This is a genomic window from Marinobacter sp. CA1, from assembly GCF_020546665.1.
GTDB classification, from domain to species: Bacteria; Pseudomonadota; Gammaproteobacteria; order Pseudomonadales; family Oleiphilaceae; genus Marinobacter; species Marinobacter xestospongiae.
In genome coordinates, this window is the sequence record NZ_CP071785.1 from 114373 (window position 1) to 229715 (window position 115343).

The 115343-nt window shown below is 63.2% G+C and carries 95 protein-coding genes and 1 tRNA gene (2 of these 96 only partly in view); 51 read left to right on the plus strand and 45 right to left on the minus strand.

What is annotated here, in order from left to right; genetic code table 11:
• Positions 1 to 2465, plus strand: partial view of an efflux RND transporter permease subunit gene (locus J2887_RS00510; RefSeq protein WP_227173346.1) — the 3' portion only. 673 nt of this gene lie to the left of the window's left edge; 2465 of the gene's 3138 nt are visible here — the last part of the coding sequence; the start codon falls outside the window, past its left edge; it ends in the stop codon at positions 2463 to 2465.
• Positions 2466 to 2483: 18 nt separating this feature from the next.
• On the opposite strand, the gene J2887_RS00515 is transcribed toward J2887_RS00510, so the two are convergent.
• From J2887_RS00515 to J2887_RS00535, 5 genes are all read right to left on the minus strand, one after another.
• Entirely contained in the window at positions 2484 to 3692 is a 1209-nt protein-coding gene (locus J2887_RS00515; RefSeq protein ID WP_227173347.1) for an ammonium transporter, read from the minus strand.
• A gap of 280 nt (positions 3693 to 3972) precedes the next feature.
• Positions 3973 to 5016, minus strand: a complete 1044-nt coding sequence (locus J2887_RS00520) for a MotB family protein (protein WP_227173348.1) — start codon at positions 5014 to 5016, stop codon at positions 3973 to 3975.
• A gap of 5 nt (positions 5017 to 5021) precedes the next feature.
• Positions 5022 to 5801, minus strand: coding sequence for a flagellar motor protein PomA (gene pomA / locus J2887_RS00525; RefSeq protein WP_227173349.1), 780 nt, complete (start codon positions 5799 to 5801; stop codon positions 5022 to 5024).
• A gap of 112 nt (positions 5802 to 5913) precedes the next feature.
• Positions 5914 to 6639, minus strand: coding sequence for a sulfite exporter TauE/SafE family protein (locus tag J2887_RS00530; RefSeq protein ID WP_227173351.1), 726 nt, complete (start codon positions 6637 to 6639; stop codon positions 5914 to 5916).
• Positions 6636 to 7040, minus strand: coding sequence for a YkvA family protein (locus J2887_RS00535; RefSeq protein ID WP_227176014.1), 405 nt, complete (start codon positions 7038 to 7040; stop codon positions 6636 to 6638). The genes J2887_RS00530 and J2887_RS00535 overlap by 4 nt, the downstream gene beginning before the upstream one ends.
• Before the next feature lie 79 nt (positions 7041 to 7119).
• Here J2887_RS00535 and J2887_RS00540 point away from each other — a divergent pair, with 79 nt between their 5' ends.
• Positions 7120 to 7875, plus strand: coding sequence for a fructosamine kinase family protein (locus tag J2887_RS00540; protein ID WP_227173353.1), 756 nt, complete (start codon positions 7120 to 7122; stop codon positions 7873 to 7875).
• A gap of 8 nt (positions 7876 to 7883) precedes the next feature.
• Here the strand turns inward: J2887_RS00540 and J2887_RS00545 are convergent, their stop codons facing one another.
• From J2887_RS00545 to J2887_RS00560, 4 genes are all read right to left on the minus strand, one after another.
• Positions 7884 to 9566, minus strand: a complete 1683-nt coding sequence (locus J2887_RS00545; protein ID WP_227173355.1) for a phytoene desaturase family protein — start codon at positions 9564 to 9566, stop codon at positions 7884 to 7886.
• Positions 9567 to 9604: 38 nt separating this feature from the next.
• A complete protein-coding gene (locus tag J2887_RS00550) occupies positions 9605 to 10078 on the minus strand; it encodes a DUF6231 family protein (protein WP_227173356.1) in 474 nt (157 codons plus the stop codon).
• A 126-nt stretch (positions 10079 to 10204) separates the two neighbouring features.
• Positions 10205 to 10915 (minus strand): response regulator, encoded by a 711-nt coding sequence (locus J2887_RS00555; protein WP_227176015.1) that lies wholly within the window; start codon positions 10913 to 10915, stop codon positions 10205 to 10207.
• Entirely contained in the window at positions 10912 to 12516 is a 1605-nt protein-coding gene (locus tag J2887_RS00560; RefSeq protein ID WP_227176016.1) for an ATP-binding protein, read from the minus strand. Before J2887_RS00560 ends, J2887_RS00555 begins: the two co-directional genes overlap by 4 nt.
• 268 nt (positions 12517 to 12784) lie before the next feature.
• Between J2887_RS00560 and J2887_RS00565 the strand changes: the two genes are divergently transcribed.
• The 4 genes from J2887_RS00565 (at position 12785) to J2887_RS21695 (ending at position 20498) form a co-directional block, all read left to right on the plus strand.
• Positions 12785 to 13759, plus strand: coding sequence for a Bug family tripartite tricarboxylate transporter substrate binding protein (locus tag J2887_RS00565; RefSeq protein WP_227173358.1), 975 nt, complete (start codon positions 12785 to 12787; stop codon positions 13757 to 13759).
• On the plus strand, positions 13756 to 14202 hold the full coding sequence (locus J2887_RS00570) for a tripartite tricarboxylate transporter TctB family protein (protein ID WP_227173359.1): 447 nt from the start codon (positions 13756 to 13758) through the stop codon (positions 14200 to 14202). The genes J2887_RS00565 and J2887_RS00570 overlap by 4 nt, the downstream gene beginning before the upstream one ends.
• Positions 14202 to 15728 carry a tripartite tricarboxylate transporter permease gene (locus tag J2887_RS00575; protein ID WP_228752854.1) on the plus strand — a complete coding sequence of 509 codons (1527 nt, stop codon included), beginning with the start codon at positions 14202 to 14204 and terminating at the stop codon, positions 15726 to 15728. Before J2887_RS00570 ends, J2887_RS00575 begins: the two co-directional genes overlap by 1 nt.
• A 216-nt stretch (positions 15729 to 15944) precedes the next feature.
• Positions 15945 to 20498 carry a hypothetical protein gene (locus tag J2887_RS21695; protein ID WP_267461606.1) on the plus strand — a complete coding sequence of 1518 codons (4554 nt, stop codon included), beginning with the start codon at positions 15945 to 15947 and terminating at the stop codon, positions 20496 to 20498.
• A 36-nt stretch (positions 20499 to 20534) separates the two neighbouring features.
• Here J2887_RS21695 and J2887_RS00585 read toward each other — a convergent pair whose 3' ends face one another.
• From J2887_RS00585 to J2887_RS00615, 7 genes are all read right to left on the minus strand, one after another.
• The gene (locus J2887_RS00585) at positions 20535 to 21575 is read right to left on the minus strand and encodes a helix-turn-helix transcriptional regulator (protein ID WP_227173361.1); all 1041 of its coding nucleotides are present in this window, start codon (positions 21573 to 21575) and stop codon (positions 20535 to 20537) included.
• Positions 21576 to 21920: 345 nt separating this feature from the next.
• Complete coding sequence (locus J2887_RS00590) at positions 21921 to 22289, minus strand: DoxX-like family protein (protein ID WP_227173362.1); 369 nt, start codon at positions 22287 to 22289, stop codon at positions 21921 to 21923.
• Positions 22290 to 22763, minus strand: a complete 474-nt coding sequence (locus J2887_RS00595) for a DUF2269 family protein (protein ID WP_227173364.1) — start codon at positions 22761 to 22763, stop codon at positions 22290 to 22292.
• A complete protein-coding gene (locus J2887_RS00600) occupies positions 22756 to 23889 on the minus strand; it encodes a saccharopine dehydrogenase NADP-binding domain-containing protein (protein WP_227173366.1) in 1134 nt (377 codons plus the stop codon). The genes J2887_RS00595 and J2887_RS00600 overlap by 8 nt, the downstream gene beginning before the upstream one ends.
• Positions 23890 to 23916: 27 nt before the next feature.
• Positions 23917 to 24165: a helix-hairpin-helix domain-containing protein gene (locus J2887_RS00605; protein ID WP_227173368.1), complete on the minus strand. Its 249-nt coding sequence runs from the start codon at positions 24163 to 24165 to the stop codon at positions 23917 to 23919.
• A gap of 4 nt (positions 24166 to 24169) precedes the next feature.
• Positions 24170 to 24769 carry a DUF1287 domain-containing protein gene (locus J2887_RS00610; RefSeq protein ID WP_228752829.1) on the minus strand — a complete coding sequence of 200 codons (600 nt, stop codon included), beginning with the start codon at positions 24767 to 24769 and terminating at the stop codon, positions 24170 to 24172.
• Positions 24770 to 24788: 19 nt separating this feature from the next.
• A complete protein-coding gene (locus J2887_RS00615; protein WP_227173370.1) occupies positions 24789 to 25097 on the minus strand; it encodes a hypothetical protein in 309 nt (102 codons plus the stop codon).
• Between the two features lie 404 nt (positions 25098 to 25501).
• Here J2887_RS00615 and J2887_RS00620 point away from each other — a divergent pair, with 404 nt between their 5' ends.
• Both J2887_RS00620 and J2887_RS00625 read left to right on the plus strand, forming a co-directional pair.
• On the plus strand, positions 25502 to 25906 hold the full coding sequence (locus tag J2887_RS00620; protein WP_227173371.1) for a hypothetical protein: 405 nt from the start codon (positions 25502 to 25504) through the stop codon (positions 25904 to 25906).
• 12 nt (positions 25907 to 25918) lie between these two features.
• Entirely contained in the window at positions 25919 to 26122 is a 204-nt protein-coding gene (locus J2887_RS00625) for a hypothetical protein (RefSeq protein ID WP_227173372.1), read from the plus strand.
• Here J2887_RS00625 and J2887_RS00630 read toward each other — a convergent pair.
• The 3 genes from J2887_RS00630 to J2887_RS00640 form a co-directional block, all read right to left on the minus strand.
• The gene (locus J2887_RS00630; RefSeq protein WP_227173374.1) at positions 26090 to 27082 is read right to left on the minus strand and encodes an IS30 family transposase; all 993 of its coding nucleotides are present in this window, start codon (positions 27080 to 27082) and stop codon (positions 26090 to 26092) included. The genes J2887_RS00625 and J2887_RS00630 overlap by 33 nt on opposite strands.
• 66 nt (positions 27083 to 27148) lie before the next feature.
• Positions 27149 to 27787, minus strand: a complete 639-nt coding sequence (locus tag J2887_RS00635; protein ID WP_227173375.1) for a hypothetical protein — start codon at positions 27785 to 27787, stop codon at positions 27149 to 27151.
• A gap of 23 nt (positions 27788 to 27810) precedes the next feature.
• Complete coding sequence (locus J2887_RS00640; protein WP_227173377.1) at positions 27811 to 29709, minus strand: winged helix-turn-helix domain-containing protein; 1899 nt, start codon at positions 29707 to 29709, stop codon at positions 27811 to 27813.
• A gap of 178 nt (positions 29710 to 29887) precedes the next feature.
• Here J2887_RS00640 and J2887_RS00645 point away from each other — a divergent pair, with 178 nt between their 5' ends.
• A complete protein-coding gene (locus tag J2887_RS00645; RefSeq protein WP_227173379.1) occupies positions 29888 to 30697 on the plus strand; it encodes an alpha/beta fold hydrolase in 810 nt (269 codons plus the stop codon).
• Positions 30698 to 30786: 89 nt separating this feature from the next.
• On the opposite strand, the gene J2887_RS00650 is transcribed toward J2887_RS00645, so the two are convergent.
• The 4 genes from J2887_RS00650 to J2887_RS00665 form a co-directional block, all read right to left on the minus strand.
• Complete coding sequence (locus J2887_RS00650; protein WP_227173381.1) at positions 30787 to 31188, minus strand: hypothetical protein; 402 nt, start codon at positions 31186 to 31188, stop codon at positions 30787 to 30789.
• 24 nt (positions 31189 to 31212) lie between these two features.
• Complete coding sequence (locus tag J2887_RS00655; protein ID WP_227173383.1) at positions 31213 to 31689, minus strand: L,D-transpeptidase family protein; 477 nt, start codon at positions 31687 to 31689, stop codon at positions 31213 to 31215.
• 22 nt (positions 31690 to 31711) lie between these two features.
• Positions 31712 to 32116 (minus strand): DUF1801 domain-containing protein, encoded by a 405-nt coding sequence (locus tag J2887_RS00660; protein ID WP_227173385.1) that lies wholly within the window; start codon positions 32114 to 32116, stop codon positions 31712 to 31714.
• Positions 32117 to 32301: 185 nt separating this feature from the next.
• Entirely contained in the window at positions 32302 to 32934 is a 633-nt protein-coding gene (locus tag J2887_RS00665) for an MBL fold metallo-hydrolase (protein ID WP_227173386.1), read from the minus strand.
• Positions 32935 to 33110: 176 nt separating this feature from the next.
• On the opposite strand from J2887_RS00665, the gene J2887_RS00670 reads away from it, so the two are divergent.
• Both J2887_RS00670 and J2887_RS00675 read left to right on the plus strand, forming a co-directional pair.
• On the plus strand, positions 33111 to 33332 hold the full coding sequence (locus J2887_RS00670; RefSeq protein ID WP_227173388.1) for a hypothetical protein: 222 nt from the start codon (positions 33111 to 33113) through the stop codon (positions 33330 to 33332).
• Positions 33329 to 34711 (plus strand): ribonuclease J, encoded by a 1383-nt coding sequence (locus J2887_RS00675; protein ID WP_227173390.1) that lies wholly within the window; start codon positions 33329 to 33331, stop codon positions 34709 to 34711. Before J2887_RS00670 ends, J2887_RS00675 begins: the two co-directional genes overlap by 4 nt.
• On the opposite strand, the gene J2887_RS00680 is transcribed toward J2887_RS00675, so the two are convergent.
• The 4 genes from J2887_RS00680 to J2887_RS00695 all read right to left on the minus strand — a co-directional run bounded on the left by J2887_RS00680 (position 34681) and on the right by J2887_RS00695 (position 38950).
• Positions 34681 to 35484 carry a metal ABC transporter permease gene (locus tag J2887_RS00680; RefSeq protein ID WP_227173391.1) on the minus strand — a complete coding sequence of 268 codons (804 nt, stop codon included), beginning with the start codon at positions 35482 to 35484 and terminating at the stop codon, positions 34681 to 34683. The two genes, J2887_RS00675 and J2887_RS00680, sit on opposite strands and share 31 nt — an antisense overlap.
• Positions 35474 to 36430 (minus strand): metal ABC transporter solute-binding protein, Zn/Mn family, encoded by a 957-nt coding sequence (locus tag J2887_RS00685; protein WP_227173392.1) that lies wholly within the window; start codon positions 36428 to 36430, stop codon positions 35474 to 35476. Before J2887_RS00685 ends, J2887_RS00680 begins: the two co-directional genes overlap by 11 nt.
• Entirely contained in the window at positions 36420 to 37565 is a 1146-nt protein-coding gene (locus J2887_RS00690; RefSeq protein WP_227173394.1) for a hypothetical protein, read from the minus strand. Before J2887_RS00690 ends, J2887_RS00685 begins: the two co-directional genes overlap by 11 nt.
• Before the next feature lie 71 nt (positions 37566 to 37636).
• Positions 37637 to 38950 (minus strand): hypothetical protein, encoded by a 1314-nt coding sequence (locus J2887_RS00695; RefSeq protein WP_227173396.1) that lies wholly within the window; start codon positions 38948 to 38950, stop codon positions 37637 to 37639.
• Positions 38951 to 39251: 301 nt separating this feature from the next.
• Between J2887_RS00695 and zigA the strand changes: the two genes are divergently transcribed.
• The 8 genes from zigA (at position 39252) to J2887_RS00735 (ending at position 49866) form a co-directional block, all read left to right on the plus strand.
• Complete coding sequence (gene zigA / locus J2887_RS00700; protein ID WP_227173398.1) at positions 39252 to 40490, plus strand: zinc metallochaperone GTPase ZigA; 1239 nt, start codon at positions 39252 to 39254, stop codon at positions 40488 to 40490.
• Between the two features lie 135 nt (positions 40491 to 40625).
• Positions 40626 to 41051 (plus strand): hotdog fold thioesterase, encoded by a 426-nt coding sequence (locus tag J2887_RS00705; protein WP_227173400.1) that lies wholly within the window; start codon positions 40626 to 40628, stop codon positions 41049 to 41051.
• On the plus strand, positions 41009 to 41506 hold the full coding sequence (locus J2887_RS00710; RefSeq protein ID WP_227173402.1) for a YchJ family protein: 498 nt from the start codon (positions 41009 to 41011) through the stop codon (positions 41504 to 41506). The genes J2887_RS00705 and J2887_RS00710 overlap by 43 nt, the downstream gene beginning before the upstream one ends.
• 130 nt (positions 41507 to 41636) lie before the next feature.
• Positions 41637 to 43718 carry a TonB-dependent siderophore receptor gene (locus tag J2887_RS00715; protein ID WP_227173403.1) on the plus strand — a complete coding sequence of 694 codons (2082 nt, stop codon included), beginning with the start codon at positions 41637 to 41639 and terminating at the stop codon, positions 43716 to 43718.
• A 38-nt stretch (positions 43719 to 43756) separates the two neighbouring features.
• A complete protein-coding gene (locus J2887_RS00720; protein WP_228752830.1) occupies positions 43757 to 43966 on the plus strand; it encodes a DUF3565 domain-containing protein in 210 nt (69 codons plus the stop codon).
• A 325-nt stretch (positions 43967 to 44291) separates the two neighbouring features.
• Entirely contained in the window at positions 44292 to 45974 is a 1683-nt protein-coding gene (locus J2887_RS00725; protein WP_227173405.1) for a methyl-accepting chemotaxis protein, read from the plus strand.
• A 166-nt stretch (positions 45975 to 46140) separates the two neighbouring features.
• Entirely contained in the window at positions 46141 to 47820 is a 1680-nt protein-coding gene (locus J2887_RS00730; protein ID WP_227173407.1) for a methyl-accepting chemotaxis protein, read from the plus strand.
• A gap of 147 nt (positions 47821 to 47967) precedes the next feature.
• The gene (locus tag J2887_RS00735; RefSeq protein WP_227173409.1) at positions 47968 to 49866 is read left to right on the plus strand and encodes an ATP-binding protein; all 1899 of its coding nucleotides are present in this window, start codon (positions 47968 to 47970) and stop codon (positions 49864 to 49866) included.
• Here the strand turns inward: J2887_RS00735 and J2887_RS00740 are convergent.
• Positions 49857 to 51098 carry a response regulator gene (locus J2887_RS00740; RefSeq protein WP_227173411.1) on the minus strand — a complete coding sequence of 414 codons (1242 nt, stop codon included), beginning with the start codon at positions 51096 to 51098 and terminating at the stop codon, positions 49857 to 49859. The genes J2887_RS00735 and J2887_RS00740 overlap by 10 nt on opposite strands.
• 154 nt (positions 51099 to 51252) lie before the next feature.
• On the opposite strand from J2887_RS00740, the gene J2887_RS00745 reads away from it, so the two are divergent.
• The gene (locus J2887_RS00745; RefSeq protein ID WP_227173413.1) at positions 51253 to 52317 is read left to right on the plus strand and encodes a TRAP transporter substrate-binding protein; all 1065 of its coding nucleotides are present in this window, start codon (positions 51253 to 51255) and stop codon (positions 52315 to 52317) included.
• A 3-nt stretch (positions 52318 to 52320) separates the two neighbouring features.
• On the opposite strand, the gene J2887_RS00750 is transcribed toward J2887_RS00745, so the two are convergent.
• On the minus strand, positions 52321 to 55197 hold the full coding sequence (locus J2887_RS00750) for an ATP-binding protein (RefSeq protein ID WP_227173414.1): 2877 nt from the start codon (positions 55195 to 55197) through the stop codon (positions 52321 to 52323).
• Positions 55198 to 55458: 261 nt separating this feature from the next.
• On the opposite strand from J2887_RS00750, the gene potA reads away from it, so the two are divergent.
• From potA to J2887_RS00790, 8 genes are all read left to right on the plus strand, one after another.
• Complete coding sequence (gene potA, locus J2887_RS00755; protein WP_227173416.1) at positions 55459 to 56601, plus strand: spermidine/putrescine ABC transporter ATP-binding protein PotA; 1143 nt, start codon at positions 55459 to 55461, stop codon at positions 56599 to 56601.
• Positions 56594 to 57454, plus strand: a complete 861-nt coding sequence (gene potB, locus J2887_RS00760; RefSeq protein ID WP_227173418.1) for a spermidine/putrescine ABC transporter permease PotB — start codon at positions 56594 to 56596, stop codon at positions 57452 to 57454. Before potA ends, potB begins: the two co-directional genes overlap by 8 nt.
• Positions 57451 to 58221 carry a spermidine/putrescine ABC transporter permease PotC gene (gene potC, locus J2887_RS00765; protein WP_227173420.1) on the plus strand — a complete coding sequence of 257 codons (771 nt, stop codon included), beginning with the start codon at positions 57451 to 57453 and terminating at the stop codon, positions 58219 to 58221. Before potB ends, potC begins: the two co-directional genes overlap by 4 nt.
• Positions 58218 to 59258, plus strand: coding sequence for an extracellular solute-binding protein (locus tag J2887_RS00770; protein ID WP_227173422.1), 1041 nt, complete (start codon positions 58218 to 58220; stop codon positions 59256 to 59258). Before potC ends, J2887_RS00770 begins: the two co-directional genes overlap by 4 nt.
• 482 nt (positions 59259 to 59740) lie before the next feature.
• Entirely contained in the window at positions 59741 to 60766 is a 1026-nt protein-coding gene (locus J2887_RS00775; RefSeq protein WP_227176019.1) for an extracellular solute-binding protein, read from the plus strand.
• 3 nt (positions 60767 to 60769) lie between these two features.
• Positions 60770 to 61879 (plus strand): ABC transporter ATP-binding protein, encoded by a 1110-nt coding sequence (locus J2887_RS00780; protein ID WP_227173423.1) that lies wholly within the window; start codon positions 60770 to 60772, stop codon positions 61877 to 61879.
• Positions 61876 to 62736 carry an ABC transporter permease gene (locus J2887_RS00785; RefSeq protein ID WP_227173425.1) on the plus strand — a complete coding sequence of 287 codons (861 nt, stop codon included), beginning with the start codon at positions 61876 to 61878 and terminating at the stop codon, positions 62734 to 62736. The genes J2887_RS00780 and J2887_RS00785 overlap by 4 nt, the downstream gene beginning before the upstream one ends.
• A 4-nt stretch (positions 62737 to 62740) precedes the next feature.
• Entirely contained in the window at positions 62741 to 63604 is an 864-nt protein-coding gene (locus J2887_RS00790; RefSeq protein ID WP_227173426.1) for an ABC transporter permease, read from the plus strand.
• Here the strand turns inward: J2887_RS00790 and J2887_RS00795 are convergent.
• The 3 genes from J2887_RS00795 to J2887_RS00805 all read right to left on the minus strand — a co-directional run bounded on the left by J2887_RS00795 (position 63570) and on the right by J2887_RS00805 (position 67930).
• Positions 63570 to 64826, minus strand: coding sequence for an MFS transporter (locus J2887_RS00795; protein ID WP_227173428.1), 1257 nt, complete (start codon positions 64824 to 64826; stop codon positions 63570 to 63572). The genes J2887_RS00790 and J2887_RS00795 overlap by 35 nt on opposite strands.
• Positions 64796 to 65839, minus strand: coding sequence for a methyltransferase (locus J2887_RS00800; protein ID WP_227173429.1), 1044 nt, complete (start codon positions 65837 to 65839; stop codon positions 64796 to 64798). The genes J2887_RS00795 and J2887_RS00800 overlap by 31 nt, the downstream gene beginning before the upstream one ends.
• 93 nt (positions 65840 to 65932) lie before the next feature.
• Positions 65933 to 67930, minus strand: a complete 1998-nt coding sequence (locus J2887_RS00805) for a TonB-dependent receptor (RefSeq protein ID WP_227173431.1) — start codon at positions 67928 to 67930, stop codon at positions 65933 to 65935.
• A 190-nt stretch (positions 67931 to 68120) separates the two neighbouring features.
• Between J2887_RS00805 and J2887_RS21700 the strand changes: the two genes are divergently transcribed.
• Positions 68121 to 69065, plus strand: a complete 945-nt coding sequence (locus J2887_RS21700) for a helix-turn-helix transcriptional regulator (protein ID WP_267461607.1) — start codon at positions 68121 to 68123, stop codon at positions 69063 to 69065.
• Positions 69066 to 69097: 32 nt separating this feature from the next.
• On the opposite strand, the gene rtcA is transcribed toward J2887_RS21700, so the two are convergent.
• From rtcA to rtcR, 3 genes are all read right to left on the minus strand, one after another.
• The gene (rtcA, locus tag J2887_RS00820) at positions 69098 to 70129 is read right to left on the minus strand and encodes an RNA 3'-terminal phosphate cyclase (protein WP_227173432.1); all 1032 of its coding nucleotides are present in this window, start codon (positions 70127 to 70129) and stop codon (positions 69098 to 69100) included.
• Between the two features lie 8 nt (positions 70130 to 70137).
• Positions 70138 to 71367, minus strand: coding sequence for an RtcB family protein (locus J2887_RS00825; RefSeq protein ID WP_324197236.1), 1230 nt, complete (start codon positions 71365 to 71367; stop codon positions 70138 to 70140).
• 145 nt (positions 71368 to 71512) lie between these two features.
• Complete coding sequence (gene rtcR, locus J2887_RS00830; RefSeq protein ID WP_227173436.1) at positions 71513 to 73111, minus strand: RNA repair transcriptional activator RtcR; 1599 nt, start codon at positions 73109 to 73111, stop codon at positions 71513 to 71515.
• Between the two features lie 265 nt (positions 73112 to 73376).
• On the opposite strand from rtcR, the gene J2887_RS00835 reads away from it, so the two are divergent.
• The 9 genes from J2887_RS00835 (at position 73377) to J2887_RS00875 (ending at position 84738) form a co-directional block, all read left to right on the plus strand.
• Positions 73377 to 73446, plus strand: a tRNA-OTHER gene (locus J2887_RS00835).
• Between the two features lie 349 nt (positions 73447 to 73795).
• Positions 73796 to 74962, plus strand: coding sequence for a slipin family protein (locus J2887_RS00840; RefSeq protein WP_227173438.1), 1167 nt, complete (start codon positions 73796 to 73798; stop codon positions 74960 to 74962).
• A gap of 12 nt (positions 74963 to 74974) precedes the next feature.
• Positions 74975 to 75115 (plus strand): hypothetical protein, encoded by a 141-nt coding sequence (locus tag J2887_RS00845; RefSeq protein ID WP_227173439.1) that lies wholly within the window; start codon positions 74975 to 74977, stop codon positions 75113 to 75115.
• 315 nt (positions 75116 to 75430) lie between these two features.
• Positions 75431 to 76411 carry a TAXI family TRAP transporter solute-binding subunit gene (locus J2887_RS00850; protein ID WP_227173441.1) on the plus strand — a complete coding sequence of 327 codons (981 nt, stop codon included), beginning with the start codon at positions 75431 to 75433 and terminating at the stop codon, positions 76409 to 76411.
• A 117-nt stretch (positions 76412 to 76528) separates the two neighbouring features.
• On the plus strand, positions 76529 to 78709 hold the full coding sequence (locus tag J2887_RS00855) for a TRAP transporter permease (RefSeq protein ID WP_227173443.1): 2181 nt from the start codon (positions 76529 to 76531) through the stop codon (positions 78707 to 78709).
• Positions 78710 to 78827: 118 nt separating this feature from the next.
• Positions 78828 to 80633, plus strand: coding sequence for a sensor histidine kinase (locus J2887_RS00860; protein ID WP_227173444.1), 1806 nt, complete (start codon positions 78828 to 78830; stop codon positions 80631 to 80633).
• The gene (locus tag J2887_RS00865) at positions 80630 to 81982 is read left to right on the plus strand and encodes a sigma-54-dependent transcriptional regulator (RefSeq protein WP_227173445.1); all 1353 of its coding nucleotides are present in this window, start codon (positions 80630 to 80632) and stop codon (positions 81980 to 81982) included. Before J2887_RS00860 ends, J2887_RS00865 begins: the two co-directional genes overlap by 4 nt.
• A gap of 201 nt (positions 81983 to 82183) precedes the next feature.
• Positions 82184 to 82339, plus strand: a complete 156-nt coding sequence (locus J2887_RS00870) for a hypothetical protein (RefSeq protein WP_227173447.1) — start codon at positions 82184 to 82186, stop codon at positions 82337 to 82339.
• A gap of 107 nt (positions 82340 to 82446) precedes the next feature.
• The gene (locus tag J2887_RS00875; protein ID WP_227173449.1) at positions 82447 to 84738 is read left to right on the plus strand and encodes a diguanylate cyclase; all 2292 of its coding nucleotides are present in this window, start codon (positions 82447 to 82449) and stop codon (positions 84736 to 84738) included.
• A 75-nt stretch (positions 84739 to 84813) separates the two neighbouring features.
• Here J2887_RS00875 and nadN read toward each other — a convergent pair whose 3' ends face one another.
• The 3 genes from nadN to fdhD form a co-directional block, all read right to left on the minus strand.
• Entirely contained in the window at positions 84814 to 86637 is a 1824-nt protein-coding gene (nadN, locus tag J2887_RS00880) for an NAD nucleotidase (protein ID WP_227173450.1), read from the minus strand.
• A gap of 199 nt (positions 86638 to 86836) precedes the next feature.
• Entirely contained in the window at positions 86837 to 89143 is a 2307-nt protein-coding gene (locus tag J2887_RS00885; RefSeq protein WP_227173452.1) for an FdhF/YdeP family oxidoreductase, read from the minus strand.
• The gene (gene fdhD, locus J2887_RS00890) at positions 89140 to 90006 is read right to left on the minus strand and encodes a formate dehydrogenase accessory sulfurtransferase FdhD (RefSeq protein WP_227173454.1); all 867 of its coding nucleotides are present in this window, start codon (positions 90004 to 90006) and stop codon (positions 89140 to 89142) included. Before fdhD ends, J2887_RS00885 begins: the two co-directional genes overlap by 4 nt.
• 246 nt (positions 90007 to 90252) lie before the next feature.
• On the opposite strand from fdhD, the gene J2887_RS00895 reads away from it, so the two are divergent.
• Complete coding sequence (locus J2887_RS00895; protein ID WP_227173455.1) at positions 90253 to 91827, plus strand: mucoidy inhibitor MuiA family protein; 1575 nt, start codon at positions 90253 to 90255, stop codon at positions 91825 to 91827.
• A 101-nt stretch (positions 91828 to 91928) separates the two neighbouring features.
• Here the strand turns inward: J2887_RS00895 and J2887_RS00900 are convergent, their stop codons facing one another.
• Positions 91929 to 94418 (minus strand): ExeM/NucH family extracellular endonuclease, encoded by a 2490-nt coding sequence (locus J2887_RS00900; protein ID WP_227173456.1) that lies wholly within the window; start codon positions 94416 to 94418, stop codon positions 91929 to 91931.
• A 372-nt stretch (positions 94419 to 94790) separates the two neighbouring features.
• Between J2887_RS00900 and J2887_RS00905 the strand changes: the two genes are divergently transcribed.
• From J2887_RS00905 to J2887_RS00925, 5 genes are all read left to right on the plus strand, one after another.
• Positions 94791 to 95636, plus strand: a complete 846-nt coding sequence (locus tag J2887_RS00905; RefSeq protein ID WP_227173458.1) for a hypothetical protein — start codon at positions 94791 to 94793, stop codon at positions 95634 to 95636.
• Positions 95637 to 95759: 123 nt separating this feature from the next.
• Positions 95760 to 97283 (plus strand): class I adenylate-forming enzyme family protein, encoded by a 1524-nt coding sequence (locus J2887_RS00910; RefSeq protein WP_227173460.1) that lies wholly within the window; start codon positions 95760 to 95762, stop codon positions 97281 to 97283.
• A gap of 240 nt (positions 97284 to 97523) precedes the next feature.
• Entirely contained in the window at positions 97524 to 98858 is a 1335-nt protein-coding gene (locus tag J2887_RS00915; protein ID WP_227173462.1) for a sphingomyelin phosphodiesterase, read from the plus strand.
• Complete coding sequence (locus J2887_RS00920) at positions 98858 to 99892, plus strand: lipase chaperone (RefSeq protein WP_227173464.1); 1035 nt, start codon at positions 98858 to 98860, stop codon at positions 99890 to 99892. Before J2887_RS00915 ends, J2887_RS00920 begins: the two co-directional genes overlap by 1 nt.
• A 158-nt stretch (positions 99893 to 100050) precedes the next feature.
• A complete protein-coding gene (locus J2887_RS00925) occupies positions 100051 to 100293 on the plus strand; it encodes a YdcH family protein (RefSeq protein ID WP_227173466.1) in 243 nt (80 codons plus the stop codon).
• Positions 100294 to 100316: 23 nt separating this feature from the next.
• Here the strand turns inward: J2887_RS00925 and J2887_RS00930 are convergent, their stop codons facing one another.
• The 5 genes from J2887_RS00930 to J2887_RS00950 form a co-directional block, all read right to left on the minus strand.
• Positions 100317 to 101318, minus strand: a complete 1002-nt coding sequence (locus J2887_RS00930; protein WP_227173467.1) for an HD-GYP domain-containing protein — start codon at positions 101316 to 101318, stop codon at positions 100317 to 100319.
• Positions 101311 to 104274 carry an MHYT domain-containing protein gene (locus tag J2887_RS00935; RefSeq protein WP_227173469.1) on the minus strand — a complete coding sequence of 988 codons (2964 nt, stop codon included), beginning with the start codon at positions 104272 to 104274 and terminating at the stop codon, positions 101311 to 101313. The genes J2887_RS00930 and J2887_RS00935 overlap by 8 nt, the downstream gene beginning before the upstream one ends.
• A 263-nt stretch (positions 104275 to 104537) precedes the next feature.
• Positions 104538 to 105107: a porin family protein gene (locus J2887_RS00940; protein ID WP_227173471.1), complete on the minus strand. Its 570-nt coding sequence runs from the start codon at positions 105105 to 105107 to the stop codon at positions 104538 to 104540.
• Between the two features lie 114 nt (positions 105108 to 105221).
• The gene (locus J2887_RS00945; RefSeq protein ID WP_227173473.1) at positions 105222 to 105923 is read right to left on the minus strand and encodes an NAD(P)H-dependent oxidoreductase; all 702 of its coding nucleotides are present in this window, start codon (positions 105921 to 105923) and stop codon (positions 105222 to 105224) included.
• 87 nt (positions 105924 to 106010) lie between these two features.
• A complete protein-coding gene (locus J2887_RS00950) occupies positions 106011 to 106910 on the minus strand; it encodes a LysR family transcriptional regulator (protein WP_227173474.1) in 900 nt (299 codons plus the stop codon).
• Positions 106911 to 107040: 130 nt separating this feature from the next.
• Between J2887_RS00950 and J2887_RS00955 the strand changes: the two genes are divergently transcribed.
• From J2887_RS00955 to J2887_RS00975, 5 genes are all read left to right on the plus strand, one after another.
• Positions 107041 to 107937, plus strand: a complete 897-nt coding sequence (locus J2887_RS00955) for a DMT family transporter (RefSeq protein ID WP_227173476.1) — start codon at positions 107041 to 107043, stop codon at positions 107935 to 107937.
• A gap of 154 nt (positions 107938 to 108091) precedes the next feature.
• Positions 108092 to 108958: an MBL fold metallo-hydrolase gene (locus J2887_RS00960; RefSeq protein ID WP_227173478.1), complete on the plus strand. Its 867-nt coding sequence runs from the start codon at positions 108092 to 108094 to the stop codon at positions 108956 to 108958.
• Between the two features lie 9 nt (positions 108959 to 108967).
• A complete protein-coding gene (locus J2887_RS00965) occupies positions 108968 to 109387 on the plus strand; it encodes a TIGR01244 family sulfur transferase (RefSeq protein ID WP_227173479.1) in 420 nt (139 codons plus the stop codon).
• Between the two features lie 157 nt (positions 109388 to 109544).
• On the plus strand, positions 109545 to 110798 hold the full coding sequence (locus J2887_RS00970) for an NAD(P)/FAD-dependent oxidoreductase (RefSeq protein WP_227173480.1): 1254 nt from the start codon (positions 109545 to 109547) through the stop codon (positions 110796 to 110798).
• 14 nt (positions 110799 to 110812) lie between these two features.
• Entirely contained in the window at positions 110813 to 112600 is a 1788-nt protein-coding gene (locus J2887_RS00975; RefSeq protein ID WP_227173482.1) for a SulP family inorganic anion transporter, read from the plus strand.
• On the opposite strand, the gene J2887_RS00980 is transcribed toward J2887_RS00975, so the two are convergent.
• A complete protein-coding gene (locus J2887_RS00980) occupies positions 112549 to 113220 on the minus strand; it encodes a metallophosphatase domain-containing protein (protein WP_416381879.1) in 672 nt (223 codons plus the stop codon). The two genes, J2887_RS00975 and J2887_RS00980, sit on opposite strands and share 52 nt — an antisense overlap.
• 110 nt (positions 113221 to 113330) lie before the next feature.
• Between J2887_RS00980 and J2887_RS00985 the strand changes: the two genes are divergently transcribed.
• Together J2887_RS00985 and J2887_RS00990 are read left to right on the plus strand one after the other, a co-directional pair.
• The gene (locus tag J2887_RS00985; protein ID WP_227173484.1) at positions 113331 to 114182 is read left to right on the plus strand and encodes a hypothetical protein; all 852 of its coding nucleotides are present in this window, start codon (positions 113331 to 113333) and stop codon (positions 114180 to 114182) included.
• Positions 114183 to 114313: 131 nt separating this feature from the next.
• Positions 114314 to 115343: the beginning of a TonB-dependent siderophore receptor gene (locus tag J2887_RS00990; RefSeq protein WP_227173486.1), read on the plus strand. 1184 nt of this gene lie beyond the right edge of the window; the window shows 1030 of its 2214 coding nt (coding positions 1-1030); its start codon is at positions 114314 to 114316; its stop codon lies beyond the right edge, outside the window.

A 115343-nucleotide genomic window follows, 5' to 3' on the forward strand; every position in this document is an offset into this window, starting at 1 on the left:
GCGAACTGCGTTCGGTGGAACAGCGGCGAACCCCGGACGCCTTTGCTGCCGTGCCGCTGGTCAGCAGTGACCGGGTGCGCATAACCCTGGGGGACGTGGCAATCATCCGTCAGGAAGCCAGGACCGGTCAGGTGGCGCTGAGCCGCGATGGCCAACCCGCGGTGGAACTGTTGCTCAGCCGCTCGGAAGATGGCGACTCGCTGAAGGCGGCCGAGGCCCTGGCGCGCTGGCTGGAACGTACCCGTCCGATGCTGCCACCGACGGTACAACTGGAGGTGTACGACGAGTCCTGGCAACTGATCGACGACCGCATTTCGCTGCTGATCAACAATGGTCTGGGCGGCCTGGTGCTGGTGATCCTGCTGTTGTACCTGTTCCTGCCGGGGCGGGTGGCCTGGTGGGTGGCCGTCGGTATCCCCACCGCGTTTCTGGCGTCGATGATCGTGCTGTGGCTGATCGGTGGCTCCATCAACATGATTTCGCTGTTTGCGCTGATCATGGCGCTGGGGGTGATTGTGGATGACGCCATCGTGGTGGGGGAGGATGCCGATGCCCACGCCCGCATGGGGGAGGGCTCGATGCATGCCTCCGAAGGCGCCGCCCGGCGCATGGTATGGCCGGTGCTGGCGTCGTCGCTGACCACGGTGGCGGCGTTCATGCCGTTGCTGGTGGTGGGGGGCATCATAGGCAACATCCTGCAGGACATCCCGCTGGTGATGATCTGTGTGCTGGCGGCGTCGCTGGTGGAGTGTTTCATTGTGCTGCCCGCGCATCTGCGCCACGCCTTTGTGCCGGCCGATCAGACCCCGAGGCGGCGACCGTCGCCGGTGGCACGGCTGCGGGACCGCTTTGAGCAGGGCTTCGAGCGTTTCCGCGAAGGGCCGTTCCGGCGGTTTTCCCGGTTCACCCTGCATTACCGTGGCGCCACCCTGTGCGGCGCGCTGGCGCTGGGGCTGTTCACCGTCGGGCTGCTGGTAGGCGGGCGGCTGCCGTTCAACTTTTTCCCGTCGCCGGAGCCGTCGATCTTCTATGCCAACGCCAGCTTCGTTACCGGCACCAGTCGGGCGACGGTGGACCGCTTCCTCGCCGAGATGGAGGCGACTCTCAACGACACCGAACAGGCCCTGGGCGGCAATCTGATCCTGCACGCCGTTACCAACCACGGTCAGACCCTGGCGGCGGAGGGCGGCAGTCGTCAGGGTGATGAGGTTGGCGGGATCATGGTGGAGCTGGTGCCCTCGGACCAGCGCAGCGTCCGCAACCCCGAATTCATCCGTGCCTGGCAGTCACGGCTGACGCTGCCGGCGGGGCTGGAGAGCCTCAATCTGGAGGCCCGCAATGCCGGTCCACCGGGCAAGGATCTGGCGGTTCGACTCACCGGTGACAACGCCGGTGAGCTGAAACAGGCTGCGGAAGCGTTGAACGAGGCCATTCGAGGGCTGCCCGGGGTGCTGGACAGCGGCGACGACATGCCCTGGGGGCGGGAGCAGCTGATCTACGCGGTCAATCCGTTCGGTGATGCCCTGGGACTGACCACCGAAAGCCTGGGGCGGCAGTTGCGGGCGGCCTTCGACGGCCGCATTGCCCAGGTCTACCAGGACGGTCGCGACGAGATTGAGGTGCGGGTGCAGCTGCCACGGGACCAGCGTGAACAACTGGCGACGCTGTCGCGGCTGACGGTGCGGGTGCCGGATGGACGATTCGTGCCCCTCGACCAGGTCATGACACTGGATCATCGTCAGGGCTTCCAGGCCCTGCGCCACGCCGATGGTCAGTTGGCGGTGGAGGTGGGTGCCTCGCTGGACACCCGCATCAGCACCGCCGACCAGGCCAAGGAAAGTCTGGAGGAAACGGTGTTGCCGGAGCTGGCCAGCCGCTACAACCTGCGTTACAGCTTTGAGGGACGGCTGGCGGACCAGCGCGAGACGCTTGCGGACATGCGCACCGGCCTGGTGATCGGTCTGGGGCTGATGTATGTGGTGCTGGTGTGGGTGTTTGCGTCCTGGAGCCTGCCGCTGATCGTGATGGCAATCATCCCGTTTGCGTTGGTGGGGGCGCTGCTGGGCCACTGGTTCATGGGGCTTCAGCTCACCATTCTGTCGCTGTTCGGGTTGTTTGGGCTGTCGGGCATCGTGGTCAATAACGCCATCATTCTGGTGACCTTCTACAACCAGCAACGGGCAAAGGGACTGACCATCCTGGATGCGCTCAACGAGGCGGTGGTGCAGCGGGTACGGGCGGTGGTGCTGACTTCGCTGACCACCATTGGCGGCCTGTTGCCATTGTTGTTCGAAACGTCACTGCAGGCCCAGTTCCTGATTCCCATGGCGACCTCCATCGCCTTCGGCCTGGGGCTGTCGACCCTGCTGGTGCTGGTGGTGATTCCAGCGCTGCTGTCCTACCTGGAGCAGTTCCGGGTGTGGCGTCAGCAGCGCCGGGGAGGGCCGGCGGCCGTGACGGAGTAACGCCGCCACGGCCGGAGATCATTCCATTGAGGTGGCGCCGATGCGGTGAATGCTGACATCGGCGCCGTTGAACTCTTCTTCCTCGCTCAGGCGCAGTCCGGAGATCGCCTGTATGGCGCCGTAGACGATCAGGCCACCGGCCAAAGCGATGGCGACACCGGCGAGAGAGCCGACGATCTGTGCCATCAGGCTGACCCCGCCAAGGCCGCCGAGGGCCTGCTGGCCGAAGATGCCGGCGGCGATGCCACCCCAGACCCCGCAGATGCCGTGCAGCGGCCAAACCCCCAGCACGTCGTCCAGGCGCTCGATCTTGGCCTGGGCCCACTCAAACAGGTAAACAAACAGGGCACCGGCAATGCCACCGGTGACCAGGGCGCCCACCGGATGCATCAGGTCCGAGCCGGCGCAGACCGCCACCAGGCCGGCCAGCGGGCCGTTGTGGATAAAGCCCGGGTCCTTGCGGCCCAGCAGCATCGACACCAGCACGCCACCCACCATGGCCATCAGGCTGTTGACCGCCACCAGGCCGCTGATGCCGTCCAGGGTCTGGGCGGACATGACGTTGAAGCCGAACCAGCCAACGGTGAGAATCCAGGCCCCCAGCGCCAGGAACGGAATGTTGGACGGTGCGAACGCCACCACCCGGCCATTGCGGTAGCGACCGTTACGGGCGCCCAGCAACAGTACGGCGGCCAAAGCGATCCAGCCACCGACGCCGTGCACCACCACCGAGCCGGCAAAGTCGTGGAAGCCTGCACCAAACTGGGCCTCCAGCCAGGCCTGGAAGCCGTAGTTGCCGTTCCAGATCAGACCCTCGAAGAACGGGTAGACCAGCCCCACGATCAGCCCGGAGGCGATCAGCATGGGGTAGAAGCGGGCGCGTTCGGCAATACCGCCGGAGACAATGGCGGGAATGGCGGCGGCGAAGGTCATCAGGAAGAAAAACTTCACCAGATCATAGCCGTTGCCTGCGGTCAGCTCGCTGGCGCTGGCCATGAAGTGATTGCCGTAAGCGACGTAGTAGCCGATAAAAAAGTAGACCACGGCGGAGATGCCGAAGTCGGTCATGATCTTGACCAGGGCATTGACCTGGTTCTTGTGACGGACGGTGCCGACCTCAAGGAAGGCAAAGCCGGCATGCATGGCCAGCACCATAATGGCGCCGATGAGAATGAACAGGGTGTTGGCACTGGCGGTCAGCGTGTGCACTGCGCTGGTGATATCCACGTGTGATCGCTCCTGAAGTTATAGGTTGCCCGTTTGACAGGCATTTTTTGGAATCAACGTGGAGAGTTGCCAGCAATTAGTGTTCCAGTTTGGCGCATTTAGCGGCAGAAGCGGTGGTTAACGCCAAACAATGGGGCAAGCTGGAATATTCGAGTGTGGAGACTCGCGTAATCTGCACCGGACTGGTGCGGTCCGGTGCGAAATGTCACGCCAGGGCTCTCTCTTGGTGCGAGCTTGGCGGGCTGGTGCGAGCCCGGTGGGTGCGAACCCGTACGCAGGGTTACCAGGTAAAGTCGTTGTTGTCCGCGGGCTCGGTGTCCTGATTGGGTTCTGCCGCCGGTTCAGGTGACGTTTGGGCCGGTTCAGGCGCCGGGGCTGGCATGGTTGTCTGGGGCGCCGGTTGGGGCCGGGGCTGCTCACTGTCGGTCGGCGAGATCGATTCCATGTCGGGTATCAGCAGGCCGGTGTCGCCGCTTTCGATCAGTTCCCGCAGACGGGCTTCCTCCTCCCGCATCGGCCCGGACAGGTCGATGATGATCTCCACCCGCCGGTTCAGCGCCCGGTTCTCCGGGCTGTCGTTGGCGGCCCGCGGCTGGGTGGCGGCGAGGCCCTTAACCACCAGCCGCTCCTGTTCCACCGCGCCGCTTTCCAGCAGCACATTGGCGACGGTGGCGGCCCGCACCGCCGACAGGTCCCAGTTGCTCTGGAAGCGGGCACTGTTGATGGGCACGTTATCGGTGTGGCCTTCGATGGTGAGCTTGCCGGGAATGTCGGCGAACACCTCCGCCATGTCCAGCAGCAGGCCCTCGAATTCCCAGGTCAGCTCCGCTGAGCCTGACGGGAACGAGCCCCGCTCCTCAATGCGGATGATGATGCGATGCTGGTCCTGATCCTCTGCCAGTTGCACGCGGCCGTCACGGATGGCGTCGTCCAGTACCTCGGCAACCTGGGCGGTGGTCTCCGACATCTGCTGTTCGATCTGATCGTCGATCTGCTGCTGGATCTGGCTACGCAGGGTTGCCAGCTGCGGGTCCTGCTCCGAGGTGGTCTGTTTGACTTCGTTCACCAAAGTCGGTTCCGGGGGAGCCGGGGAGAAGGTGTCGAACACCGGACTGGTTCCCATAGGAACCTCCAGGGCCGGCACATCCCGCTGTACGCCGAAGGCTTTGGCCAGTTCACCGGCGATCTGCTTGAACTTCTGGGCGTCGATCTCGGAGAACGACAGCAGCAGCACGAAGAAGCACATCAGCAGCGACATCAAGTCGGCGAAGGTAACCACCCACGCCGGGATGCCCGGTTTTTCCTCTTCCGGTAGTTCGTCCATGGTTCCTACCCGGCAGCCTGCTCAGCGCCGTTGCCATTGCGGTCGCGTTTGTTGGGGGGCAGGTAGCTGGTCAGCAGCTGCTCAATGATGCGGGGGTTCTTGCCTTCCTGAATCGCCACCAGGGCGTCGATGTACAGCGACTGCATGCGGGCCTCTTCAGTCATCCGCAGGGTCAGCTTGTCAGCGATCGGGCCGGCGATCATGGTGGCGATCATGGCACCGTAGAGGGTGGTGAGCAGCGCCACCGCCATCGCCGGGCCGATGGATTTTGGGTCTTCCATGTTGGAGAGCATCTGCACCAGACCGACCAGGGTACCAATCATCCCCATTGCGGGAGCGACATCTCCCAGAGCGGTGAACACCTTGGCACCGGAGCGATTGTGATCCAGCGTCATCAGCCGTTCCTTGGACAGCAGCTCCTTGATGGTGTCGGCGGTCTGGCCGTCCACCAGCATCTGGATGCCCTGTTGCAGGAACGGCGAGCTGACCTCTCGGCCTTCCAGCCCCAAAACCCCTTCCTTGCGGGCCACCTGGGCGATCTCGATGATTTCGTCGATGCTTTCTTCAGTATCTGGCAGTTTGAACTTGAAGGCCCGGGCCGCCACCTTGAAGGCACCGAGGAACTGGCCAAAGCTGAACTTTGCCAGCACCACCAGCAGGCTGCCGCCTACCACAATCAGCAGTGACGCGCCATTGATGAACACGCCCGGGGAAACCCCGAGAATGATGGCAGAGGCGATAAGCAGGATGGCCCCGACCAGGCCAATAAGGGTGGCGAAATCCACGACAACTCCAAGGTTGGAAACACAGGGACAGAGCAAGGATAGTGCGCCGCCGGCCAGGCCGCAACGACCGGGCGTCGCCTTTTGGTGGAAGTGTGGCCTGGCGAGCCTCGTTTCAGCTGAGCCCGCGAACCACGGCGGCAACGCCGGCAATGGCGGCAATCCCCAGGATTACCGGGCGTAGCGCGGCAAAGGGAATGCGGTGTACCAGCACCCCGGACAACAGGTAGCCGGCAAACACTCCCGGCACGGTAACGGCAAACAGCATCAGTTCCCGGGTCTGGATATACCCGGACAACACCAGGGCGACGATGCTGGCGGACGAAGCGAACAGGAAGAACGCCGACAGGTTGGCCCGCACCAGCGGCCCGGACTCGTTCTGGTAGATCAGCGCGATGGGCGGGCCGCCGACGGCAGTGATGGTGCCCATGTAGCCCGACGCCGCACCAGCCAGCACGCTGCTACGGGGCGACAGCGGTGGTCGCAGACCGGCGACACTGAGCCCGACGGCGGTGAGGATCAGCAGACCAAAGGCCAGCTCGAAGCCATCCGCCGACAGCACCACCAGGGTGCCCGCTGCCAGCAGGGTGCCCACCACATCGCCGCCGATGGCGAAGCGGACTTCGCGGAAACTGAGATTGGCGCGGTTGCGCAGCAGCAACAGCACCGTCAGCACCATGGCATTGAGGGTCAGCGGGCCGGGCACAAACAGCGGGCTGATCAGGAACAGCAACGGCGCCGACAGGGTGCCGATGCCATAGCCGGCGACGCCCTGCAGGCAGGCGCCGGCTGCCACCGCGAGGTTGGCCAGTACGATCTGCAGCAGGGTGACGTCGGTCATTGCGGCTGCTCGTCGCGCAGCTCACGCCAGGCGGCGTAGCGGTGAAGGTCGGTTTCCACCAGTTTGAGGCAGGCCGCCACCACGGTGGCGTCGTCCAGCAGGCCGAAGCCGAGGATCAGGTCCGGCACCAGATCCAGCGGGTTAAGCACGTAGAGCAGGGCGCCGGCGACCGCGGCGATGGTTTTCCAGGGCACCGCACGATAGTCCCCCCGCACGTAGTCCCGTACCATGGCAAACATCAGTCGGATGTCGGTGCCGAAGCGGGCCAGCTTGCCGCTCTGCCTGAGCTTTTTCTCAATGGCCTGTTGCCGGGTCAGCAGGTGGTCGAGGTCGGCGGCGCCAACTTGGGCGGCTTCCCGGTCCAGCTGCTGGCGGGCTTTCCTGGGATTGATGGGGTCGATGGGCGACACGGCGGACTCCAGAGTGTCAGGTGGCGTTGATCGCCAACGGTTGCCGGCAGAGTATTGCATTGGAGGAACGATGTCACTGCACCGAAAGGCGAACCAGACGACCTACGACAACGCCCTGCAGGTGGAGGCCGAAGGTCTGGAACGGTTGCGTCAGGCCTTGGCCGGGGTGCCGGATGCCCGGGTACGGATTCCGGTGGTGCACCGGGTGGATCAGCACTCGCTATTGCTTGACCGTATCGACGCCGGCCCCGGATCGGAGACGCAGATGGCGGAACTGGGTCGGGACCTGGCCGGGATGCACCGGCTGCGCCAGCCCTACTATGGTCTGGATCACGACAACTACATTGGCCTGGCGCCCCAGCGCAACGACCCGGACCGGGAGTGGGGGCGGTTCTTTCTCGATCGTCGCCTTGGCGACCAGTTGGCCCGTATTACCGAGGCGGCGGTGAAGGCGGAGTTTGAGGCGGTGATCCGCCGCCAGCGTGACCGACTGCGGGCGTTCCTCAACGACCACTGCCCGCAACCCAGCCTGCTGCACGGCGATCTCTGGTCCGGCAATGTGCTGTGTGACGCCACCGCGGCCTGGCTGATCGATCCGGCGGTCTACTATGGCGACCGTGAGGCGGACCTGGCGATGACCGAGTTCTTCGGCGGCTTTCCGGCCAGCTTCTACCACGCCTATGATCAGGCCTGGGCCCGGACCGGCGCCTACCCGGTGAAACGGGATATCTACAACCTCTACCATGCCCTCAACCACTACAACCTGTTTGGCGCCGGCTACCTGGGCAGCTGCCGGCGCGCGCTGGCGGTGATCGAAGGGCTGTAACGATCGCCTCAAGCCAGGCTGGACACCACCTGGTGGTCGACGCTCACGCCCTTGTCGACAAAGATCCGTTTGGCCAGACCGGCGCCGCGCCAGCCCTGGATGCTCAGGGTGGTGACCAGACCGCCAATCATCGCCCCCACCACACCACAGGTGAGGATGTCCTGACCGGTGAGGTAGAGCCCGTCAATGGCGGTCTTGGGGCGTAGCCAGCTCTGGTCGAAGCGTTCCGGGGTATGGTCCAGACCGTAGATTTCCCCGCGGCCGTAACGGCAGAACCAGGCGGTGGAGAGTGGCGTCGAGGTCTCGACATAATCCACCCGGCCCTGGAGCTGCGGCAGCTTGTCGTACAGCACCTGCATCAGCCGTTCGGTGATGGCGTGCTTGCGGGCCTCATAGTCTTCGCCGCGTTTGCCCCAGACCGTGCCTTCCCAGGCCTCGAACTGCTCGTAGGTACAGGGGGCCACGATTTCGATGGCGGCGGTGCCAGGGCAGCGGTTCTGGTAGTCCGGGTCCTTGGCGGACGGGAAGGAAATGTACACCACCGGAAACTCGCTGTCGGGATCGGCAAGGAAGCGCGCCACATTGGCATCGTGGTGGGCGCTGGGGTAGACCCAGAAGTTGGTTTTCGGCAGCTCCAGTTCCTCAGCGGTGCCCCGCACACCAATATAGAGGCCGATGTGGGGCATCGAGGGTTCGATGTGACGGCGCTTGCGCGGATAGCCGCAGCGGCGGGCGGCCTCGGCCGGCAGCAGGGATTCGAAGGTGTTGATGACACCGGCATTGCTGATCACGATGGGGGCGTGAATTTTTTCACCATCGCTCATCCGCACGCCGGTGGTCTTGCCTTTGGAGACCATAATCCCGGCCACGTCGGCGTAGGTGAACACCTCGCCACCGCTCTGCTGGATCACCGGAATGATGGTCTTGGCCATCTCCGAGGCGCCGCCCACCGGGTAGTAGCCACCGTGGATGTAGTGCTTGGCGATCAGCGCGTGAATCATGAAGCTGGACTGTTTTGGGGGTACCCCGCAGTCCCCCCACTGACCTGCCAAAGCGCCGATCAGCTCCTCGTTGCTGGTCAGCTCGGACAGCACCTCGTAGGTGGTGCGGTTGAAACAGTCCGGCAGTACCTTGCTGAGGCCCTTGCCCAGCAGGGGTGCCACCACGCCCGGCGACAGTTTCAACAGGGTGTACCACTGCATACCGCCGGCGACCTTGCCCAGCAGGCGAATGTACTGATCAATGGCCTGTTCCTCGCCGGGGAATGCCTCGACCAGTGAGTCCCGGAAACCATCGCGGCCACTGCGCAGGCTCACCACCTTGTCACCCAGGAAGAAACGGTCGTAGCAGTCGTCCATCGGCGCCCAGCGCAGCTGATGGTCGGTGATGTAATCAAACAGCTTGCGGCCCAGGGTGTGGGGCGAGCCCATGTCACCGATGTAGTGCACCCCCACGTCCCATTCGTAGCCGTTGCGGGCATAGCTGTGGGTATAGCCGCCGGCGGTGTAGTGCTGCTCCAGCACCAGCACCTTCTTGCCCGCCTTGGACAGGCAGGCGGCGGTGGTCAGCCCGCCAATGCCGGAGCCGATGACGATGGCGTCGTAGGGCCCGTCGAGGCGATTGGCACGGTAACGCCGGCCTATGCGGATGGTGCTGGGTTTGAGTTTAGGGGTGGTCTTTACACTGTCCATGATGGCTCCTGTTGTTGTTATTGGTGCTCGGTGTTACTTCACCAGCGGGCTTTGTCCCACATGTGGGGGTTGGCCCAGTGATCCGGATTGTTCCAGCGTCGGCGCGGGTTGTAGTGGTCGAGGTTGTAGCTGTACAGGGTGAGTTCCCGATCACCGTCATTGACCAGGCCCTGGCGCTGGAACCCCAGGGCGATGAACACACGGAAGGGCCAATCGTCACCGGCCGCGACCACGATGCGATGGGTGCCGTAGTTACGCAGTTGGCCTAACAGCAGCTCACCGGTTGTCTGGGGATGGTGCTCCAGGGTGTCGCAGACCAGGGCCAGGTCGGCAGTGCCCGGGAGTGGGAAGCCGTCGTTGGGGTGGGCGCTGTCGAGGCGGTAGTGGTGGCAGCCATCGTGCTGACGCTGCCAGGCGTCCGCCAGGCTGGTGGCGATGGCGCCGCAGCTGACCAGGGCGTCGGGGTGGCAGTCCTCGATGATGGTGGCAAAGGCCTGCTGGATACTGGTCACGTTGCTCTCCGGGTGAAGGGTTGCTGCCGCGAGTACGGGGTTTGGACATGGTAACGCGACGTGGCGATATTACATACCGGAGTAGATCACGATTTCCATCAGTAACGCTATCGGCGTGCTGCGACGCTATTGGCCCGGGCTGTCGTGGTTTTCACGCTGGCTGCGATAGCGCCGTTCCGGTCGGCCGACGCTGCCGTAGCTCACCTCCGCCTGCAATTCACCGCTGCTGACCAGGTACTCCAGGTAGCGGCGGGCGGTGGTGCGGGAGGCGCCCATCTGCTGGCCGACGGCCTCAGCGCTCCAGTCGTCACCGCCGGCCACCACGTCGCGAATCTTGTCCAGGGTGAGGGCGTCGATGCCTTTGGGCAGGCGTGGTGTGGGCCTGCTGTCACCCTCCTGGCCGGCCCGGGGCAGCAACTGGTCCACCTCTTTCTGCGCCACCCGGCTCAGCCCCTCCAGTCGTTGCCGGTGCTGATGGTAGTTGGCAATGGCTTCTTCCAGCCGCTCAAACACCAGGGGCTTGAGGATGTAGTCGAACACCCCGCCCCGCAGGGCGCTGCGCAGGGTGTCCACTTCCTTGGCGGCGGTGATCAGAATCACGTCGCTGGCGCTGTCCGCCGCCCGAAGCTGGCGCAACAGATCCAGCCCGCTACCGTCGGGAAAGTGCACGTCCAGCAGGATCAGGTCCGGCGCCAGCACCTCGATCTGGTCGTGGGCATCGGCCAGGGAGTGGGCAATGCCACACAGCTCCACCTGGTCGATGCGGTCCAGGAACCGGCGCTGGATTTCGGCAATCTGGGCATCGTCCTCAACAATCAGCAGACGGTAGGGCATCAGGGCGGGGTCTCCGGGGGCGGCGACTGGGTGGATGACTGCTTGGGCAGATACAGTGTAAACCGGCTGCCGCCGGACTGCCGGTTTTCCACGGTGATGGTGCCGCCCCAGCGGTTGACGAACTGGCGCACCAGGAACAGGCCAATGCCATGGCCTTCGCTGGGCTTGCTGGAGACCCCGCGCTCGAAGATGCGTTGCTGCTGGTCGTCGGGGATGCCGGGCCCCTGATCGTCCACCTCGAAGATGAGATCATGGCCCAGATCGGTCATGGTCAGGCTGACGGTCCCACCGGCGCCGTGGTGCTGGCGGGTGGCCTCCAGGGCATTGTCGATCAGGTTGCCCAGCACGCTCACCAGCTGGTCCCGGGGCAGGGTGTCGGGCACGTCGGCCATCTGGCTTTCCGGATCGATCTCCAGTCGCAGCCCCATTTCCCGGGCGCGGTTGTATTTGCCCAGCAGGCAGCCGGCGATCACCGGGTCGGGCACCGCCTCCAGCAGCAGCTGGATCAGCGCCTGATGGTCGCTGACCTCGCTGCCAATCAGCGCCAGGGCTTCATCGCGGGCGTCGATCTGGATCAGCCCGGCGATGGTGTGCAGCTTGTTGGAGTACTCGTGGGTCTGGCTGCGCAGGGTGTCGGCGTACTGGCGAATGCGGGTGAGCTGCTGGCTGATCTGGTCCAACTCGTCACGACGGCGGAAGCTGGACACCACCCCGATGATGTCATCGCCCTGGCGTACCGGCAGGCGGTTGACCACCATCTGCTGGCCCTGGAACCACACCTCCTCGTCAAAATCCGGCTCGCCGCTGGCCAGCACCGACATCAGGTTGTTCTCCGGTAGCACCCGGTTGATGGGCTGGCCGGTCAGCGGAAGCTCCGGGTTCAGCCCCAGGGTGTCGATGGCGGTCCGGTTAAAGGTGGTGATGTGGCCGTGACGGTCGATGGCGATGATGCCCTCACGAACCGACTGCAGGGTGGCTTCCCGTTCCTCGAACAGACGGGCGATCTCTTCCGGCTCCAGGCCGAAAATGGCGCGCTTGAAGCGGCTGGCGATAATCACCGCGGCGATCACACTGGCCACCAGCATCAGCCCCATCACCCCGTACAGCACCCACTGGTAGCGCTGGATGGTCGCCAGCACCTGGTCCAGGGCGTAGCCCACCGAGACAATGCCAACGATCTCGCCATTTGCCGGGTCCACAATCGGCGCCTTGCCCCGCATCGAGAAGCCCAGGCTGCCCCGGGCCAGGGCAACGTAGCCTTCGCCGTCCACCAGTGCCTGTTGGCCATAGTCGCCGTCGTCGTCGCCCATGGAATGACCAAGGCGGTCCGGGTCGGGGTGGGCCAGGCGAATGGCGTTGTGGTCACCGATGACAATAAACAGGGCTTCGTTGGTGGCCGCCACCCGGCGACTGAGGCGGTTAAGCAGGGCCTGGTCACGGCTGCGAACGCCGGAAATGACCGCTGGCATGGCGGCGACGGTCTTGGCCACCATCAGCGCGCGCTGGCCGATCTGATCGTGCAGCGAATCGCTCAGGTAGTGGCCGGCAAAGCCGCCAATCAGCAGCGTTTGCAGCGCGCCCACCAGGCCCAGCGCGAGAATCATCCGGGTTTTCAGTTTGAGCTTGCGGAACACGGTATGGCTGGTCGGGTTTGGTTTGTTGTGGTTATCCCTTCAGGTTACTCCAGGCATCAGGGAATTGCCCGTGAACAATATGACCAAAACGCCCGCAACGTTCTTTAAAGGCATTACGCCCACAAGCTTTCCGCCGTGGCTGATCACTATTTAACCTCGTGACTGACCCTGTCCCCCGGGCCGCATCGCTCGGCCCAGCCTCCGGGATGGCGATAAAAACAATTGTGAGGTGACAACGATGCTGATTAAACGAACCCTGTCCTTCGTGGCGGCCGCCGCCGTCAGTCTCCAGGCCCTGGCCTGGGAACCTTCCGGAAAAGTCGAATGTATTGCCCCGTCCGATCCTGGCGGTGGCTGGGACTTTACCTGCCGTAGCGCCGGCCAGGTGCTGCAGGAACTCGAACTGGTGCCCGGCTCGGTGCAGACCATCAACATGGCCGGCGCTGGCGGCGGCGTGGCCTACGCCCACACCGTGAGCAAGCGCCGCAGTGACGACAAGCTGCTGGTGGCCGCCTCCAACGCCACCACCACTCGCCTGGCCCAGGGCCAGTTCCCGGGGATGGATGCCGACATGGTGACCTGGGTGGGCACCGTGGGGGCCGATTACGGCGTCATCGCGGTCAGCAAGGATTCGCCCTACCAGAGCCTGAACGACCTGCTGGCGGATATGAAGGCCAACCCGCGGTCGGTGAAGTTCTCCGGTGCCAGTGCCCGCGGCGGCTGGGATCACCTCAAGGTGCTGATCGCTGCCAAGGCCGACGGTGTGAGCAATCTGCCCCACATTCCCTACCTGTCCTACAACAACGGCGGTGAGGCCCTGACCCAGGTGGTTGGTGGCCAGGTGGACGCCTTCACCGGCGACATCTCGGAAGTGACCGGCTTCCTGGAGTCCGGCGACATCCGCGTGCTGGCGGTGCTGGCAGAAGAGCGCCTGCCGGGCCGTTTCAGTGACATCCCCACCGCACGCGAGCAGGGCGTCGACGCCCTGGGTGCCAACTGGCGCGGCTTCTACATGCCAAAGGATGCCTCCGATGAGGCCAAGGCCTACTGGCGCAATGCCGTTGCCACTCTGTACGACAGCGAACAGTGGCAGGCAGTGATGGTGAAGAACGGCCTGATTCCGTTCCAGCCGGAGGGCGATTTCCGCGCCTTCATCGCGCGTCAGGTGGCTGACGTGGAGGCGCTGTCCCGTGAAATCGGTCTGCTGAAATGACCGCCCGGGGTGACCGAGTCCTCGGCCTGGTCCTGCTGGTGCTCGCCGTGGCCTATGGCTGGGCGGCACAGCAGTGGCCGGAGCCTTTCGGAGGCGCCGAGGCCGTGGGACCGGAGACGTTTCCCACGTTGTTGGCCATCGTGCTGGCACTGTCGAGCCTGTACCTGATGGTGAAGCCGGACCCGGACCAGGGCTGGCCCCTGGGCCGCACCGCCGGTGAGCTGGTGCTGGCGGTGGTGATTCTGGTGGTGTACGCCGCGCTGATTGAACCGCTGGGCTTTGTCGCCGCCACCACCCTGGCGGTGGGCTCGCTGAGCTGGCGTATGGGTGCCAAGCCGTCGACGGCGTTTCTGTCGGGTCTGGCCAGCGCCGTGGTGGTGTTCGTGGTGTTCAACTACGGTCTGTCCCTGAGCCTGCCCGCCGGGCCGCTGGGAGGTGAATGATGGAAACCCTGCAGTTTCTGATGGACGGTTTTGCCGTCGCGTTGACGCCCTACAACCTGATGTTTGCACTGTTTGGTGCCTTCATTGGCACCCTGATCGGCGCGCTGCCGGGACTGGGGCCGGCCAATGGCGTGGCGATCCTGATTCCGCTGGCGTTCACCCTCGGGCTGCCGCCGGAAACCGCGATGATCCTGCTGACGTCGGTGTACGCCGGGGCCATGTACGGCGGTCGGATTTCCTCGATCCTGCTGAATATCCCCGGTGACGAGCCGGCGATGATGACCTGCCTGGATGGCTACCCGATGGCTCAGAAGGGCCGGGCTGCCGATGCCCTGGCGATCTCTGCCATCGCCTCGTTTGCCGGCGGCCTGATCGGCACCATCGGATTGATCCTGCTGGCACCGGTACTGGCCCGGTTTGCGCTGACCTTCGGGCCGGCGGAGTACTTCGCGCTGTTCCTGCTGGCGTTTGCCACCCTTGGTGGCATCACCGGCAAGAACCCGATGAAGACCGTGGTGGCTGCGACCCTCGGGGTGATGATCTCCACCGTTGGTATCGACATCGCCACCGGCACCCAGCGCTACACCTTCGGGGTGCTGGAGCTGTACGAGGGCATCGACTTCATCCTCGCCATTGTCGGCCTGTTTGCGATCTCGGAACTGCTGTTCTTCATCGAGTCCCGCGCCGGGGCCGGTCGCAAGCTGATCCAGGTGGGCAAGCTCAGCCTGAGCCTGAAGGAAGTGATTGCCACCATCCCCACGCTGTTCCGTGGCGGTATCCTCGGTTTCATCTCCGGGGTGTTGCCTGGGGCGGGGGCTTCTCTGGGCAGTTTCATCAGCTACACCCTGGAGAAGCAGTACCTGGGCAAGAAAGCGCACTTTGGTGACGGCGACAGCCGCGGTGTGGCGGCGCCGGAAGCCGGCAACAACGGCGCTTCCTCCGGCGCTCTGGTACCAATGCTGACCCTCGGCGTGCCCGGCAGTGGCACCACCGCGGTGCTGCTGGCGATGCTGATCTCCCTCAACATCACCCCGGGTCCACTGATGTTCACCCAGAACGCCGACATCGTCTGGGGCGTGATCGCGGCGCTGCTGATCGGTAACGTGCTGCTGCTGGTGCTGAACATCCCACTGGTAGGCTTCTTCGTGAAGCTGCTGTCGGTGCCGCCGATGTACCTGCTGCCCATTGTCACCATGGTGGCGTTTGTGGGCATCTACTCCATCAGCCACAGCACTTTCGACCTGTACTTCATGATCGCCTTCGGGGTGGCCGGGTATGTTCTCCGCAAATTGGACATCCCGCTGGTGCCGATCATCCTCGGCATGCTGCTGGGACCGGAAATGGAGAAGAACCTGGGCCACGCCCTGGTGCTCTCCGACGGCGACTGGAGCACCCTCTGGGGCTCGCCGCTGGCCATCGGTCTGTGGGCCTTCGCCGCCCTGGGGCTGGCGCTGCCCTACATCGTCGGCCCGCTGCTGCGCCGGCGCATGAAAGTGGCCATTACTGAGGGCCCGGAAAGCGACTGATCGCCACACGAGCGATCGTCCAGCCAACAACAGACTCTCCTTTGGGGCACACGGCGACCGGCCGGTGCCCCTTTTTTCTATGGTTCCTGAGCCGGGGTGCTCACGTTGAAGCGCTTTTCTGTTCACCTCCGGTCAAAAGTTCACAAGGCGTCAAATTCGCTGGATTCGGCCTTGATACATTGCCCCGTCGTTTGAGTTGTAACTTTGGGTGATGAGATGAAAGGACTGATTGGGATCGCAGCGGTGCTGGCGTTAACGGCCTGTGGCGGTGGAAGCGATACACAACCGGCGCAGCTGGTGGTAGAAACCGAAGGTCGCTGGTTTAACGGAGAACTGGTGTTGGCGGATGACGCCGGTAATGGACTGACCATGTCGGGGCCTGGCGACTACGACGTTGACATTCTTGATACGGGAACCCTAAGGGTTGAGCAAAACCCACCGGGGCTGATTTGCGGCATCGGCAACACCAATGGCCAACCCACGGTGACCTGTGTTGCGGTGTTCGACCATCGCTCGCAGTGCAATACCGGCACGGACTCGGATAAAGATGGGGTAACCGATTGCCAAGAGATGCTGGACGATGACACGGACCCCTGGGATCAATTCGACCACAAGGGCATCAAACCCGGGCTAACGGTTTACCATTTCGGCGAGTGGCAGGGCAGTTCCCTGCTGATCAAAGATGGCCTCGGACGAGAGCTTGCCATTAGCCAGAAAGGTCATCACCAGTTGGGAGACCTGGACCTCAACTCGCTCTACGTCAAGGCGAATCCCCGAAATGCCTTCTGCGAATTGAAAGCGGTCGACGATTTTGTAGCTGTCAATTGCCATGACACTACCCTGTCGGCGGATGCCTGTGTGTTCAGTACGGACTCAGATGGCGATGGCATCAGCGACTGCCAGGAAAAGTTTGAGGATGGCACCGATCCATGGGACTCACTGGATCACAGCGGCAACCTGCCCGAACTGACGGTGCATCAGGTTGGTGAGTGGGAAGAGGGGTCCCTGGTGATCCGCGATGGCTTTGGCGGGCATCTTACTATCAACCAGGGTGGTCACTATCAGTTGGGAGAGCTGGACCGAAGTTCTCTGTATGTCAAAACCAATCCCCGGCAAACCTTCTGTGAGCTGAGAGCTGAGGACTCCCGCATTTTGGTCAGTTGCCATGACAAGACCATTGCTGCTGAAGCCTGTGTGTTCAGTACGGATTCGGATGGTGACGGTGTCACAGACTGTACTGAGTACTTCAGTGATGGCACCGATGCCTGGGACGCGGAGGATCACTCGGATGTACAAAGTTTCTTGACCATTCTGCAGCAGGGCACCTGGGGCCACGGCAGTCTATCGCTTCAGGACGCCCTGGGCGAAACAAGACACTACAATCAGGATGGCATCTACCCTTTGCGCGGGATCGACCTGGAAACCGCCGAAATCGTGGCGGCACCCTATGGCCTTTTCTGTACCTTAACGACCGCACCCAGGGAACTTACCGTTCACTGTGGTGACACCATTGTGGGTGAGTGCAGCCACCAAGTGGACTCGGATGCCGATGGGCTCAGCGACTGCGACGAATTTGAGAAAGGCACCAACCCTTGGCTGGCCGATACCGACGGTGATGGCAAGAATGACCTGATCGAGGTCAACCTCTATAGCCAGTCCAGTGGCATTCGCAACAATCCGCTGATTGCCAACACCCCCGAGTTGGGCGTGCAGATCGTCACCAAACCGAAAGCCACGATTCACTACTCGCAGGGGCAGAGTGTCAGCACCGGTGAGTCGACGTCGCAGGAAACCGCGTTCTCAGCCAGCCAGACCCGCACCACCGGCAGTGAGCGCTCGATCGAATATGCCAACTCGGAAACCCTGGCGCATGCCCATTCCATCGATGTTGGGCTATCCTTCGAGGCCGGCATTATTCCTTCGACAGAAGTCACCATCAGCAACTCCTTTAGCCGTGAACTCAATCACACCACCACGGAGGGAGCTGCGTTTTCCTACAGCGCGGCACAAAGCACGGAAAACTCGGTCTCTTACCAGCAGGCGGTTGATCGTTCGCAGCAGTCCAATGTGGATATGACGTCGGCTGAGCTCCAGGTGGGATTGCGTCTGAAGAATCTCAGCTTTACCGATTACAGTGTGGCTGACCTGGTACTGTCCGCCTACTGGATTGATCCGGCCAACCCCCACCGTCTGGAAACCATCGGTAATCTGACGTTCGACAACGCCGCTGATAAAGGCATCACCATGATCGGCAACTCGACCAGCGAACTGCTGATCTTCAGCATCAAAGATTTGCCGCTGGACAAGGCGTTACGGATCATGCGGCGGTCGGAGCAGATCATGGTTCGTCCGGCCAGCTACGCTCTGCGGGTCGCCGATGGCTCCAATGCGTTGCTGGGGGATGAGGACGTCGCCGAGCGGACCGCGCGGGTGGAAATGGATTTCGGTGCTGGCGGGTTCGGTACCATCAACAAGCGGGTGGCCGTTAACCGTGGTGTTACCGACTTCACCTCTGCCTATGACATTCTCCACCAGGTATTTGGCATGCCCTTTGAGCAGGGGCGTCGCTCTTGGGCCAACAGTAACGGTTTGAACGCACCGACCGTTGAGAGTGCTCATGGACTGGTTGCGCTCAATGGTCTGGACATGAACAGTGATCTTGGGAGCTACTGGCAAGTCTCCCACGAACGGCTCACGGGTAATGGCTACGGGCAACGGGAAGTCATCAACTACAACCTGTTGGAGAGCGGTTACGATCTCCGGGATATTGAGGTCCACACAGGCGATGTGCTGGTGTTCAGCTACGTCACGGATACCGACCGGGATGGATTGACCAACCAGGTGGAAGCCAATATTGGCACCAGCTCTACTGACATAGATAGCGATGGAGATGGCATCAGCGATGGTCTGGAAGTGACCGGCTGGTACTACAGCACTGAACCGGATGGCCATTGCTACGGCAAGGCCGAGGTGCCGGACTATCGGATATTCAGTGATCCATTACTGGCCGATTCCGACGACGACGGGATCAACGACGGTGATGAGGTTCTCGACTGCACCGCCCCGTCCTTCAAAACGAACGTCGATGTTAGCGCTTCCGCTGATTACCTGAGTGAAGGCGATACCCTGATGCTGCAAGCGGACTCTACCCAGTTTCCACCCTCGGCGAGCTATACCTGGCAGTTGATCGAAGGGCCGCGAAATTCCGGTGGTGGTTTTGATCAGGTGGTCGAGGTCGCTACCGGTGCGAGAGTTCAGTTTGCGGTCAATGGTGTCGGCAAACAGCGTTGGCAGCTGTCGGTGGTTTCCGATGGCGAAGAGCGCCTGGCCGAAGTCGAGGTCCTGGTGGTGAAAGACATCGCCAAGGCAGTGTTTGTCGATACCGCCGCCGATCCGGGGGTAAAGACGGGAAGTTATGAAGCCCCCTATCCCAGCTTGGCCGAAGCGCTGGTAGGGGCGTCGGGGCCAAACGCGCGAACGGACATCTATATGGTGGGCAGCCAGCAACACGACCACCGCGGGGCAACGATTGACCTGAGTGAGGCGGTCAGTTTCTACGGCGGCTTCGATCAGGACTGGTACTACACCGGGGGTAAAACGGAACTTCAGCTACACAGCCCCGGATTACGCTATGCCGATGTCGATCCCTACGCCACCATTACTGTAAAAGGGATGAAACTCACCCAGGTGGATGCCGATCAAGCGGTCGCTTTGCAGGTTGATGGTGCCGGTGCCGGCCAGTTGAACATTGTCGACAGTGATATCAGCGCGGGTAATGCTACCGGTCAGGCCAAACTGTCAGCAGGCGTCGACAAACGTCAGGGGCTGAGCTCGTATGGCTTGCACCTGCTGGCGCCGGTGAAGGTTGCCATTACCAATAGCCGGATTGTGGCTGGTTCGGGAGCAACCGGTCTGGATGGTCAGGCTGGTCAGCACGGCATGGATCTCGGTGGCTATCTGGCCGGGTTCACCAAGAACAAGGGCCGAGGGGTGTGTAACAATCCTGTTCATCCTGATGGTTGGCGTCATGCTCCGGATGATATCCGGCACACTGACAAGATCTGGTGGGGGTGTGGACCGGATGCCGTGTGGGATTGGGGAAAAAGCGCTCGCCCGGCCAATGGCGGAGCAAGCGGTGAAAGTGCGCGCGCCAGCAATGACATTTTTAGTCATTACTACGTTCCGGCCAGTGGCGAGGATGGTGGACTCGGTGAGCCAGGCTCTGGTGGCTCAGCCGCGTGGGATTCTGGCCCCAGTTTTGGTGGCGTCGGTGGCGGCGGTGGCCAGGGCGGTACCGGGGGTTCTGGTGGCGGTGGCTCGTTTGCGATCTGGGCCAATAACCAGCAGGCCGGTGGAAGCGTCGTCATCGATATCCGGTCCGGGTCCAGAATTGTCGCCGGTGGTGGTGGCGATGGTGGTGCCGGAAAAATCGGCGGCAAAGGAGGCAAAGCTGCTGATGGTTGGGACGGTGGTGGTAAAGGAGCCAAAGGCGGGCATGGTGGCCACGGTGGTGGCGGTGTCGGTGGCACGGTTGCTGCAATAGCGTTGTCGGGCTCTGCCAGTGTTTCGGTTCATGATGCCCTGATTGAGACGAGTGCACCTGGCAAGGGTGGTTTTCATGCAGTGCCGCTGGTGGCTGGAGGGGACAGGGGGAATGCCTTTTCCTACTACTACATTGATGCGGGTAATGGTTACAACCGGGTCAGCGAGTCAAGCAGCGTCCGTCACAACATAAATGGTGAGCCTTCAAAAAAGGAGAATGTGCAGTAGCACCATTCCTACAATGACGAGTTAACCCTTAAGGGCTTAGGTCCCCAAAGTGTTTGGGGACCTGGGGTCGAAGTCTGGCCCCAGCTTGCTGTAATCCCGGGGAGACATACCGACCTGTTCCCGAAAGGCGCGGCTGAATTGGCTCAGCCCCCGGAACCCGCAGGCCAAGGCAATGTCGGTCAAGCTTGCAAGTTCTCGAGTCTGGAGTCTATGACGCTGCTGCAGACAACGTTTGGCATAATCAATCCGGCGTCGCTTTATCTCCCGCCGCACGGTCGTCTGGTGCTGACGAAACAGACGATGAACGTAGGATGATGACACCTGCAGTGCCTTGGCCATCTTATCGACGGAGAAATCCGGGTCTGTGAAATTCTCATCAATACACTCGAGGTAGATCTGCCAGCGTTTCCCGGCCAGCGGGCGGCTTTCAATGGGCTGCTTGGTCAGACATGCGTTGAGCAGTTCCGCCACGGATAGCAGGTAATGTTCCCTTTCCGCCTCCGGAATATTGGTGATGGTTAATGGCAGTAATTGCAGATAGCAACGCAACGCCGCACCAACCGATTGGTGACCATTGATGATCTGGAGGTGCAGGTCTTTTCTGTTACGCAACGCCGGTGCGAGTTTGCTTCTAGGGATATGGCAGTTGATGGCTTTTCCTTGATTCATCAGGGCAAATGCAAATTCCTGCTGCATATCCAGCAACAACAAATCACCGGGACGTAACTGACGGCGTTGAAAGTTATGCTCAACGATTGCCCGGGAGCCGCTCAGACAGATCAGGACCAGATGCTGATAGTTGTCTGCCAGGTGTCGTTGACTACGCTGCACAATGTTGGGCTGAAACTGACTAGCACTGAGTAGAATGCCGTGTTTCCGGTCCTGGTAATAGCGGATGTTGGCATCAAAGTCACACGGGGTGGCGGCGTAATCATTGGCCGCTATGATGTCGCAATTGTAGGGCACAAACTGGGTTGCCCGCTGTTTCCAGAGCGACCAGCGTCTTGCCGCAGGCCATGTCTGACTGGAAAGTTCCGTATTTTTCACGAGCAGCGGTTCAGGTTTCTTGTTTGTCATAATTTATCCGTGAAACCGATGAATCAAATTCTTGGGTAGATGGCTCTGCCCTCCAGAGAACACTCTCCTTGTTTACCCCCAATCATACCCAGGGTTGTGGGGGTTACCAGCGATTGGCCATCATCAGTTGCCCTCGAAGGTCATCACGCTGGTGCCAGCCAACCCGCTTAACTCGATGCTGGAAAGTAGCATGCTTCAGGTGGTCGTCTTCGCCATGATGGTGAGGGTGGCCCTGGCCATGCACCGCCGCCCCAGGCCAACCGGTGAGGATGTGCTGATCCGCAACGACGGGTCCGACTAGTGCCGGACGGGGGCTGGCCACCAACGAGCATCAACGGTACACCATCACTCACGGGTGTGGGCGTACAAGCCGCCAATCAGAACGAGCAATGGAAGGTTCTTGGTCAACGGTCCGAACGGGTGGGTCCAGAAACCGGGGTCGATGATGGTGAGCAGCAGGGTGTAGGTGGCGATGACCATCAGTTGAACCAGATAGCACGGTTTCAGCTTGCGCCCCGACAGCACCCACAGGCCGATCGCCGCGTCCACCAGGCTGCCCGAATAGAGACACACGTCGGCGAAGGTGCCGGTGATACCGCCGCTGGCCAGTACCTGGTAGCCAATGTCCCTGGCCAGGAAGGCTGAGGTGACGGCGGTGAACAGCCACAGAAAGCTGAGGCTTAGGCGGGCGGCGAGGTGGAATCCGTCGGTCATCTAAACCACCGGCAACGGCTTGAACACCATCAGCCAGAACAGCACCACAATGGCGGCAAAGGCGGGGATGCCCAGCGCGGTCCAGTAGCGCATCAGGCGGTGGAATCCGGGGGCCAGCACGCCGGTGGTCAAGGCCTCTTCCGCCAGGGCCCTGAGCCGGTACTGGATGGCAATTACCGGCAGCCAGCACAGCCCGATGAAGGCAAACAGCAACCCCACCAGCAGGAACCAGGCCGAGGTGAAGGCGTAGCCGAGCCGGTCCATCAGCAGCACACCAGTGACCGCCTGGGTCACCACCGCCGGTGCGGTAAACAGCCAGTCGGCCAGCACCACATGGCGAGTGGTCACCGCCAGGGCGGCAAGGTTGGCTGAGCGGTTGGCCATGAACATGAAGAAGGCGATGCCGGTCCCGGTGCCGGCCACCACCACCGCGCTGAGAATATGCACCAGCTTCAGCAGCAGGTAGCTATCCATCGGTCACCTCGGTTCGGTGGTGGATGGCCAGTGAGCGGATTTCCTGGTCAAACTCCGCCAGCGAATACAGGCCCAGGCAGGGCGTGGCGCCGCGGGTGGTGAGTGATCCGGCGATAAGTTTCCTGGCAAGAATGATGGTGGAGATGGTCGGAATGTACGGGCCTTCGCCGTTCTCGGCACAGAGCAGCCAGTTGATGTGCCTGGTCTGGCCGCTGTGGTCCCGCCCCGACAGGTTGATCTGCATGCCGCCGGTGTCGGTCCCGCTACGGATGAACCACTCGCTGGCGCGAACAATGGGCCGGGTGTAGGCCGACCAGTCCCTGACCAGGCCCACTTTCGCCAGCCAGGCCATCATCACCATGCCCAGGTGCAGCACGGGCAGCTCCAGCCCCGCCTGGAAGTGAACGGTTTTGACCGGACGGTAGCGCTCGGGGAACAGTTCCAGATCGGGGATGTTGATATTGGCAAGCCAGCGCCGGCCGATGGTGGGGCCGAAATCCTGCTTCCGGGGCGCCATCCAGCCATACTGGTTGCGCCATTCACCGTCATCGAACACCGGAAACGGATGACCGGTGTAGGAAAGAATGCCGTGGACGGTCGCTTCACCCCGCTCAGCCTGGTTTCCGGGGGCAATGGCAAAATCGATGCGTTCTAGAGCCGAGAACTGATCGGTGAAGTGATCGATCACCGCGGACGACAGCCCCGGCACCGAGCTGGCGCCGGCAACCACCAGCACATCACGGGCGCGGGCCTGGTCGTCCAGACTGTCGATGTCGCAGACGAAGCGGCGATCGTCCGCCAGGTCGATGTAGTGGCTGCCGATGGCAATGCAGGCCTGCGGCACCCGGTAATCCTGTCCCTGGAACGGCCCGCCGGTGTGGATAACCAAGTCTGGCGCAAACGCTCGCAGGTCATCTACGAAAGTCGCCCGATTGATGTCGAGCACCGCCGGCTCCAGGGTGGCCGGCGAGCCCCGGGCAGCCAGTTGCCGACACAACGCCTCCGCCTTGTCGGCATTACGGCCGGCAATCAGCAGGACGGTGCCTGCTGTTCCCGACAGGTTCTCGGCAATGCGTTTGCCGAAGTTTCCATAGCCCCCGAGGATCAATACCCTGCGTATCGCCATTCCCTGCTTTCCTGTCATTGTTGACTGTCAGTCGAGTGGCGTGGCCACCGCTTTTGCCTGAGAGATGGCCGCTGCAACGGCGGTTCGGGCCTGTGGGCTGTTCTTCCAGCAGGTGGTGCCCAGCATTGAGGCGACCCGGTCGGCGATCTCGCCGGCCTCACAGGTGGCCAGATCCGCCAGGGTGTCGATGCCGATCTCCTCAAACCGCTTCACCACGGTAGGGCCAACCCCTTTCACCGCCAGCAGCAGATCTCTTTCTGAATCTGAAAATGCCATGGGTTTACTCCGAGTAATTGGGCGGAACGTAGCGATAATGCCCGGTGATGTTGTAGGAGAACAGCCGGTCTTCGAGTTTTGGGCCTGTGCCGATGTTGTGAACAATCAGCGGATGGCCTGTTGTTTCAGAGCGCTGGTCTGTAACGATGCCAATGTGGGGCAGGTTGCCTGGCAGCCTCCAGGACACCACATCACCGGGTGCGTAGTCACGCGGGTTGTCGGTCACGGGTAACCTTTGGCCATGCCGTGCAAAGAATACCCGCAGATTTGGTACCCGGCGATGGTCGATGTTGCTGTCGGGCCGGGTCAGGCCCCAGATGCGCCGGGAGGGGTAGGCTTCAAAGTGCCCAGACATGTCTTCATGGACCAGGAGCTGAAGATCAGCCCCCAATGCGCGATAGCTGCGGATAATCACATCGGTGCAGACCCCCAGGTGTGGTGGGACATCGCCATTGGGGTAGGGAATGGTGAAATAGGAGCCGTCGTAGGTCACCTCCTGCTGGGTCCGATCCATCGCGGCCTGGACCAAGGCTGCCTCAAAGCTGTCGGCCAGGCTGGTTTGAGTGGCTATGAGCAGAACGGCGGGCATCAGGATTCTGATCACGGTTCAGCGGCTCCCAGGATCAATGTGGATCAAAGAACGTCCAGATGTTGTGCTTGCGGGCGTACCAGAGCATCAATGGAATTTCGATCACCAGGTAGGTCAGCAAACTGAACCAGAACCAGTTGACGGACCAGAACAGCAGGCTGAACTCCGTGCCGCTACCCCAGAACTTCGAGCCAGCCACCGCCACAGCGACGCCACTGGCAATGAGATCGTTCACGGCAATCCGGTGGGTATTGGCGCCACAGAATCTTGGATAGACAAAGAAGTACGCGATGACAATGATGATCGCGTTGATGGTGAGTATGACGAATTCGGGTGTGTTCATACGGTTAGTGTTGAGTGATGGTTGTCTCTTACTGCCAGATTTCATCGGCAGCTATGGTACCCCGTGAAGTTCGGTAGAGAGGGTCTAAATTCTTGTGAATCGGTTGTAAATCTTGGAAATCTATTGTTGCATATCGCAACGGCCAGAAGTTCCCAAGATCATGGCGTGCCCCATTCTTACCCATCCTTGTGGTTGGGTGGCATTGAAGGCTCTAGCTGGTGCCTTTAGCATGCCAATCCATCTCTTATGTCACTTTCATGACCCTTAAGGGCGTACGGTTACTCATTTCGTGGATTTAATCAATACGTTGCTTGTATTGTCTGCGTGACTTCCCTAGGGTTTTGACGTTGGGCTAAGAGTGTTTCAGTGTTGGCGTGGTCCTTTTCTTAAAATAGGGAAGATACATGGAAATTCCTAGGATCTACTGTTGTGATAGCTGGCTTCGGTTAGTCTTATCGACAAAGGAAGTTTATGAGAAAAAAGTAAGTGAATTGGAACGCATCTACTGTATTATTTCCGGATCTGACGTATTTTCAAATGACTCGGTTTCTTTTCTTTTTGTTTTTGATTCAGAGGCTTGGCTTTTGCCAAAATATACCCCCGGACTTCGAGATTTAAAGGGTGATTTTGCAATTTTTGGTGGTAGTCTCGTGGTTACGATCGACTATTTGCCTCGGCGCTGGCGAAAAGGGTTTTGGCTGTTTAGAGGAATTGAACCAAAGATTGGTGTTTATGGTTTAGAAGATTTTGACCTAGCTAAGGCTAATTTTAGAGTGCATAGTGAATGCTCTGCTTCAGATTATTTATAGGGAGATTTTGATATGAGTGCGGAAATTGGCGCATCGGATAATATATGTGTTCCTGTTCCAGCTGAAAATCCTGCAGAAGGTTTACGCTTTCTAGAAGGGATTGCATCTGGAAACGTTGGTGCAGGGCTTAAGATGACATCGCTGGGTCAGACGCTTCCCGATATTCGTCAGGAATACCTGAAGTCAAACAATAAGTGCAGCACCACTCGTTGGTAGTGCCCCGGAATATTCTCCCCAGAACACCTCCGCCGGTGTGCGGTACCCCAGCCGTTTTCTGGGGCGATTATTGATCTCATCGACCACCCGATTCAGGGCTCGCTGACTGACCGCTGAGAAGTCGGTTCCCTTCGGATAGTACTGCCGTATCAAGCCGTTGGTATTCTCATTGGTCCCACGCTGTCCTGAGCAATAGGGATCACAGAAGTACGTCGCCATGCTCAAGGCTTTGGCCATTCTCTGGTGGTCTGCGAACTCACTGCCATTGTCCAGCGTCAGGGTGCTGACGGCGCCGCGAATCGGCGTCATCAAGCGGATGATCGCATTCGTCGTCAGGTCGGCTGTGACACGCGCCAACCGGCCTGCCAGCAAGTATCCGCTACGACGTTCCACGAGCGTTACGATGCCTGACTGCTTGTGGCCGTGCAGAACCGTGTCTCCTTCCCAGTGACCCACCTCCAGACGCTGGTCTATCTCGGCAGGTCGATGCTCTATACCCCTTCGATTCGGGATCTTGCCCAGTCCCGCGCGCTTGGCCATATCTCGTTGAGCGCGGCGCCTCCTGGAGTGTCGGCCGTAGGTCCAGAGCTTGCCGCCGTTGGCGCGGTCCCGAAGGATCAGGTCATAGATCCACTGGCGGCTGACCCGGAGCTGCCCCAGGCGCGCCATCAGGCCTGCGATCTGATCCGGACTCCAGCGCTTTCGGATCAGTCGGCTGACCCAGTCAATCAATGACGAAGCCCGCTTGTGGGCTTTATTGGCCTGCCGTCGCCGCTGGTCACTGCACTGCTGTGCCAAGGCAGCCTGGTAACCCCCTGCGGTCGCGTTGCGGCGTAGCTCCCGACAGACGGTGCTGCTGTGGCAGCCCAGAATCGTGGCAATCTGGCGTTGGCTCTTGCCTGCCACACGCAGGGCAGAAATCTGGTATCGTTGTTCCTGGGTCAGTTGTCGGTATCCCATCACTGCTTCACTTTGGTCGGTAAAGCGAATGAGGGTACCGGCAGCGACCCTCCTTCCTCTACCTCGTTATCTCAAAGTGCTGCGGTTATTGTCTGACATCAGGTCCAGCATCTTCATCCAGCAGCCGATGAAGGTGTTAATGGCGACCGCCACAACACCGCTGATCCAGACCCCCACGGCGCTGAGGAGCGACATGATCCCGATGGCGATGTAAGGATCGCCTTTGGGGTGTCGGATCAGACCGGTTTCGTCAGCCAGCACGGGGCTCAACAGGAACAGCAGCGGAAAGGCCAGGGCCACGACGGTGATGGCTTTGATGGCGAAGATCGGCGATACGCTGATTGGGCGCCGGATAATGGCTTCTATCACCGCGCCGGCGACCACCAGAATCAGGCAGAGCCGCCCGAACAGCGACATGACGATGGCCGCAAAGTCGATGTCGTCTTTACCGGGTGAGGATGAGAACCGCAGGTTCTCCACGCCAACAAACCGGCTGTAGTCGTCACCCGCCAGGCTCACCGCCAACCGCAAGCCTTTGACCAGCAACTCCTCAGAGTAAAACCCGAGCAGAACCAGAGATACCATCGACCAGCACACCACCGGAAACGACAGCACGACATAGGACGAATAATGCAGTGCCTGCCTGGTCAGGAACAGGCCAATGCTGTGGCGTTCGGGTACGCCGACGCCGTTGATTCCTTTCATCATAAGTATCCTGTGGTTGTCATTCAGGGTTGGAAGGCCATCGCGCCCGCGTTTCTGGCATGCTCGGAGACCTGTTCCAGCAGCGTTGAAAACTCGGGATCGGCGACGGTGGTGCGAAGCTGCTCCAGCGAATCGACCGCCTGTTGCGGGTTGTCGGCGAGTTGATCACTGATGGTGGCCAGTTGCTGGTAGCTGGCCACCCGCGCTGCCAGTCGCCGGGCGTCAAGATCCATCGCAATCCGGTAGGCCCGGTCGAGGTAATCCTGCAATCGGGAGGCGTCAACGCCGCTTTCTTCGCCATGCAAAAGCAAGGATCGGGCGGCCAGCAGCAATGCCTGGGCGTGCTCATAGGGCTGTTGCAACCGGGCGATGACGGTCAGCGCCTGCTCCAGATAGCCGTGTTGTTCCTTCGGCGACAGTTCCGGGTGTTGCGCCAGGGTCACCAGGTTCAGGAACAGCGCGGGCTGATAGCCTTTGATGGTAAGGCGGCGTACCTGTGTCTCCAGTTCAGAGACACTGGCGGGCGGGGCGGTTTCACCCAGCGGAAGCGCCGGAAAGCTGCCAATAAAGTGATTCGGTACTGGTTTGTCCGCCATCGCAACACCCCCAACGCCTGTGCCCGATTGCAGGTAGGCAATGTGAGCCGACAGCCGGTCCGCGAGCTGTGCCAGTGGGGTGTCGTGACTGGCAGAGGCTTCCGACGTCTTTACTGTTTGCAGCAGTCGGGCAGCCTGCGGCAGGTTGTCCCGTCGGTACTCGATCAGCGCGCGCCAGTAGCTTACAAAGTCTCGCAGTGTGGGTTCCGAATCCTGCTGCAGGGCCTGCTCGAAACGTGCATCCGCTTCGGCCCACTGGCCCAGATAAAGCTGGCAGACGCCCAGGTAGGCGACCGACCAGGCATGGCTGGCATCGATCTGGGCGGAGGCCCCAAAGTAGTAACGAGCCAGTATCGCCCCCTCGTTATTCAGCGCCTGCACTCCGCGTGCGTATTCATGCATGGCGCTGGGGATGTAATCGTAGCTGGGCAGGTCCGGTGTGCCGCCGTTGGGTTGGAGCTGGCGGTACAGTTCGCTGACTACGCTGGTCATCGACACCGCCAGATCCTGCCGCTCAATCCGGCCGGCAACCGGGTCGTTCTGTTGCGAAATCAGCTGGTACTCCAGGGCCTGCTGATCGTTTGCGAACCGTACTGTGCCCTGGATGGCCACATCTACCGATGTGTCTGCCAGTAACTGGCGTATTTGGGGCGGGCTGGCCTGGAGGTCACCGCTGTCGGTGAGCAACTGGCTGCTGATCTGGGCTGGTGTGATTACCTCCAGACCATCAATCAGCATCAGGTCGCTGGCCATCATGTCCGCCAGGCCCAGCTCCACCCAGTTCATGGATGGGGTCCCGGTCTGGTTCTGGAACGGCAGCACCAGCACTGTCATGCCCTCGGCGGATGCGTCCTCCGGTGCTGGCTCGACCAGAACCACAATCAGTGCCACCAGCAGCAGGACGATGGCCGCGCCGGCCAGCAGTCCCGGCGGTGTGTGGAGGCTGAGAGTACGAAGGTTAAGCGTACGAAGGTTAAGAGTACGGAGGTTAAGAGTGTGGGTGGGCGCCGCTTCCACCTCGGTCACCGGGCAGATCCACTGGAATCCCTGGTTGGGCACCGTGCGAATGTAGCTGGGAGACGCGGCGGCGTCGCCGAGCACCTTGCGCAGTTCGAGAATGCTTTGTGACAGCGAGTGTTCCCGATACTGGCCATGCTCCCAAAGGGTGCCCAGCAGCTCCTCTTTGCTGACGATGCGTTCCCGGTGGGTCAGCAGGTAGCACAACAACTGGATGAGCTTATGGCGCAGGGCCACCGGCTCATCGCAGTCTTTCTGCCACAGGCGGCCGGCCTGGGGGTCAAACCGGAACCCCTCGAATTCGATCATGCTGGCTTCAATTCCTTCATTCGAATTACCGGCCGCTTCCAATGGGAGGCGAAGTAACTTATTGAATAATAATATTTTTGAGATGATTTGAAGGGTATTTTATACGAATTTTATTGTCTCAGGGAGGTGCGGGTTGCCACGCTTCGGTCCGTTTTCAAATCCAACCGAAGAGGTCTGAATGATGAACGGATTACTGAAGAAAAGTCTTTCCTGTCTGGCGCTTGGCTGCACATTCGTTACCGTCCCTGTGGCCCAGGCGGCCGATGCACCGGCGATGGTTCTGGTGCATGGCGCCCATTTTACGGCAACCGCCTGGGAACGGGTTAAGGCACAGCTGGGCGATCGCATCGACAGCCATGCCATCGACCTGCCGGGGCGTAACGATCACTTCCTGCCGGAAAAAGTGTCACTGGAGCTGTCGGCGGCATCCCTGTGCTCCTTCATGTCGACCATCCCGGGCGACAAGGTTGTGGTGGCGCACAGCCAGGGCGGCGCGGTGGTGAATGCGTCGCTGAGTCTGTGCCCGGACGAGAACATCAGCAAGCTGGTGTATGTCACGGCGGTGGCGCCCCTGAATGGCGAGGGCGTGTTCAGCAAATTGAGCAAGGCCGATGAAACCCACTACTTCGCGGGCGTGAGTTTCAACGAGAAGACCATGCGGATGGATATCAGCAATCCCGACAACTTTGCCAGCAGCTTTGCCCAGGATGCCAATGCCGAGCAGCAGCAATGGCTGAAACAGCAGGCCGTTGCCGAGCCGGCGGGGATTGGGGAGGGCACCATTGACCTGAACCGGGAGCGGTTTGAGGCGCTGGAAAAGTACTATGTGTTTGCCAAACGCGACCAGATCATCTCACTGGAGTCCCAGCAACGGACCGCCGGCGATCTTGACCTCGCCGCCTCGTTCGAGATCGACAGCGGTCATCTGCCAATGCTCACCCACAGCAAGACCCTGGCAGACCTGCTGGTTCAGATCAGCGAGCGCTGACTTCTCAGGGACTCGATAGGGACTCGACAGGGACTCGACAGGGCCGAAACATCGCTGGCAGTGAGAGCCTGCTCTCGCTGTTCAGCGATTCATTGTCGGGCTTTCAACCTGGCTGCGATGGACGGAGCCAGCACCGTTACTGCAAGCACCAGAGGCCAGAGATTGCCGTCTTTGAAGGTGTAGGGCATCAGCAGTTCTGCCCGGGATTTGCTTTGCCACAGCCCGAATGAGAACTCGAACATCAGGGTCAGCACCAGCCAGCCCAGGCCAACCGCCAGGCGTTGCCAGGTTTGGCGCAGCTGCAGCCAGGGCAGCGATGCATACGCGACAGCAAGGATCAGCGCCGAGAGCAACACGCCGCTCAGGATCAGCGCGCCGGGGGCACCAAACCAGGGTAGCAGTACCGTCTCCCGCAATACGCCATTGGCCATCGCCAGGACCAGAATGCCAAGCCAGACGGCCAGTCCCTTGAGGATAACGGTTAGGGGCATTCGGTGTGTCTCCACGCTTTTGGATCACCAGGCAATGTCGATCGGGGTGCCGACCTCGACCAGCGCCATGAACTCGTCCATCTCGGTGTTCGTCAACGCAATGCAGCCGTTGGTCCAGTTGAAGCGCTGGGTGATCGGTGCCAGCCAGCCCAGCCAGTTGCGCTGGCCGTGAACCATGATAAAACCGCCGGGCGAGACGCCGAGTTGCCCGGCATTGGCAACGTCGGCAGCGTTCGGGTAGCTGACGTGCATCGCCCGATAGAACGCCGAGTCTTCTTTTCTGTAATCGAGGGTGTAGCGGCCTTCCGGCGTTCTTTCATCGCCTTCCTGGACTTTGTGTCCCTGCGGATTGGCGCCGAACGCAACGTGGTATTCCCTGACCACGACATCCCCTTCCAGGAGATACATTCGATTTTCCGACTTATCTACCCGGACCAGATCCACCGCGGCAAAAGCGGGTGTCGTCAGCCAGGCAATGAGCAACCAGGCGAGCGTTTTCATGGCTCCTTAAGGCTCCTGTGTTTCAAGCGCCAAGTAATGGCAGATGCTTCAGGCGTTGGTATTTCAGCGCCAGTTCGATGCAGTGGCGTAACGGTCCGTCGTCAGTATCCGACTGCAGCGGGATGAGTAGTGCCCGGTTGCCCTCGTACTCGAAGGCGTCCGGGTAGATTTCCCGGAAAGTCTCGACAAGCCTGGTCTGGCAGTGGAAGAACAGCTTGACGACGTCTGGCGATTTGGGCTTCCAATCGATCCGAATGGTACTGCCACCCTTCACACGGAAACTGGCCTCGCCCCACTTGACGGTTTCTTCGACCGCGCCGAGAGAGTGCGCTTCTGCCTCGGCAAGGATAAGACCTCGCACCCTCGCCAGCTGCTGCTGTGCGTCTGGCGGGTAGCTGGCAAACCTGGCCAGTAACTCAAGCGTCATGTCATTCCTGCCGTTGTATTTGAGCATTCGATGGCCCTGGCTTCATGCAACTTAATGAAACTGTCTTTGCCATCACAGTAGACATCAATGTCACCGTTGCATTCAGCTGCCACCTTGATGTTGAGTTGCTGGTACTTCAACGTTCATATCGCAACATTCCTGAATGTCTGCGGAAAACGGTAAAGTTACCGGACCAGTTTCTCAAACGCACGATGCACAAGGCTCGGCCAACTTCCCGGGACAATGGTTTGATAGGCATTGCCTCCGTCAAAACCGCTGCAAATAACTGCGTCTGGAGCCAGTTCCTGCAAGAGTTTCAGGCTTTCTGCGAGTTGTTCGTGGTCGCTATAGCCTGGTATGTAGCCGGCTGCCCAGGTGCCCTCCTTGGTGAGGGTAAGCGTATCGCCAGTGAACAGATACCGGCCATGGGCTGAATGCACGTAGAAACAGGTGCTGCCGGGGGTGTGGCCAGGTGTGGGGATCACATCGATGTTATCCAGTTGCACTTCCCGCCTCTCGAACAGAATATCTGGAACCCGGATACGGGCAAACTCGCTCTGTTCATGGATATGGCCGCCCAGCTGGGCCCCAAAGCGCTGGCGAATGACATTGAGCGATTCCCCAAGCTCGTCCTGATGGCTCAGAAACTGATAGGCCACGCCACCCAGATCCGCCATGTCTTCGATATCCTGATGGTGGCCGGTGTTGTAGAACAGCACATTACCGGTCTCCCGGGTGAGCAGGTAGGCGTGGGTATAAAGACCCGGGGCGGGGTTCTCGACGGCGGTCTGCCACAGGTCAGGAAGTATGCGTTTCATGATGTCCTCCTTGATTTTCGGTGAGGCCATGAGTATGAAACCTCAAGTGGGCTTGAGGTCAAGGTGGTCTGTGGATGTTCGGCCATACCACTGAACCTCCGGCCACCGGGATCGGTATACTCCTGTAATGAGTTGAACAGAGACTCCTTAAACGCCCATCGCCATTGGAGATCGCCATGACCCAACGTACGCCACGGATTGAGGACGTGATTCCCGACGTCCGCGACGGCCTGACCCGGCTCGACCGCACGGTGCTGTTTGTGCTCAATGAGGCGCGGCGGGAGCGGCAGGATGGCTGGGTGCCCACGGCGATGCTGTACGGACGGGTGCTGGAGTACGTCAACATCAGCGAAGCGGAACTCCAGGCCAGCCTGCAACGGCTGGGGGTGAGTTCATGACCCCGGACCAGAATGACCTGTGGTTCCTGCCCCTCGGCGGCACCGGCGAGATCGGTATGAACCTGAACCTCTACGGCCACGACGGCCAGTGGCTGATGGTGGACTGTGGTGTCACCTTTCCCCGGCCGGGGCGGGTGATTGCCGATGGCAGCGTCCACCGGGCCGGTGAGCCGCCGGTGCAGATGGCGGACCCAGCGTTTATCGCCGACCGTCGGGAGCAACTGGCGGGGCTGGTGATCACCCACGCCCATGAGGATCACATCGGCGCGGTGCCGTACCTGTGGCCGCTGCTGCAGTGCCCGGTGTACGCCGGCCGCTTTACCGCCGAGATCCTGCGGCGCAAGCTGGCGGAGTTTGATCTGCTGCACCGGGTGCCGATCATCGAAGTGGCGATGGGGGAACGGCGCTGCATTGGCCCCTTTGAGGTGGAATGGCTGGCGCTGACCCACTCCATTCCCGACCCCAGTGCGCTGATGATCCGCTGCCCGGCGGGCAACATTTTCCACAGTGGCGACTGGAAGCTGGACGATGATCCGGTGGTGGGCCATGGCTACTCGCCGAAGACCTTCCAGGCCCTGGCGGAGGAGGGTGTGGACGCCATGGTCTGCGATTCCACCAACGCCACCGTCAGTGGCCACTCCACCTCGGAGCGGGCGTTGCAGGAAGGCTTGCAGGCCGCGGTGGCCGAGGCCGAGGGCCGGGTGGTGGTGACCTGTTTCGGCAGCAACATTGCCCGTCTCCACACCCTCGCCGGGGTGGCCCGGCAGACCGGTCGTTACATGGGGCTGTTGGGGCGCTCACTGATCAACATGAGCGGGGCGGCACGGGCGACGGGGGTGTGGGCCGACGGCGACCGACTTATCAATTCCGCCCACCTGGGCTACCTGCTCCGCCATGAGGTGCTGGCGGTGGCCACCGGCAGCCAGGCCGAACCCCGCACCGCGCTGACCCGGCTGGCGGCGGGCAATCATCCCGATCTGGAACTGGAGGCGGGCGACCGGGTGATCTTCAGCGCCCGAGCCATTCCCGGCAACGAGGAAGCGATTGCGGCGCTGATTGCCAAGCTCGCCGGCCAGGGGGTCAGTGTGGTCACCGCCGAGGCTGCCAACCTGCCGATTCACGCCTCGGGCCACCCTGCCAGCGAGGAGCTGGAAGCAATGTACCGCTGGGTCCGCCCGACCCTGGCGATCCCGGTCCATGGTGAGGCTGAGCATCTGGCCGCCCACGCCCGGCTGGCGCGGGACACCGGCATTGCCAAGAGCCTGATCGGTCGTAATGGCGACCTGTTCATGGTGCGCCCGGTGCCTGGCATTCGCCGCCAGCTGGTGGCGACGGGACGCCTGGGGTTTCAGCGCGGCGAGCTGGTTCCGGTGGTCTGATGGCCGGCGGCCGGATGGTCGCTGGCCGCTGAGGCTCGCAGACCGATCAGCCACCACAGGCTGGCCATGGCCAGGGTGGCCAGCACCACACAGGTGCCGGCGGGCAGGTCCAGGGTGGCGGACAGTGCCAGTCCCAGGGCGTGACCGGCAAGACAGGTCACCACCGCACCGCCGCTGCGACCATGGCGGGCGCAGGCCACCAGCGGGGTGGCGATCAGGCTGACAAACACCACGTAGATGCCCGCCAGGGTCACCGCCACCGCCACCGCAACGGCGAACAGTGGCAGAAACAGCCGCTGTTGCCAGCTGTGGTTGAGACCGTGCTGCCACAGTTGCACCAGCAGCGCCATCAATGCCAGTGCCGGCAGTTGCCCGGTGGTGGTCCACAGCAGGTCACCGTCCAGGGTCTGGGCCAGGCGTTGGGCACCGTGGGGGTCCTGGCTGACCACCAGGGTGGCGAGGCTGGCGCCGAGCACATAGAGTAGGCCGATCAGTGCTTCCCGGTGCCGTGGCTGGTTGCGGACCAGGGTGTGCACCAGGGCCACGCACACCAGCGCGGCGGCCAGCGCCGTCAGCGGCAGGCCCGCCAGGGTCAGGCTGGCGGTTCCCCCAATCAATGCGCCCAGCGCCGCCCACTGGGCGATGGCCAAGTCGGCGAACACCACCCCCCGTTGCAGCACGGTGATGCCCAGAGGCACCAGCGCCAGGGTGATCAGCAGACTGGCGGTCAACGGCGCCAACAGCCAGCTCCACGCCATCATCTCAGCGCTCACCGGCGGTTGCCTCCATCGCCTCGACCAGTCCCTCGACAATGTGGCCAATCAGTGCTGCCAGGGTGTCGGTACCGGCCTCGTCGGTCACCGTGCCGGGCACCACCAGCACCGCCAGTTGCTGGCGGTCTGCCAGCCAGTCCGCCGGCCGCCTGTCCTGATGGCGGGCCACCAGGATTGCCAGGGCGCTCTCCAGTGCCGGATCGTTGGCCAGCTGATGCAGGTGGGCGGTGCTGGGGGGCAGGCCGGGTTTGGGTTCCAGATCCAGAGCGGCGTCAACGCCCAGCCAGCGCAGCAGGTAGTGGAAGCTGCCGTGCTGCACCACCACCGATTGGCCGGCGAGCGCCGCGGCCTGCTGGCGCCAGCCTTCCCGTGCCAGGTTCCAGTTCACCCGCCACCGCAGCAGCCGTTGCTGGATGGCTTTGGCCTCGTCGGGGAAACGCTGCTGCAGACGCTGCGCCAGGTGACCGGCAATCACCGGCACCGCGTCCGGGTCCAGGTGAATGTGGGGGTTGCCCTCGGGGTGGACGTCACCAAGGCTGCGGTCAACGTGCTGGTGGGGCTGGTGCAGCGGCACTGTTTCCGCCGCCAGCAGCAGCCCGGGGCCGCCGGGACGAATGTCCGGATTGGCGGCCTTGCGCAGCAGCGAGGGCAGCCAGCCGGCTTCCAGCGAGGCGCCGCTGCATACCGCCAGGTCGGCGTCCCTCAGGGCGGCGATCAGACTGGGGCGGGCTTCGATGTAATGCGGGTCCTGCCAGGCGGTGGTGGCGACGGTGAGGTCGGCCTCCGGCAGCAGGGCACGGGTCAGTGCTGCCCACTCCGGCTCGCAGGCGAACACCGCAGGTCTGGCCTGGCCCAGCGCCGGGGCGATAGTCAGTACCAGCAGGGCCGGTGTCAGCCATCGCCGCAGTGAGCGCCAGGTCATGCTGCATCGGCGATCAGTAATCATGGGCACCGTGGGCTCCAAAACTCATGACGTACTGCACGGTGACGGTGTTGTCGTCGGCTTCGAAGCCGTCCGTGCTCTGGTGGGTGTACTGCAGGCGCAGGGTGGAGAAGTGGGAGTGGGACCAGGCCAGCATCACTTCGGTTTCTTCCAGGGACTGGTCGTGGAAGTGATCACCATGGGCCTCCTTGAGGTCCACCTCACCGTAGCGCACGCCGGTGCTCCACTGCGGGGCGAACTGATAGACCGCCGAGGCGTACCAGCCTTCCTGGGTGTCGTCTGAGCTGGCGTAGCGGTTGAGGTCATCGGCGTAGAGGTACTCCCCGCTCAGGGTCAGCTGACTCTGGCGGGTGTTGCCCTGGGGCGCCCACTTCCACACCAGATCGGTGATGTAGAGGTTTTTGCCGGTGTAGCTGGCGCCGTGGCTGTGGCCGGCGTGGTCATGGTCGTGATCGTGGTCATGATCGTGCTCCGCGTCACCATCACTGGCGACGTCGGTGAGGCGGTTGCGCAACCAGGCAAAGCCGGCCTGCCAGCTCTGGGACGCGGACAGGTCACCGCCAAGCTTGGTGCTGAGGGTGTAGACGCCGATGTCCTCGTCGCCGTCGGTGTCGCCCAGGCGGTCACCGGCCAGGGCCTCGGCGCCGACGCGCCAGTAGAAGGGGGTCGGCAGCAGCAGGTTGACGCGTACGCCGTCGTCAAAATAGTGGCTGCCCAGCAGTGCACGGTAGGCGGCGGGCCGTTCGACAAAGTCATCGGCGTGCAGGTGCTGACCGTTGAGGTAGCCGACCTGGGACAGGAACCGCCCGGCCCGCAGGTTGAGGTGCCAGGGCAGGCCGGTGGTCTGGATGTAGGCTTCTTCCAGGCCCAGCTCGGTGTCACCGGCGTGGTCTTCCAGCACCGCGGTCAGACGGCCTTCGAAGCGGTCGTCGATGGGCGATGACAGGGTCAGTTCGGTATGGCCCAGGCCAAAACCTTCCTCACGGTGGGACAGTGCCTGCTCGCCACTGCGGTAGTAGCCGTCGAGGGTGACGCCGATGTTGGGGTTGAGTTCATTGGCCAGCAGGGCCGGGGAAGCAAAAGCGGACGAAAAAAGCGCCAGCGCGCTGGCGCCGGCGAAGTGACGCAAATCGGTCATGGTGGTGATGGCTCCGGTTGCCGCCGCCCCTGCGCGCTGGGGTGCAGGGAGCGCAGGGGCGGGCGGTGGTATCAGTGGTTGTGGTCGTCGTGGCCGTGGTCGTCCTCGGCGAAGCCGAGCCAGGTAACGGCGGTGGCGGTGTAATCCAGGCTCTGGGTTGCCAGCAGTTCGCCATCGTGGCTGTCGATGGTCTTCAGGCTGCGCTCACCCGGCACCAGCACGTACAGGTGCTCTGCCGACGCGGTGATGCTGGGGGCGGCATCGTCTTCGCCGAAGGGCCCGGCGACGGTCACTTCGGCGACCTGCTGCCAGTCGCCTTCGGCATCAAACAGCCGCAGGACGCCGTCGCTGCCAAGCACATAGAAGTGATGGCCATGGGGATCGAAGTCTCCGACCAGAGGGCGGACGCCCTGGGGCAGGCTCAGCGCCTGATAGGCCGAGGCGGCATCGCCGGCCTCCGGGTCGACCACAAAGTACTGCTGACTGGCGTAGGCGTAGGCCACCATCTTCTCCAGCGCCGGGTGGCTTCGAAGCGTACCGATGCGGGCATCGTCCGCCAGCCCAGCGGGGTTGGCGAGCTTGCGGGCAGGCTGGCCATCCTGTGCCAGGTCGATCACCAGCAGGCCATCGGTGCAGCCGAACGCCAGGGCGTGATGGTTGGCCGCCGCGCCATGCAGGCCCGGACAGGTGAGGTCGTAGCGGGTTTCCAGGGTGAAGGCATCGCCGTCGAAGTGATAACGCTCCACCTCGGCCGGCAACGTGGTGTCGGTGATGGCGGCGTCGCGATAGGTCACAAACAGCTTGTCGTCCAGCAGCTTGGCAACGCCGTGCATGTTGTTCTCCAGATCCAGGCTGGCGACCACCTGACCGCCACCAATGCCGCTGTCAGACAGCACGGAGACGCTCGAGCTGGCGGCGTCAGAGCCGTCAAAGAACACCGCCGCGTGGTCGTCGTGGACGGTGTAGTGGGTGGGGCGGGTTGCGTTGAGGGTCAGCCCCACCCACTGCGGGCTTTCGGCGTAGTCGTGCATGTGGTCGCCGTGGTCCTCGGTGTAGAGACCGCCGTCGAGGAAGGAAACCTTGTTGTCCTCGCGCTGGATGACCACCGCGTAGCGCTTGTCGGGGCTGCTGTAGAGCCGTGGCGTGCTGCCGTCGAGCGCAAAGCGGTCAAGCTCGTTGCCGGAATCCAGATCCAGCACCCGCAGGTCGCCGGAGTCGGCATCGAACAGCGCCAGACGACCGGCAGAACTCAGGTCGGTGTGGTCGTGATCGTGGTCGTGGTCGCTGTGATCATTGTCCGAGTCGCTGCCGCCGCAACCGGCCAGCAGGGAACTGAGGGCCAGTGCCAGCAGGCTGTGGCGGGCGAGGGAAGACGTCAGTAGCATGTTATCTCCTTAATGTTATAACGTAACTTTCAGGGAACGTTTATGAGCAACGTTCATGAGTGGCTTGCAGAAGCCACGTTCAAGGCTGCTGCGCTCTAAGAGTTCACGGTCCGGGCTGTCACGTTGCGGACGGATGGCCGCGCCCTGCAGAGTCGGACGTCCGGGTGATCCGCCCGGGTTTGGCAACGTGGATGGCGTTCTTCTTCGCCATGAATGTTATGTTATAACGTTTTAATTGTGAAGCCCGTCTCCTTACCAGGGAGCGGACGCCCTAAGACGATAACGCGATGAGAGGAACCCCATGAGCCAATCCCCTGCCACTGCGCAACCTGTAGCGGATACCGACGCCCGGCTGCCGGTAACGGTGCTGTCCGGATTTCTTGGTGCCGGCAAGACCACGGTGCTGAACCACATCCTTAACAACCGCGAGGGCCGCCGGGTGGCGGTGATCGTCAACGACATGAGCGAGGTGAACATCGACGCCAGCCAGGTGCAGCGGGAGGTCACCCTCAACCGCGCCGAGGAAAAACTGGTGGAGATGAGCAATGGCTGCATCTGCTGCACCCTGCGGGAAGACCTGCTGGTGGAAGTGCGCCGGCTGGCGGCCGAGGGCCGGTTTGATTACCTGGTGATTGAGTCCACCGGTATCTCCGAGCCATTGCCGGTGGCGGAGACCTTCACCTTTGAGGATGAGACCGGTGTCAGCCTGTCCCAGGTGGCGCGGCTGGATACCCTGGTGACGGTGGTGGATGCGGTGAACTTCCTGACCGATTTCGATCGGGCCCAGTCCCTGCAGGAGACCGGGGAGCACCTGGGTGAGGAGGACGAACGCAGCGTGGCGGACCTGCTGGTGGATCAGGTGGAGTTCTGCGATGTGATCCTGGTGAGCAAGACCGACCAGGTTGAAGCGGCAGAGCTGGATCGTCTGCGGGCGGTGCTGCGGTCGCTGAACCGGGACGCGGAACTGATCCCGATCCAGCACGGAGCGGTGGCGCTGGATCGGGTACTGGATACCGGCCGTTTCAGCTTCGAACGCGCCGCCGAGGCGCCGGGCTGGCTGCAGGAGTTGCGGGGTGAGCACACCCCGGAAACCGAGGAATACGGCATCGGCTCGGTCACCTACCGCGCCCGGCGGCCGTTCCATCCCGCCAAGTTTTTCGATTTCCTGCACCAGGACTGGCCCCGGGGCCGGCTGATCCGCTCCAAGGGCTATTTCTGGCTGGCGTCCCGGCCGGAGGTGGCGGGGCACTGGAGCCAGGCTGGCGGTATGGCGCGCTACGGCCGCGCCGGGCTGTTCTGGCAGGGGGTGCCGGAGCAGTACTGGCCCGCGGATGCGGAGTCCCGTCAGGCCATTCTGTCCGGCTGGGAGGAGCCGTTCGGCGACCGGCGCCAGGAACTGGTGTTCATCGGCCAGAACCTGGACACCGAGTGGTTGCGACAGCGCCTGGACGGCTGCCTGCTCGACGATGTCCAGCTCGCCGCGGGTGAGGCATTCTGGCGTACCCTCAACGACCCGTTCCCGAGCTGGGAGGGTGAGTGATTGTCCAGGTTCAGATCATCGGCGAGGGGAGATGGTTAGCTTTGCTCATTGATTAAACGACTCCGGCGGGCAGAATAACGGCCACAACTAAAATATGGGTCACGCCTGCCGGCGTTCCCGATCAGGAGAGAAGCTATGGCAATTTGGGCAACCACCCCGAACCTGGAGATGCTGGCGGCATCCAGTGAAAACACCGCGGTCAGCACCCTGGGTATCGAGTACCTGGAAATCGGCGACAACTTCGTTCGTGGCCGCATGCCGGTGGACCATCGCACCCACCAGCCCTTTGGCATCCTTCACGGCGGTGCTTCGGTGCTGCTGGCGGAAACCCTGGGCAGCATGGCTGCCAACTGCTGCATCCGTGAGCCGGGCAAGGTGGCGGTGGGTCTGGATATCAACGCCAACCACATCCGCTCGGTGGCTTCCGGCTGGGTTTATGGCACTGCCCGCCCGGTCCATATCGGCAGCAGCACCCAGGTGTGGGAAATCATCATCGAAGATGAGAACGAGAAGACCGTTTGTGTCTCCCGCCTCACCATGGCGGTGGTGGCGCGGCGTTGATGGCAACGCCCGCCAGCGCCGACTGCCCCTGTGGTTCCGGGGCCGCTTACGGTGACTGCTGCCAGCCCCTGCATCAGGGCCAGCCGGCGGCCTCGCCGGAGGCACTGATGCGTTCCCGCTATTGTGGCTTTGTGCTCGGACTGAGCGACTACCTGCAACGCAGCTGGCATCCGGACACCCGCCCGGCCCAGCTGGATCTGGCGGATTCCCCCGACTGGTGCGGCCTGCAGGTGCTGTCCGACGACAGCCAGGGCGATGTCGGTCGGGTGCATTTCCGGGCCCTGTACCGCCTCCCTGGCGGCTTCGGCTATCTGGAGGAGGCCTCGGACTTCCGGCGCCAGCAGGGCCACTGGTTCTACCTCAGCGGCACGCCCCACGAGGGGGTGCTGAAACCGGGCCGCAACGATCCCTGCCCCTGTGGCAGCGGCCGCAAGTTCAAGGCCTGCTGCCGATAACGTTCAGCACCAGTTGCGACCGGGTTGGCCCCGGAAGACTGCCGTGCCGGCCCGGTTGCAGAATGGTTTCGTTTGCAAATGTGAATGGGTGCCATTAAATTTCGCGTCTCAGATACCGCTGAGGTGACCCATGCCCTATTCACGAGATCCGTTTGTTCCAGGCCTGCCAAGGACGCGACTTGGCCTGATGTCGATTGCCCTGGTGCCTGCCGTGTTGATGACAACCGTCGCCCAGGCTGCCGAGGGGGACGCTGCGACCCAACTGCAGGCCCTGGAAGTGGTCAGTACCGCGCTCAAGGTGGACGTACCGCTGGTGGAGACACCGCGTCCGGCGGCGGTCGTGAGCGAGGAGGAGTTGGCAGAACGCAACGTACAGTCACTGGATGAAAGCTTCCGCTACCGGGCCGGGGTGCTGTCCGGCCTGTACGGCGCTGACAACGACACTGACTGGTTCCGAATCCGCGGCTTCGACAACTCCACCTACCAGGATGGCCTGCGCATCTACCGCGAAGGGTTCTATCAGTGGCTGCCGGAGCCATTTGGTCTGGAACGGGTGGAACTGCTCAAGGGGCCGGCCTCCATTCTCTACGGCGAGGCGCCTCCCGGTGGGGTGATCAATGCCATCAGCAAGCGGCCGAGCGACGAACCCCAGGGGCTGTTGCAGCTGCAGGCGGGCAATCGCGAGCATCGCCAGCTGGGCGTGGATCAGTCTGGCGAGCTCAGTGACCAGGCCCGTTACCGCATCGTGGGAATGTACAAGTACCGCGAAGGCGATCTGGATCGTACCGAGAACGAACGCTTTTACGTCGCGCCCAGTCTGCAGTTCGATCTCGGCGAAGCCACCACGCTGACGCTGCTGTCGAGTTTCCAGAAAGACGACGCGGTGCCCACCAACGGTTTCAAGCTGCCCTACGGCACCCTCCAGAACACGCCCTATGGCAAGGTGGACCCGTCCACCAACCTGAGTGAGCCGGACTACGACCAGAACAACCGCACCCAGGCGTCCATCGGTTACGAGCTGGAGCATCGCCTCAACGACACCTGGACCGGCATCCAGAACCTGCGTTACCAGCGTCTGGACGTAGACCTGCAAAGCACCTACGCGCTGATGGTGAACCCGGAAAACGATCGTGAAGCGGTGCGGGGACTTGTCTACCGTGACGGCCGCACCCGCAGCTGGACCGTGGACTCACGCCTGGTGGGCCGGTTCTACAGCGAGCGGACCGAGAACACCCTGTTGCTGGGCATTGACTACCAGAACCTTGGTACCAACGGCCAAGAGGCCGATCCGTTCCCGTTTGGGGCGCCGCTGGACATGTTTGATCCGGTTTACGGCAACTTCACCCCGGTGGCGGATGCCGATCTGCTGACCCGCGACATCGACAAACAGCAGACCGGTCTCTACCTGCAGAACCAGCTGCGCCTGGATGACCGCTGGGTGGTGCTCGCCGGTGCCCGTTACGACCACGCCGAAACCGACAACCTCAATGCCAGCAGTGGCGCGATGCAGCGCTCTGATGACGAGGCGGTATCGCTGTCCGGTGGTCTGATGTACCTGGCAGACAACGGTCTGTCGCCGTACCTGAGCTACACCGAGTCGTTCCAGCCGCTGACCCGCACTGACGACGATGGCCGGCTCTACGATCCCCGCGAAGGCAAGCAATTAGAGGTGGGCCTCAAGTACGCTCCCCGTGGCTTTGACGGTTACCTGACGGCGGCGGCGTTCGATCTGGAGGAGGAAAACTCCCTGGTGACGGCTCCCGGCGGTTTCCAGGTTCAGGAAGGCGAGCGTCGTTCCCGAGGTTTTGAGCTGGAAGGGGTGGGGTACCTGACCGATCAGCTGCAGGCGACGCTGGCGTATGCCTACACCGACACCGAGCGCAAGAACAAGGCTTCCGGTGACGAGAGTCGGGCCGCACTGATTCCCCGCCACCTAGCGTCCGCCTGGCTGGACTACCAGTTCCAGGGCCCGCTTGACGGTCTCAAACTGGGCGGTGGGGTGCGCTACGTCGGTGAGAGTGTCGATGGCGACACCGAGGTACCGTCCTACACTCTGATGGACCTGATGGCCAGCTACGCCATTACCCCGCAATGGCTGGCCCAGCTCAACGTCAACAACGTGGCGGACAAGGAGTACGTTGCCAGTTGCGACTACTGGTGTTACTACGGTGAGTCCCGCAGCATCATCGGCAGCCTGAGCTACCGCTGGTAAGCTTGCGGCAGCAACCGATGAGCTGAGGGAGTGACGACGTGCTGCAGCCGATGACCGCATTCCACCGGGATCAGGAAGGCCACTGGGTGGCTGAGCTGGCCTGCGGCCACAATCAGCACGTCCGTCACGATCCTCCCTGGATCAACCGGCCCTGGGTGACCACCGGGGCCGGACGCCAGGCCCGCCTGGGCCAGTGTCTCGACTGCCTGAAATGCGATCGCCACGAACCTGCTGACCGGTCCGCCTGAGGCCCGTGCCCGCCCGCCACCAGACATCTCCGTTGTAGCAAAAATTGCGACAGGTCAATAACCTGCGATTCTCCTGCCAATGCTTTGGTATCAATTTGTTCCCCGTTTTCAGGGCCATTTCCGGACAGATCGAGACAAAAAACCGTTTTGTTTCAGTTGCCTGCTAACGTTTCGCTGAGGGTCGCCCGTGTGGCGTCTGGCGCGAGCGTATTTTTCCGTTACAAACAATAACATCCGTCAAGGATGGGCTATGCATAATGTCGATAAAACAAAAGACTAGGGGCGCGGCTGATGCGCTCCCGGATTCCCGCGTGGAGAGACATTGATGCACTATCTGAACAGACTGCGTATTCGTTCACGTTTGCTGCTGGCGGTTATCGTGCCGGTGCTGATCACCGCCATGGCCGTGGCCTGGATCTCCGTCAGTCAGGTCCGTAGCAACGGTGAGGCGGAACTGGCTCGGCTCGAGCAGAACCTGCTGGATGCCCGCAAGGAAGGCCTGCGGGGCCTGATCACCTCAGCCCGGGAGCTGATTGAAGAGGTCAAGAACCGCCCCGGTCTCAGTATCGAGGAAGCCAAGCTGGAGGCCCGTGCCCGCCTCCGTTCGATGACCTACGAAAACGGCAACTACGTCTACGCCTACCGCATCAGCGACCAGTACAACCTGGCCTTCCGTCCCGATCCATCGAAAGAAGGGCCGAGCAACAACCCCAAGGTCCGGGAAATGGCCCAGACCCTGATCGCCAGCGCCCGTAACGGCGACGGCTTCTACAGCTACGACTGGCCCAACCCCACCAGTGGCGAGATCGAGCCCAAGGTGTCCTACACCATCCTGATTGATGACTGGGGCTGGATGGTGGGCACCGGTGTCTACGTCACCAACATTGACCGGGTGGTGGCTGCTGCCGCCGAGAAAGTGGATGAACAGGTGGCCGCGGCGCTGACCAACGTGGTCATCGCCACCCTGGTGGTGGTGGTGATTTCGCTGTTGCTGGGGGCCTTTGTCGGCCGCAGCGTGACCACGCCGCTGAACCGGGTGATCGAGATCATGCGGGAAATTGCCGAGGGCGATGGTGATCTGCGCCAGCGCCTGCCGGATGAGGGGGACGATGAGCTGGCCGAGCTGGGCCGGCGATTCAACGCCTTCGTGGTGAAAATCCAGAACACCGTGCAGCAGGTCGGTGCCACCACCGATCAGCTGGCCTCCGCCGCCGAGGAGCTCAGCCGGGTGGCCCAGGAAACCCGCCAGTCGGTGCAGGAGCAGGGCTCGGAAACCGACCAGATCGCCTCTGCCATCAACCAGATGGCCGCCACCATCCAGCAGATCTCCGGCAACGCCAACGAGGTGGAGAGTTCGGCCTCCGACGCCGACCGGCTGGCCCGCGAGGGTGGTGAAACCATCACCAACGCCCAGGGCTCGGTCAACGAGCTGTCACGGGAGATCGAGCTCAGTGCCGGCAATATCGATGCCTTGGCGAAGAAATCCGACGACATCCAGCAGGTGCTGGACGTGATCCACGCGGTCACCGAACAGACTAACCTGCTGGCCCTGAACGCGGCCATCGAGGCGGCCCGGGCCGGCGAACACGGCCGCGGTTTCTCGGTGGTGGCTGATGAGGTTCGGCAACTGGCCAAACGCAGTGCCGAATCGGCGGATCAGATCCGTGAGATGATCGATGGCTTTGTCACCGAGTCCCGGGCGGCGGTGGAACGCATGCGCCGGTCTGAAAAACGCTCCGGCGAGACCGTGGAGCGGATTGATCATGCCGCCACAGCCCTGCGTACCATCGAGAACTCGGTCGGCCATATTCACGATCAGGTAACCCAGATCGCCGCCGCTTCGGAAGAACAGAGCCAGGTGGCCGAGGAGATCAACCAGAACGTGATCCGCATTGTCGATGCCGCCCAGCGCAGCGACACCGGCGTTACCCAGACCTCCGACGCCAGCCATGAACTGGCACGCCTGGGCGAAAGCCTGCGGGAGCTGGTGGGCCAGTTCAAGGTCTGAGTTTCCAAGCTTTCGGGCGTTACCCCTCCCTTTGCCAGCGGCCCGTCCGGGCCGTTGGCCGCCTTTATCCAGAACGTCAATTAATGGCCTGATTTCAGGCTGTTGACTATGGTTAGTCGTAGGAATCAACAACGACAATACCTACGGTTCTGGAGTTCCCCCATTGATGAACGTGCTTACCCGACTTCGTATTCGCTACCGTCTGCTGCTTGGCGTCCTGATACCGGTGCTGGTCACCGCCCTGGTGATTGCCTGGATCTCGGTGGGGCAGATTCGCCACAACGGTGAGATGGAACTGGAACGTCTGGAGAAGACTCTGCTCGAGGCCCGCAAGGAAAGCGTCAAGGATGTGGTTGATACCGCCCGCTCCGTGGTGGAGGAGGTCATGGCCATGCCCGGACTGACCGAGGCGGAAGCCAAGCTGGAGGCCCGCAAACGACTTCGCGCCATCAGTTTCCGCAATGGCAACTACGTTTTTGCCTACCGTGTCGACGATCTCAATAACCTGGCCTACCGCCCGGACCCGTCGCGGGAAGGGCCCACCACCAACCCGGATGTGCGCAAACTGATCGAAGCCATCATCCAGGCGGCGCGCCAGGGTGGTTACCATGGCTACGAATGGCCCAACCCGGCCAGTGGCGAAGTGGAGCCCAAGGTGTCCTATGCGGTGATTCTGCCGCAATGGAACTGGATGATGGGCACCGGGGTGTATGTTACCGATGTTGCCGACGTGGTAGCCAAGGCTGCCGAAGAGGTTGAGGCGGATGTCGCTGCGACCCTGGTGACCGTGCTGATTGCGGCCCTGGTGGTGGTGGTGTTGGCGTTGCTGATCGGCCTGCTGGTGAGCCGCACGGTGACGGTTCCACTGAACCGGGTCAGCGCCATCATGCACGAGATTTCCGAGGGCGAGGGTGACCTGCGCCAGCGCCTGCCGGACGAGGGCAGCGATGAACTGGCGGAACTGGGGCGGGGCTTCAATGCCTTCGCTGGCCGTATCCAGGACACCGTGCGTCAGGTCGGCGCCACCACCGAGCAGCTGGCGTCTGCGGCTGAACAGCTCAGTCGGGTCGCGGCCCAGACCCGCCAGTCGGTCCAGGAACAGGGCTCGGAAACTGACCAGATCGCCTCGGCGATCAATGAGATGGCGGCCACCATCCAGCAGGTGTCCGGCAATGCCTGCACCGTGGAGAATTCCGCCTCCGACGCTGACCGGCTGGCCCGGGAGGGCGGTGAGACCATTGCCCAGGCCCAGGGTTCGGTTAACGAACTGTCGAAGGACATCGAGCTCAGTGCCGCCAACATCGATGCCCTGGCGAAGAAATCCGATGACATCCAGCAGGTGCTGGACGTCATCCAGGCGGTCACCGAACAGACCAACCTGCTAGCGCTTAACGCGGCCATTGAGGCCGCCAGGGCTGGCGAGCACGGTCGCGGTTTCTCGGTGGTGGCAGACGAAGTTCGGCAGCTGGCCCAGCGCAGTGCCGAGTCGGCGGATCAGATCCGGGAGATGATCGAGGGCTTTGTCAGTGAATCCCGCACCGCAGTCGAGCGGATGAAGCTGTCTCAGGAACGCACCGGTGAGACGGTGGAACGGATTGATCACGCCACCACGGCACTGCGGACCATTGAGTCGTCGGTGGGCAGCATTCACGACCAGGTAACCCAGATTGCCGCCGCCGCCGAGGAGCAGAGCCAGGTGGCGGAGGAAATCAACCAGAATGTCACCCGCATTGTCGACGCCGCCCAACGCAGCGACACCGGAGTGAGTCAGACGACCGAGGCCAGTGAAGAGCTGGCCCGATTGGGCGAAACACTGCGGGGTCTGGTGGGCCAGTTCAAGACATAGGGAGGCACGGGTTGCATCCGGATCACCACCACGTTGGCAGGAGCGGTTCCCGTCCGTTAATGAGTATGAATGGGGCAAACGCCTGGGTAATGGGTAGGATGGCTTCCGTGCGGCGTAATGACGAGAGGACATGATGAAGGAGCGGTTGTGAACCGGATTCTCTGGGCGGCGAGGGCCTGCGTGGTGGTCGTAACGCTGGCGGGGGTAATCGTGCTTGATCGCCTCAACTATCTGGCGTTTGTTGACCAGCAGCGCCTGGACGTCGCCCGTCAGGCCTCTCTGTTGCGGGCGCAGTTGGACGGTACGATCAGTGAGAACATCCAGACCGTCCGTGGTCTGGTCGCGATGGTGGCCACCGAGCCAGAGCTGGATCAGCAGCGCTTTGCCGATATCGCCGGCATTGTACTGTCGCAGCGGAGCGAACTGCGCAATATTGGCGCGGCGCCGGACATGGTGATCCGACTAATGTTCCCCGTGGAGGGAAATGAAGCCGCGATTGGGCTGGACTACCGGGCCAACCGGGAACAGTGGCCCAAGGTTCGTCAGGCGGCTGAATCCGGCCACCTGGTGCTGGCTGGACCGATCGATCTGGTGCAGGGGGGAAAGGGATTTATCGGTCGGGTGCCGGTTTTTGTTCCCGGACCAGGCACTGAACCGGATCGGCTGTGGGGATTGATCTCAGCCGTTATTGATCGTGATCGCCTGTATCAGGCTGCCGGGTTCAGTGATGCTAGCGGACTGGATCTGGCTCTGCGACGACTGGGGGTGGGCGGTGAGCCGGGGGCAGTAATTCATGGCGACGCGGCCGTGTTCCAGCAGCACCCCGTCATGCTCACCGTACCGATTCCCGGAGGCCAGTGGCAGTTGGCGGCCGTACCTTCTGGTGGGTGGCCGGATCGGGCTGACAATGCCGCGGCATTTCGCAGTTTGCTGGCCGTCGCGGCTGCATTGATTCTGTTGCCCGGCCTGTGGCTGACGGTGTCCCTGGGTCGTGAACGTGCCAGTCAGCACCGGCTACAGGCCCTGTTTGAATTGGCGCCTCTGGGTATGGCGTTGGTGGATGCCGAGGATGGACGGTTCCTCGGGATCAACCCGGCGCTCTATTCGATGACCGGGTACGCTGAAGGTAGTCTGGGTACGCTCGGCGTCGCGACGCTGCTGGGGCCCCAACGGCCCTGGCAGTCCCAGCGTCAGCGCTTCGGTCCGGAAGAATTTCAGTGCCGCCGCCATGATGGTTCCGGTTTGTCTGTGCTGTTGGCTGGCGCGATGGTGAAGGATAGCGATGGCGGGACGCTTGTCTGGCTGGTGTTTCAGGACATTTCCGAGCAGAAACGGGTGGCGCGAATGAAGACCGAGTTTGTCTCCACCATAAGCCATGAACTGCGAACTCCACTGACCTCCATCTCTGGCGCCCTCAAACTGATGGCGGCCGGCAAGACAGGTGATCTGCCGGAGTCGGCCCAGTCTCTGGTAACCATGGCAATGCGCAACAGTGAGCGACTGACCCGTCTGATCAACGACCTGTTGGACATGGACAAGCTGGTGGCGGGCAAGATGAGCTTTGAGATTGACGTACAGTCAGTATCGGAGCTGCTGGCGACGGCGCTGGACAATGTGGCTACCTATGCCTGCGAACAACAGGTGCAGTTGACCAGTCGTTTTCACGGCGAGGTATGGGTGAAAGTGGATGAACACCGTTTTTTACAGGTGATGGATAATCTGCTGTCCAACGCCATCAAGTTCTCGCCACCTGGCGAGTGTGTGCGGGTGGTTGTGGATGTGCGCAATGAGGCCGTTACCATTTCGGTGTCGGATCGGGGACCGGGGATTCCGCAGTCGTTTCAGGGCCGGCTGTTTGAGAAGTTTAGCCAGGCAGACAGCTCCGATCGACGCGCCAAGGGCGGCACCGGTCTGGGCCTGGCCATTGCCCGTGGACTGCTGGAGGGTATGGAGGGCAGCATTCACTTTGACACCAGTCCTCAGGGCACCAGTTTCTACATCACCCTGCCACGGGCCGACGCCCCGGCAACGGTGGCTCAGACCTGACTGTCCAGCATCGGCACCGCCCGTTCCAGTAGTTGGCGCTGTTTGCGACTGCGACGGGCTCGTGCCGCGACGGTGGTGACCAAGTAATCTGCAGCCACCGGTTTGGGCATGAATTCATCGCCACCTAGACCGATCGTAACCAGTTGGCGCCAGGGATCGGACTCGGTAGACATGAACAGGATCGGCAACGGGTCGTTGTCGTCGTCCTCGCGAATCAGCGCCGCCAGCTCGGTGCCGTTCACCTCCGGCATCAACAGATCAAGTATCAGCACCTCGGGCTGGAATTCCGCCAGCTGGGCGAGTGTTTCCAGTGGCTGGTTCACTGTCAGCACGTTCATCCCGGCACGGCTGAGAATCAGGCTGTAGGCGGCGAGAGTGCTGGCGTCGTCGTCCACCAGCATGACCCGGTAGGGTGACGGTGGCACCCGAAGGGTCAACTCGTCCGCCAGCCGCACCAGTTGGGCGGGATTGAGGGGCTTTGTCAGGTAGCGGGTCGCACCCGCCCGCAGTGCCGACAGGCGCGACTCGATGTCTGTCATGGCGGAAACAAACACCACCGGCGGCAGGCCCTGGGACTGCTGCTTCAGCTCGCGGATGATGTGGGCCCCGGCGAACTGCTCTCCGTCAAACTGCATGTCCATGAAGATGATGGCGGGCGCTGGCAGGCGGTCGAACAGGTCGGCGTAAATCACCACCGAGCTGAACACTTCCACGGTATAGCCGGCTTTTGCCAGAGTGTGGCGGATCAGCTCGATCTGGATCGGGTCATCGTCCACCACATGGGCGATGGTGGCGCCGTCACTGCCACCGCTCTGGAGTGAACGGGATGGCTCCACCGGGCTGCCTGAAAACTCGCCCTGATCGAACTGCTGCTGCAGCAGGTCGTCCGCCAGTGCCCGCAGTTTGTCGATGCGCTGTTGGGATGGCCAGCCGGCGAGGCGGAAGGTGTCGTCCACCAAGTCTGCCATGTCCCGCGCCCGCAGGCTAATGCGGGAAATGCCGAAGGTGCCGGCGGCGCCTATCAGCTTGTGCAGGCGCTGGTGCAACTGTTCCAGGTTGTTGAGAACCCCCGACATCTGCTGCTCGCGGACACTGTAGGCCAGGCCGGAAATGGCCAGCCGGATCGCGTCCACGCGGGCTGGTAGTTCCGCGAGGAAGTGCTGGCGCAGTTGTTCCAGTTGAGAATGCAGGGTGCCGAGTTCGGTGTGGGAAGGCGGTCGCTGGTCTTCCATGGTGCTGTCGTTCTCCGTACGGAATCACTTCTGTCTCTCAGCTTAGTTGATGGATCATCAACCTGGGAAACCTGTTGTCAGCTCTTTAGGAGGGCAGCTTGGATGGTTATGATGGCAGGCCATCCAATGGACAATAAAAATCAACGAGGAAGCTATGAAACGACTCCTGCTGCTGGCCATCACCTGGCTGGCCCTGGCTGCCGCGCCGGCGGTTGCCGAACGTACCTATACGCTCAAGCTGGCGGAAACCTGGGGCCCCAATTACCCGATTCTGGGGGAGGCTACCCGCAATATGGCGGCGATGGCGGAGACCATGTCCAACGGCCGCCTGCGCATCCGCATCGACTCCTCCAACAAGCACAAGGCGCCGTTTGGCATCTTTGACATGGTCAAGGCCGGCCAGTACGACATGGGCCACACCGCGTCCTACTACTACAAGGGCAAGATCCCCAACGCCATGTACTTCACCACCGTACCGTTCGGCATGATCGCGCCGGAGATGTACGCCTGGTTTTACTTCGGCGATGGCATGGCGCTGATGGAGAAGGTCTACGCGCCCCACGGCCTGCTGTCGTTCCCCGGTGGCAACACCGGCAACCAGATGGGGGGCTGGTTCCGTGAGGAAATTACGTCCCTCGATGATCTCAAGGGCCTGAAAATGCGCACCCCGGGCTTTGCCGGTGAAGTCATGTCGGAGCTTGGCGTGGCGGTCACCAACATTCCGCCGGGTGAGCTTTACACCGCCCTGGAGCGTGGCACCATCGACGCTCTGGAGTGGGTAGGGCCCGCGCTGGACTTCAGTATGGGATTCCACCAGATCGCTGATTACTACTACTCCGGCTGGCAGGAACCGGGGGCCGAGGTGCAGTTCCTGATCAACCAGCGCAGCTGGGAGCGGCTGCCGGAGGACCTGCAGGAGATTCTCCGGGTCGCCATGCGCACCGCCGCCTATGACATGTACATTCAGAGCACCCACCAAAGTGGTGAGGCCTGGGCGCAGATGAAGGAAGCCTATCCGGACGTGGCGCACCGCACCTTCCCGCCGGAGGTGATCGCGGCCCTGCGTGAGGCCACCGACCGGCTGCTGACGGAAGCCGCGGACGCCGATCCGCTGGCCCGGGAGATCATCGATTCCCAGCGTGACTACCTGCAGCAGGTGCGGCGCTGGACCAACATCTCCGACCGGGCCTACCTCAACACCGTGGCGCCGGTGGAATAAGCGTCAGTCGGAGCGGCGGTCAGGTTCCAGTTTTGGCCGCTGGTCCAGACAAGCTTCCAGGCTGGTGACTAGGACATCCAGTGAGGTCTGGGACTTGGTGAAGGTTGCTTCAACCTGATCCAGCTTATTGGGATCAAGCGACTTGCCGGAAAGTATCACGATATGAGCCTCAGGCTGGTGCAGGCTCATGTCCGGCAGCAATTGCCAGCCGCTGCCATCTGGTAAACCAATATCTAGGATAATCAATTGGAAGTTCAGGTTCTGGACGTGTTCACGGGCTTCTTCCAGATTGGCAGCCCAGATCAGCTCGAAACGGTGGGCGGTTGCGGTTCGAATGACGCTGTGCAGATCCTGGTCATCCTCGACATGCAATACCAGCGGACGCTCAGGTGGCTCTTCCGTTGAACTGTCCACGCTTGCCTGGCCTGATATGGCCTGAACGGGTGTGGCTACTGTCGACTGGGGGGCGCTGGACAGGGGTAAAACCACTCTGAATGTGGACCCCCGACCCTCTTCGGAGTGAAAACTGACCTGCCCTCCCATTCGCTCCACCAGTTCCCTGGTGATGGCCAGACCCAGACCTGTGCCGCCTTTGCTTCGTGTGTCGGAGGCATCGGCCTGGGCAAATCGCTGGAATACCCGGCTGTGGAACTGACTGGGAATGCCGCAGCCGTGGTCCTCAACTTCTACGGTGACATTACCTGTTGCAGGATTGACGTTGGCTCGTACTTCAACGGATGCGTCTTCCGATGAGAACTTGATGGCATTGGACAGAAGGTTTGCCATGACCTGCAGCAGCCGTTCCCGATCAACATTGACGGTGATTTCTGTAGCACAAGGTTCAAGATCAATGGAAACCCGCCGCTCCTGGCCGTACGGTCGATTTTGTTCAACCGCTTCGGAGAGTAGTTGATCAAGGGGATGAGGGGTGATCTGGAACTCCATCTTGCCAGAGGCAATTTTTTGCAGGTCCAGCAGATCATTCACCAGATGGATCAGACGGGTGGCGTTCTTATCTGCGATCGTGAGCATGGGTTTGAGGGCAGGGGGAATCTTGCCGACGGTTTCATTCAGCAAGAGTGACAGTGATCCTGAAATGGATGTTAACGGGGTGCGGAGTTCGTGGCTGACCGTAGAAATGAACTCATCCTTCAACTTATCCATGCGTTTACGTTCGCTGATGTCGAGTGCAACACCGACGTATCCTGTTGTTTTGCCTTCGCCATCGATGATGGCTGTTACGATCAGTGAAACCGGAAACCTGCGCCCATCGCGGTGGATGTATGTCCAGTCATGGATGTCTGCATGACCATCTGCTGTCAGGGCGGTAAATACATCGAATCCGGCAACTGGACGACCGAGCTGGTCGCTCAGTTCCTGTTCTCGCTGCTGCATCTCCTGGGGATCGTGGACTAACGTTGGTGTGCAACGTCCTACCATCTGGCTGGCGCTGTAACCAAGCATCTGCTCCGCTCCCCGGTTGAAAATGGTGATAATGCCGTCGGTATCGGTGGCAATAATTGATACTTCGGTGGCGGCGTTGAGAACACTGTCAAGCAGGATGCTGGTGTTGGTGATTTCCCGGGTTTGGTCATCAACCCGTTGGGCGAGAGCATCACGGGTCTCGCTCAGAGACTGGAAGGCTTCACCAAGCGCGCCGGACACATCATTCAAGGTGCTTGCGAGATTGTTGTACTCCCGAAAAAGGCTGCCAGGCAATTGGGGCCGCTGTCCTGTTGTAATTCGATGGGTGAGATCCTGACTGTGTTTTGTCAGTTTCACCAGAGGTCTGGTCAGCAGGGCGCTCAGGAACCAGGCTGCGACCGTGCCGCACATGACAATCGCAAACAGGCAAACCAGCAGCCGTAACTGGTTAGTGCGAATGCGTTCCACCAGGGGGGCTGCCGGCAGTTCAAGTATGACCTCGGCAATGCCCGGAGTGTCGTGAACAGGATGTCGGACATTGTAAGCGCCTGCCTGCCAGCGTTGCAGTGCATGCCTTGCATCGTCTGGCAGCCACAGTGACAGGCCATCCTCCCGGGGCATTGTGGTTCCGCCATTCAGCCCCAGACTCTTGACACTACCCTGACGGGCAAGTGGCTCTCCCTGCTGGTCAAGAATGGCAAGCCCCAGGTCGGGGCTGGTTTGTGATTGTCTCAGGTATTGGTCCAGAGGAATGCGGTTTTGACGGGCATTGCGTTGTAGTCGCTCCGCAAGCAGGTCGGCCTGCTGGTTGAGGCGCTGGGAAACGAACGATTCCTGAACGTCCTGATCGCGGTGTCCTTCAATAGCTATCGGTGTCGTGCCGGCAATCGCTATGCCGAGCACCAGGGTGATAAAAACCGTATCTGTGACTGCCAGTTTCGGTGTGTTCGACGGTGATGCTCTGTTTCCGCTAATGGCTTGAACAGCAATGAAAATAAGGGTTGCCAGTATGGCGTTCAGTACTCCGTTCAGGGACTGTTTCAGCACGATCAAACCAGTCGTCGTGGCTTCGTTGCCCAACTGGTAATAGTAGCAAAACGCGATAAAGGGAATTCCAAAGACCAGCCAGTACAGCATGCTGGCGATGATTAGGTTTTGGCGCCAATGACGATGCAGAAAGCCAACCACCAGCACTTCCAGAATGCCATTAATCAGCACATATGGGTGACTCCAGAGAAAACCGGTGACGGCTCCGGCTGTGATGGCTGCGAGTACTGCCGTTGGCATGCCAGCCATCATCAGTGCCAGCATGGCAGCCGTCGAGCCGAAAATCAGATAGACATCGAACAGGATTGGTACGTGCAGAAGGTTGCCCAAAGGCGCTACCAGTACCAACAGCACGCTTGGCCACAGTGAGCCTGGGGGGGCGCCAAATCGGGCGGCAATGCCATTCATATCGGTTCCTGCTGCAGTAACGAAAAGGTTCATCGTAGACTGCCTTTGCATTGCAGGCATGGCAAGTCTTGGGCAGTGCAGGCAGGTCTCTCTGCAAGCGTAGCAAATAAAAGCGAGAACAAACGGTCTGTTACGTGAGCAAGGAGGATTTCTGCCTGGGTCGTACTGACACTGACATTAATTTTTGGAAAAATAGGCGCCCGATTTCCGGACTCAATTGCAGTTCCTCACTCAATTGCGGCTCTTAAGGGTTCCGTGCCGATGCAACAGACTTTGCTTTCCCTCCGGAATGTCAGCAAGCAATTTGATGGCAAAACGGTACTCGATGCGCTCGACCTGGATATCCGGGACGGCGAATTTCTCACCCTGCTGGGGCCTTCCGGCTGCGGCAAGACCACCCTGCTGCGACTGCTGGGCGGTTTCGAACATCCCGACAGCGGCACGTTGACGCTTTCCGGGCAGGACATCACCGACCTGCCGCCGGAACAGCGGCCTCTCAATACGGTGTTCCAGCAATACGCGCTGTTTCCCCACATGACGGTGTTCGACAACGTCGCCTATGGCCTGAAAATGGAGAAACGGCCCCGGGACGAAATCCGTCAGCGGGTTACCGAGGCGCTGGCACTGGTGCAGCTGGAGGACTTTGCCCGTCGCAAGCCCCATCAGCTGTCCGGGGGCCAGCAACAGCGGGTGGCGATTGCCCGGGCGGTGGTCAAACGCCCCAAACTGCTGCTGCTGGACGAGCCGCTCTCCGCGCTGGACTACAAGCTGCGCCGAACCATGCAGATCGAACTCAAGCGGTTGCAGCGGGAACTGGGCATCACCTTCGTGTTCGTTACCCACGATCAGGAAGAGGCGTTGTCGATGTCGGATCGTGTCGTGGTGCTCAAGGACGGTCGCGTCCAGCATCTGGGCACGCCGCGGGAGATCTACGAGCGGCCGGCGAACCTGTTTACCGCCCGCTTCGTGGGGGAGACCAATTTCTTTCCGGGACGGCTGACCGAGGTCACCGACGACAGCATCACCGTCGCCATCTTCGGGCTGTCCCGTACCCTGCGCCGGCCCACCTTCCCGGTGACGGTCGGGCAGGAGGTCCATGTGCTGCTGCGGCCGGAGGACATCCGGGTGCTGGAGCCCAGTGACGATCATGGCTTCGTTGGCCATGTCATCGAACGCAACTACAAGGGCAGCACCCTGGACTCGCTGATCCGTCTGGAGAACGGTCTGGAGATTCTCGCCAGCGAGTTTTTCGATGAGGACGATCCCACCTTCGACTACCGCCTCGGGGAACCGGTGCGGGTCAGCTGGGTGGATGGCTGGGAGTGGCTATTGCCGGAAGAACGGGACGAAGCCGAGGTACTGAACGACGACATCAACGCCGAGGCACCGGCCAGTGATGCATAACAGCCATCGCCAACCGTTCCGGACCGCGGTGCTGGTCCTGGTCTGGGGCTGGCTGCTGGTGCTGGTGCTGGCCCCCAACCTGCTGGTGGTGGGCACCAGTGTCCTGACCCGCGATCCCCTCAGTTTCCTGTCGCTGCCGCTGACGCTGGAGAATTACGCCCGGCTGATCGATCCGCTGTACCTGGAGGTGTTTCTGCACTCCCTGTACATGGCGGCGGTGACCACCGTCTGCTGCCTGGTGATCGGCTATCCCTTCGCCTGGGCATTGTCACGGCTGTCCAAACGCCAGCAGACGCTGCTGATCTTCCTGCTGATCGTGCCGTTCTGGACCAACTCCCTGGTGCGCACCTATGCCCTCAAGCTGCTGCTGGCCACCAACGGACTGATCAACAACGGCCTGCTGGCGATAGGCCTGATCGATGAGCCGTTGACCCTGCTGTACACCGAACTGGCGGTGATCATCGGCCTGGTGTACCTGCTGCTGCCGTTCATGATCCTGCCGCTGTACAGCGTGTTCGAAGACCTGCGGGACGAGCTGCTGCTGGCATCCCACGATCTGGGCGCCGGTCGCTGGCCCACATTTATTCACGTGGTGGTGCCGCTGACCCTGCCGGGGGTGCTGGCCGGGGTGTTGCTGGTACTGCTGCCGGCGATGGGGCTGTTCTTCGTGGCGGACATTCTCGGTGGCTCCCGTAACCTGCTGGTGGGCAACGTCATCAAGAGCCAGTTCCTCGACGCCCGGGACTGGCCCTTCGGCGCCGCGGCCAGCGTGTTGCTGACTGCCGCCATGGCGTTGTTGCTGTTTGCCCACCGCCTCAGCCGTCGCCGTCTCGGCGAGGAGGCTGAGGTATGAGCCGGTGGCTGCCCAAAGTGTACCTGGCGCTGGTGTATGGCCTGCTGTACCTGCCGATCCTGGTGCTGGTGGTGTTCTCCTTCAACCGTTCCCGCACCGGTTACAGCTGGGACGGCCTGAGCCTGCACTGGTACCAGTCACTGTTCAACAACCACGCCATGGTGCAGGCGATGTGGAACTCGCTGTGGCTGGCACTGGCGGCGGCGACGGTGTCCACCCTGATTGGCGCGCTGACGGCGCTGGCGCTGCACCGTTACCGCTTTCGCGGCAAGCGGGTGCTCAACGGCATGCTGTTCGTGGTGATGATGTCGCCGGAAATCGTGCTGGCGATCTCGCTGCTGGCGCTGTTCCTGCTGGTGGGCCTGCAGCTGGGGTTCGTCTCGCTGTTGCTGGCACACGTCACTTTTTGCCTGCCGTTTGTGGTGATCACCGTGATGGCCCGGCTCAGCGGGTTTGATGAGCGCCTGCCGGAGGCGGCCCGGGATCTGGGCGCTAGCGAGTTCACCATGACCCGCACGGTGTTGATCCCGGTGATTGCGCCGGCGCTGCTGGCAGGCTGGCTGCTGGGGTTCACCCTGTCCCTGGACGATGTGGTGGTGAGTACCTTTGTCAGTGGCCCGAGCTATGAAATCCTGCCCCTGCGCATCTATTCCATGGTGCGGGTGGGGCTGAAACCGGAAGTGAACGCCCTGGGCACACTGCTGCTGGTGTGCTCGCTGATGATGTTGATGTTGTCCCAATGGATCCTCACTAGGAGCAAACGATGAAGAAACTGGCACTGGCCGGCCTGCTGGCCGTGACGCTGAGCGGCTGTGGTTCCGACGACCAGCAAGTGCTCAACCTGTACAACTGGTCCGAGTACATGCCCCAGGAAGTGCTGGACCGGTTCCAGGAGGAGACGGGCATCCAGGTGGTCTATACCACCTATGACAGCAACGAGGCGATGTACGCCCGCATCAAACTGCTGGACGACAGCGGTCAGTACGACCTGGCGGTACCGTCCACCTACTACGTCAACAAGATGCGTAACGAGGGCCTGCTGACCCCGATCGACCACAGCAAGCTGAGCAACTATGGCCAGCTGGACCCGGAGCTGACCAACCTCAACATTGATCCGGACAACGCCTACAGCATTCCCTACCTCTGGGGCACCACCGGCCTGGCCTACGACGCCAGCGATGTGGGCGAGGCGCCGGTCACCGCCTGGGCCGACCTGTGGAAAGACGACTACAGCGGCCGGGTGATGCTGACCAACGACATGCGGGAAGTGTTCCACATTGGTCTGCGGGTGCTGGGCTACTCCGGTAACAGCACCAACCCGCAGGAGATCGAAGCGGCCTACAACAAGTTGACCGAACTGATGCCAGCGGTGCGCACCTTCAACTCCGACGCGCCGCGGATGCCCTACCTGGAAGGGGAAACCGACATCGGCATGATCTGGAACGGCGAAGCGGTGATGGGCAAGGCCGATATGCCGTCGCTGGAGTATGTGTACCCGCAGGAAGGGGTGATCGTGTGGCTGGATAGCTTCGTGATTCCCAAGAACGCCAAGAACGTCGATGCGGCCCACCAGTTCATTGATTTCGTCATGCGTCCGGAGATTTCCGCGCTGATCAGTGAAGACATCGGCTACGCCACCCCGAACCTGGCCGCCCGAGAGCAGCTGGACCCGGCCGTGGCCAACGATCGCGCCAGCTACCCGACCGCGGTGGATCTGGAGCAGGCGGAATTCCAGGAAGATGTGGGCGACGAGGCGTTGCAGGTCTACACCAAGTACTGGGAACTGCTGAAAGCGGGACGTTGATCCCCGTTAGCCCTATCGACTGGTAGTGCTATTGCATTTTATAAGGAAGTGAGTATCATTCTCATTTCGTCGGGCTGGCGGCGACACATCCGAGTGGGGGTGTGATGCCGATGGGTGTGATCGTCGCCAGCTGTCGATCCCGGGTCAGCATGACCGGTCACGGTCCGGCTGATGGCTTAGGGGCCTGTCAGGGACTGACCGGTACAGACTCAGGATTGACCGTCGTGATCTCCAGGGCGGTCGTTTTTCCGGCCTGCCACTCGTGTTTCTCCCCCGCCCGCCACCTGTGTTTTCGCGGCTGTTTTCTGCCCGCGTCAACAACGACTTCTTTTTCAGGGCTTCACAAAACTGTCATATTTGGTCTATAACGTCCTGATATCCATGGGGCGGCTCCGCGCCCGAATCGACTCTGGAAACAAGGATTCAGTATGGCCAGCACGTATCGGACAGCTCGCAAGACCGCCTGGGCCGCCGCCCTGGCGATGGGATTCATCTCCTCGGCCGCGATGGCGGAGGAACTCCGGCTGATCACCTGGGGTGGCTACGCCCCTGACGATGTGGTGGCCCAGTTCGAGGAAGAGACCGGCATCGATGTGCAGGTCACCCTCTCCAACAACGAAGACATGATTTCCAAGCTGCGGGCCACCGGCGGTGCCGGCTTCGACCTGGCGCAGCCGAGTCAGGACCGCATTCTCGGCGTTCAGCGCCAGTTCAACCTCTACCAGCCCATCGACCTGGCCCGTATCGACAGCGACCGTATTCAGCCGTCGATGCTCAATGCCACCGGTGAAGCCACCGGCATGAACGGCAAGGTCTATGGCGTGCCGGCGGTGTGGGGCACCAGCGGCCTGATCGTCCATGACGACGTCGCGGACACCGTGACCGATTACACCGACCTGTGCGACAGTGCCGTCGTCGGCGATGTGAGCTACCGCCTCAAGCGTCCGACCCTGATCGGCTTTGCCTTTGCCATGGGCAAGGACCCGTTCGCGGCCTACAACGACCGCGACGCCTATCAGTCCATTCTCGATGATGTCCAGCAGGCACTGATCGACTGCAAGGCCAACGTCAAAACCTACTGGACCGGCGGCGACCAGCTGCTGTCACTGCTGCGCACCGGCGAAGTAAAAGCGGCCATGGCCTGGGATGCCGGTGGCTGGAAACTCAACGCCGAGAACCCGGCGATTCGCTTTGTGGCGCCGGCGTCCGGTGCCCTGGGCTGGATTGATACCTTCGCGCTGCCGCGCCGGGCCGAGAACCTGGATGCCGCCTACCAGTGGATCAACTTCGTGATGCAGCCGGAAATTGCCGCCAAGATCACCAACCAGTCCGGCAATTTCACCGCCTCCGTGGGTGCGGATGAGCACGTTCGTGCCGAGCTGCGGGATGCCTACCGCACCAGTTTTGATGACGACGCCCTCAACAACATCAAGTGGTACCCACCGGTACCGCCGGGTCTCGAGGCGATGGAAGGTCAGGTGCTGGACCGCGTCCAGGCGGCCAACTGATCCATGGCTGATGCAAACGCGGCCACGGAGACGGCCGATCTGGTGTGTGACCGCCTGGTGCGCCGCTTTGGCGACACCCGGGCGGTGGACGAGATCTCCCTGTCGGTTCCGGCGGGCAGTTTTTTCTCCATCCTGGGACCGTCCGGTTGTGGCAAGACCACGCTGTTGCGGCTGCTGGCGGGGTTTGACCGTCCCGATGACGGCGACATCCTGATCCGCGGCGAGCGCATGAACGAGGTGGCCCCCAACCGCCGGCCGGTCAATATGGTGTTCCAGCATCTGGCGCTGTTCCCCACCATGTCGGTGGCGGACAACATCGCCTATGGCCTGAAACGGCAGAAGGTGGCGGCCCCGGAGCGCCGCCGCCGTATTGCCGAGGTGCTCGAGCAGGTTGGCCTGCCGGGCATGGAGGACCGCAACCCGCAGCAGCTCAGCGGCGGCCAGCGGCAACGGGTGGCGCTGGCGCGCTGCCTGGTGCTGCGGCCGACGCTGCTGCTGCTGGACGAACCCCTGGGAGCGCTGGATCTGAAGCTGCGGGAGCAGATGAAGGTGGAGCTCAAACACCTGCAGAAGGCGTTTGGCACCACCTTTGTGTACATCACCCACGATCAGTCCGAAGCCATGGTGATGTCGGATCAGGTAGCGGTGATGCGCCAGGGCCGGTTCGATCAGGTGGCGTCGCCGGAAACCCTCTATCGCCACCCCGAGACCCCGTTTGTGGCCGGCTTCGTCGGTGACAACAACTGCCTTGCCGGCACCGTGGTGGCCCAGGACGACGGCCAGGTCACTCTGGATCTGGCCGATGGCAGCCGGGTGAGGGGCATGGCCGCATCTCCCGGCCTGCAGCCGGGCCAGCCGGCGCAACTGTTTGTGCGTCCGGAGTCCCTGAGCCTGGTGGCGACAACCGCCGCGGGCGAGGCTGCGTTGCCGGCCCAGGTGGTTACCACGTTGTTTGATGGTGCCAACAGCCGGGTGGAACTGACCGCCGCCGGCCAGGTGCTGTTTGCGCGCCTGCCCCAGGACGGCTCCGCCCCCAGTCTGGATGCCGGCCAGACCCTGGCCCTGCAGTGGCAGCCATCGCTGGCGCGGGTGTTCGCCGGAGCCCCGGCATGACTCCGGGTGCCGGTCGATTGTCGCTGGCGTTGTTGCTGACGCCGTTCCTACTGTGGATCGTCTTGCTGGTACTGTTGCCCCACGCCGAGATGCTGCGGGTGTCGTTCCAGGTGCGGGAAAGCTGGGACACCCTCGACTGGGGCCTGACCCAGTACCGCAACTTCTTTGAAGAGGCCTACTACTGGCGTACCTTTCTACGCACCGGGTTGATGTCGCTGTTCACCACCGCGCTGACGCTGCTGGTGGCCTTCCCCATCGCCTGGTACATCGCCCGGCTGGCCCGGGGCCGCAGCCGGGGTGTGCTGTTTCTTGCCTGTCTGGTGCCATTCTGGGCCAGTGAGCTGGTGCGCACCTATGGCTGGATGATCCTGCTGCGGGAAAGTGGCGTGTTCAGCGCCCTGCTGCAGGGGGGGGGACTGGCGGACGGTCCGGTGGAAATGCTCTACAACGACGCCGCGGTCATCATCGGCCTGGTCTACAACGGCCTGCTGTTCATGGTGGTGCCGCTGGTAACCACCCTCGATGGCCTGGATGAAAACCTGGTGGAGGCCGGCTACGACCTCGGTGGCGGGCATCTCACCGTGCTGCGGGAAGTGGTAGTGCCCTGGGCCATGCCCGGTATTGTCTCCGGCAGCATCGTGGTGTTCATGCTGACCCTGGGCAGCTACCTGACGCCGATCCTGATGGGCGGCAAGGACAGTGCCTGGTTCACCCAGCAGATCTTCACTCAGTTCATCACCCGCTTCAACTGGGAGCAGGGCGCCGCGCTCGGGGTGCTGCTGCTGGTGCTGTCATCGCTGATGGTGTGGCTGGGGCTGAAGCTGACCGGCCAGTCGCTGCGCAAGGTCATGGGGTGATGGCATGATTCCCTCGGTACCCCGCTCACGTCTGTTCGATGGCCTCTACCTGGCCTATCTGGTGGCGTTCTTCATCTACCTGGCCCTGCCGCTGCTGGTGACTGCGGTGTTCGCGTTCAACGATGCGCCGTTCCCGTCGCTGCCCTGGCAGGGCTTTACCCTGGACTGGTATCTCGCCGACGGCGAGCAGGGCCGCACTGGCCTGTTCCACGACGACGGCCTGCTGTCGGCGCTGTGGGTCAGCGTCCAGGTGGCGTTCTGGGTCACTCTGGTGAGTGTCGCCCTGGGCTGCTTCAACGCGGTGCTGTTCGAGCGTCTGCAGTTCCGCGGCAAGGAGTTGCTGTACATCGTGATGCTGCTGCCACTGGTGATTCCGGGGGTGATCCTCGGGGTCTCCATCCTGGTGTTCTACAGTGGCATGGCCAATTCCGTGTCGATGCAGTGGCAGATCGAGCTGGACCTGTTTCGTCCCGGGTTGCCACTGGTGGTGATGGGACAGGTGGCGTTCATCACCACCCTGTCGACCCTGGTGATCGCGGCCCGCCTGCGCAAGTTTGATCGCCAGCTGGAAGAGGCCGCCCTTAACCTCGGGGCCACGCCCATCGTGGCTTGGTTCACCGTGACCCTGCCCTGGCTGCTGCCCGCCATTGGCGGTGCGGCGGCCATGGCGTTCCTGATGTCGTTCGAGAACTTCAACACCACGGTAATGCTCACCGGAAGCGATACCCCGCTGACGGTGGCACTGTTCAACCGCCTGCGGGAAGGTTCCACCCCGGTGCTGAACGCGGTGGCGCTGCTGCTGATGGTGGCCTCCGCCGTGTTGGCGCTGCTGGCTATGGGACGGTCACGCCCGGGACACCAGGGCTGACCCGCGCCCCCAGACGCCAGCTCAGCACCACCACCAGCGCCAGTCCGGCGGCCAGTGCCAGCAGCAGGCCGCCGTAGCCGCCGGCGTCCAGCACCAGCCCCGCCAGCATCGGCACCACGATGCGAGACAGTGAGAACACACTCGACTGCAGACCATAGTCCAGCGCGGTCCAGCCCGGACGGGTGTGGTGCATCATCAGCCCGAACATCACGCCGGCCGCGGCGCCCATAGCCAGCGCTACCAGCAAGGCGGCACCCTGCAGCAAAACTGGGTGCGCCAGCCGGGTTGCGATCAGCAGGGCCAGGGTCGCCAGCAGTCCGGTCGCCGCCAGCAGCGGCAGCGCCCAGGCGGTGCCGATCCGGGCCACCAGCCGCGCAGCGGCGAGACTGGCCAGTGCCGCCAGGGCGCCGCCGGCGATCCCCACTACCGCGGCAATGCGGTCTGCGGTCAGGCCGTGATCCAGCAGCAGGGGCTTGAGGTAGACCCAGGCGGCCCCGATGAACGGAAAGTACAGCGCCACCAGCAGACACCAGGCCCGCCGCACCGGCGACTGAAAATACCCCCGCCAGCTCGCCCAGGTGGTGGCAGCCACCGACTGGGGGGCGCCGCCGCTGTGGTCAGCGGTCGGGGTCAGCCACAGCAGCCCCATCGCCCCCAGTGCCAGGCCTCCGGTCAGCAGCAGGAACGGCCAGGCCCACCCCAATTGGCTGTGGACCAGCAACATCACGCCGCCCCCCAGGATTGCCCCCAACGACGTCGCCGCCGAACGGATGGCGCCGGCGCGCCAGCGTTCATCTGGCGGCAGCCGGCGAATGGCGAGGGCATTGATGGGAATGTCCGCCCAGGTGCCCAGCAGACTGGTGATCAGCGCAGTGGTGAACAGCAGGCCCCAACTGCTGCGGTCGATGGCCAATGCCGCCAGCGCCAGCAGCCCGAGACCGTAGCCGAGGATCAACACCAGGCTCCAGCGGCGGTAGCGGTCGCACCCCGCCCCAAAACGGTCAATCGGGGTGGCGAGCAGGAACTTGATCACCGCCGGCAGGCCGGCGAGTTGGAACAGGCCGATTTCGGTGCCGCTCCAGCCTTCGGCGCGCATCACCAGCGGCAGGCCGATGTAGAGGTAGATTACCGGTGCGGTGAGCACCAGGTTGAGCCAGCCCACCAACAGCTGGAATCGCCAGTGACCGCCGCTCATGCCGGTCGTGTCCCGCTGTGCAGCCATAACGGCGCCATCGGGAAGCGGTGGCTGAGTGTCGAGCGGCGGTCTGTCAGCCCCAGTTGCCGCAACGCTGCTTCGATGGCGCCCGGTTCCGGCAAATAGCGGCCCCGCAGCAGCATCGGACTGTAGAACGGCAGTACCGCCGCCGCCGCTTCGGCACTGGCGGGGCGTTCGGCGTGGGCACAGATCAGTCGACCGCCGGGCGCCAGGGCTTCCACCAGTCGGGCCAGCATCGCCAGGGGATCGGGCAGGAAGTGCAGCACCGAGGAACACCAGATCAGGTCGTAGGGACCTTGCAGGTCATCCTCGTCGGCCCGTCCGCCCACCGCGGCCAGCCGCCCGGTCAGCTCTGCCTGGCGAATGTTGCCGGCGGCCACCGCCGCACTGGCGGGCAAATCGAACACCACGCCGGTCAGGCTCGGGTAGTGCAGCGCCAGGGCGATGGCCACCAACCCGGGGCCACCGCCGAGGTCCAGCAGCCGGGTTGCCGGCGCCAGCGGTGGCAGGGTGGTCAGGTGCTCCAGCACCGCCGGCACCGTCACCGCCCGCTGTTCGGCGGCAATCTGCTGTTGTGCCGCCCGGGCCCAGGCGGCCTGGGCATCCACCGGCCCCTGCGCCGGGGAGGCGGTGGCTTGCGGTTCCGCTTCGCCACGCAACCGCGCTTCCAGGTCCTGACGACTCTGGGCCAGGGCCTGGTGGCGGAACTGCCAGGCCTGGCTGCAATCGTCCGGGCTGTCGGGGCTGAAATAGCGGGCTGCCAGGGCGCTGCTCTGGTAGCGGTGGCCGTCGGGGCCGGGCCACCGCTGTAGCAGGCCCAGGCCCCAGAGCTGGTCGAGCACCACCCGGGTGGGCTGTGACTGCCAGCCCAGCACGGCGGCGAGGTCGTCGGCGGTGTGCGGCTGCTGCAGTCGGTGGGGCAACTGATGGGCCAGTGCCAGATCGAGAGTGGCACCCTGGACGGCGGCGCCGGCGAGCTGCCAGTAAGGCTGCAGGGGATGGTTGTGGGACGTCGGCATGGGGAAGTCCTTGTGTAGTTGTTGAAAGATTGTTGAGAGATTGTTGAAAAGTGGTTGGCATGGCGTTGCGGTCGTGGCGCCGGAGCCGGCGCATCAGGGTTGCCAGGTCAGCGCCAGACGCCAGCTGCGGGGTGGGCTGTACACCGTCACGAAGCCGTTCTGATAGCCCACGGCGTCGTAGTGCTGGTCGCTGAAGTTGTCCACCTGAAGGTCCAGTGACCAGTCGCCGAAACGGTAGCCGGCGCTCAGGTCGAGGCGACCGTAACCGCTGCGGCGATACTGGTTGGCGGCGTCCAGGTAGGTCTTGCTGCTGGCCAGCCACTGCAGCTGACCGTGCCAGCCCGTGGGGTGATCAAAGCCCAGACCCAGATGGCCATTGAGATCGGGGGCAAAGGGGTTGCGATGGCCGTCGTAACGGGCTTCGCCATCACGGAAGCGATCGAAGCGCAGGTGATTCCAGGCCAGCCCGCCCTGCAATGACCAGTGGTGGCTGAGGCGGTATTCCAGATCCAGCTCCAGGCCCTGGCCGCTGCCGGAGGCGGCGTTGGTGAGGTACATCCGGCCCGGTACAGGCATCTGCATGACCTGCATGTCGTCCACCGTCATGTGGTAGACGGCGAGGGCGTAGCGACCGCGCTGCTGGTGAAAGCGGCCCTTGGCGCCAAGCTCATAGGACCAGACCTGTTCCGGCTCGAACGCCGCCGGCCCCACTCCGGGCGAGATGGTATTGAAACCGCCGGCGCGCACCCCGTGGCTAACGCTGCTGTAGAGCTGGTGATCCGGTCGCCGGCGGTATTGCAGCGACAGTTTGGGGCTGAGGTGAAGCCACTGGTCCTGCTGGCGCTGGCCAGTGGCGAAGTGGACGCGGGCCTGCTGCTGTTCCAGCCTCGCCCCGGCCGCCAGGGCCCAGCGCTCCGCAATGGCTTGCTGCCAGTGACCGAACAGCGCCAGGGTGCGCTGGCTCTGGTCGGCCTGTTGGCGCTGGCTTGCCATGGGGGTGACCGCGAGGTTGTCGAGCGCGTTGTCCTGCCAGTCGCCGTAGAGGCCCGCGAGCCAGTCTGCGGTGCCGCTCTGGCCCTGCAGCCGCAGCTCCTGGGACCACAGTCGCAAGTGGTGGTCGCGACCGATCAGCATCCGCTCCGGGGGTTGGAAGTCGGTATCCTGGCGGACCTTGTCGCGGTAATCGTTGTAGGCGCTGATGCTGTGCAACTGCAGCCCCGGCGCCAGTTCCTGATGCAGGTCCAGGGCCCAGGTTTCACCGTGGGAGCGGTGCCAGCCGGGACTGTCGGAGGCGACAGCACGAGCGCTGGCCTGCCCCGGGCCCCAGAGGGCGGCGCCGTCATCATAGCGCTGACGACTGTGGCGCAGCACCAGATCGGTGGTGTCTGTCGGCAGCCAGCGCAGCGACACATTGAGGTTGTGGCGCTGGCGATCGTCCGCCTCGTCGCCCCGCAGGGTGTTGTCGATGAAGCCGTCCTGGCGTTGCCATTCGCCACTGATGCCGGCAAACAGGGTGTTGTCCACCAGCGGCCGGGCCAGCACCACACGGGCCTGTTGCTGATGGCGATCACCTGCGGCCAGGCTCAGGCGGCTGCGGGGCTGGTTGGTCAGGGGGCGGCTGTGGAGGGCAATCACCCCGGCCTCGGCGTTACGGCCGTAGAGGGTGGACTGGGGCCCCCGCAGCACTTCGATCCGTTCCAGGTCCAGCAGGCGGTTGTCGAACCCCTGGGCGGTCAGGGTGGGGACGCCGTCCACCAGCAACAGGGTGGAGGTGGCAAAGCTGTTGAAGTTGGCGGTGAGCCCGCGCAGTACCGGTGAATGCACTCCGGACTGGCCGAAGGGCTGGAAAGCCAGGCCAGGCACCCGCGCCTCCAGCTGTTCAATAGTGTTGACGCCCTGCTGGCGGAGGACGTCCGCATCGATGGACAGCACATTACCGGCAACGTCGTCGAGGTCTCGGGCGACTTTGTCGGCGGTAACGGTCACCGGTGGCAGGGCCAGCGGGGGGCTGCTGGCGAAGGTGCCAGGGCTGGTGGCCAGGGCCAGCAGGCCGAGGATGATGGTGCGGTGGCGATACCGTGGCGGGATCATGATCGTCTCCCTTCAAAAATGAATGCGCGTTGGACCAAAGCTGAATGAGCGTTGGGAATCTGGAGGCGTCATTGTATGATCAGGATGAGATTCATTATCATTTGATTCATATGCCAAACGGAGCAAGACGTATGCAATCCGGAAATCGGAGCCTGGCAGATGGTGAAGGTGGCGGTGGAGGTGGAGAGCAGTGAGCTATCGGATCGACAGCGGTGAGGCCATTGCGACGACTCGTCCCGGGGCCTGGCAACGGCGCTGCCTGCCGTCACGGGTCGGTGCCTGTGTGGTGGATCGGCTGGCGCTGGCGGACGGTGTGGCGCTGGTGTACTCCGATTACCGGCCCCGGGAGGATCTGGTGGAGGTAAGTGAGCTGGCGTTGGCGGACCCGGTGGTCACCCTCACCGTCGGCCTGGAAGGTCGTTCCGGATATCGTGGCGACCAGGCCGACCTCGGTTTTGTGGCCGGCCAGACCACCGTGACCCGGTTCCAGCAGGCCCGTGGCGAGCGCCGTTACCGGGCCGGTGAGCGGGTACGGCAACTGCGGCTGATGGTGGCCGCCCCGGCGCTGGCCCGTTACCGGCTGGACGGTTTGCTGGGTGGGCCGGGCAGGGCGGCGGTGCAGCAGCTGGATCAGGCGGCGACGCCGGTGCCGATGCAGCCGTTGGTGGCACGGCTCGAAGCGCTGTACCGGCAGTCACCGGAGCAGCGACTGGAGCTGGAGATCACCGCCCTGAGCTTGCTGTCGGCGCAGGTTCAGCGGCTGGTGCTGCCATCATCCGTGGTGCGGTCGCCGCGGGATCGCGAGGCGATCCGCCAGGTGCGGGCGTTGATGGTGGCTCAGCCGGAGCGGCCGTGGACGCTGGCGATGCTGAGCCAGGCGGTGGGGATCAATGAGGCCAAGCTGAAGGCGGGGGTGCGCGCCGAGTATGACACTACCCCGTTCCGGTTGCTCACCGCCATTCGCATGCAACGGGCGCGGGAGCTGTTGCAGCAGGGCCATCCGGTGGCGACGGCGGCCTACCGCAGTGGCTACAGCCATCCCGCCAATTTCAGTCTGGCGTTCAAGCGCTTCTTCGGCGAGTCCCCGAAGGTGGTCGCGCAGCACCCTGACGGCTGGCAGGTGAGTCACCGCTGAGGGCGTCTTCGATGTGAGCCGGCAGCAGCCCGCTATGGGTGATCCTGGGTCAGGTTCAGGATCAGGTGACCAGGCCGTTCCTCGATACCAAGCCGAATACCGCTTAATTGCTCGATCAGCGCCCGATTGGTGCGGGCATGTTCCGACAGCGGGGAGCAGGACAGCGCCCCACCACCGGCCACCAGCAGGGGCAGCATGGCCTGATCGGTCAGGTATTCGCACAGTGCCGCCTGACCTGTGAGAAACCGCTGGACCCGGCGGGCGAGCCGGGCGGCCAGGGTTTCCGCCCTTAACCGGTGCTGACCCAGGGCGGTAAAACAGGCGTTCAGGCCGTCGAACGACAGGGTGTGACTGAGCTGGTTGCCGGGGCAGTCGGCGTCGGCGTGACGAATCGCATAGCGGCTGTCCGGCAGCGGGCAATGCTCACGGTAGCTGTCGATTTCCCGGGTGCCGATGGTGTGGCGGACGTTGCTGAGATGCGCAACCACCTCACTGTCATTGATGGCGGGCCGGCGATCGATGACGATGGGGGACAGGGTGCTGGGCTGGATATGGGCGACCCATTGGCCGCCGCCGGCGGGCATGTAGCCCCAGCGTTCCACCTCAATCTCGATGCTGGCCCCGAACCGCCTCAGCAGCGGCAGGAATGCCGCTTCCAGAAACGTCAGCGACGGTGCCATCGGGTTGTGTGTGCCCCCGGAAAAGCGCACCGTGGAGGGCTCGGCGGCCTGCAGCAGTGGCAGTACAATGGTCTGGAAGACCAGTGTGGTGCTGCCCGCGCTGCCGACATCAAAATGGTAGTCGCCGCCACGCACCGGGCCTGGCACGAAGCTGAGCCGGTCGGAGCCCAGCTCGGCCCCCTCGACGGTGGCGCCGGAGATGGCCTGCGCGGCGCGCACGCAGGCCAGGTGCTGACGCATCAGCCCGGGCTTGGGACGCTTGCCCCGGATGTGTCGGATCGACAGCGGGTGGCCGTGGAGCAGGGCGAGGGTCAGGCTGCTGCGCAGGATCTGGCCGCCCCCTTCGCCCTGGCGACCATCAACGTCCTTGTGGTTGTTATGCATAGGGCCTCCTAACCTTTCACGCAGACGACTTGCTTGAGTGTGTAGACAATCTCGACCAGGTCGCTCTGTGCCGCCATCACCGAGTCGATGTCCTTGTAGGCGGACGGCGTCTCATCCACCACGCCTGCATCCTTGCGGCATTCCACATCCCGGGTTGCCTCACTGTGTTGCGCCACCGACACCCGCTTGCGGGCCTCGGTGCGGGACATGACCCGGCCGGCGCCGTGGCTACAGGTGCAGAAGCTCTCCTGATTGCCTAGCCCCCGAACAATAAATGAGCGGGCGCCCATGCTGCCGGGGATGATTCCCAGTTCGTCCTTGCGGGCCGACACCGCGCCCTTGCGGGTCAGCAGCACGTTCCGGCCGTAGTGGTGTTCACGGCTGACGTAGTTGTGGTGGCAGTTCACCGCTTCTTCTTCACCGATCACCGGGCGTCCCAGTGTGACTGCCAGGGCATTCAGGGTGTACTGCATCATGATCTGGCGGTTCAGCCGGGCATAGTCCTGGGCCCAGCCGACGGCCTCGACGTAGTCGTTGAAGTTTTCCGCGCCCTCCACCAGATACGCCAGGTCCTTGTCTGGCAGCTGGATGAACATGCGCTCCATGTCCTTCTTGGCCAGTTCAATAAAGTGACTGCCGATCCGGTTGCCGACACCCCGGGAGCCCGAGTGCAGCATGACCCAGACCGCCTGGTGTTCGTCCAGGCACACTTCGATGAAATGATTACCGGTGCCCAGTGTGCCCAGGTGGTGGGCGTTGTTGGTGTTCTTCAGCACCCGGTGTTTGTCGGTCAGTACCTGGAAGCGCTCCGCCAGTTGGGTCTGCCACAGCCTGGCGACCGCTTCCGGCAGCTCGCCCCAGGCACCCTTGTCCCGCTTGCCCCGGGACAGGGAGCGGCCATGGGGCACAGCCTGCTCAATGGCACAACGCAGTGGCGCCAGGTTGTCCGGCAGGTCCCGCGCCTGCAGGTCGGTCTTTACCGCCATCATGCCGCAGCCGATGTCCACGCCGACGGCGGCGGGAATCACCGCGCCCAGGGTCGGGATCACCGAACCGATGGTGGCGCCCTTGCCAAGATGGACATCGGGCATGGCGGCAACCCACTGGTGGATAAACGGCAGTGAGGCGATGTTCCGCAACTGCTGGCGGGCCTTGTCCTCAAAGGGCACGCCACGGGTCCAGCTCTTGATTGGTACGCCGCGCTCGACGGTGGTTACTTCGTAGTTCATGTCCAGCATCCTTGTTGTGATGGAATTTCCCGAGGAGTACCAAATTGGATGCCAGGTCTTTCGGTTCGATCTAACTGATTGATTTTATATTGTTTGTTTCTTTTGCTTGCCGGTTGGAGGTGAAGTAATAGTGATCCTTGAATGTTGTTTTAGATCATTTTCGATCAACCAGATCCTCGAACGACAGCTCGTACTTGGCCAGTATCTGGCGCAACCGGTGCGAGTCGTTGTTGGAGCGCTTGCGGGTGCGGGAGCGGTCGAACAGGGTGCGGCCGGCCTCGGACAGCGACCGGCTCTGCCGGCACACGGCAATGATCTTGAGCAGTTGCCACTGATCCAACTGATCAATCTCTTCCAGTGTGGCGGCTGACAGGTAATCGCTGAGCTCTATGTTCGGGGCCTGGTTTGTTGCCGGCCGGGGCCATTGCCGGTTCAGGCGGTCGATCTCGTCGATCACGTGTTGCTCGTTGATGCGGCCGCCGTCCGCCAGCGTGGTCATGCGTTGCACCGCTGCATTGAGATCGCGGAAGTTACCGCGCCAGCCCGCTGCGGGGCTGAGGGCGAACGCCAGGAAGCGGGTGCGGGCGGCCTTGTTGAAGCTGACCTTGTGGCCCATCTGGGTTTCGGCTTTCTGCAGTTCGTAGTCGAGGTTGGGCTCAATGTCCTCGCGACGGTCCTTCAGTCCGGGCAGCTGATAGCTCCACAGGTTGATGCGCGCCAGCAGGTCTTCCCGGAAGGTGCCCTGGGCAACCTGAGCGTGGAGGTCGCGGTTGGTGCCGGCGATCAGTTGGAAATCGCTTTCGCAGGGGCTGTCGGAGCCGACCGGGTAGTAGCGTTTTTCCTCAATGGCATGCAATAGCATGGCCTGTTCATCCAGCCCCAGTTCGCCCACCTCATCAAGAAACAGCAGGCCCTTGTCCGCTTTCGCCAGCAGCCCCCGGCGGGCCTGCTGGGCGCCGGTGAAAGCGCCGCGGGTGTGGCCGAACAGTGCCGACATGGCACCGTCGCCGCGAATGGTGGCGCAGTTGACGGCCACGAAGTCGCCGCGAATCAGTGACCGTTTCTGCTTCAGCTCGAAAATTCTCCGCGCCAGCTGGGACTTGCCGGCACCGGTCGGACCGGTGATCAGCAGTGGCGCGGTGGAGCGAATGGCGACCTTCTCAATTTGTTGAATCATGGCGTTGAAGGTCGGGTTGCGGGTGGCGATCCCGGATTTGAGGAACGCCGTGCCCTCCAGATGCTGGTTGCGGAACCTTGAACTGATGACGTCGTACTTGGACAGGTCAAGATCGATGGTCTGGCAGCGGCCGGCAGCCCGTTGCTCGCCTCGGGCCGGCGACGTCTGCAGGATCTCGGCGGGGATGTAGTTGGCTTCGCACAGCAGGAACCAGCAGATCTGGGCCACGTGGGAGCCGGTGGTGATGTGCAGCAGGTAGCGTTCCTCGTCCGGCCGGAAGGGGTAGCTCTCGGCGAAGTCCAGCAGGGTGCTGTAGACGTGCTCGAAATCCCAGGCATCGGTGAAGTTCAGCTCGGTCAGGCGGACCTCGGTGTCCGGCGAGACGGTCGCGATGTCGGCGCCGACGTTGTTGGCCAGCCGGGTGTCGCGCTGGTCGTGGATCAGCTCCATGCGATCCACCAGCAGGTCTTCCTGCATGAAGATGCCGACCGTCGGTCGCCAGGTTTCCCAGCGTTTGACGCCCTTTCCACGCTTGTCCATCACGGAGCCCAGCAGGCCAATAACCACTGTTTTCATATGATCGAATTCGATTGAGTTGAATTTATTTGGATCATTGTTGCTGATGCGGTTGAGCTTAGCAACCATGGGTTGAATTGGTTTGATTAATATTTTTTGTAGCTAAAACAATTGGATAAAAGTTTTTTCTGACTTCAGGTGAAGTATGGCACGGCGATTGAAATAGCCAGGGCGAATGCCAACAGAGGCTTCGGGTCCTGGCTCTGGTCCAGGCCGGTATCGGTTTCGCTGAAACTGGATATTCCGCCCCACCGTGCATTCAGCCAGCTTGTTAGCTCAGTGGTAGAGCAGTCAGTGACAACTGACAGGCGCAGGTTCGACTCCTGTGCAAGCTTCCGGAAAGCCGCAAGGCCGGGGTTCAACTCCCCTCTCTAAATGACATGGCAGGAGCAAACGCTCCGCAACCGGCGTGAATACCGGGAACCGTATCCCGGCCAGTAACGCCAACACTGACGGGCCTGCGTGTCAGGCTGCGAATCTGGTCAGGTCAATGGTGGTCAGGGAATGACCATGCCGACACCGGGGCCGTCCGCATCCGCCATCTGGAGCCGCTGTAACAGGGATTCAGGTGCTGGTGCGGGCGCGAACGGCGAGGCCCATCGTGCCGCCACGATTCAATCCTGGCACCCCCCGTCAGCCCAATAAATGATGGAAGTGCGTAAGCACGATCGAAGGAGAATTGAAATGTGGAAGATCATCAATCAGGTTCAGGTCGCCAATGATGAGCGGGTACTGGTATTCAGGGATCGTCAGTTCCAGCGGGTGCTGGCGCCCGGCTGCCACCGTATCGTCAGTCTGTCCAACCGATTCTCGTTCGATGTGCTGACGATTGGCAAGGACGGTATCCGCCATCCGCAGTTGGATGTACTGCTCAAGGAAGACGCTTTTCTCCAGGAAGTTGAGGTTCGTCGCATGGCCGAGGATGAGGTGGGCGTGGTCTATGTGGATGGCGAGCTGGTCCAGGTGCTGGAGCCCGGGGAACGGCTGGTGACCTGGAAAGACCTCCTGGAAGTGCAGATCCGGAGCTTTCCGCTGGCTGCGCTGGCGCCGGTGCCTGAGCCGATGCTGTCGCAGCTGGTGCGTGCCGGACTGGATCGTTGCGGTCGGGGTTCACGCCTGGTTCATGCCCTGGTGCCAGATGGTCACCTCGGGCTGCTGTTCGACAATGGCCGGCTGGTGCAGACGCTGAAGGCGGGCCGTTACGGCTACTGGGCCTTCAGTCGGGACATCAAGATTCAGCTGTACGATCTGCGGCTGCAGATGCTGGAGGTTGCCGGTCAGGAAATCCTGACCAAGGATCGCGTCAGCCTGCGCATCAACCTCAATGCGGTCTACCAGTTGGCGGACGTGGAACAGGCGGCTGGCCGTCTGACCAATGTCGCGGACTACATTTACAAGCGCCTGCAACTGTCGCTGCGGGAAGTGGTTGGTACCCGCACTCTGGACGAACTGCTGGCGGACAAGAGCCTGGTGTCCGAGGTGATTTTCGCGGATTGCCACGATGCCCTGGCCGGGTATGGCATTGCCCTGGAGCGGGTGGGCGTGAAGGACATCATTCTGCCCGGGGAGATGAAAGAGATCCTCAATCAGGTGGTGCAGGCCCAGAAAGCGGCCGAGGCGAACCTGATCCAGCGTCGGGAGGAAACCGCCGCCACCCGGTCGCTGAGCAACACCGCCAAGATGATGGACAACAACCCAACGCTGTTGCGGCTGAAAGAGTTGGAAACCCTGGAGAAGGTGGCTGATCGAATCGACCGGATCAGCGTCTACGGTGGCCTGGACTCGGTCATGAACGACCTGGTCCGGCTGACGGACAAGCCGGAGCAAGCCCCGACGGGCGCCCGGCGGTAAGAAAGTACAGAGATGAAAGATCGAATACTGGAAGCGCTGGACCGATACATCAACCAGAACCTGTGGGCGCTGGCTGAGCGTGTGCCTGAGGCAGTGGAGAAGCCGCCGGTGGCGCCGTTCAATGACCTGTTGCGGGTATCGGTTGGCGGTTGAATCGAGGGTGCCGGCAATGGGTGGGAATCCACCCATTGCCGGCTTGGAGCGAGTGGAATCTTACCCATGCCAGGCCAGGAGATTGGCACGGGAAGGGTCGATAGCGATGCTGGTTCCGATGTCTGTCAATGGCTTTGTTGTTGCGGTAACTACTTACCTGGCCGGGTTTTTTTGTTTCGTTGTGGTCTGGGTAAGGGGGAGCTTCTGTAGCGATTCCGAAGACTTGGCCCCGGAGTTGCTTTGGCTGCTGGGACAACGCCCGGTTCGCCGGGACACGCTTACAACAAACAGACGCTTGCCAACCTGGAGTTCAACATGAACAACAAACTCAGCCTGATGATCGCTGCTGCCAGCCTGTCCATCACCCTGACCACCAGCGCCGTAGCTGCCGACCGCTCCGACTGGCCGGACAGCTTTACCGTCGGCACCGCCAGCCAGGGCGGTACCTACTTTGCCTATGGCTCTGGCTGGGCCAACTACATTGCCGAGAACCTGGGCATCTCCGGCGGCGCCGAAATCACTGGCGGCCCGGTTCAGAACATGGCACTGGTTCACACCGGTGACCTGTCCTTCGGTCTGACCACCATGGGGCCGGCCCGTGAATCCCTGGAAGGCAAGAGTCCGCTGGCACCGGGCATGCAGATGGACAACGTCTGCGCGATGTTCCCGATGTACCAGACCCCGTTCTCCGTAACCGTGCTGGCGGATTCCGGCATTACCAGCATCGCGGACATTCCGGACGGCGCCCGCATCGGCTTCGGCCCGGCCGGTTCCACCTCCGACACCTACTTCCCGAAAATGATGGAAACCCTGGGGGTGAACTTCGAGCGCCGCAACGGCAGCTGGTCTGACCTCGGTGGTCAGCTGCAGGATGGCCTGATCGACGTGGTGGCGTTCGCCGCCGGTATCCCGATTCCCGCGGTGAGCCAGCTGGAAGTCCAGTCTGAGATCAACATCATCGAGTTCAACCAGGACGAGCTGGCGAAGATCACCGAGTCCTACCCGGTAGCGCCGTTCACCATCCCGGCCAGCACCTACAAGACCCTGGAAGCCGACTCCCAGGCGGTGTCCATGTGGAACTTCGCCATGGCCAACTGTGACATGCCGGAAGACATGGTGTACGAAATGACCCGTCTGACCATGGAGAACAACGACAAGATGGTCTCCATCCACAAGGCTGCTCGCACCACCATTCCGGAGAACTACGTCAAGAACAACGTACTGCCCTGGCACCCGGGCGCGGCGCGCTGGTTCAACGAAAACGGTTTCACCATCGAAGCCAGCCAGATCAAGTAACGGACCCGGTTTCGCGCTGATACCGAAAAGTCACCGGGGCCGAACGCTGGCCCCGGTAGGATTTCTCTGACCCGGGCCGGTCCTTTCCGACCGGCTCTTCCCCGGGATGCACACGCCATGACTTCTGAAAACCAACACTCCCAGAACACCCCATTGCCAGACGATGATCACATGCTGGCCCATGGGGTGGACGAAGAGCCGGTAGAGGCCAATCGTCGCCTGTACGGCTCCTGGCTGCTGTGGGCGGTGACCGCCCTGGCCATTGGCTATTCGGCCTTTCACCTGTTTACCCTGAACGTCACCCCCCTGGAGACCTGGTCGTTCCGCATCGTGCACGTCTGCGGCGCGCTGATCCTGGGGTATCTGCTGTTTTCCGGCGCCGCCTTCAGTGACGACGAGCGCCGTGGCGAGCTGCGCTGGACCAGCTGGGCCGCCATTGTGCTGCTGGCGCCGGCGGGATACAGCCTGTTCCAGACCCTGAACATGTACCAGATGGTGCTGGACGGCGCCATGCGCCTGCCGCCGGAGCTGGAAACCTGGCACTTTGGCTGGCCACTGCTGGCGGCCACCGGCCTGGGCATCGTGCTGAGCTGGGTTCACCGTCGCCAGCGTTCCGCCTTCAGCCTGCCGGATCTGGTGCTGGTGCTGTGTTCCATCGCCACCGCCAGCTACCTGTTGGTGGTGTACAACACGCCCATGCGGATGAGTACCGGCACCTCCTTTGCGCCGGTGGGAATCTCCTTCGCCGCCATTGCCGGTACCGCGCTGATCATGGAAATGACCCGTCGGGTGGCCGGTCTGGCGCTGGTGATCATCGCCGGTGTGTTCCTCGGTTATGTGTTTGCCGGTCCTTACCTGCCCGGTTTCCTGGGTTACCCGGGGCTGTCGATCCAGCGTTTCTTCAGCCAGGTGTACACCGACGCCGGGGTGCTTGGACCCACTACGGCGGTGTCGTCCACCTACATCATCCTGTTCATCATCTTTGCCGCCTTCCTGCAGGCGTCCAAGGTGGGGGACTACTTCGTCAACTTCGCCTTTGCCGCTGCCGGCCGTTCTCGCGGTGGTCCCGCCAAGGTGTCGATTTTCGCCTCCGGCCTGATGGGCATGATCAACGGCACCAGTGCCGGTAACGTGGTGTCCACCGGTTCCCTGACCATTCCGCTGATGAAGCGGGTGGGCTACAGCAAGCAGACCGCGGGTGCGGTGGAAGCGGCTGCGTCCACTGGGGGCCAGATCATGCCGCCGATCATGGGGGCAGGGGCCTTCATCATGGCGGAGATCACCGGTATCCCGTACACCGAGATTGCCATTGCCGCGATCATCCCGGCGATTCTGTACTTTGCCTCGGTTTACTTCATGGTGGACTTCGAAGCCGCCCGCACCGGCATGCGCGGTATGCGCGACGACGAGCTGCCGTCGCTGAAGCGGCTGGCCAGGCAGGCTTACCTGTTCGTACCGATCCTGATCCTGATCGTGGCACTGTTCATGGGCTACTCGGTGATCCGCGCCGGTACCCTGGCGACGGTGTCGGCGGTGGTGGTGAGCTGGTTGTCACCCCACAAGATGGGATTGCGCTCGATTCTCAATGCGTTGCAGTTGTCGGGCATCATGTCGATCCAGATCATCGTGGTGTGTGCCTGCGCCGGGGTGATCGTGGGTGTGATCTCGCTGACCGGCGTCGGTGCCCGCTTCTCCTCGCTGTTGCTGGGTGTGGCGGAAACCAGCCAACTGCTGGCGCTGATCTTTGCCATGTTCATCTCCATCCTGCTGGGAATGGGGATGCCCACCACGGCGGCCTATGCCGTGGCGGCCTCGGTGGTGGCACCGGGCCTGGTAGAGCTGGGGATTGAACCGCTGACTGCGCACTTCTTCGTGTTCTACTTCGCGGTGGTGTCGGCCATTACCCCGCCGGTGGCGCTGGCCTCCTACGCGGCGGCCGGTATCTCCGGTGCCAATGCCATGGAAACCTCGGTGGCCTCGTTCCGCATTGGTCTGGCGGCGTTCATCGTACCGTTCATGTTCTTCTACAACGGCGCCCTGTTGATGGAAGCCGGCTGGTTCGAGATCGCCCGGGCCCTGGTGACCGCCACCTTTGGTGTTTACCTGCTGTCGGGTTCGGTGCAGGGCTGGTTCGCCCGCCAGGCGGCGGGGGCTCTCACCCGCATCCTGTTGCTGGCGGCGGCGCTGCTGATGATCGAAGGCGGGCTGATGACCGACCTGGCCGGGGTGGTGGCTGTGGTTGTGGCCTACCTGACCCAGAAGAAACTGGGGCCTGCCAAGCAGGTCACCCAGGCCTGAGCCAGGCCGGGGAGGGCAATTCCGGTAACCCCGGAGTTGTCCCGCCCCGCCCATGCTCTAAACTGACACCTCCGTGGCGGTTGCCGTTGCGGAGGTGTTGTCGTTTTGAGGCGAACCCATGACCCGGAAACTCTGGCCCCTGGCCCTGCTGTCTGTTGTTGCCCTGCTGAGCTGGAAGATCGGTGGCTGGTATGGCTATCACAGCCTGGAACAGGAAAGCCTGAAAGAATCCTTCCGCTACAGCCAGCTGGTGGCCAATGAACTGCGGCGCTACCGGCCGATTCCGGAACTGGCGGCGGAGCACCCGCTGATGCAGCATGCCCTGGAGCAGTCCGGCAACCCGGCGCTGGTGCTGCAGGCCAACGAGGAACTCAAACGCATGGCGGAGATCGCCGGCGCTTCCGACGTCTACCTGCTGGACCTGTCCGGGCGCACCATCGCCCACAACAACTACGGCACCGCCAACAGTTTCATCGGTCGCCGCTTCGACTACCGGCCCTACTTCAGCGATGCCGTGGCGGAGCGGGACACGGCGATCTACTTCGCCCTTGGCATCACCTCCAACGTGCGCGGGCTCTACTTTTCCCACCCCATCCGCTCGCCCCGTGGCGACATCCTCGGGGTGCTGGTGGTGAAGATGCTGGTGGACGACCTGGAATCCCAGTGGCAGCGTCCCGCCAGCTTTGCCGATGCTGAAATGGTGGTGCTGGATGGTGACGGTGTCAGCTTCCTCACCAGTCGGCCGGAGTGGCTGTTCCGCAATTTTGGCAGTGCGCCGGTGCAGCACAAGATCCGGGTTCAGGAGCGCTACCCGCGGATGGCGTTACTGCCGGTGCGGCTGGTGGACCAGGGCCGGCCCTGGGGGGTCTCCGAGCGGTCACGGTTGATGGGCTTTCCCGCCGGTGACCGTGAATTGCTGAGCGTGGAAACGCCCTTACCGCAGCTGGACTGGACCCTGCGGGTAATGCTGGGCACCGGTCCGGTGTGGTGGACCCGGCTGCAGTTTCTGCTCACCGGTGTGGTGCTGTACTTTGGCGTGTTCCTGGCCTGGCTGTACCTGCGCGAGCGCTCCCGCCGCGAAGCCGAGCTGGCGGAACGGGGGGTGCAGCTGGAACGGCGGGTGGCGGAGCGTACCGCCGACCTGGAGAACTCCAACCGCCGGCTGCAGGATGAGGTAAGCCAGCGTCAGCGCGCCGAGGACGAACTGCGGGAAACCCAGCAGGAACTGATCCAGGCCGCCAAACTGGCGGTGCTGGGGCAGATGTCGGCGGGCCTGAACCATGAGATGAACCAGCCGCTGACCGCGATCCAGAGTTATGCTCGCAACAGCCGCCGGTTCCTGGAGCGGGGCGACACCGAGATTGTGGCCGGCAACCTGGCGGAGATTGAGGGGTTGTGCCAGAAAATGGCGGAGCTGACCCGTCAGTTCAAGGTGTTTGCCCGCAAGTCTGAAGGTCCTCCGGCCGCTGTGGACCTGCGCCTGCCGATCGATGCCGCACTGAAGATCATCTCGGCCCAGGACGCCAGCACCGGTATCGATTTCGACTGGCCACGACCGTCATGGCCGGTCATGTGTCATGGTGATTTGATTCGGGTCGAGCAGGTGGTGGTGAACCTGTTGGCCAATGCCGTACAGGCGGTGGAATCCACCACCGCCCCGCGGATTGAGATCCGCATTGTTGATGGCGACGACCGCTGGTTGTGCCTGGTCCGGGACAACGGTCCCGGCCTGCCCGGCGACAGCGACCAGATGTTCGAACCTTTCTTTACCACCAAGTCCATGAGTCAGGGCCTGGGCCTGGGGCTGTCGATCTCCCGCCAGATCGTGGAAGCCCTGGGGGGCAGGCTGACCGGCCGCAATCGCGGCGACGGCGAGGGCGCTGAATTCATGGTGGAACTGATCAAGCGGGAGACCGTGGAATGACCGAGCCAGCCGTACTGTTTGTCGATGACGACGCCGATATCCGCCGGGTGATGGCCCAGACCCTGGCGCTGGAAGACCTGCCGGCGGAATGCCTGGCGGACGGCGCCAGCGCCCTGGCGCGGATCAGCCCCGAATTCGAGGGGGTGGTGCTGTGCGATTACAACATGCCGGAACTGGACGGGCTGGCGGTGCTGGACCGGGTCCGCGCCATCGACGATGCCATTCCGGTGATCATTCTCACCGGCCAGGGCGATATCAGCACCGCGGTGTCGGCGATGCAGAAGGGGGCCTACGACTTCATCGAGAAGCCGTTCGATCACGATGAACTGATGGAACTGCTGCGCCATGCCCTGGAAAAACGCCAGCTGGCGTTGGAGAACCGGCGCCTCAAGGCCCAGGTCCGCCACCTGGCCAAGCCCGGGCCGCGGTTGCTGGGGGAATCGAAGGCGATGCAGCGGGTGATCGCGACCATCGATCCGCTGCTGGGGACCTCCGCCAACATCCTGCTGCGGGGTGAAACCGGCGCCGGCAAGGATGCCATTGCCCGCTACATTCATGAAAACAGCCCCCGCCGGCAGCAGAACTACGTCGCCATCAACTGCGGTGCGGTGCCGGAGAACCTGATCGAGAGCGAACTGTTCGGCCACGAAGCCGGCGCCTTTACCGGCGCCGACAAGCGCCGTATCGGCAAGTTTGAACACGCCGACGGCGGCACCCTGTTCCTGGACGAGGTCGAGAGCATGCCGCTGGCCCTGCAGGTGAAGATTCTGCGGGTGCTGGAAGAGCGGCGGCTGGAACGCCTGGGCAGCAACAGCTCGGTGGCGGTGGATGTGCGGGTGGTGGCGGCCACCAAGGCGGACCTGAAACAGCTCAGCGAGGCCGGTGAATTCCGGGCCGATCTGTACTACCGGCTGCATGTGGTGCAGGTGGATATCCCGCCACTGCGGGAGCGCAAGGAAGACATCCCGCTGCTGTTTCATCACTTTGCCCTCATTGCCGCCGCCCGCTACGACCGCGAAACAGTGCCGCTGGACGCCACTCAGGCGGCCCAGCTGATGCAATACGACTGGCCCGGCAATGTCCGCGAGTTGCGCAACCTGGCGGAGCGTTACGTGCTGCTGGGGGCGCTGGCCTTCGAGGATTCCGGGGTGGCGATGCCGGCCGCGGACGCCGGTCGCCAGAATCTGGCGGAGATGGTGGACGCGTTTGAGCGCACCGCCATCATCAGCGCGCTCAATGCCAATCGCGGCAGCCTCAAGGACACCATGGAGCAGCTGGGGGTGGCCCGGAAAACCCTGTATGACAAAATGAAGAAACACGGCCTCGATAAGAGCGATTTCCGCGAATAGTGCCAGGTGCCCCGGAGCGGCGTTGTAGGTCCGGAATCCGCCGCGCGGGGCTTTTGTTCACTGCCGGAGCCGGCCTGAAAAAGGTGATCTGGAGCAAGTTCCGGCGGATCTCCTTACAAATGTTAATGATTATTGTTTGAATAATGCGCCGGCTTGGCCCATATTTTTGTCTCAGCGGTCAATCACCCGGGAGGCAGGGTCATGAGCAAGTCAATCATCCTGATGGCAGGGAACAGCCAGTCACTGTGCAGCGCCTGGCAGCAGCTGCAAACCGAAGGCTACGTTCGCCAGGGGCGGCGGCGCAGTCACCACCGTCGCAAGAAGTCGGACCCGGGCAAACCCTCACCCGATCAGTAGCTCGTGATCACCGGCGGCGCGGCTGCCGGTAAAATGTTGTGGCAGAGCAGCAGGCAATTGCAAAAGCTTCATTGAGCTGACCTATACTCAGGATACCCTGACGTTCATTGGTACGTATTCCTATGCTCGATGTGCTCCGCACACTGATCCTGCTTGCCTGCCTGCTCCCCGTTTCCATTGCTCAAGCCCAACCCGGTGGGGTCGATCTCGATCAGGGATGGCAGTACCGCTGGGGGGATTCGCCACGCACTGACCGGGGGCAGCCGCTCTGGGCTCTGGGCGATGATGGCGCCACTACCGACCTTGCGGATCGCTGGCAGGCGATCGGCTTTCCCTCCAACCCGCCCGGGCGGGCGGGCCGCACCAACGCCTGGTTTCGTGTCACCCTGCCGGCTACCCCAATGAGTGATCCGGTGCTCTACATCTACAGTGTGGACCTGATTGTCGAGGTCTACGCCGGGGGGGAGCGCATCTACCAGTACGGCACCTTCGATGAAGAGGGCCAGGGTCGCTTTGAGGGCTGGCCCTGGCACATGGTGGCACTGGCCCGGGAACACCTGGGCCAGCCGTTGTATTTCCGGGTGTTTTCCAATTACAGCGACATTGGCCTGTGGGGCGAGGTGAAGCTGTTTGAGCGCTCGGAGCTGTCGCTGTACATCCTCGACCGTTCCCTCGATGCCCTGGTGGTGGGGGGCTTCTCGCTGCTGATTGCACTGTTGGCGCTGGTGTTTGCCCTGGTGCAGACCGAGAAGCGCAGCTTTGCCAGTATTGCGCTGTTCTCGCTGGCGGTGAGTGTGATGCTGCTGGCGGAAAGCCAGGCTGGCCAGTTGCTGTGGAACCGGCCGCTGGTGTGGGACTACCTGGCGGCGGGCGCCTATTACCTGATTCCGGTGGCGATCGCGTTGCTGCTGTCGCAATGGCTGGAGGACACCCGGATGCGGGTGATCCGCTGGATCTGGCGCGGCCACCTGGCCTACGTGGTGCTGGCGCTGTCGGTATCGCTGCTGGGTTGGGTCAACTTGTCGAGCACCTTTCCGGTGTTCGATGCGCTGTATCTGGTCAGCAGCCTGGTGCTGTTTGCCACCGTGCTGCCGCGCTTCCGCCACGTCAATGGCGAACAGCGTACCATCCTGGTCTGCTACGCCCTGCTGACCGGGTTACTGCTGGTGGACATGGCGGTGGCCCATGGCTTTCTGCCCTGGGGCCGGGTGCCGGTCAGTTGGGGGGCGCTGGTGTTTGCCATTGCCATCGTGATGATCAGTCTGTGGCACTACACCCGCATCCAGACCGCCCTGCGCAATCTCAATCGCGAACTGGAACACAAGGTCAGCGAACGCACCGCTTCCCTGGAGAGCCTGGCGCGGCGGGAGCAGATCCGGGCCCATCAGTTGATGCTGGAGAACGAACGCACCCGCCGGCTCAACGACCTGATTGCCGAACTGCAGGACTGCTGCAGCCTGAAGGAGGGCGTGGGACTGTTCTCCTCCCGCCTGCCGACTCTGTGTCAGCCCCTGCATGGCCGTTTCTACGGCCGCCTGGAACAGGACTGTACCTTTGAGCTGCTTTGCCGTTGGGGCGATACCCAGGCTGGCCTGGACCAGGCCTTTCCCAGCCTGCTGCCGCCGGCTACCCGGATGCTGTTGTCTCCGAACGAGCAGCAGGCCTCGGTGGCAGCAGTGGACGCTGGCAGCAACGGCGCGCCGACCCTGCCCTGGTGCCTGCACCTGCGGTTGCAGAAGACCGAGCGGGGCTCGTTTGTGGCTGGTGCGTTGATGCTGGATGCGCCGGACGTGACCCGCAGTGACCCCCATTTTCACCCCATCAAGCTGTTTCTGGCGCTGGAACACGCGCTGCAGAACCTGGCCCTGACGTTGTCGACCGTAGGGCTGCGGGAGGAGCTGGAAGCCTATTCCTACGAGGACGCGCTCACCGGGCTGAAAAACCGCCGCTTCTTCGACGGCATCCTGCGTCATGAGATCGCCATGGCCCGCCGCCATGAGCTGCCGCTGTCGGTGCTGGTGATTGATATCGATTTCTTCAAGCGCTTCAACGACCGCTACGGCCACCAGGCCGGGGATGCGGCCCTGAAGGCGGTTGCCGCAGCGCTGATGGAGGAGACCCGCGACAGCGACGTGATCTGCCGCATCGGCGGCGAGGAGTTTGTGGTGATCCTGCCTGGAGCGGCGGAGTTGCCGGCGCTGGACCGGGCGGAGTTGCTGCGGCGGTCGGTGTCGGAGCGAGTGATCGAAGTGGAGGGGCAGACCCTGCGGGGGCTGACAGTCTCGATCGGGGTGGCGTCCTGGCCCGGCACCATTGATTCTCCCGAGCAGCTGGTGCGGGTCGCCGACGAGGCCCTGTACAAGGCCAAACAGCAGGGCCGCAACTGCGTGGCGGCCTAGTCCGGTTAGGACACTCGCACATAAAAAAACCACCGGCGTTTGCCGGTGGTTTTCAGGGTACGCCTGGCTGGGGAGTTACTGGGCCGGCGCGGTGTAGCTCTGGGTCGACATCTCGTCCAGCGCCGGACGGCTCAGGGTGCCTTTGGCCTCGACGTAGTCGACAAAGGACTGGGCGTAGTCGAGGAAGGTATCGACCGCACGACCGTCGTCGGTGACGGTGCCGAAGGTGACGTAGCCATCACGACCACCGCCGGTGAAGCTGTTGGTCACCACCTTGAGCGTGTCGCTGTCGGCCAGTGCCCGCCAGTCACTGTCATCCCGGCCTTTCACTTCGATGTTGAACAGACGCTCACCTGCGGCGCGGGTCATGTCCACGTCCCAGCGCAGGCCGGCGGCGTAGGGGTAGGCGCCGCTGGAACCATCCGGGGTGTGGGCAAAGTCCACCGCCTCGTTGAGCACCTGGCGGATCTCGGCGCCGGTCATGGTCAGGTCCACCAGGGTGTTGGCGAACGGCAGCAGGGTGTAGGCATCGCCAATGGTGATGCTGCCCTGGGCGATGTCGGTCCGCACGCCGCCGGCGTTCTGAATCGACACATCGGCGTCCTTGCTCAGGAACAGGAAGGCCTGGGCCACCAGGTTGGGAATGTGGCCGCCGCGGGCTGCGGTGGCTTCGTCACAGCCGGCAATCTCACTGCGACCGCCGGTGCCGGGAATGCGTTCCAGGCAGAGGTCTTCGGTGGCGGTGCCCACCACCTTGTTGCGGAAGGTGTCGAGCTGGGCGGTGTAGCCGGCCAGCGAGGCGGCAACGGAGGCGTCTTCGGTCACCAGGCTGAGCTGGGGATCGGCGTCTATGGCGGCAAGGATGGCCTGGCGCTCTTCGCCGGCCGGCTCGTACTCGTCCTCGTTGGCGTCTTCGCGAACGAAGCTGTCGCTCAGCAGCAGGTGCGGTACGCCCTCACAGCGGGTGACCCGGCCATCGGCGTCCCATTCCACCGCCAGTTCGCCCACCACCTGGGAGTACTGCCAGGCCTGGGCAACACAGACCCGATCGCCATCGGCGTTGGTGCGCTCGGTGGGGTAGGGGCCGGCCGCGTTGATGCCGTAGGCATCGAAGTCACCGAGCAGGGTGTGGGAGTCGCCACCGATGATCACGTCCACGCCGGACAGTGCTTCCGCCAGCGCCAGGTCGTTCTGGTACTGGTAGTGGGTCAGCAGGATGATCTTGTCGACGCCGTCGGCTTCCAGTTCGTCGATCATCGCCTGGGCGGTGGCGGTCTCATCCAGGAACTCGGTACTGTCCAGCGGGCTGGAGCTGTTCTTGGTCTTGTTGGCGATGTCGATGCCAATGATGCCGACCTTCTCGCCATCCACTTCTTTCACCGTGTACGGCTGGATGTAGTCGTCCTGGGCGGTGGGAGCCAGCGGCGTGCCGATGGCCGGTTTGACGTTGGCGGCCAGCACCGGGGTGTTGCAGCTGCCGCTGGCGAGCTGGTCGAGGAAGTCCTTGAGGCCTTCGTCGCCGCGGTCAAATTCGTGGTTGCCCAGGGCAAAGGCATCGAAGCAGACCTGGTTCATCAGGTCAGCGTCCGCCTCACCTTCGAAGGAGGTGAAGTACAGGGTACCGGTAATGGCGTCACCGGCGTGCAGCTTGAGCACGTTGTCCAGCGCCGCTTCCCGCTCCGCCAGCTTGCTGGCGACCCGGGCAAAGCCACCGGTCTCGAACTCGGTTTCCTTGCCGGCAATCTCCAGGGTCTGGGAGCCGGCCTCGAGGTGGGAGTGGTGGTCGTTGATGTGCAGGATGTTGAGGGACAGCGCACCGTTGCGATCGTCGTCATCGCTGTCGCTACAGCCGGCCAGCACCAACGCGGGAATCAGTACCCAGGCGGATTGTCGGATCATTTCCATACTCCTGTTATTACGTCGCCAGAAAAAGAAGGGCCTCTGAGGGGCAATTACAGGAGGATCGTGGAGGGATGTGTCAGCGGCGTGATGGCGTGATGTCAGTCTGATGACGGTTGTGTGTCAGCGTCGACCTCAGCCCGGTTCTGGCTGGCAGCGAACCCCCGCCGGTGCCACGGTTGGCACCGGCGGGGCCGGGTTATGCGGAGGGGGCCGGTGTTGCCGGCAGAAACTTCACCGCGATGAACTTGGAGGTGGGTGTGAAGCTGCCCTCGCCGGTACTGTCCAGCGGCACCAGCGGGTTGGTTTCCGGGTAGTAGGCCGCCGCCTGGCCGGCGGGAATGTCGTAGGGAATCAGGCAGAAGTTGCGGATGCGGCGTTCGCGGCCATCTTCCCACAGCGAAATCACATCCACCCGGTCGCCTTCCTGATAGCCCAGCCGGGCCATGTCGTCGGCGTTGATGAAGATGACGTCGCGCTGGTTCTGCACCCCCCGGTAGCGGTCGTTGAGGCTGTAGACCGTGGTGTTGTACTGATCGTGGGAGCGCAGGGTCTGCAGCACCAGGTCCGGTTGCTGGCCGCTGTTGCGGACGCGGGCGTCGAACAGGTCAGCGGGCAGGGCGTGGGCGTGAAAGGTGGCCTTGCCGGCGGCGGTGTTCCAGCTCAGCTCACGGGCGCTGTTGCCCAGGTGGAAACCACCGGGTTCCGCCAGTCGCCGTGCCATGCCTTCAAACCCGGGAATGGTGCGCTCGATCAGCTCGCGAATCCGGCGGTAGTCCGCCGCCAGCGCATCCCAGTCCACCGGCCGGTTACCCAGGGTGGCTTTGGCCATGCCGGCGACGATCGCCGGCTCTGATTTCAGGGTGTCCGCCAGTGGCTCGAGCTGACCATAGGAGGCGTGGATCATGCTGAACGAGTCTTCCACCGTGACCGCCTGGGGAATGCCGTTCTGGCGGTCGATGTCGGTGCGGCCGAGGCAGGGCAGGATCAGCGCATCGCGGCCGGTGACCAGATGGCTGCGATTGAGCTTGGTGCTGATCTGCACGGTCAGGTCACAGCGGCGCAGGGCGTCGTGGGTCAGTTCTGAGTCCGGGGTGGCCTGGGCGAAGTTGCCGCCGAGGGCGATGAACACCCGGGCCTGGCCATCGAGCATGGCGCGGATGGCTTCCACGGTGTTGTGGCCCTGATGGCGGGGCACCTCGATGTCGAAGTTGCTGGCCAGGTTGTCCAGCAGCAGTTGCGGTGGCCGTTCGTTGATGCCCATGGTGCGGTCACCCTGAACATTGCTGTGGCCCCGCACCGGGCACAGGCCGGCACCGGGTTTGCCAATGTTGCCCCGCAGCAGTTGCAGGTTGACGAATTCCTGGATCATCGCCACCGAATGGCGGTGCTGGGTGATGCCCATGGCCCAGCAGATGATCACCCGACCGGCCCGACAGTACATCTTGGCGGCGTGTTCGATATCGATGCGGGAGAGCCCGGACTGCTGCTCGATGTCGCCCCAGTCGGTGGCGTCCACCGCGGCAACGTAGGCCTCCATGCCGTCGGTGTGGGTGGCAATGAAGTCCCGGTCCAGCAGTCCTGGCTTGCCGTTGGCGAGGGCGTCCCGGTCCCAGGCCAGCAGCGCCTTGGCGATGCCGCGGACGGCGGCCATGTCGCCACCCAGGGCCGGGCGGAAGAACGCGGTGTTAAGGGGCTCGGAGTCGTTCGCCAGCATCTCCCGCATGTCCTGCGGGTCCTGGAAGCGTTCCAGACCGCGCTCCTTGAGCGGGTTGAAGCACACCACATCGGCGCCGCGCCGGACCGCCCGGCTCAATGGTGCCAGCATGCGCGGGTGGTTGGTGCCGGGGTTCTGGCCAAAGATGAAGATGGCGTCGGCTTCCTCGAAATCCTCCAGGGTCACGGTGCCCTTGCCGATCCCGATGCTGCTGCCGAGGGCCACGCCGCTGGCCTCGTGGCACATGTTGGAACAGTCGGGGAAGTTGTTGGTGCCGTAGCTGCGGACAAACAGCTGGTACAGGAACGCAGCCTCGTTGCTGGCCCGGCCGGAAGTGTAGAACTCGGCCTGGTCCGGGCTCTCCAGCCGGTTGAGGTGCTCGGCGATGAGGGCAAAGGCCTGCTCCCAGCTCACCGGCTCATAGCGGTCACTGTCGCGGTTGTAGCGCATCGGTTCCACCAGCCGGCCCTGGTGCTCTAGCCAGTGGTCGCTCTGCTTGAGCAGCTCGCTGACCGGGTGGGCGGCGAAAAAGGCCGGGTCCACCGCACGGCTGGTGGCTTCCCAGTTCACTGCCTTGGCACCGTTTTCGCAGAACTGGATACGGCCACCCTTGGGATCGTCTCCCCAGGCGCAGCCAGGGCAGTCAAAGCCGCCGTTCTGGTTGGTCTTGAGCAGGGCACGAACGTTCTTGATCGGCTGCTGGCTGTCGAGCCAGTGGCGAGTCACGCTGCGCAGGGCGCCCCAGCCACCGGCGGGACCGTCATAGGGTTTGTGATCGCGTTGGGTCATGGTCGTCTCTCTGTGTGCGTATCGTCGGTCAGGGCGTAGGGGCTGTAGACGCGCGGTTCACCCTGGCGTGACAGGTGAACCAGGTTGAGGTTGTGGCGCCGGGCCCAGTCCACCGCCAGGGTGGACGGTGCGGAAAAGCTCACCAGGGTGCCGAGGCCGGCGCGTACGGCTTTCTGGATCAGCTCCTGGCTGCAGCGGCTGGTGATCACCGCCAGGCCACCGGGCAGAGGCCGGCGTTGGCGGGCGAGCGCGCCGATCAGCTTGTCGAGGGCGTTGTGGCGGCCGATGTCCTCGCGGCAGGCCACCGCGTGGTTGGCGGCGTCAACAAACAGCGCCGCGTGCAGGGCGCCACTGGTCTGGCCCAGGGTCTGGGCGCCGGCCATACGATCTCGCAGCGTGAGAAAGCGATCCGCCGGCGGCAGTGGCTGTGGGGGCAGTGGTGCCAGTTCTGGCAGTGCCTGCTGCAGCGAGTCCACCCCGCAGAGTCCGCAGCCGGTGGTGCCGGCAAGCTGGCGGCGATGCTGGCGCAGGGCCCACTGGGCCCGGCTGGTGACGGTGATGGCCAACTCCAGGCCGTCGCCGGCAGAGCTGATCTGCAGGTCGAGAATGTCATCGACGGTATCAATGAAGCCCTGGCTGAGGCTGAAGCCCACCGCAAAGTCTTCCAGATGCACGGGGGAGAGCATCATCACCGCCTGGCTGATGCCGTTGTAGCTCACCGCCACCGCCGTTTCCTCCACCAGGGGAACCGGCCGGCTGGGGTCGGGCGAGGCGCAGCCGCGGTAACTGAAGGTGCGGATGCCGTCCTGGCCCGGGTGACTACGACTGGCAACCCGGTTTTTGTTGTTGTCCGCGTCGTTCAAGGTCGTTGGTCTCTGACTGTCAGTCTGTCTGGGTGTGACCGCCGCCGGGGCGCAATGGTTCACCCCGGCTCGATTTTGCTTGCATTCAAGCATGCCGTCTCGACCGCCAATGGAAAAGCGTGGGCCATGATTTATGTCAAGGATGGCGGGCAGTGGCGTCTGACAGGACTGTAATGCCAAGCATTGCCCGGGCGCGGTATGTTGGATGAAATCCGTCGAAGTTGTTGCATTGGGAAGGAAAAGCACATGAAAAGGAATCGACTTGTCTTGATGATGGCGGCCTGGTTGCCACTGCAGGCCTTGGCCGATGTCACGGCTGTTACCCTGTACCCGGGACAGGCGTCTGTCACCCGGGAAGAGAGCGCTACCCTCAAGCCGGGCGCGGGCACCCTGGAAATCGCCGACCTGCCGGCCGGGTTGATGGAGCGTACCCTGCGGGTCTCCCTGGCGGGCACCGACGCCGCGCTGGTGCGGGATGTCCGGGTGGTTCGCAAGCAGACCAGCGAAGCCCAGGCCAGCAAACTCCGTGAGCTGCGGGACCAGCTGCAACAGGTCAATGACAGCATTGGAGCCCACGACGACGCCGTTCGCGCCTGGCGCTACCGTCTCGACCTGTTGGACCGCTGGACCAGCGGCGACGGCGAGGTGACCCTGCCGGACAACCTCAACACCACCGCCGACAGCGTGTTTGACCAGGCCCAGAAATCCCTCACCAACATCCGTCGCATCGAACAGGAAAAGCGTGGCCTGGTCCGCGAGCAGGACCGTCTCAAGCGTGAGCTGGCGGCGCTTGGCGACCGCCCGCGGGAAGTGGCCCACCTCAGCCTGGGCTATACCGCTGACCGGGCCGCCGATGTCACCGTGAAGCTGGAATACCAGACTCGCAATGCCGGTTGGAGCAGCGCCTACGAGGCCCGTCTCGACAGCGAGGACGAACGCCTGCAACTGATTCACCAGGCGGTGGTGCACCAGAACACCGGTGAGGACTGGAACGACGTTCAGGTCAGCCTCTCCACCGGCAACCCTGCCGTCGGTGGTCGGCTGCCGGAGCCTTCACCGTGGATACTGCAGCCGCGGCCCCAGCCGCAACCGGAGATGCTGAGCAAGTCCATGGTGATGGACAGTGCGGCACCGGCCTCGGCGGAGATGGAAGCCCGTGGCTTTGCCGGCCGTCAGACGGCGGACCTGGTCAGCACCGGACTGACCCAGCAATACCAGCTGGCCGGCACCCTGAGCCTGGCCGATGGTGTGCGGGACCAGCGCCTGACGGTCAGCGAGCATGACCTGGCGGCCCGCCTCAGCCGCCGGGTGGTACCGGCGCTGTCGAGCCTCGGCTACGTCTTTGGCGAGGCCGACTACCAGGGTGAGGCCACCCTGCCTGCGGCGGAAGTGGCGCTATACCAGGATGGCCAGTACGTGGGCCAGCACTGGCTTGAGCAGACCGAACCCGGTCAGCCCCTGGCGATGGCGTTTGGCGTCGACGACCGGCTCTCGGTCAAAGTGGTGCGGGAGCAGGACCAGCGGGGCGAGAAGGGCATCCTCAGTGGTCGGCCCTACCTCGAGCGGATGAACCGTTTCGAGATCACCAACGCCCACGACCAGGCGGTCGACATCCGGGTGATCGACCGTTTGCCGGTGTCCCGTCATGACGACATCGAGGTGAGTTACCAGGGCATTTCCGAGCCCTACCAGTCGGACATCGATGACAAGCCCGGGGTGATTGCCTGGGATCGCCAGATCGGTGCCGGGGAGACCCTGACCCTGAAGGCCGGGTTTGAAGTGAAGGTGCCGGAAGGACAGGAACTGCCGTACCTGCCCTGAACCGGCTGATGACTGTCCCGTCAGCGAAGTCGCCAGACGGGACAACAGACATTATTGACCGACAAAGAAGGCCTCCCGGTGAGGCCTTCTTTGCGTTTGGGTCAGCGCTCGCGGATCACCTGCAGGATCGCCCGCAGGTCGTGACGGTCCACCCGGCCATCGGCGTTGACGTCGTAGTGCTCAACATCCGCCCGTCCGAACAGGTAGGCAAGGATGAAGCGGGCGACGTCGCGGCCGTTAACCCGGCCATCGCCGTTGAGGTCGGCCCGGTCCGCCGGCTCGTCGGCTGCCAGGGTCAGCGACACCAGCACCGGATCATGATCGGAGGCCCGGTAGGCGTCCGGGGCGTAGTAGCTGGCCTGTTGCTGCGGCGTCTGGAACTCGGTGTTGTAGTCCAGCGCCCGCGGTTCGTCGGCATTGATATGCCAGACCGTGGCGTCGGCAATCTTCGCCTGCAGCGGGCTGTTGGCCAGAGCGTGGTCAAGGTAACCGGCCTGGCCATAGAACACGTAGGAGTAGGCCTGCTCACCGGCAAACCGCGCCACCAGGTCCTGGTAGCCATCGCCGACGAGGCTCTGGATCGGGTCTTCCTTGGCGTAGCTGTTGAGGTCGCCGATCACCAGCACGTCTTCCTCTCCGGTTCCGGTGGCGTCGTTGGCCAGCCATCCGGCCAGTGCCTCAGCGGCCTGGGTCCGCATCGGATTCCAGCAGCCCTGGCCATCGCCCTGATCGGCGTTGGCACCGTCGGCACCGCGACAGCCCTTGGACTTGAAGTGGTTCACCACCACGGTGACGCCGTCATCACCGGCAACTGGCACGAAGGTCTGGGCCAGGGGCCGACGGTTGAGTTCGGCGAAGGCGCCCTCTGCAAGGGTCGCGGCGGCACCCTGAGGGGTTACGCGGTCGCTGCGGTACAGCAGACCAACGGCGATGTCGTCGTTACCCAGTTGCTCCAGGCCCGGATCGATGTAGGCCCAGCTGCCACCGAGGGCGGCGGCGAGTTCGGCGATGGCGCTGGTGTCGCCATAACCGTCGTTTTCGATTTCCATCAAACCGACGATGTCGGCATCCAGGGCGCTGATGGCGCTGACCAGCTTGGCGGTCTGGCGCTGCAGTTCCTCGGCGGTGTCGGCGCCGCGGGCGGTGGGGAAACCACCGCCGACGCCGTCACCATTGAAGAAGTTGAGCACGTTGAAGGCCGCCACCACCAGGTCGCCGCGGTCCGCCAGATCCGGGCCGGCCGGGCGGTTGTTGGCGCTGATGAAGCCGGGTGCGGAACTCGGGTGCAGTCGCCATTCGTCGTAGCGGTAGTCGAGAATGCCGGTCAGGTCGGTGACCTGGTCTCCGGCACGTACGGTCTGGGCGGCGCTCAGTTGCGGTGTCGGGTAGGGCACCACCGCCGGGTTCTGCTGGTTGCTGCCATCGTCGAGGATCAGGCGGTCGCGGGCGTTGAGTTCCGCAACCACCGCGGCGTCGTCACCGGGGGAGACGATGTTGGTGGGAATGAAGTGGCGGTCGCTGCCCAGGGTCAGGCTGCCGTAGCGGGCCAGATCGTAGGTGTCGTTGACGGTGAGCGGGCTGCTGAAGCTGACCCGCATGGATTCATAGGCCTCCGGCGTTTCCAGGGTATCCCAGGGCAGTGCCAGGGTGGGGGCGGCGGGCAGGGTGGCGCTGCCGCAGTCGGCCAGGCCGTTGAGGTCGGTCAGCTCGGTGAGGCCGCCGTACTCGGTGATGGACCCGGCCACCCGCACCCGCTGGCCGACGCTCACGCTGGCATCGGGGGCGTAGACAAACAGGCCTTCGGAGCTGAGGGGGTTGTCGTCATGGTCGCTGGCTTCCTCTTCCACGAAGAATCCGCCCAGGCCGCCGTCACCATTGAACACGCCGGTCACCACGGCTTCGATCACCAGGCTGTCGCCAGCCAGCGGGCTGTCGGTGGTGGTGCCCTGAATGGCGGAGATCGGGGTGGCGTCCGCACCGCAGCTCAGGTTGGGCTGGTCCGGATCGCTGCCGTCATCGCCGCCGTCGTCGCCATCACCGTCTCCCACGCCAAGGTCGTCAAAACTGTCCTGGGGGAAGCCGGCGAAGGTTGCCGCGGGATCGTAGGCATCGAACGGGTCGGTGTCGGCGGCGCTGCCATCGAGGCGACGCAGGGTGGCGTTCTGGGTGCGGGTCTCGCCGCTGCCCCAGGCGCTGCCGGGGTCAACGCCAACCTGGCCCAGGCTATCGGCGACCACGCCACCTTCGAGCAGGGTGATGGCGTCATCGCCATTGAACAGGCCGGCGCCGGTGGTCTGGTCGGCCACCGCCAGGATTGCCGGATCAGCAGCGCTGTGGGCAAAGACAAAGTGACCGCCGGCGGCCACTTCACCCGCCAGATCGATGGTCAGGCCGGGGGTGCTGCTGCCATTGAAGTAGACCTGCAGTTCCCAGGCGGTGAGATCCACCGGGGCGCTGCCAGTGTTGCGAAGCTCCACCGCTTTGTTGTTGCTGGAGCCTTCCACGTACTCACTGATCACCAGGCCGGCGTGGCCTGGCGTCGCCAGCACGCCGCCAATGGCGACCGCAAGCGCGGTCTGTTTAATCGTCATGGTTCTTTCCCTGATTTGTTGACATGAGGTTGACTGGGTGACCCCCAGACGGGGCACCAGTGTGGAAAAGAACTATGACGGGGGAATGTTCATTTTATGACGCTGGCAGCCTACTGCCACGTTTGCGAAAGCTAACTTGCTGACAGGCATAAAAAAGCCCCCGCACGTGGGCGTGGGGGGCAATGGCAACAAAGAATGGAGATAACCAATTGGCAGGAGCTTTGAGGGGCAAAAATTAAAAGAGTTCACTTTCTGATCAACGAATTTTGCCCGCTGGCCGGGGGGAGGGCGTGTGGGTTGAAGATGGTTCGGGTTGAGGGCCGTCCGGGCTTTGCGAGAACATAGCGCCGAACTCATTACCCTGACCGTCCCATGCGCCTGATCCTCAGCCGTAAAGGCTTCGATTCCTCCGCCGGTGGCTGCCCCAGCCCCTGGTTTGCCGATGGCCGCGCCTATGCCCTGCCAATTCCCGATGCCCGCTCCCGCCTGCGCTATCGCGATATTGAACATCAGGGCGTCAACGTTGGCGACCTGGTGGCGGGGCTGACCGGTGATCCTGGCCGTCGGGATGCCGGCGCCCACCTGGACCCGGATCTGATCGCCGATGATTACCCGCGCCAGCAGGGCTGGCGGCCACTGCTGGGCCAGACCGGTACCGCCCAGAGCCACCTGCGCAACCAGGGCGTGGGGGAGGGTGACCTGTTTCTGTTCTTTGGCCTGTTCCGGGCGGCGGAGCAAAGCACTGATGGCTGGCGCTTTGTCCGTGGCGCCAAGCCGTTCCATGGGCTTTGGGGCTGGCTGCAGATTGGCGCGGTGGTCGGCGTCGATGAGCTGGCGCCGGATGCCTGGCCCTGGGTGCGCTATCACCCCCACCTGCAACAGGCCACGGATCGCAACAACACCCTTTACCTGGCCGCCGAGCGCCTGCGGTTGCCGGGGCTGGACACTGACATCGCCGGCGCCGGCACCTTTACGCGGATGCAACCGCAGCATCGGCTGACCGCTCCCCAGGCGCCGTCCCCAACCCACTGGCGGTTGCCCCGGGCGTTCTTCCCGGGCCCTGAACAGACGCCGCTGAGCTATCACTACAACCGGGACCGCTGGCACCTGGCCGACGACCACTGTGACCTCCGCTGCGCCGCCCGTGGCCAGGAGTTTGTGCTGGATACGACGGCCTATCCCGGGGTGCAGGCCTGGCTTGCCGAGCTGTTGACCTGAGGCAGCACTGATTGACTGGGAAACTGAACCATGATTCACTTCATTCAATAAAGTGAATCCGGGTTCATGGTTTGCTGTGCCCGGAGGCTCCAAAACAACAACCGCATCAGCGAGGAGACCCCCATGAGCCAGCACCTTGGCGACCTGCTTGCCTCCCGGGCCGCACTGACCCCGGACCATGTTGCCGCCATTGGCGATCAGCAGCGTTACAGCTTCCGGGAACTGGATACCCGCGCCAGCCAGTGGGCGGGCTATCTTCACCAGCAGGGGCTGCAGGCCGGGGACCGCATCGCGATCCTCTGCAAGAACAGCGAGCAGGTGGCAACGGCCCTGTTCGGGGCCAGTCGGGCCGGGGTGGTGGTGGCGCTGCTGAACTGGCGGCTGCAGCCCCAGGAGCTGGCCTACATTCTCAACGACTGTGGCGCGGATACCCTGGTCTATGACCGGGAGTTTGCTGACATGGTCACCGCCCTGGCGCCGCAGGTGGGGCTGTCGCGGCAGCTGGTGGTGGATCGCCAGCGCGGTGATGATGACTTTGAGCAGGCCCTGGCCAGCGCCGGCGGAGAACTGCCCGGGCACGACCCTGACCCCGACCAGGTGGCGGTCCTGATGTACACCTCCGGCACCACCGGACGGCCCAAGGGTGTGATGCTCACCCATCGCAACCTGTACGCCGCGGCGGAGAACTGCTGTTTTACCATCGGCTGGCCGTTCCAGGCCCGTTACCTCACGGTCACCCCGATGTTCCACATTGCCGGTCTGATGCCGGTGTTTGCCAACGTGCTAACCGGCAGTGCCACGGTCTACCTGGCGGATTTCCACCCGGTCACGGTGTGGGAAATTCTGGAGCAGGAACGCATTACCCACTTTCTGGCGGTGCCGCAGATGCTGGAAATGATGCTGCAGGCACCGGGTATCGGCGAGCGCGACCTCAGCTCGCTGCGCTTCGCGGTGTCCGGGGCGTCGGCGGTGCCGGCAGCGCTGATCGCCCGCTACGCCGAACTGGGCATCTCGATCTACCAGGTTTACGGTGCCACCGAAGTGGCCGGTTCCGCCAGCTTCTGGATGCCGGCCATGGGTATGGACGTGGTGGCCAGCGTCGGGCCTGGGGTGATGGCCGGCAGCCTCAAGATTGTCGATCCGGACACCGGCGCACCGCGGCCAGCGGGGCAGGTGGGGGAGATCTGCTTCGGCGGTCCCCAGGTCTTTGCCGGTTACTGGAACAACCCGGACGCCAGCCGCACGGCCATCGTGGACGGCTACTACCACACCGGTGACCTCGGCTACCTGGACGACCGCGGCTTTCTGTATGTGGTCGACCGGCTCAAGGACATGATCATAAGTGGTGGTGAGAACATCTACCCGGCGGAACTGGAAGCGGCGCTGATCCAGCATCCGGAGATCGTCGAGGTGGCGGTGGTGGGCCGTGCCGACGAGCGATGGGGGGAGGTGCCGGTGGCCTTTGTGGTGCGCCTGCCGGGCAGCCAGCTGGATGAGACGGCGGTGATCGAGCATTGCCGGAGCCAACTGGCGGCCTTCAAGAGCGTCAAGGCGGTGGTGTTTGCCGACTCGTTGCCCCGCAATGCGTCGTCCAAACTGCTGAAGCACCAGCTTAAAGCCCAACTGGAAACGGCTGAACCCGCCTGAGGGGAAGCGCCCGGGTTGGCATTGGGGGCCATTGGCCTCTTCGGACATCCGCCGGATAACAGGATGAGACTTGGTTCAGATTTTCGGCAACCGCTATGGGTTGTCGCGTTTGGCGTCATGATCGTTTAATAAAACCGCAACCTGAGGGCGGTACGTTTTTCTGGTCTAGACCAGATTGGCGGGCCGCCGTCATTGCGTCAGACAACGATAACAACATTGCCGACCAAACAGGGGAACCCCATGTCTCATCCCTCTCTCCGCCCATCGCCCTGGCGATGGCTGGCGCTGGCCGCCCTGGCACTGACCGGGAGCGTTCAGGCCGACAGCTACCTCTACATCACCAACTCCACCAACGAAACCGTCCAGGTCCGGGTCAATCACTACGGTGATGACACCCTGGCCGAAGGCAGTGAGTGGCGTCAGGAAGCCCAGGAAATCGCGCCTTACGCCACCGCCCGGGTGCTGGCGTTCAACCGTTATGAAGGCCTGAAGAGCGGCAAGACCTACCGCTTCGATACCCAGTTGATTGGCGCCGACTCGGTGGTAACACTGGAACAGAAGATGCGCGGTACCTGGTACGGCAGCACCATCGAGCACAGTGCCCAGGGCAGTGATTTCAACGCCCCATGGCAGGCGGACCGCAGCATCCACCGTTACGATACCCAATACGATGGCCTGCCCAGCCGGCTGGGCTTCAAGGCCAAGTTCACCGGTGGTTACGACGACTTCTACTACACCGTGCGCAATCAGAACCTGGCGGAGCCGCGTTCCGGTGAGGATGCCCTCAAGGTGCTGAGTTACAACATCTGGGCGTTGCCGCTGCTGGCCTCTAACATTGGCGACCGGTTGCAGGAAATGCCAGCGGTACTGCAGGGATACGATGTCTTGCTGTTACAGGAGGCGTTCGATGCCGCCAGCCATGACCTGCTCGATGCCCTGGCCAGTGAGTACCCCTACCAGACCGAGATCCTCGACAAGCCCGGCTTCAATATCCATAACGGTGGGGTGGTGATTGTCAGCCGCTTCCCCATTGCCGCGACCGACTACCTGGTGTTTGATGACTGCACCGGCACCGACTGCTTTGCCGACAAGGGGGTGGTCTACGCCGAGGTAATCCGTGACGGCAAGGCCTATCACGTCACCGCCACCCACACCGCGTCGTTCGACAGCGATGAGGCCCGGGCACTGCGACAACAGCAGTTCCGCCAGATCCGCGCGCTGGTGGACGACAAGCAGGTACCTGCCTTCGACGCGGTGATGATGGGCGGCGACTTCAACGTCAACAAGCTCAAGTTCCCCGGTGACTACCAGCAGATGCAGGCCAACCTCAAGGCCACGGCGCCGCCGTCCACCGGCTACAGCCGTTCCACCTATGATCCGACGGTGAACCAGAACGCTGAGGGGGCACTGTCCCTGGGGGTGGAATACCTGGATTACGTGGTGGTCAGCAACACCCATCGCCAGCCGATGAGTGCCCGCAATGACGTCCGGGTGCCACGGTCGGATTCGGCGGATCTGTGGGGTGTGTGGGACCTGTCGGACCACTTTCCGGTCCTGGGCGACTTTCAGTTCTGATGCGCCGCTGGTATCTGGTAACCGCTGTTTGCGCTGGCTTGGGGCTGGGCTGGTGGGCGTTGTCCGGGGCTGAACCGGCCGTTGCCGACGCCGTCGCCACGGCCGCGCCGGTAACGCCCGGCGCCGCTGCTGTGGTGCCGGCACAAACCGCGCCCGCGGTAGCGGCGGCGGAACAGCCGGTGGTCGCCCGTTCCGGTGAGGACGAAGCCGCTGCCAGCCAACGGCTGCGCCGACAGCAGGACCAGGCCTACTGGCACCAGCGGCTGGACGGCTACCGTCAGCCCGGAGGCAATCTGCAGCAGTTCTTTGCTGAACTGCTGGCCCAGTGTGGTGGCGAGCCGGACCTGTGCCAGGCCTTGCTGGAACAGCGGCTGGCAGAGTACCCGAACCAGGCCTTCGCCGACCGTCTGCGCCGTATCCTGGCGCGCCAGCCGGCCTACCAGCAGACCATGCAGTCGCTGGTGATGTCCACCGAGGTGCCGGCGCAAACCCGATACCAGCGCATTGATGCCTTGCGGGAGCAGCACTTCGGGGCCCAGGACGCGGAGCTGCTGTATGGCCAGGAGCGGGCCTGGGCGGACTACCAGTTCGGTTTCCAGACGTTACTGGCGGAAGCGCCCTACCTGTCGCCGGCTCAGCGTCTGCAACAACTGCAGGCCCTGCGCCAGCGCAGCTGGCAGGATTACCCCCAGGCGCTGGCGCAACGTGAGGGTGACCAGGCCCGGTACCGGCGGGAGCGCGACCTGCTGCTGGCCGGGGTGGATGATCCGGACCAGCGTCAGGCGCTGGTGGCCGGCCTGCGGGAGCAGCACTTCGGTGCCGAGCGTGCCCGGCGGATGGCGGCCCGCGATCACCAGCTGGCGCAGCAACAGGCACAGCAGCAGCATTACCAGCAGGCGCGTGAGGCGTTGACGAGGGAGATGACCGCACTCAGGGGGCAGATGTCCGACAGTGTCTGGCAACAGCAGTACCAGCAGCGGCTGCAACAGTTGCGGGAGGAGGCGTTTGCGGAGCCTGATGGCGCGACACCCTAGCGGGCAGGGGCGTGAGGCTGTGATGTGGCTCAGGATCGACTATCTTTGTCTGTAGGGCAGGGAAGCTGGCCCGGAAGCTGTGCGGCCATCCGCCAATCCCGGTCGCGTCCCTGGAAGTCACGTCCTTGAAAGTCACCCTCGACAGGAGTATCCCGCACATGTCCATCAGTGATCACGCCCTGGATATCGACTTTCCCCAGTTCAAGTCCCGCATCCTTGATTTGCGCAAGAACGACCCGGCCTTTCGCCAACTCAGTGACGACTACGACCGCCTCGACAAGAAAATCCGTGGCCTGGAAGTGCGCGAGGTGCCCACCGACGACCAGCATTTCAGTGCCCTGAAGATGGAGCGGGCCAGCCTCAAGGATCGGCTCTACCAACAGCTCGCCAAGGGAGCCTGATCACCAGCGCCGCGGGCAGCGCCTCAGGCGTTGGCCGCGGTGTTTGTCTCCTGCCATTGCGTCCGCGCCTGCAGGATCTGTGGCAGGCAGCGGAAGAACACTTCCACCAGTTCCGGATCGAAGTGCCGGCCGCTTTCCTCACGGATCAGTGCGCTGGCATCGTCGATGCTCCAGGCTTTCTTGTAAGGGCGCTCGCTGGTGAGGGCATCGAACACATCGGCCAGCGCCACGATGCGGGCCTCGATGGGAATGTCGGTACCACTGAGGCCGTAGGGATAGCCGCTGCCATCCCACTTTTCATGGTGGTAGAGGGCAATATCCCGGGCCATCCGCAGCAGCCGTGAACCGTCCTCGCCAATGATGCGGGCGCCGATCTCGGCGTGCTGGCGCATGATCTGCCACTCATCCTGGTCCAGCCGGCCCGGCTTCAACAACACCGCATCGGGAATGCCGATCTTGCCAATGTCGTGCATGGGGGCGGCGTTCAGCAGATCGTCGGCGTAGTCTTCGCTGAATCCGGCCTCGCGGGCGATCAGCTGGGAAAACAGGCTCATGCGGATGACGTGTAGGCCGGTTTCGTTGTCCTTGAATTCGGCGGCCCGGCCCAGGCGTTGGACGATCGACAGCCGGGTCTGGTGAAGCTCGTCCATCCGTACCAGCGACAGGTGGTTGCGCACCCGCGCCTGCACGATGGCAGGACTCACCGGTTTGGTGAGGTAATCCACCGCACCCAGTTCAAAACCCAGAGCTTCGTCCTCCACATCCGACAGCGCGGTCACAAAGATCACCGGGATGGCGGTGGTGGCAGTCTCGGCCTTGAGCCGGCGACAGACGTCGTGGCCCGACAGCCCGGGCATCATCACGTCCAGCAGCACCAGGTCCGGGGTCTCGCTGGCGGCCAGTTGCAGCGCGCGTTCGCCATCGCGGGCGAACAGCAGGCGATAGTCGGCGGCGAGGATGTTCTTCAGTACCTGCAGGTTGGTGGGCTCGTCGTCCACCACCAGCAGGGTCTTGCGATCAGTCATCGTCGGTCAGGGCTCCGAGCCGGGTGGTCAGGTACGCCGCCAGAACCTCAGCGGCGGTATCGGGTTCGAAGCCATCCATGGCCTCCTCCAGCGCGTCCGCCACCTCGGCGGGCAGCTGTGGAAGCAGCTGTTGCAGGCTGTGTTCCGGCAGCTCGCCCTGGTTCAGCTGGCGAATCAGCGGGCGCAGGGCGTCGAGGTCCGGTTCCGGGCCGGTCGGCTCAACCGACGCGGTTGCTTCCGGTTCGGCCGGCGCGCTATTGGCCACTGCCGCCTGTAATACGTCAAGGTGTTCGGAATAGCCCACCGGGTCGACGCTGCGGTGCTGGCGCCGATCGTTTTCGGCCCGGGTCAGCCAGGCCGCCAGTGCGGGCAGGCAGAGATTGCCGGCCAGGCCCTTGAGGCGATGCAGGGTGGCCAGGCCGTCGTCGGTATCTGTGGCGCGGTCACGGGGTTGCGCAAGCGCTGCGGCCAGGGCTGCAGGCTGGTTGTCGGCATCCGCCAGAAAACGCACCAGGGCCTGATGGTGCCTGGTGTGGCTGCCCCAAAGCTGGCGGCCCCGGTGGTGGTCAATGACCGTCGTGGAGGCGGTTTCCGGGGTGACCACCGGCTCGGGCATGGTACCGCTGTCGAGCGCCAGCACCCGGGCAATCTCCCGGGTCAGCGCGGCCCGTTCCAGTGGCTTGCTGGCGAAGCCGTCCATGCCGGCCTCCCGCGCCAGTTGACGGTCCTGTTCCAGCACACCGGCGGTGAGTGCCAGGATCGGCAGGTGAGGGTGACCACCACGGCGTTCCCAGTCGCGAATGCGGCGGCAGGCCTGGTGGCCGTCCATCACCGGCATCTGGACATCCAGCAGCGCCAGATCGAAGGTGCCGCTCTGGGCCTGGGCTACCGCGTCGGCACCATTTGCGACGGTGACCACGGTGTGGCCCTGGGGTTCAAACAGCGCTTCCAGCAGGGCGAGGTTCTGGGCCACATCGTCGGCCGCCAGAATACGCAGCGGCGGCAGGGTGACGGCGTCCGGCTCGGCCTCGGAACTATCCGGTGAGCGGTCCGGGTGCTGACCAGGGGGCAGCGGCAGCTCCACGGTGAAGCACGATCCCACCCCGACCTTGCTGGAGACGTGGATGTCGCCATCCATCAGCTCCACCAGCTGGCGGGCGATGGTGGTGCCAAGACCGGTGCCGCCAAACCGGCGGGTCATGCTGGAGTCGGCCTGGGAGAAGGGTTCGAAAATGGTGTCCAGGCGGTCCGGCGGAATGCCGATGCCGGTGTCCGCCACGGTCAGGATCACGCCCTTGCCGTTGGTGCCGGGGGCCACGGTTACGGTAACCCTGCCCTGTTCGGTGAACTTGACCGCGTTGCTTACTAGGTTCAGTACCACCTGCTGTACCCGCAGGGCGTCGCCACGAAAGTCCTCCGCCAGCCCGCTGCGGTAATCGAGTACCAGGTCGACGCCCTTCTTGTCGGCGGCCAGCTTCTGGGTCGCGATCAGCTGCTCGCAGGTCTGGCGCAGGGAAAAGTCGCGGATCTCCAGTTCGGTGGAACCTGACTCGAACTTGGCGGTGTCGAGGATGTCGTTGAGCAGAGCCAGCAGCGAGCGGGCGGAGTTGCGCACCACTTTCAGATTCTTTACCTGGTTGGTGTCGAGCGGGGTCTCCTGCAGCAGGTCGGTGAAGCCAATGATGGCGTTCATCGGGGTGCGGATCTCGTGGCTCATGTTGGCCAGGAACGCGCTGCGGGCCTCGGCAGCCTGTTCCGCCTGCTCCTTGGCCCGGCGCAGGTCGGTCTCCATGCGGTAGCGCTCGGTGATGTCGGTGAGGAAACCGACAAAGGTGCTGATGCCGCCGAGTCGGGATTCACCGATCGCCAGGCGGATAGGCACCTCGTGGCCGTCCTTGTGGCGGGCGAACACTTCCCGCCCGGAGCCGATGATGCGGGCCTGGCCGGTGCGCAGGTACTGCTTGAGGTAGCCGTCGTGGGCCTCGCGGTGGGGCGACGGCATCAGCATGCTGACGTTCTTGCCCAGCACCTCCACCTCGCGGTAGCCCAGGATGCGTTCGGCGGAGTGGTTGAAGGACAGGATGATGCCGCGGTCGGAGATCTTGATGATGCCGTCCACCGCGGTGTCGAACATCGCCCGCAGCTCGCTGGCGGATTCCTCGCTGCGTTTGAGCAGGGCGCGGTAGCGCACCAGCGCGTTGAGTCCGGCGATCAGCATGCTCAGCAGTACGGTGACGGCACCGATGGTGACCGCCAGGGTGTAGTGGTTGTGGCTGCCAGCGATGTGATCCGGGTCGGCCTCACCGACAAACCGCGCCGCTTCCATGGCGGTGTAATGCATGCCGGCGATCGCCAGCCCCATCACCACCCCGGCGATCAGGCGAATGGTGTTGCCCGGCAGTGCCAGGCGCTTGCGCAGGCCGAAGCTGATCCACAGCGCCAGGGTTGCAAGGCCGGCGGCCACCACAATAGACAGCGCAAACAGCCAGGGGTCGTAGCGCAGCGTCGGGCCCAGGGTCATGGCGGCCATCCCCAGGTAGTGCATGGTGCCGATGCCCAGGCCCACCGCCAGACCGCCGGCCAGCAGCCGTTGCCAGCTGAAGCTGTGGCGGGCCAGCATGGTGAGGGTGACCCAGGAGGCCAGCACCCCAGGTACCGCCGATAGCAGGGTGAGCCCCGGGGTGTAACTGACCGGGGTGCACAATTCGAAGGCCAGCATGCCAATGAAGTGCATGGACCAGATGCCAGCGCCGAGGGAACCGGCGCCGGTCAACAGGTGCAGCCGCTCCATCCTCCGAGACGTGCTGCGTTTGGCGGCCGCGGCCAGGGTCAGAGCCATATAGGCGGAGCTGACGGCGATCAGCAACGACAGCGTGACCAGCCAGCCGTCGTAGTCGCCAATCAACAGCATGGAAGGGTCCAGGTCGCTGACCAGGAAATAGTCTGAAATGGTCACAGCTAGCGAATCCAGTACCGGTGTGCAGCACCCCCAGAACAGCGCGGGGCATGCCGGTGGGGAATATGGATTCAGAGTATGTCAGATACTTGCAGGCGGCAATCAGTGCCTACCGAAGGGTTGTCGGACGCACCCCGAATCGCGGCGGCGTCTGAGGACCGTAGTGCCTGAGGTCGGTGGGGCAGGAAGACAAAGAGCCGGGTCTGGCAGGAAGACGCAAGCGCCAGCCCGGCGGTAGTGATCGCAAATCGGTCCGAGGCTCCCTAGAACTGGAAGCGCATGCCCACGCGGGCGGTGTCGAAGTCCGGCCCGTCGTTGGTGACCTGGCCGTTGAAGTCTTCCTCGTCGATCTCGACGTTGTAGCGGTTGTATTCGGCAAAGGCCGTTAACTGGTCGCTGATACGGAAGTCGGCGCCGGCGCCGACAAAGGGGCTGAGTTCATCGTAGGTTTCGGACTGCTCGAAGGCCTCCACGTCCAGGGAGTAGGCAAACACCCCGGCGCGGCCGTAGATGCCGAACGTCTCGGTCAGCGGCAGGCGGGCGCGGGCGGCAATGCCTAGGCCCTTGAGGTCGCCGTTGACCTCGTCATCCTCGCCGAACTCGCTGAAATCCAGGTACTCCGCCTCGGCGGCAAACCAGTCGTTGAACTGGTAGCCGAGGGTGCCGGCGAAGAAGTCGTTGTTGTCCTCGAACTCGCCGCCGTGGGCCTTGAACCAGCCGTAGCTGCCGCCGAGGTAGAGCCCGGAATCGTTGCGCTTGTCCGCCAGCGCGGGCGCACTCGCCACCGAGGCGGACAGGATGGTGGCACACATCAGATGGGTACGGGTTTTCATGGTGAAATCTCCCTTACTCTGGTCAGGCTTGCGGGCCGTTGATCGACCCGATTGCCTGATACGGTAACGGATTCCCCGCCGCGGGCGGGTTACATCACCACTAACGTGTTGTCATCAAACGGAAAGGCGGTCGTCCAGGTCGATCCGGAAGCGCTCCTGGGGCCAGCGCACCTTGGCCTGCCCCGCCAGGTAATCTGCCTCCGGGTCGCGGTAGCCGACGGTCATCACCACCACGCTGCGCAGGCCTCGCCCGGACAGCCCCAGGGCCTGGTCGAGGGCGGCGGGATCAAAGCCCTCCATGGGGGTGGCGTCGACCCTGGCCATCGCCGCGGCCGTCAATGCCAGCCCCAGGCCCAGGTAGGCCTGCCGGGCGGCCCACTGATGCCTGGCCTGGTCGTTGTCGAAACCATTAACGGTGTCTTTGATCATCTGGCTGTAGTCGTCCAGATCGGAGACCGGAATCTGACGGGTGTCGGCGGTGAGCTGGATCAGCTCGTCCACCTGACGATCCCCCACCTGGTCCCAGATGGCAAACACCAGCAGGTGGGAGCCTTCGGTGACCTGTGGCTGCGGGATGGCCTGCTGGTGCAGTTGTGACCGCAGTTCCGGGTCCGACACCACCAGTACCGAGTAGGGTTGCAGGCCAAAGGATGAGGGCGCCAGGTGGGCGGCATCGACGATGGTGTCGATGACGTCATCGGCAACCTGGCGATGGTTCATCCGCTTGGCGGCGTAGCGCCAGTTGAGGGCGCTGATCAGGGTGTTGCGGGCGTCCGCGGTACTGGCCAGGGTGGCTGGACGGATATCGGTGGTCATGGGTTCGCTCCTGCGCTGTGTGATCGATGGGGCACAGCTTGTCGCGAACCCGGCCGGCGATGTACCCCGGTTCTGGAAAAACGGTTTTTACGGAGCGGCAACGGTGGCTGCAAGCTCGGTCTTGAGAAAATCGATGAACAACCGTACCCGCTGGGGCAGGTGGCGACGGTCGGGATAGACCGCATAAATGGTGCGGGAGACCGGTTCCGGCTGCAGATCCAGCGCCACCAGCTCACCACTGGCCAGCTGTTGGCTGACGTAGCCCCGGGGTACCAGAACAATGCCCAGCCCGTGGCAGGCCGCTTCCACCAGCATCAGCGAGTTGTCGGAGACCAGCGGGCCGCTGACCGCCACGGTTTGTGCGGTTTCACCTTCACCAAACTGCCAGTGCTGGCTGTCCTGACTGAGGCTGAAAATCAGGCAGCGATGCTGGCCAAGCTCCGCCAGAGTGGTGGGTGTTCCGTGGCGGGCCAGGTAATCCGGTGCGGCAACCAGGCAGCGCGGCATGGTGCCGACGGCGATGGCGACCAGCGCGGAATCGTCCAGGCTGGCGGTGGCGCGGATCGCCAGGTCCACCCCTTCGCTGATCAGGTCGGTCATGGCGTCGCTCTGGCGCAGACGTACCACCAGCTCCGGATGGGCTTGCTGGAATCGAAACAGCACCGGCGCCAGGATGGTCAGCGACATTGACACCGGGCACGCCACCACCAGCTGGCCGCCGGCGCGGTCGTCCTGGCGCAGGTCGTCCATGACCCGGGCGGTGTTGCTGAGCACGCCCACGCAGTAGTCATAGAACGACTGGCCTTCCTCGGTAATGCTGATGGTGCGGGTGTTGCGGTTGACCAGCCGGGCGCCGGTCCAGTCTTCCAGGAACCTGACGTATTTGGAGATGACCGCGTTGGAACAGCCAAATTCCTCGGCCACGGCGGTAAACGAGCCGAGCTCAACGATGCGTTTGTAGTATTCCAGGCCTTTGAGGCGATCCATGGCGATTCCTGGCAGTGGGGCGAAGGCCTGAGTTTCTCACAGATAAAAACTGTTTTTCCAAACTGCGGGGCGATAACCGCACCTGCGGACCGGACAATGGCGCCATCATTCATTACTCAAGGAGCCGTCCATGCTGGCCAATGCCGCTGTTCCCATTCCCCGTCCCGATCCCGTGGCCTACCTGCTGTTGCTGATGGTGGGGGGGATGATCGCGTTGACGCTGCCGCTGGCCAAACTGGCGATGACGGCCGGGCTGTCGCCGCTGGCCTATGCCTTCTGGCAGGCCTTGGGGGGCGGCGTGCTGTTGGGGTTGTGGAACGGTCGGAGCGCCACCCGGCCACCCGGAACCTGGCGGTACTGGCTGGTGAGCGGGCTGACGGCGATCGCCATTCCCAATGCCCTGGCGTTCATTGTGGTGGGCCACGTTGGCTCGGGACTGACCGCCACCCTGTACGCGCTGCCCTCCCTGGCGACCTACGCCCTGTCCCTGCTGTTGAGGCTGGAGCGGCTCAGTGCCCTGCGCACCGTGGGGCTGCTGTTGGGGGTGGCGGGCTGCATCCGCATCATGTCGCCGGACACCGACGGTGTCGGCAGCGATGACCTGCCCTGGTTGTTACTGGGCCTGCTGGTGCCACTGTCGCTGGCGTTTGGCAATGTTTACCGCTCCGTGGCCTGGCCCCAGGGTGCCAGCGCCCGTCAGTTGGCGCCGGGCATGCTGTTGGGGGGCGCGCTGGTGCTGGGTGTCGGGTTGGTGGTGACCGGCCGGGTGTCGGCACTGTGGCTGCCGAGCCTCGAGGTCGGCGCGATCCTGGCGGGGCAGGCGGTGCTGGCCGCGCTTACCTACCGTGCCTTCTTCGAGTTGCAGCGGCGCTCGTCACCGGTGTTCCTGAGCCAGATCGGCTTTGTTATTGCGCCGGCGGGTTTGGTACTGGGCATGCTGTTCTTTGATGAACAGTTTGGCGCCGCGGTGTGGCTTGGCGTGGGGATCGTCCTGCTGGGTGTGTTGCTGGCCAACTGGAAGAAGTGATGGCAGGGGCTTCTCGCTTTCCTATCAAATATAACAAATAGATCTATGCTTAGATCAAAAAACTAGGATAGGATGAAGGCATGACCATAAATTAACCGCTACAGGGATGCGTCCATTGCCTGTGGCGATTTAGCCATCGACAGGAGAGCGGGTCATGTCGCATCCGGAAGTCACTCACTTTTTCGACGAACCCACCAACACCTTCAGCTATGTGGTCCGCGACCCGGACAGCCGGGCCTGCGCGATCATCGACTCGGTACTGGACTTTGACTACGCCGCCGGTCGCACCGATGTGCGCTCGGCGGACGCCATCATCGAGTTCGTCCGCTCGCAGCAGCTGGAAGTGGCGTGGATTCTGGAAACTCACGTTCACGCCGACCACCTGTCGGCGGCCCCTTACCTGCACCAGGCCCTGGGCGGCAAAACCGGTATCGGCGAGCACATCGTGGATGTGCAGGCGATCTTCGGCAAAGCCTTCAATGCCGGCACCGAGTTTGCGCGTGACGGCAGCCAGTTCGACCGCCTGTTCGCGGAGGGCGATGCGTTCAGCATTGGCCAGCTTCAGGGCCGTGTACTCCACACCCCGGGCCACACCCCGGCCTGCCTGACCTATGTGATCGGCGATGCCGCCTTTGTCGGTGACACCCTGTTTGCGCCGGACTCCGGCACCGCCCGCTGTGATTTTCCCGGCGGCGATGCCCACACTCTGTACCAGTCGATCCAGAAAGTGCTGGCGTTGCCCGATGACACCCGCGTCTTCCTCTGCCACGACTACAAGGCGCCGGGGCGCGACCAGTTCCAGCATCAGACCACGGTGGCGGAACAGCGGGCCCGCAACATCCATGTCGGTGAGGGCATCAGCGAGGACGACTTCGTCCGCATGCGCACCGAGCGGGACGCCACCCTCGACATGCCCCGGCTGATCCTGCCCTCGGTGCAGGTAAACATGCGGGCAGGGGAGATGCCGCCGCCGGAAGACAACGGCCAGGTCTACCTCAAAGTCCCTCTCAACCTGTTTTAGGAGCCTGCGATGAAGATCCAATACCTCGAACCCACCGTGGCGATTGCCGACGCCCTGACCCCCGCCGATCTGGATGAGGTCAAGGCCCAGGGATTCCGCTCGGTTATCTGTAACCGTCGTCCCGGTGAGGCGGACGACTACCCCGGCGCGGATGCCTTCGAGCAGCGGGCCAGGGCACTGGGCCTGGCTTGGTGCTGTGTGCCGGTGGCACCGGGAGAGTACAGCGAGGCCGATATCGAGGCTTTTGGCCAGGCGCTGGAGCAGTCGCCGTCGCCAGTGCTGGCGTTCTGTCGCACCGGACGTCGGGCGGTGCACCTGTGGGCCCAGAGTCGGGCCCGCCAGCCCGGTTGTGACATTCCCGGGTTGCTGGCGAAAGCTCACGAGGCTGGCCACGACCCTCAGCCAATCCGGGCCATGATCAAGGGCTGAGCCGGCCGGAAACCACGGCAGATCAGGAACACGCGGGGCAGGGAAGTCCAGTTCGACGACCGTTGTTGGGATGACAGTGTTCCGACAACTGTTATCCCAACAACGGTCGTCCCAACAACTGTGTCCCGACAACAACGCCAAACAGGGGGAACACACGATGTCTGTACCAGAACACACCAGTCACGACCACGATGTGGTGATCATCGGTGGCGGCTCCGCCGGTATTGCCACCGCCGCCAGCCTGCTCAAGCGCCGGCCGGGACTGGACATTGCCGTACTGGAGCCCAGCGGGGATCACTATTACCAGCCGGGCTGGACCATGGTCGGGGGCGGCGTGTTCGACGTTGCCACCACCTGTCGGAGCACCGCCAGCGTGATGCCCCGGCACTGTCACTGGTACCGCCAGGCGGCCACGGCGGTGGAGCCGGAGCTGCGACGGGTCACCCTTGGCAATGGCGACACTTTGGGTTACCGGCGGTTGGTGGTGGCACCGGGACTGGTGCTGGACTGGGATGCCATCGATGGCCTCAGTGACACCCTGGGGCGGAACGGCGTGACCTCGAACTACCGCTACGACCTGGCGCCCTACACCTGGTCGCTGGTCACCGGCCTGAGTCGCGGCAAGGCACTGTTCTCGCAACCGCCGATGCCCATCAAGTGTGCCGGTGCGCCGCAGAAGGCCATGTACCTGTCGGCGGATCACTGGCGTCGTGAGGGCTGCCTGGAGAACATCGAGGTGTCGTTCCACAACGCCGGTGCGGTGTTGTTCGGGGTGCCGGACTATGTGCCGGCGCTGCAGCACTACATCGACCGCTACGGCATTGATGTGCACTTCCAGGAGCGCCTGGTGGCGGTGGACGGCGATAACCGGGTGGCGCATTTCCTGCGCAACGGTGATGACGGCGAACAGGCGCTGGAGCGGCCATTCGACCTGCTGCACGTGGTGCCGCCCCAGCGGCCGCCGGCGTTTATTGCCGAATCCGGCCTGGGCAACGCCGACGGCTGGCTGGAGCTGGAGCCGGACACCCTGCGTCACGCCCGCTACGACACGATTTTCGGGCTGGGGGATGTCAGCGCGACCAGCAACGCCAAGACCATGGCGGCGGCACGCAAACAGGCGCCGGTGGTGGCGGAGAACCTGCTGGCATCGCTGGATGACCTGCCGCTGCCGGCGGCCTATCTGGGCTACGGCTCCTGCCCGCTGACGGTGGAGCGGGGGCGCATCGTGCTGGCGGAATTCGGCTATGGCGGGCAGTTGCAGCCGACCTTTCCGGGTTGGGTCAACGAGGGCACCCGCGCCACCCGCCGGGCCTGGTGGCTGAAGTCCAAACAACTGCCCTGGGTGTACTGGCACGGCATGCTCAAGGGCCATGAATGGTTTGCCCGACCGGCGAAGCGGTCGGCGCACTGACGGGAGATCAACGAATGCTGCAGCGCCTGGCGCGATCCCTGCCCCTCCTGGGCTGGCTCAAGGACTACAACGGCACGGTGTTCGCCAGCGATGCGCTGGCAGCGGTGATCGTGACCCTGATGCTGGTGCCCCAGGCCCTGGCCTATGCCCTGCTGGCCGGTTTGCCGCCGGAGGTGGGACTGTATGCCAGCATGCTGCCGCTGGTGGTCTATGCGCTGCTGGGCACCAGCGCCACCCTGGCGGTGGGGCCGGTGGCGGTGGCGTCGCTGATGACGGCGTCGGCGCTGGGGGGCATTGCCACCGTAGGCACGCCGGAGTATCTGGGGGCGGCGCTGGTGTTGGCGACGTTATCGGGGCTGGTGCTGTTTGCCATGGGGTTGCTGCGGCTGGGGTTCCTGGCCAACTTTCTCAGCCACCCGGTGATCTCTGGGTTCGTGACCGCCTCCGGCCTGCTGATTGCCGCCAGCCAGTTGGGGCAGATGCTCGGGGTTTCCGGCGGTGGACACAACCTGCTGGAGATGGGCCATAACCTCTGGCAGCAATGGCCCCGTGCCAACCTGGCCACCCTCGCCATCGGGGCCGGGGTACTGCTCTATCTCTATTTGTGCCGGCGATCCCTCAAGGCGACGCTGGTTCGCTTGGGCGTGCCGGCCCGCGGCGCCGACCTGGCGGCCAAGGCGGCGCCGGTGTCGGCGGTCATCGTCACCACCGCGCTGGCATTCGTTCTGGACCTGGGCAGCGCCGGCGTCAAGCTGGTGGGTGAGGTGCCCGGCGGCCTGCCCAGCCTGGCCTTACCGTCCCTGGACGCCGACACCTGGTCGGCGCTGGTGCCGGCGGCGGTGCTGATCAGCCTGGTGGGCTTTGTGGAATCGGTGTCGGTGGCCCAGACCCTGGCGGCCAAGCGGCGCCAGCGCATCGACCCCAATGCCGAACTGATTGCCCTTGGCTTGGCCAACGTCGGCGCCGGTGTCAGTGGGGGTTCACCGGTGTCTGGCGGTTTCTCCCGCTCGGTGGTGAACTTTGAGGCCGGCGCCGCCACCCCGCTGGCCGGCGCTTTCACCGCCTTGGGCATTGCCCTGGCGACCCTGACCCTGACCGACCTGCTGGCGTTCCTGCCCAAGGCGACTCTGGCCGCCACCATCATGATCGCCGTCAGCACGCTGATCGACCTGCCGGCGATCCGCCGTACCTTTGCCTACTCCCGCACCGATGGTGTGGCGATGCTGGCGACCCTGGTGCTGACTCTGGCCCACGGGGTGGAAAGCGGCATCCTGGCGGGGGTGGGGCTGTCGATCGGGCTCTACCTCTATCGCACCAGCCGACCCCACTGCGCGGTGATTGGCCGTATGCCCGGCAGTGAGCACTTCCGCAACGTTGAACGCCACCAGGTAGAGACCGATGAACGGGTGCTGATCCTGCGGGTGGATGAGAGTCTGTATTTCGCCAACGCCCGCTACCTGGAAGAGACAGTGATGGCGCTGGTGGCAGAAAGGCCCAGCCTCAAACACCTGGTGCTGGCCTGCCAGGCGGTGAATGACATTGACGCCTCGGCACTGGAGAGTCTGGAAGCCATCAATCGCCGGCTGGAAGACGCCGGCCTGAAACTGCACCTGGCAGAAGTAAAGGGGCCGGTGATGGACCGGCTCAAACGCACGCCATTTTGTGAGGAACTGACCGGCCAGGTTCACCTCAGCACCTTCGATGCCTGGCAGCGCCTGACCAGCCCGGCGCTGGCGGTGATCAGCCCGCCTCAGTCGGCGGCCGGGTATTCCAGTACCACCGGCGGATTGTCCGGCCGGTAACGGTCGGTGCAGGTACTGGCGTTGACGTAGAGACTGCCACTTTCCCGGTGCTGGCCGTAATGCTCGTGGATATGACCGAACAGCACCAGCGGCACCGGACGTTCCTGCAGCCGGGCCCGCAGCGCCTCGCAGCCGACCTGGCCGCCGCCGAAGTGTTCATTGACCCGATCCAGGATGCCGTGGGGCGGGCCATGAACGATCAGCACATCGGTGTGTTCGGGGATCTGCGCCCATCGTTGCGCCAGGGCGTCGCCACGGGGCAGGTTGAAGGCCCAGTCGTGGAACTGCGGAGTCCAGGGGGTGCCCCAGAAATGCACGCCGTCGATGGTAACGCCGCTGTCCTGCAGGTAATGGGCCGCGGTGACCCGACGGCGGGCCTCCTCGGGGTGGTCCTGGAAGCACCAGTCATGGTTGCCGGCGATGAGGATCTTGTGGCGGTGGGGCAGGGTGCCGAGCCAGTCATTGAGGTCTTCGAGCTCTTCCAGGGTTCCCACACCCAGGCTGTCGCCAGCGTGGATCAGCACGTCGCCATCCGGTATCGACTCGATCTGCCGGTGCAGGCTGTGGGTATCGGAAATCACGGTCAGTCGCATAAAGCTTCCCTGTGTAGAGGCAGACATACGGAGGCTCCGTAGAAAAAAACAACGTACCATAGCCTCTGGGGATTGCCAGATAGACTGTGGGAAGGGCTGTGAGCGGAGCGTTGCAAAGAGGTTTGGGACGGGCGTGCGTGAGGCGGTACCTCAGGGTTTTGGGGCTGCTGGCCTGTGGCTGCCTGAGCGCTCCGGTACTGGCCGATTGTGCGGCCAGTGCCCGCACCGCGCTGGAACACGCCTACTGCGAAGTGGTGGCAGCGGGCGGAGGCCAGGGGCTGCCACGGTTCGAGGACTTTCGCCGCAACACGCCGCGGGTGCAGGCGCTGTTGCTGAAACGACCGGCCCGGCGGGTGGGCGTCGCGGTGCCGGAGGGGGCGGGGAATGCCCCGACAACCAAGCCGGCCGATGTGCCGTCGGCTGCCACCGCTGTGCCGTCTTCGTTACCCGCGAAGCCGGCACCGGTCCCGGACCTGCAGACCGAGCCGGATTCGCCAGCCGAGCCAGTGACCCCGGGGCTGGCCCGGTGCCAACTGGCCGGTGATCGCATCGACTGCCCGAACCGCCGTTTCCAGCTGGCCCGCAACCAGCCCAATCACCGTCTGGCCGAGGGCGTGCTGGCAGCGGGGAATCGTCTGGGGCTCGCCACCTACCAGGGTGATCCCGACGACGAAGCCGCCCTGCGCCGCTATCTGTCAGACGCCTATGATCGCTACATCCACAAGATGCTGGGAATCGGCCTGGGCGGGGTCACCCTCAGCTTCACCGAGTTCTACCACGGCTATCACCGTCACCGGGCGAGTGGCGTGGAGTATGCCCAACGCCTGGAACACACTTTCCAGCTGCTGAAACAGGACAAGCGCACCCGGGCGGTGCCGGCGCGCCTGTCGACGTCGTTACCCGAGGACCTGGCCTTTTGCGACACCATCGCCGCAACCGTGGTGGTGTGCGATGGCGGCAGTGAAAACTGGGTATTCGTCGCTCCCTGAGCCGGTTGTAAAAGTTCTGAAAGACATGCTTTTTCTTGCCTCCCCGTTCTGATAGATTCTCGTTTCCTTTTTGTAATGATAATTATTATTGATTGTCGAGGGTGACGAACGATCAGTAACGGAGGATCCAGATGTCCATACACCACTCCATGCCCACCCGCCGCACGGCGTTATCGATGGCGATCTCCCTGTCTCTGGCGGGCCTGCCAACCTTCGCCCAGGCCCAAGCCCAGACTCAGGACGGCTCTGCCCGGAGCGGGGCGGAGGCTGAAACCGTAACCCTGGCCCCGGTGGAGGTGACCGCCGAGGGCCAGCGCCGCAGTACCGAGGGCGTCGACTCCTACACCACCGACGTGATGCGTACCGCCACCCCGCTGTCCCTGTCTGTCCGTGAGACACCCCAGTCCGTCAGCGTGGTGACCCGTCAGCAGATTGATGATCGTAAACTGGATGACATCACCGACGTGGTGAAAACCGTCACCGGTCTGCACAGCCGCCAGTACGACACCTCCCGTGCCGCCTTCAACGCTCGTGGTTTTGATATCGACAATCTGATGGTGGACGGTGTGCCCACCAGTTGGCGTTCCGGCTGGTCCGCCGGACAGACCCAGCGTGCCATGGCGATCTACGATCATGTTGAAATCGTCCGTGGTGCCACCGGTCTGACCACCGGCTTCGGCAATCCCGCCGCCGCCATCAACCTGGTGCGCAAGCACGCCGACAGCCGTGAACTGACCGGCGAGGTGTCGGTGTCAGGCAGTCGCTGGGACACCTACGGTGCCAGCGCCGACGTCAGCACGCCGCTGAACCGCAGTGGCAGCGTTCGCGGGCGGGTGGTTGCCAGCCACGAGGAAGGCGACTCCTACCAGGACCTGCTGGAGAACAAGCGCTCGGTGGTGTATGGCGTGGTGGATGCCGATCTCACCGACGCCACGGCTTTCAGTCTTGGCCTGAGCTATCAGGATAACGCGCCCACCGGCTCCACCTGGGGTGGCCTGCCGACCTGGTATACCGACGGCACCCGTACCGACTGGGGTCGTTCCAAGACCACGGCGGCGGACTGGACCAAGTGGGCCTCCACCGAAACCGCCTACTTCACCACGCTGACCCATCGCTTTGACAGTGGTTGGGCGGTGGAAGCCCGCTACGACCGTTCCGAAA

Bases quoted from the DNA above. Each gene is read 5' to 3' on its own strand.
- J2887_RS00740 (WP_227173411.1), bottom strand. From the start codon at position 51,098: ATGGAAGACCAGCGACCGCCTTCCCACACCGAACTCGGCACCCTGCAT.
- J2887_RS00905 (WP_227173458.1), top strand. From the start codon at position 94,791: ATGCGCCTGATCCTCAGCCGTAAAGGCTTCGATTCCTCCGCCGGTGGC.
- J2887_RS00730 (WP_227173407.1), top strand. From the start codon at position 46,141: ATGAACGTGCTTACCCGACTTCGTATTCGCTACCGTCTGCTGCTTGGC.
- J2887_RS00605 (WP_227173368.1), bottom strand. From the start codon at position 24,165: ATGGCATTTTCAGATTCAGAAAGAGATCTGCTGCTGGCGGTGAAAGGG.
- J2887_RS00705 (WP_227173400.1), top strand. From the start codon at position 40,626: ATGGCAATTTGGGCAACCACCCCGAACCTGGAGATGCTGGCGGCATCC.
- potB (WP_227173418.1), top strand. From the start codon at position 56,594: ATGCATAACAGCCATCGCCAACCGTTCCGGACCGCGGTGCTGGTCCTG.
- J2887_RS00870 (WP_227173447.1), top strand. From the start codon at position 82,184: ATGAGCAAGTCAATCATCCTGATGGCAGGGAACAGCCAGTCACTGTGC.
- potA (WP_227173416.1), top strand. From the start codon at position 55,459: ATGCAACAGACTTTGCTTTCCCTCCGGAATGTCAGCAAGCAATTTGAT.
- J2887_RS00925 (WP_227173466.1), top strand. From the start codon at position 100,051: ATGTCCATCAGTGATCACGCCCTGGATATCGACTTTCCCCAGTTCAAG.
- potC (WP_227173420.1), top strand. From the start codon at position 57,451: ATGAGCCGGTGGCTGCCCAAAGTGTACCTGGCGCTGGTGTATGGCCTG.
- J2887_RS00615 (WP_227173370.1), bottom strand. From the start codon at position 25,097: ATGAACACACCCGAATTCGTCATACTCACCATCAACGCGATCATCATT.
- J2887_RS00945 (WP_227173473.1), bottom strand. From the start codon at position 105,923: ATGACCACCGATATCCGTCCAGCCACCCTGGCCAGTACCGCGGACGCC.
- J2887_RS00775 (WP_227176019.1), top strand. From the start codon at position 59,741: ATGGGATTCATCTCCTCGGCCGCGATGGCGGAGGAACTCCGGCTGATC.
- J2887_RS00780 (WP_227173423.1), top strand. From the start codon at position 60,770: ATGGCTGATGCAAACGCGGCCACGGAGACGGCCGATCTGGTGTGTGAC.
- J2887_RS00665 (WP_227173386.1), bottom strand. From the start codon at position 32,934: ATGAAACGCATACTTCCTGACCTGTGGCAGACCGCCGTCGAGAACCCC.
- J2887_RS00630 (WP_227173374.1), bottom strand. From the start codon at position 27,082: ATGGGATACCGACAACTGACCCAGGAACAACGATACCAGATTTCTGCC.
- J2887_RS00895 (WP_227173455.1), top strand. From the start codon at position 90,253: ATGAAAAGGAATCGACTTGTCTTGATGATGGCGGCCTGGTTGCCACTG.
- J2887_RS00960 (WP_227173478.1), top strand. From the start codon at position 108,092: ATGTCGCATCCGGAAGTCACTCACTTTTTCGACGAACCCACCAACACC.
- J2887_RS00955 (WP_227173476.1), top strand. From the start codon at position 107,041: ATGCTGGCCAATGCCGCTGTTCCCATTCCCCGTCCCGATCCCGTGGCC.
- J2887_RS00785 (WP_227173425.1), top strand. From the start codon at position 61,876: ATGACTCCGGGTGCCGGTCGATTGTCGCTGGCGTTGTTGCTGACGCCG.
- J2887_RS00800 (WP_227173429.1), bottom strand. From the start codon at position 65,839: ATGCCGACGTCCCACAACCATCCCCTGCAGCCTTACTGGCAGCTCGCC.
- J2887_RS00865 (WP_227173445.1), top strand. From the start codon at position 80,630: ATGACCGAGCCAGCCGTACTGTTTGTCGATGACGACGCCGATATCCGC.
- J2887_RS00635 (WP_227173375.1), bottom strand. From the start codon at position 27,787: ATGAAAGGAATCAACGGCGTCGGCGTACCCGAACGCCACAGCATTGGC.
- J2887_RS00585 (WP_227173361.1), bottom strand. From the start codon at position 21,575: ATGACAAACAAGAAACCTGAACCGCTGCTCGTGAAAAATACGGAACTT.
- J2887_RS00950 (WP_227173474.1), bottom strand. From the start codon at position 106,910: ATGGATCGCCTCAAAGGCCTGGAATACTACAAACGCATCGTTGAGCTC.
- J2887_RS00750 (WP_227173414.1), bottom strand. From the start codon at position 55,197: ATGAATGGCATTGCCGCCCGATTTGGCGCCCCCCCAGGCTCACTGTGG.
- J2887_RS00975 (WP_227173482.1), top strand. From the start codon at position 110,813: ATGCTGCAGCGCCTGGCGCGATCCCTGCCCCTCCTGGGCTGGCTCAAG.
- J2887_RS00965 (WP_227173479.1), top strand. From the start codon at position 108,968: ATGAAGATCCAATACCTCGAACCCACCGTGGCGATTGCCGACGCCCTG.
- J2887_RS00520 (WP_227173348.1), bottom strand. From the start codon at position 5,016: ATGGACGAACTACCGGAAGAGGAAAAACCGGGCATCCCGGCGTGGGTG.
- J2887_RS00600 (WP_227173366.1), bottom strand. From the start codon at position 23,889: ATGGCGATACGCAGGGTATTGATCCTCGGGGGCTATGGAAACTTCGGC.
- J2887_RS00795 (WP_227173428.1), bottom strand. From the start codon at position 64,826: ATGGCTGCACAGCGGGACACGACCGGCATGAGCGGCGGTCACTGGCGA.
- nadN (WP_227173450.1), bottom strand. From the start codon at position 86,637: ATGATCCGACAATCCGCCTGGGTACTGATTCCCGCGTTGGTGCTGGCC.
- J2887_RS00640 (WP_227173377.1), bottom strand. From the start codon at position 29,709: ATGATCGAATTCGAGGGGTTCCGGTTTGACCCCCAGGCCGGCCGCCTG.
- J2887_RS00840 (WP_227173438.1), top strand. From the start codon at position 73,796: ATGTGGAAGATCATCAATCAGGTTCAGGTCGCCAATGATGAGCGGGTA.
- J2887_RS21695 (WP_267461606.1), top strand. From the start codon at position 15,945: ATGAAAGGACTGATTGGGATCGCAGCGGTGCTGGCGTTAACGGCCTGT.
- J2887_RS00620 (WP_227173371.1), top strand. From the start codon at position 25,502: ATGGAAATTCCTAGGATCTACTGTTGTGATAGCTGGCTTCGGTTAGTC.
- J2887_RS00745 (WP_227173413.1), top strand. From the start codon at position 51,253: ATGAAACGACTCCTGCTGCTGGCCATCACCTGGCTGGCCCTGGCTGCC.
- rtcR (WP_227173436.1), bottom strand. From the start codon at position 73,111: ATGAAAACAGTGGTTATTGGCCTGCTGGGCTCCGTGATGGACAAGCGT.
- rtcA (WP_227173432.1), bottom strand. From the start codon at position 70,129: ATGCATAACAACCACAAGGACGTTGATGGTCGCCAGGGCGAAGGGGGC.
- J2887_RS00545 (WP_227173355.1), bottom strand. From the start codon at position 9,566: ATGGACAGTGTAAAGACCACCCCTAAACTCAAACCCAGCACCATCCGC.
- J2887_RS00695 (WP_227173396.1), bottom strand. From the start codon at position 38,950: ATGCTACTGACGTCTTCCCTCGCCCGCCACAGCCTGCTGGCACTGGCC.
- J2887_RS00845 (WP_227173439.1), top strand. From the start codon at position 74,975: ATGAAAGATCGAATACTGGAAGCGCTGGACCGATACATCAACCAGAAC.
- J2887_RS00530 (WP_227173351.1), bottom strand. From the start codon at position 6,639: ATGACCGACGTCACCCTGCTGCAGATCGTACTGGCCAACCTCGCGGTG.
- J2887_RS00575 (WP_228752854.1), top strand. From the start codon at position 14,202: ATGGAAACCCTGCAGTTTCTGATGGACGGTTTTGCCGTCGCGTTGACG.
- J2887_RS00930 (WP_227173467.1), bottom strand. From the start codon at position 101,318: ATGACTGATCGCAAGACCCTGCTGGTGGTGGACGACGAGCCCACCAAC.
- J2887_RS00715 (WP_227173403.1), top strand. From the start codon at position 41,637: ATGCCCTATTCACGAGATCCGTTTGTTCCAGGCCTGCCAAGGACGCGA.
- J2887_RS00725 (WP_227173405.1), top strand. From the start codon at position 44,292: ATGCACTATCTGAACAGACTGCGTATTCGTTCACGTTTGCTGCTGGCG.
- J2887_RS00940 (WP_227173471.1), bottom strand. From the start codon at position 105,107: ATGAAAACCCGTACCCATCTGATGTGTGCCACCATCCTGTCCGCCTCG.
- J2887_RS00860 (WP_227173444.1), top strand. From the start codon at position 78,828: ATGACCCGGAAACTCTGGCCCCTGGCCCTGCTGTCTGTTGTTGCCCTG.
- J2887_RS00565 (WP_227173358.1), top strand. From the start codon at position 12,785: ATGCTGATTAAACGAACCCTGTCCTTCGTGGCGGCCGCCGCCGTCAGT.
- J2887_RS00670 (WP_227173388.1), top strand. From the start codon at position 33,111: ATGACCCAACGTACGCCACGGATTGAGGACGTGATTCCCGACGTCCGC.
- J2887_RS00790 (WP_227173426.1), top strand. From the start codon at position 62,741: ATGATTCCCTCGGTACCCCGCTCACGTCTGTTCGATGGCCTCTACCTG.
- J2887_RS00560 (WP_227176016.1), bottom strand. From the start codon at position 12,516: ATGATTCTCGCGCTGGGCCTGGTGGGCGCGCTGCAAACGCTGCTGATT.
- J2887_RS00770 (WP_227173422.1), top strand. From the start codon at position 58,218: ATGAAGAAACTGGCACTGGCCGGCCTGCTGGCCGTGACGCTGAGCGGC.
- J2887_RS00655 (WP_227173383.1), bottom strand. From the start codon at position 31,689: ATGAAAACGCTCGCCTGGTTGCTCATTGCCTGGCTGACGACACCCGCT.
- J2887_RS00690 (WP_227173394.1), bottom strand. From the start codon at position 37,565: ATGACCGATTTGCGTCACTTCGCCGGCGCCAGCGCGCTGGCGCTTTTT.
- J2887_RS00855 (WP_227173443.1), top strand. From the start codon at position 76,529: ATGACTTCTGAAAACCAACACTCCCAGAACACCCCATTGCCAGACGAT.
- J2887_RS00645 (WP_227173379.1), top strand. From the start codon at position 29,888: ATGATGAACGGATTACTGAAGAAAAGTCTTTCCTGTCTGGCGCTTGGC.
- J2887_RS00850 (WP_227173441.1), top strand. From the start codon at position 75,431: ATGAACAACAAACTCAGCCTGATGATCGCTGCTGCCAGCCTGTCCATC.
- J2887_RS00885 (WP_227173452.1), bottom strand. From the start codon at position 89,143: ATGACCCAACGCGATCACAAACCCTATGACGGTCCCGCCGGTGGCTGG.
- J2887_RS00825 (WP_324197236.1), bottom strand. From the start codon at position 71,367: ATGCTGGACATGAACTACGAAGTAACCACCGTCGAGCGCGGCGTACCA.
- J2887_RS00805 (WP_227173431.1), bottom strand. From the start codon at position 67,930: ATGATCCCGCCACGGTATCGCCACCGCACCATCATCCTCGGCCTGCTG.
- J2887_RS00660 (WP_227173385.1), bottom strand. From the start codon at position 32,116: ATGACGCTTGAGTTACTGGCCAGGTTTGCCAGCTACCCGCCAGACGCA.
- J2887_RS00920 (WP_227173464.1), top strand. From the start codon at position 98,858: ATGCGCCGCTGGTATCTGGTAACCGCTGTTTGCGCTGGCTTGGGGCTG.
- J2887_RS00915 (WP_227173462.1), top strand. From the start codon at position 97,524: ATGTCTCATCCCTCTCTCCGCCCATCGCCCTGGCGATGGCTGGCGCTG.
- J2887_RS00980 (WP_416381879.1), bottom strand. From the start codon at position 113,220: ATGTCTGCCTCTACACAGGGAAGCTTTATGCGACTGACCGTGATTTCC.
- J2887_RS00685 (WP_227173392.1), bottom strand. From the start codon at position 36,430: ATGATTACTGATCGCCGATGCAGCATGACCTGGCGCTCACTGCGGCGA.
- J2887_RS00590 (WP_227173362.1), bottom strand. From the start codon at position 22,289: ATGACCGACGGATTCCACCTCGCCGCCCGCCTAAGCCTCAGCTTTCTG.
- J2887_RS00570 (WP_227173359.1), top strand. From the start codon at position 13,756: ATGACCGCCCGGGGTGACCGAGTCCTCGGCCTGGTCCTGCTGGTGCTC.
- zigA (WP_227173398.1), top strand. From the start codon at position 39,252: ATGAGCCAATCCCCTGCCACTGCGCAACCTGTAGCGGATACCGACGCC.
- J2887_RS00970 (WP_227173480.1), top strand. From the start codon at position 109,545: ATGTCTGTACCAGAACACACCAGTCACGACCACGATGTGGTGATCATC.
- J2887_RS00625 (WP_227173372.1), top strand. From the start codon at position 25,919: ATGAGTGCGGAAATTGGCGCATCGGATAATATATGTGTTCCTGTTCCA.
- J2887_RS00910 (WP_227173460.1), top strand. From the start codon at position 95,760: ATGAGCCAGCACCTTGGCGACCTGCTTGCCTCCCGGGCCGCACTGACC.
- J2887_RS00900 (WP_227173456.1), bottom strand. From the start codon at position 94,418: ATGACGATTAAACAGACCGCGCTTGCGGTCGCCATTGGCGGCGTGCTG.
- J2887_RS00650 (WP_227173381.1), bottom strand. From the start codon at position 31,188: ATGCCCCTAACCGTTATCCTCAAGGGACTGGCCGTCTGGCTTGGCATT.
- J2887_RS00595 (WP_227173364.1), bottom strand. From the start codon at position 22,763: ATGGATAGCTACCTGCTGCTGAAGCTGGTGCATATTCTCAGCGCGGTG.
- J2887_RS00540 (WP_227173353.1), top strand. From the start codon at position 7,120: ATGTCACTGCACCGAAAGGCGAACCAGACGACCTACGACAACGCCCTG.
- J2887_RS00675 (WP_227173390.1), top strand. From the start codon at position 33,329: ATGACCCCGGACCAGAATGACCTGTGGTTCCTGCCCCTCGGCGGCACC.